Source organism: Pannonibacter sp. (genome assembly GCF_051860505.1).
Lineage (GTDB): Bacteria > Pseudomonadota > Alphaproteobacteria > Rhizobiales > Stappiaceae > Pannonibacter.
Genome location: NZ_JBHYDX010000004.1, coordinates 109,697 through 194,555, shown reverse-complemented (window position 1 = coordinate 194,555; position 84,859 = coordinate 109,697). Strand labels below are relative to the sequence as shown.

Below are 84,859 nucleotides of genomic sequence, written 5' to 3'. Positions count from 1 at the left end.
CTTGGCGGTGGGATCGATCATTTTCTTGCGCTCGGCAACAGCCCCGCCTTGCAGAGCGCGCCGGACAAAAAATCATTTTCCAGCGTCAGCTCTCCGATCTTCGCGTGCAGGGTCTTCACATCGATGGTCGGCTCCGCCTCGGCCTTCGGGGCTTCCCCGAACACCCCGGTTGCCCCCTCAAGCCGCTGATCGCGCCACTGCTTGATCTGGTTCGGATGGACGTCGAACTCCTGCGCCAGCTCGATCATGGTCTTCTCGCCCTTGATCGCGGCCACCGCCACTTTCGCCTTGAATGCCGGGCTGTGGTTCCGGCGCGGTCGTCTTGCCATGGTCTTCTCCTCGCTCGCAGCATCATGCCGCTGTTGCACGGAAAATCCACTTATCCCGGCTGTTCAGATTTCCGCAGCCACCTCTTTGCTACAGCCTCCTCAAATCCTTGATCAATGCGAACAGGTGTAGTGGGTCGGTCGGCGACTCTACGAAGTCGAAGCGCTGATAAAAACTGCGGGCTTTGTCGTCCTTGGCATGTACGGCCAATGCCCGAATGCCGGCAATGTCGGCAGCTTGCAAGGTGCGTAGCACGGCGTCGCGCAGAAGCCCTGCCCCAACACCTTTTCCCTGCCAATCATCACTCTCACCTAACCGGGCGAGCAGCATGATCGGCACTGGATGCCGAGCGATCCCTTTGGTCAGCCGTTCGGGGGCATCGTCATAGCGAACCTCACCAACAACCAAGGTGTAGAAGCCAATGACGTCGTCATCGGCCAGCCCCACATAGGTCTGGGAGGCATTGGCTTGTTGGTTGGATAGGGCAAAGCGAATGAGGAACCGATTCAGCGGCTCTTCTCCGCAATCGAATGAATCAACAGCATGGCGGCGGTTGAGCTTTTCAACGCGAAAGTGCGTCACGCCGGCTCGCTACCGGAAAATATGCCAGGCTCGTTGAGCAGCTTTCGCATCCGTGGCATGTTTCTGACCGGCGCATCGAGCGCCGCTGCAAAAGCATCCCACTGCTCAGGAGAGAGCTGGAAAACGCGCCGGTCGGCCAGCGCTTCCTCGGCTCGGCCAAGGGCGCTATCAAGTACAAAGTCGCTCAAAGAGCGGCGTTCCGCGTTGGCCGCCGCCGCCAGTGTGCGTTTGGCCTCCGGCGTGAGCCGCAGGTCGAGCTTTTCAGTACGGGTGGTGCGTGTCGTCATTTTCTACCTCACGACTCCACTATACCATCTTTTGCCAGACAATGTCATGACCTATTTGACAGCTGTCGATTGTAGCTATTGCGCATGCGCAGGTCTCCGCACACCCACGGACCAATTGAGCCAAGGCAGCGTGCAAGAGCATTTTTTATTGTTGCAACAGGTGAATAGCTCCATCACCTTGGACAGATGACAATGAAGGACATAGATTTTCGGCGGATTCGCGCCCATGGCGGCAGCCGTGACAGAGGCTTCGAGGAGTTGGTCTGCCAGCTTGCTTCACTGGAGCCACGGGAAGAAGAAGCCGTATTCTATCGTAAAGGTATCGGCGCCGACGGCGGTGTCGAATGCTTTGCCCGCCACGCTGATGGTTCAGAGACCGGCTGGCAGGCAAAGTACTTTTTTGAGTTCGGCGCCCCCCAGGTTGGTCAGCTCAACAAGTCGATTGAACAAGCACTCGACAAACATACCAAGTTGCAAAAATTCATTGTCGGGCTGCCCTTTGACCTAAGGGACGCTCGTATCGGAGAAAAGCAAACTGAGCTGGAACGTTGGGAACGCTGGAAAAAGCGTTGGGAAGAGGTCGCAACAAAGAACGGCCGATCACTGGAGATTGCGCTGTGGTCTGCAAGCGATTTAACGGAAAGACTTGGGCGTGACGCCCCCTTGTATCGAGGACGCGCCGCCTTCTGGTTTGATGAGGTAGTTCTCACACCGGAGTGGTTCAGAAGCAAGTTTGAGATCGCGCGTGCGGGACTGGGTGCCCGATATACACCAGCGACCAACATCGAGTTGCCAATACGGCGCACCATTCAATATTTTTGCCGGTGTCCGGCCCTATTTTCTGAAGTTGATGCGTGGTCTCTCCAGGTGAGCGAGAGGGGCTACCGCGCTGTAGAACAACTGAGAAGACACAGTGCTGCCGATACTTTAAAGGAGCGAGCTGAGAAGCTTGCAGATGCGCTGCAAGCCCTTGTCCATCAGCTGAATCACACATCGGCCGATCCGGGTTTCGCGTTTCCAACGTCTTTGCTGGAAACATCCATCGCTGCTGTGCACGGGGCGTGCAGCGCATGCAACCGCGCCCTATGGAGCCTGCCAACCGAAGAGGGCAAAAAGCGCGACGACCGCTACGGCGAGTATACGTTGTCCCAGCTTAGCGGCTTGCTCTACGACATGGACGAGGCTTTGCAGAGCGACCGATGGCGCATTGTTAACAGCCGGCGTCTTCTCGTGTCCGGAGATGCCGGTGTTGGAAAATCACATTTGTTCGGCGACGCAGCCGAGTATCAGATCGAACAGGGATGGCCTGCTTTGCTGCTGCTTGGCGGCTCTTTTGTTGACGGCGATCCGTGGTCTCAGATTCTAGCGGCGCTGGGGCTCCAGAATAGAACCAGCGACGAATTTCTCGGCGCATTGGATGCGGCCGGTCAGGCATCTGGAACAAGGGCAGTAATTTTCATTGACGCGATTAATGAAAGGCACGGCATTGATCTCTGGCCTGCGCGACTGGCCGCGTTTTTGAAGGCCATAGAGCCGTACCCGCATATTGGCGTCGCTCTGTCCTGCCGGACGGCCTATTTGCCCTACATTGCTCCCAGCGATGCACATTTGGCCGATCTCTCGCGTATTGAGCATGCGGGCTTTGCCGGTAACCCCGAAGCGGCGAATGCCTATCTTGATCGCCGTGGAATTGTGCGCATGGCTGCGCCCAATCTGATCCCTGAGTTTTACAACCCCTTGTTCCTGAAAACCTGCTGCGATCTTCTCGACAAGCGAGGAAGTAAGGAATTGCCACGCGGCTTGACCGGCGTGACGTCGATTTTCGAGTTCTATAGTGACGCCGTCGCGCAGATTATCGAAACGCGGCTTAAGCTCGATCGGCGTAGACAGATTGTGTCGAAAGCGCTTCAGAAACTGGCCAGCGCGTTCGAGGACGGATATCGCGGCTATGCTGATCTCGACACGGTGACGTTCTTACTCGACGAATTGCTGCCATCCGATGGAACAGTCGAACGAAGTTTGCTGGCGCAGTTGGAAAGCGAGGGCGTCATCGCTGTCGAACCGGTAACGGATGACGACGGCCGGCTATCTGAAATCGTGCGCTTCACCTTTGAACGCTACAGTGATCATCGCATCGCAACGCTGCTGCTCAACGACCATCTGGTCGAAACTGATCCTGCCAAATCTTTTGAGCCGGGTTCGAAACTTGCAGAATTCATTCTAGGCAGAGACGCCTATGAGCGTGCCGGCGTGATTGAGGCCCTGGCTATACAAATTCCGGAACGATGCGGACAAGAACTCCCTGATTTAGTGCCATCGGACAAAAACCACCACCGCTGGTTTGTGCACGAGGCGTTTCGGGCAAGCGTGCTATGGCGCCGGCAGGAGTGTTTCACCAGGCGCACACTCGATCTGCTAAAGGAAACCTCAGAACTCACTGGTGAAGATGAAGTCACCCGTGTGCTCATCGCCGTTGCAACGGAGCCAGCCAATAAATTCAACGCCCTATTTCTCCATGAGCGGCTTGCTGCAATGGAGATGCCGGAACGCGACGCATTCTGGTCGATGCGAATATTGGACGAAGGCGAAACGGACAGCAGTCCCATAGAGACCCTAACTTCGTGGTGTCTGCAAAACGGCTTTGTTGCTATTGAGCAGGAACGTGCCCGCCTTGCCGCTACTATGTTGAGCTGGCTGTTTACCACCAGTCACCGGGCAGTGAGGGACCGTGCGACCAAGGCGTTATCGGCGCTGCTTGCCCCCAGATTATCGATCGGCACCGAGCTGGTCGAACGGTTTGCGTCCGTCAATGATCTGTATGTTCTGGATAGAGTGCTGGCGGCCATATATGGCGCGGCCCTGCAAGGGCTTGACGATAAAGCCCTGGGGGATTTGGCAGGAACGGTCAATCGACATATCTTTGAAGGTGGCGAGCCGCCCGTCCATGTGCTGATCCGCGACCATGCTCGTGGTATTATCGAACTGGCGGATCATCGGGGTGTTCTATCATCCCACATAGACCTGAGACTTGTCCGGCCGCCGTATCGCAGCACCTGGCCTCTCGAAACAGTCACGGCCGACGTCATCGAGTCCTACAAGCAGGACTATGGATGCGGCCGCTATAGCGATTCTATAACCAGTTCCACTGTCCACGACGGCGATTTTGCGCGCTACGTCATCGACAGCGTCGTGGATGGCTGGACGACATTGGGGATCGAGTGGGCGGGTTCGACCCGCAGAGAAATATTCGAGAAATGGCGAACGATGTTTCTCAAGGCACATCCTCGTTCCTCGAAAAGGATCGAAGATGTAATCGGCGCCGCGAACAAGCTCAAGGCTGCTGAAAAGCGCGAAGGCCCTTTGCACATCATCCGTATCCAGCTGGTGAGCTCCCGCGCGGACGCGCGTAAGGCCAGGAAAAGGGATGAACGGCCCGCGCATATCAAGGAACTGAGCAAAGGGCTGGATGCAGCAGAACGCCGTTTGAAGCGCTTGATGTCACGTTCCGAGCGCGAGGACTATCTTCTGCTGGGGCAGCCGCATATTCATGCCGATCTCTCCTCGCGAAGCGGTCATCGTTGGCCTCCCCGGCCTGATCGAATGGCAATGAGGCGTTGGGTGTGCAAACGGGCGCATGACCTCGGCTGGACGCCGGAACGCTTTGGCGATCAGGAACGCAATCTTCGTTCGAGCGGTCGGATGGAGCATCGCGTTGAGCGGATCGGCAAAAAATACCAATGGATTGCCTTGCACCAACTATATGCCCATCTTGCCGACCACCTTTCCTACAAGGACACGTTCGATGACAACCTTGGCGTCTATGATGGTCCTTGGGGAACAAGAGGACGCGACATCGATCCCTCTCTGCTAATGGAAAGGTCGGGGGACGATGGCTGGCGAAGCTGGGATCCGACATGGTGGATGCCCGCTAAAGTGCAGCTGCGGCATGTTCCTCCCAAGACTCGCCTTGCGTGGCTCGACAGCGACGATGACTTTGTAAATGGCGATCACCTCATCCAGGTTAAGGACCCTAAGACAAGGCGGCAATGGCTGGTGCTGAGCGAGTTTGCGGCCTGGCGTCAGTATGGCGTGAGCGAGGGCGACAAATATATTGAGCGCGGGACGTGGTTCGCGCTGGATTGCTTTCTAACAAAAGCTGGTGATACGGAGGCTCTTATAGCGGAGCTTTCCGGGCGCTCGCTGAATGGCCGAGAAATACCCGAAAGCGAATTTCCCTGGCGCGCTTATCTAGGCGAGTTTCCGTGGCATCCTGCCATCGCAGACAAGGATCCATGGGTTCAACCCGACCAATGGAACAAGCTTCCGGCACCGGTTCAGGTCTCCGTGACGGGGTACCGTGCTGAGCGCGGCGGTTACGATCTTTCGATTGCGGAAACCTTGGGTTTCAAGGTGCCCGGTTCCGGCTTGTGCTCGGGAATGGGACTCCAACTGTCGAGCGGTCGCCAACTGACCTACACCGATAGCAACGGGAAGGTGCTATTTTTTGACCCGTCAACCCGCGAACCGGGACCAAGCGCAGCACTGGTAGACAGGGACACCTTCATCGCATTTCTGGAACGCGAGGGCTTGGCAGCGATCTGGACGCTTCGCGGCGAGAAAGATGTTCATGGGGGGCCATCGCACAGGGGCGGATATGGCGGCGCGCGGCACGTATCATCCGTATACTGGCTAAGCCAGGGGCGGTTCGAGAAAAGAGACTTTTTCGAACGGAACGATCCCTCGAAGGAGCAGCTTGAAAAGCTTTTGGCGGGAGCGTGAGGAGATCAAGGCCGGCCTTCGGCCGGCGCCGGGGACGCAACGGGGGCGTAGCGCCCCCTTGCCAAACCGGTTTTGTCATACAAAACACTCGGTAATCCCCCCATTTCTAATGGGATGCATTCGTAGAATTTACGCGGCCATTCTCAGTTTCTGGGCGGGGGTTATCCCGCCGATACCCATGTTCGGTCGGTCGTTATTGTAAGTCCACAGCCATTGCGTGGCGCGATCCTGTGCCTCCTCGATGGTTTCGATGATGTGTTGGTCGAGCCATTCATGCCTGACGGTGCGATTGTATCGCTCGATGTAGGCGTTTTGCTGCGGCTGGCTGTATCGACCCAGCGGAATCTGCACAGGTCAAGCCGCTAATGCGAATGCCTCGGCGGGAGTTTTCATGTCCAGCGCCTGATGCGGGCGGCGGTGATTGTAGAAGGCGATCCAGTCGCTGATGGCGCGGGTCGCGTGTTGCAGGCTGTCGAAGCGCTGGCGGTGGACGCACTGCTCCTTCAGCGTCCGGATCACGCGCTCGACCATGCCGTTTTGCTGGGGGCAGTGGGGGGGTGATGAACTCCTGCTTCAGGCCATAGCTGCGGACGAGGGCCGTGTACGTGCGGCTGGTAAAGACCAGCCCGTTGTCGGACCTCAGCAGGAACTCGGTGGTCACCTGGCCGAGGGTTCCGAACCGGTTGATCAGCGCGTGTTCCACCGCGCTCGCGGCGGTGGAGGCCTTGCCGGAGCGCGACATGTGCCAGCCCAGAAACTCGCGCGTATGGCAATCGATCACCAAGGCGAGCGTGGCCCAGACCCGGCACATGTCGGTCGACCAGCGCTCGTTGGGAGCTGTCGCCACCGAGGGCACCGCCTCGATCCTGGGTCGCATCCCGATCGGGCGCTTGCGCACCTGCCAGCCCTTGATCTGGAAGACCCGTTGGACCGTGTTCTTGTTGAAACCCAGAAGCCAGGCCACGGTGCGGTAGCCGAAGGAAGGCTCTTTTTCGATCATGGCCTTGATCGGCTCGGCGAAGCGCGGATCCACCTTCGGCGCGGCCTTGGTCGGCTTGTAGTACACAGTCCGACGCGGCACGCCGAACCACGCGCAGAGCTTGGTCAGCGGCACCGTGATCCCGTCCGCCAGAAGGCCCTGCTGGATGCTCTGGATCATTTGTCGTCCGCCGCATCCAGCAGGGCTTGGAGCTTTTTTCTCGCCCGCAGCTCCAGCATCGCCTCGCCATAGGCTTCCTGAAGATCCTTCAGCTGCTTTTCGTATTGCTCGCGGATGTCGAGCGGGTTGGCGCGGAGCGCATTCTCCATCCCCCGCTTGGCATCCTCGACCCATCCCTCGATCTCGGAGGGTGACAGATCATAGGACCGGCTGGCCTCGGCCACCGTCGTCTTGCCTTGGATGATCTCAACAACCAGCGCCGTCTTGCGCTTCGCAGTCCACCGTTTGATCGCGTCGTCCATCGTCACACTCATTGCTACCTTACTCCTTGTAGCATGAGCAGATTTTCACTGGGTCGATACATGGCCGGGCTGGATGTGCTGGATCGTGATCCCCCGCTTCTCGGCCCATTCCATCAGCTTGCCGCTGATGTATTCGGGGCCATTGTCGACCCTGATCGTGCCGGGCTTGCCGCGCCATTCGATAATCCGATCAAGGCTTCGAATGACCCGTTCGGCGGGCAGCGAGAAGTCGACCTCGATCCCCAAGCCTTCCCGATTGAAGTCGTCCAGCACGTTCAACAGCCGAAGCGCACGGCCGTCCCCGAGGCGATCTGCCATGAAGTCCATGGACCAGGTCATGTTGGGGGCCTCGGGCACAGCAAGCACATCAGGTTTGTCCCGCTTCAGCCGCTTGCGGGGCTTGATCCGCAGGTTCAGTTCCAAGGCGCAATAGATCCGATAGACGCGTTTGTGGTTCCACGGATGGCCCTTCACGTTGCGCAGATGCAGAAAGCACAGCCCAAACCCCAGGTCTTGCGGGCGTCGGTCAGACCCACCAGAAGGTCGGCGATCTCTTCGTTCTCATCCTTCAGCTTCGGGCTGTAGCGATAGCAGGTCTCGCCGACGCCAAAGGCTCGGCATGCCAGCGCAATGCTGACCTTGTGACGCGCCACCGCTTTCTCGGCCATCTCGCGGCGTTGAGATGGCCGCGTCATTTTTTTCCCAGAGCCTCCTTCAGCAGATCGGCCTGCATGCTCAAGTCCGCATACATCCGCTTCAGCCGCCGGCTCTCTTCCTCGATCGCCTTCATCTGGCTGATCAGCGAGGCATCCATCCCACCATACTTCGCGCGCCATTTGTAAAACGACGCCGAACTCATGCCATGCGCCCGGCACAGCTCGGCCACCGGCATCCCGCCTTCAGCCTGCCGCAGGATCGCAAGGATCTGCGTCTCAGTGTATCTGCTTGTCTTCATTCAGAATCTCCTCGTTCATCTTGCCGAGAAAACTCTACTTATGCAGCCCCTTAATTTCGGGGAGGATTACCAGCCCACCGGTCCCAAGGATGCCAAGTCCACCGTGCTGTCGATTGAGGAGGAGGCGATCATCATCGCCTTCCGGCGCCATACTCAGTTGCCACTCGACGATTGCCTCTACACCCTGCAGCCGACGATCCCGCACCTGACGCGCTCGTCGTTGCATCGCTGTCTGCAGCGGCACGGCATTTCAAAGCTGCCCGATGTGGCTGGGGACAAGCCGGACAAGAAGAAGTTCAAAACCTACCCGATTGGCTACTTCCATATCGACATTGCCGAGGTGCTGACCGCCGAGGGCAAGCTCTACCTTTACGTTGCCATTGATCGCACGAGCAAATTTGCCTTCGTCCAGGTCGTCAGGAAGACTGGTCGAACGTCGGCTTCTGCCTTCCTGGTGGCCTTGATTGCAGCGGTGCCATACCGGATCCACACCGTTCTTACCGACAACGGCATTCAGTTCACCTTTCCGCCCCGCTACGCCGACGAGCCGACTGCGCGCTACATGACCCATATGTTCGACATGCGTTGCCGCGAGAACGGCTTCGAGCACCGACTGACCAAGATCAAGCATCCCTGGACCAACGGCCAGGTCGAACGGATGAACCGCACCATCAAGGAAGCCACCGTCAAACGCTTCCACTATGACGACCACGCTCAGTTCGAAGCCCATCTCGCGGACTTCATCAACGCCTACAATTTTGGGCGGCGACTGAAGACCCTGAAGGGCCTAACACCCTATGTGTACATCTGCAAAATCTGGAAAGCCGAACCAGATCGGTTCACTCTCAATCCTATCCACCAAATGCCGGGACTAAACAGCGCCTATCAGGTGGCTTCTACGCTCCGCGTAAGAACAACGTCAGCGACGATTTTCCGCGGCGTGGCTACGTTGAGTGCGATGATTGCGGAACACCACTGACGGCCTGCTGGTCGAAAGGGTCACACAAGAAGCACCCCTATTACCTTTGTCCAAAGCGTGGATGCGCCTCCTACGGCAAATCCATTCGCCGTGCGAAGATCGAAGGCGAGTTCGAAGTCGTCCTTCAATCGCTCACGCCCAGTGAGCCGATGATGAAGGTCGCACAAATGATGTTTCACGATTTGTGGAATCATCGCCTCACACAGGGCCGCGCACAGGCCAAGGCCGCCACCGCACAGATCGATAAACTTCAAAAGCAAATTGATGGCCTGCTCGACCGCATCGCGGATATGAGCGTCGTCAGCGCAATGAGCGCGATGGAGAAACGCATCGAAAAGCTGGAGCGAGAAAAGCTCGCCTTGCAGGAGCGAGCATCGGAAATTGCCCGGTCCGAAGACCAGCTACAGCAAAACACTTAGAACAGCTCTTTCATTCCCCGCAAACCCTTGGAATCTCTGGGCTTCAGGCGAGCTTGATCATCGTAAGACGGTCCTCAAACTCGCCTTTACGCAGCGTCTGCGATACCAGCGCGAAAGAGGATTTAGAACGGCAAGTATGGCCTTACCGTTCAAGATGTTAGCGGAAACTTCTGGTGATAAAAAAGAAATGGCGCGCCCGAAGAGATTCGAACTCCTGACCCCCAGATTCGTAGTCTGGTGCTCTATCCAGCTGAGCTACGGGCGCGCTGTGCCTTGCGGCATGTCCGGGCTGTGGATCCAGCGCCGGGTTGCGTCAAACATCTGATGGACTGTCTGTCCTGGTCGATGCTTTCGGCAACAGGCCGTCGGCGCCTCGGTGCGAGGCGCTTCCGAACGAGGCCGTACCTACTCAAACCTGAGCCACTTGGCAAGCGGGCAATTGAAACTTTTTTTGACAGCGCGGAAATCCGCCGCTTTCCGCTTGTGCACAAGCGTGGAAAACCTCACCCGGCAAAGCTCCACGGCACGGGCTTTCGGCGTGCCGTAATCGAGTCTTTGAACATCTGGCCGGCGGGAGCGGGAACGCTGCCGACAAATCAATGCCGACAAACAGGCGCGCCAGGGCGGCGTGGTCACAGTGCCCTGTCGGGCCAGTCAATGCGGAAGGTCGCCCCGACGCCGGCCTCCTCCAGCCGCACGGAGCCGCCATGTGCCCGCGCCAGTTCCGAGGCAATGGCAAGCCCCAGTCCGGTGCCGCCGCTGCGGGCGGCGCTCTGGAAGGCCCGGAAGAGGTTTGCGCGAACCGCCGGCGGGATGCCCGGCCCGGTGTCGGCAACATGGATGACCACACCGCGATCGATCCGCTCCGCGCTCACCTTAATACGGCAGACCAGCGCCTCATCGGTGTTGGCTTCCAGCGCCTGCATGGCATTGCGGACCAGATTGAGCAGCACGCGAAAGATCTGCTCCGGGTCGGCGTCAATCTCCAGCGCCGGATCGATGGCAATCTCGTAGGCGATCATCGGATGCTCAGCCAGGGACAAGAGTTCGCCCACATCAGCGGCAACACGCGCCAATCGCACCAGCCGCCGGCTGGGCGTTGCCTCCTGCGCCTTGCCATAGGCCATCACGGCCTGGGTGTAGGTGACCGCGCGGTCGAGTGTCGACAGGATCTTCGGCGCCAGGCGGCGCACCGTCGGATCAGGCACATTCTCAAGTCGCTCGATGAACAGCTGCGCCGAGGCCAGCAAATTGCGCAGGTCGTGGTTGATTTTCGACACCGCAAGGCCGAGGTCGGCGAGGCGCTGCTTCTGGTGCAGCGTGCGGGCCAGTGTGTCCTGCATTTCGGCAAAGCGGCGCTCTGCATCGCCGATCTCATCCCCGCGCAGGCTGTCCTGCAGCAGCTGCCCGCTCGCCTCCGGGTTTTCGGCGAACACCTGCATGGCCCGCGTCAGCCGCTGCAATGGCCGCACGAACAGCGCCCGCAGGGCAACATAGACCAGTGCAGCGGTGAGGCCCGAGATGAACAGCGACAGCGCCAGGATGCGGCCTGAAAAGCCGAGCATGTCCTGGCGCAGCAGTTCGATCGGCAACACGATGTCAACCTGCTCGATGCCGCGCCCGCCGCTCATCGGCCCCTTGCCGATCACCCGCATCAGCCCCTCGCCGGAGCCCAGCAGGATGGCGAAACTGTCCGCGATCGCCCGCATCGGGGTTTCGTCGCGCATGTCGATCACCATGCCGATGTCCTGCGGCAGGCTGCTCATGGCGATGAGACTGCGCCGTTCCCCTTCGACCAGCGCAATGGCGAGCGCACCGGTCGTGCGTAGCAACTCTTCCTGCAGGCGCGGAGCAATGGTGTTGGTCTCGCTCAGCACCGAGGCGGCAACGCCCGCCGTCGTCAACCGGTCGGTCAGCCAGGTGTTGCGGTAATTGGCAACCGACGGCACATAGATGAAGACCTCCGCCAGCATGACGAAGACGATGGTCAGGAGCAGCAGCTTTCCGGACAGGCCGCTGATGCGACGCTGTGCTGCCGCCATGCCCTTGGCCGCATGTCCTGTTGCCTGTGCCGGCCGGGACGGCTCTGCCGTCTGGTCTTCGGACTGCTGGTCCATCAGTCCGGCTCCCTGTCGGTACGCTGACTTCGCATGGCCGCCCCCTAGCCGAAGACCCGGAGCAACCGTATCACGGCCCTGACAAGGCCGCGCTTTGGCAGATCGGCATAATAGGTCACGGCGGCGCGGCGGATGATCTCGCCGTAGGTCGGATACGGCGCAATAAAGCCAGCCAGCTGTTTCATCGTCAGCCCCTGCGACACGGCCAGCGACAACAGGTTGGCAAGTTCGCCGGCATTGGCGCCGACCAGTGACGCTCCGACCAGCCGGCCTCCGGGACCTGCCATCAACTTGACCTTGCCATTCGTCTTGCGGTCGGCCTGGGCGCGGTCATTGCCGGCATAGTCCACCCGCACGGTCTTCAGCCGGGTGCCATAGCGCTTGCGCGCCTCGCGCTCCAGAAGACCGACCTGGGCGATTTCGGGCTGGGTGTAGGTGACCCAGGGAATGATCTCGCGGTTCTCCTTCGCCGGCAGCCGGAACAGCGCCGAGCGCAGCACGAGGCCGGCGTGATAGCCCGCGACATGGGTAAACTGCAGTCCGCCGATGACATCGCCAATGGCATAGATGCGGCGGTTGGAGGTGCGCAGCCCCTCGTCCACCTTGATGCCGCGCGCGCTGAACTCCACCCCGGCCTGCTCCAGTCCAAGCCCGGCAAGGCTGGGGGCCCGTCCGGTGGCGATGAGCAGATGCGATCCCTCGACATGGCCGAGGCGCCCGACGCCATCGGAGCGGCCGTCCTGCTCGGGCCATTCCACGGCCAGGCTGATGCCGGAGGCGGTGGCTTCGGCCCGCACCACATGGGTCCGTTCCAGAACCTCAACCCCTTCGGCCTTCAGCGCCTCGATGACCAGCGGCACATGTTCCGCATCATCCCGGCCAAGCGCGTGTCCGGCCTCCAGCACGGTGACCCGTGCCCCCAGCCGGCGATGCGCCTGCGCCATTTCCAGACCGATCGGCCCGCCGCCGAGCACCAGCAGATGTTCCGGACAGGTCTGCAGATCGAAGATGGTCTCATTGGTGAAATAAGGCACGGCCTCAAGACCGGGGACCGGCGGAATGAAGGCATGAGAACCGGTGGCAATGACAAAGCGGCGGGCCCGGATCGTGGTGTCCCCCACCACGAGCGTGTCTTTCGCCGTAAATGTCCCGCTGCCCTTCAGCACCGTGACGCCCAGCCCCTCGAAGCGCTCGACGGAATCATGCGGGGCAATCGCATCGATCACGGACCGGACATGCGCCTTGACCGCAGCGAAATCCACCACGGGCTCCACCAGGGCGATGCCGAGGGCCTCCCCTGAACGCCGGCTGGCGGCCAGGGCAGCTGCCGCCAGCAGCGACTTGGACGGCACGCAGCCCGTGTTGAGGCAGTCGCCGCCCATCAGGCCCTTCTCGACCAGCACGACAGGCACCCCGAAGGCTGCCGCCCCGGCGGCCACCGACAGGCCGGCCGACCCGCCCCCGATTACACAGATATCCGGCGTCAACTGGCGCGACATTGCCCCTCCTCGGTTGTTCAGTCCCCGTGCAGGCCAACCGTTCCGGTTCTTGTCCTGCGTCATTCCTCTGCGCCACCGCCGGCCCGTCTGCGGCGCCACAGGCGCAGCACGACCGGCAGGAGCGCCACGAGCCCCATGGCAACCAGGGCCGTCACCAGTTGCGGCGTCAACAGGGCCATCAGGCTGACCTTGCAATCGCCGCGCGCGGCGCAGCCAGGATCCAGCGCCTCCTGGGCGGCGATCACGCTGTCAAAGCCTGATCCGACCATGGCGAAGGCAAAGGTTCCCGGCAAGATGCCGATTGCGGTTGTAAGCACATAGATGCCGAGCGGCACCTGAAACAGCGCCGGGGCAATATTGACGAGCCAGAACGGAAACACCGGCGTCAGGCGCAGGAACAGAAGATAGCTTGCCGCATCCCGGCGGAAGCCGTCGGACAGCTTGCGCACGAAGGGCCCGGCCCGCCGTGCCAGCACGGTGCCCAGCGACGAGCGGGCAATCAGGAACACAAGTGTTGCCCCAACCGTCGCCCCTGTGACTGCCACCAGCCCGCCCATCCACCAGCCGAACATTGCGCCGGCGGCAACTGTCAGCAACACGCCGCCGGGAAAGGACATGGCCACCACGGCGGCATAGGCCAGCGCGAACAGCGCCATGGCCTCCAGCCGGTTGCCACTGACATAGGTTGAAAGGGCCTCCCGGTGCCGGATCAGGCCAGAGAGACTGAGTGCCTCGTGCCAGCCATTGAGATACCCGGTCAGGGTCAGGCCGGCGAGGAGGCAGAGCGCGCCCCAGCGCAGCAGGGGCGCCACTGGGAATCGGCGGGTCTGGTCAGGTTCGGACATGGGGTCTGGCTGGCCTGTAAGAGGTGCTGCATCCGGGATGCCCTTGCCAGGGAAACTATTCTAGGGCGGCGGCGGCAAGGGCCTAGCAAAGGCATCTGGCACGAACATTACCCCCAATGCTTGGCAAAAGCGTTGCTGTCACCGATATTTGAGGCGGATGTTCCCCCTGCCTCACCGCTGTGTGATGGTGCGGCAGCTCCGGTCCGGCGCGTCCGCCCGGCGGTCGGAAAGCGCGCGGAACGCGTTGACTTGGAGCCGGAGCCCCCGTATAAGCGCGCTCGACCCGGACTTGCACCCCCTTGTCCAGACCGTAAGCCTATGCCCGCAGGGACAGGTTTCAAGTGTTTGGCAGGTCGTGGTGCTTCCAGCCCAGACTTTCTTAATCCAAAAGGGCCGCGCGACGGCGCGGATAACAAAAATGAAGCGTACGTATCAGCCGAGCCGCCTCGTTCGTAAGCGCCGTCACGGCTTCCGCCTCCGCATGGCGACCAAGAACGGCCGTCAGGTTCTCGCCCGTCGCCGGGCCAAGGGCCGCAAGAGCCTCAGCGCGTAATACGCGCCCGGCCGCGGCGATTGTGACCGGACCTTTCAGGACATGGATCAACAACGCCGCCGCAGCCAATCATGAAAACTCTTAAAAAGCGCTCCGAGTTTCTGGCCGTCGCCACTGGTGGACGGACAGACCGGCGCGCTTTTGCATTGCAGGGCCTTGCTCGGAGCGACGAGGATCCGTCCTCCCGCGTCGGCTACACGGTCACGAAAAAGACCGGGAACGCGGTGGAGCGGAACCGGATCCGCCGTCGGCTCAGGGCTGCAATTGCCCAGATCGGCGATGACAGCATTCCGCCCAGTGCGGATTTTGTGATCATCGGTCGCCGTGCCGCACTGTCCCTGCCCTTTACCGATCTGGTACGTGATCTTATCTCAGGGCTGCGACCGGCTCTCGATCCGAAGACTGCCCGGCCACGGCACGGCCGGCGTCCGGCCGCTGGCAAGGGACGGCAAGGCAATCCGGGTCGGGGACCATCTGGTCCTGACCATCACAAGACCGACAAACACACGGCCGAACAAAACAAGGGGTGACGGCAGCTCATGGCTGACAATCGCAATACGTTCATCGCCATCGCTCTGTCGCTGGTCATCCTGGTTGGCTGGCAGTACTTCATTGTCGCGCCGCAGATGGAGCAGCAGCGGGCCGAGCAGGCGCAGCAGGAAGCCGCGCGCCAGGCTGCCAATCCGCAGGCTCCGATGCCCGCCGGCACGACCGGATCGGCCAGCATTCCGGGTGCCGCAGACGGCCAGCCGGTTGCAGTGACGCGCGAAGCCGCCCTCGCCCAGTCGACCCGCGTTGCGATCGATACCCCGCGCGTTTCCGGCTCGATCAATCTGACCGGCGGCCGCGTCGACGACATCCGTCTGAAGGACTATCGCGAGACGGTCGACCCGACGAGCCCGACCATCGTGCTGTTCTCGCCGAAGGGCACGCAGCAGGCCTATTACGCCGACTACGGCTGGGTCGCCGATGCCGGTGTGACAGTCGCCCTGCCGGGTCCGGACACCGCGTGGACCGCCAGCAGCACCGCACTCAGCCCGTCCTCGCCGGTCACCCTGACCTGGGACAATGGCGCCGGCCTCGTGTTCACGCGGACTTTCGCCATCGACGAGAACTACATGTTCACGGTGACACAGGGCGTTTCAAACAGCACTGCGGCGCCCGTGTCGCTGTACCACTACGGCCTGATCGCCCGCCGCGGCACGCCGAAGACCGAGAACTTCTACATCCTGCATGAAGGCCTGATCGGCTTTGTCGGCGAAGAGGGCCTCACCGAAGTCGACTACGACGAGGTTCAGGAAGAAAAGCAGATCAAGCCCGGCAAATCCGACAAGGGCTGGCTGGGTATCACCGACAAGTACTGGGCAACGAGCCTTGCACCGGTTGCCGGCACCAGCTTCGAGCCGACCTTCAGCTACAATTCCCTGACCGACATCTACCAGGCCGACTTCCTTGGCGATGCTGTCGCAGTTCAGCCGGGTGCCAAGGGCGAAGCGGTGTCCTACCTGTTTGCAGGCGCCAAGGAAACCAAGCTGATCGACGCCTACGAGGACACGCTGAAGATCGAAGGCTTCGAGCTGCTGATCGACTGGGGCTGGTTCTACTTCCTGACCAAGCCGATGTTCTTCGTCATCGACTGGCTGTTCCATCTGGTCGGCAACTTCGGCGTCGCCATCCTGCTGGTAACCGTCCTCGTCAAGCTGGTCTTCTACCCGCTTGCCAACAAGTCTTACGTCTCCATGAGCAAGATGAAGCTCGTGCAGCCGCAGATGCTGGACATTCGCGAGAAATACAAGGACGACAAGGCCAAGCAGCAGCAGGCCTTGATGGAGCTGTACAAGTCCGAGAAGATCAATCCGCTCGCCGGCTGCCTTCCCGTGCTGATCCAGATCCCGGTGTTCTTCGCGCTCTACAAGGTGCTGTTCGTCACCATCGAAATGCGCCATGCGCCGTTCTTTGGCTGGATCCATGACCTGTCGGCACCGGACCCGACGACGCTGTTCAACCTGTTCGGCCTGATCCCATGGGATCCGCCGACCTTCCTGATGCTTGGCATCTGGCCGCTGATCATGGGCGTCACCATGTTCGTGCAGATGAAGATGAACCCGGCGCCGACCGATCCGGCCCAGCAGATCATCTTCACCTGGATGCCCGTCCTGTTCACCTTCATGCTGGCCTCGTTCCCGGCCGGTCTGGTGATCTACTGGGCCTGGAACAACAGCCTCTCGATCGCCCAGCAGTATGTCATCATGCGGCGCCAGGGTGTGAAAGTGGAACTCTGGGACAATCTGAAAGAAACCTTCAAGAAGAAGAAGCCGGCGGAAGACACCAAGGGCTGATCTTTCCTCACTGCATCGGTCCGGGCGTGCCTACATTGCATGTGGTCGCTTCCGGACCGATAGCGTGTTTCGCGAATGGAGCGTGTCATGACCAACTGAGCCCTTGCAAACGGGCCTGGCAGATTCTGGCGCCGCGACGGAAGTCGCCTGCCTGTCAGCGAGGCCGAATGTGAACTCAGGAGGCAAGACATGCACGGACCCAATCCAGACACCCGCTTTCCATTCGAGGGATCGAAGGAAATCGTTTTCCTCAAGGCGGTTGTCACCCGGCCATCGATAGAGGTCGGCGAATTCTCCTACTACCACGACGCCGTGGAGCCGGAGCGCTTCGAGGAAACCTGCGTCCTCTACCATTTCGACTTCATGGGCGATCGGCTTGTCATCGGACGTTTCTGTGCGATTGCAAGCCGGGTACAGTTCATCATGAACGGTGCGAACCACGAAATGGGCAGGCTTTCGACGTTCCCGTTCGAGATCTTCGGCGCCGGCTGGGAACAGGGATTTGACTTTGCCGACCACGCAACCGGCAGTCGAGGCGACACGACCGTCGGCCATGACGTCTGGATCGGCAGGGAAGCGACAATCTTGCCCGGCGTGACAATCGGACATGGCGCCGTCATTGGCGCCCGCGCCGTCGTCGGGTCAGATGTTCCCGCCTATGCCATCGTGGTTGGGAACCCCGCCCGGGTCATCGGCTACCGGCATGACGCAGCAACACGCAGCAAACTGCTTGAAATTGCATGGTGGGATTGGCCGATTGAACGTATTACTGCGGCCTTGCCGATCTTGCGGTCGGGCGATGTGGCTGCCCTGGCTCGACTTGCGCCACACGCGGCGCCCAACCACACTGCGTAACCTGGGGCAACGCCCGCCATGCGCTAGGATTTGAACAGAACATGACCCACACACCCGAATTCACCGAAGATCAGCTCGAAGCCGGCCGTCTTCTGTTCGCCAAGCCCTGGACCTTTGTCACCAGCGTCGCGGACATGCGCCAGCTCCCCGCTTCGGTCGGCGTCGAGATCACCTTCGCAGGGCGCTCGAACGTGGGCAAGTCGAGCCTGATCAACGCCCTCACCGGGCGCAAGGATCTGGCCCGCACGTCGAATACGCCCGGCCGCACCCAGATGCTGAACTTCTTCGCCGCGCCTGAAACAGGCATGACCCTCGTCGACATGCCTGGCTATGGCTACGCCGAAGCGCCGAAATCCATGGTCGACGCCTGGACGGCCCTGGTGTTCTCCTACCTGCGCGGCCGGCCGAACCTGCGCCGCGTGTTCCTGCTGATCGACAGCCGCCACGGCATCAAGCAGAACGACCTCGACACGATGCAGTTGCTGGACAAGGCGGCCGTCGTCTACCAGGTCGTGCTGACCAAGACGGACAAGATCAAGCCGACCCAGCTGTCGGCCCTGCTTGATGCGACCGCAGACATCCTGCGCAAGCGCCCTGCAGCCTTTCCGACAATCGTCACCACCTCTTCGGAAAAGGGTCACGGACTGGACACGCTGCGCGCGGAAATTGCAAATCTGCTCGAACGTTAAGCCCTCTATCCGTACTTTTAATTAGAGACCCTGCGGCATTCTGGCGGATCTTGGCACTTTTACCTAACGGCATACACGTAACTTTAACGAGCATCGCGCCAGAGTGAGCCTGACAGAACCAACAATGGTCCAGGCGACGTGACACGGTTTTCCGCTCCGGATGAGAATGAATCGACGGCCCGCCCCTGCAGTGTACCTGCCGGTTGCAGCGTCCCTCGGATGACCTCCGGAGAGCGGGCTAACATGATGGTCCAGGTGCTGGAGGATCCGGATGAGCTGGACCTGAAGGCGCTGGCCGAACTGGCCAGGGGAATTGCAGGATGCGCCCGCGGCTTCGTTGCCATTCTCGAGGGACCGCAGACGATCGTCATCAACGCCGGCAATGGCGGAACTTTCGTCCTCAATACCGACGAAACCCTGTGCAGCGATGTCGTCCGCCAGGGCAAGGCCGTCGAGTATCAAGACCTGCGCCATGAACCTCATCTTGCCAGTCATCCCAGCGTGAGGACTGGCCTTCACTATTACGCCGGCTTTCCACTTCGCGACGTCAACGGCACGATCATCGCATCGCTCTGTGTCCAGGACTACGCTGCCCGGCCAGGCGGGCTGGACGATGCTACGCGTGCCATGTTGTCCCATCTTGGCCTCATCGCATCGCGTGTCCTGATCACTCGAAACCATACGACATGGCTGCGGGACTATCTCGATATTGCATCGGACTGGGTCTGGGAACACGACCCGGTCCACGGGGTCACCTTCTTGCCGACGCAGGTCGACACACCCGCCCGGACATGCCGCTTGGACGGCGGATCCGAAGAGGTTGAGTACGAGGCAAGTCCCGAGCTCCTCGCCCTTCTCGAGAACCACGACCCCGCCCAACCTTTGCGCGACCGGCGCTATCAGACGGTGTATCGCGGTCAGACCCACAGCATCAGCATCACGGCAAGGGCACGCTTCGGGCGGGACGGCACGTTCATCGGCTATCGCGGCATCTGCCGCGATGTCACCATCGAGGAGGAGAGCCGACGGCAGATGGAATATCTCGCCCGGCATGATTCCCTCACCGGACTGGCCAACCGCATCGGCTTCCACGCCGCCATTGACGCCGCCTATGCGGACTGGCAGGAGACCGGCGAACCGGCAACTCTGCTGCTTCTGGATCTCGACAATTTCAAGCTCATCAACGACACATACGGCCATGCAGCCGGGGATGATCTGCTCAAGGTCATCGCTGGCCGCCTGCGCGCTTGCGTCTCTGACGAGGCCACCATTGCCCGGCTTGGCGGCGATGAATTTGCCATCCTCGACCCTGCCTTGCGCCGCGATGTTGCCATTGAGGACTGCGCCACGGGGCTCGTCCGGGCGCTGTCGGATCCGGTCCATTTCGATGGTCGCAGCGTCGCCTGCGGCGTCAGCATCGGGGTTGCGCTGCTGCCGCGCGATGGCGGCACCCCGGATCAGTTGCTTGGCAACGCTGACCTTGCCCTTTATGCGGCAAAGGCAGAGGGTCGCGGACGCTACAAGGTGTTCCAGCCCCCCATGCGCGAGCGCATCGACAATCTCGACCGGTTGCGTCGCGGTGTTCTGCGGGCCCGCAAGGATGGCGCACTGGAAATCGGCCTGCGGGAGATCCGCAGCCTGACGGACAACAGCCTGATCGGCGCCCAGGCCGTTCCTGTCTGGAACCGCGCCGATGGCAGCAGCCGCGTCCTGGATCACCTGCACGAGGAGCTTGGCTCGTCGGTAGAAGCGCTGGATGCAGCCAACTGGCTGCTCGAACATGCCATCGACCTTGCACGGGCGTGGCACAGCCTCGCCTCCCATCGCCTGCGCCTGCGCGTCGGTCTTGCTCCGGCGCAGCTCGCCGATCCGGGTCTTGCCATCCGTGTCAGGTCGCTCCTGGCCCGCTCAGGCCTTGCCCCGAGCGCCCTGCAGCTGGACCTCAGTGCCAGCATGCTTGCCGGCCTGACACCGGACATGTTCGCAAGTCTTGCCACCTTGAAGGGGGATGGAATTCACCTTGGCCTGACGGGTTATGGCGGCGGAACGACGACCCCTGCCCAGTTGATTGCTGCAGGCATTGACCGGGTGGGCCTGAACCTCACATCGGCCATGGAAACCGGGGTGGACAGGCCATTCCGTCTCGCCCAGGCCCTGGCTCGCCTTGCCCTTGATCTCGGATTGTCCGTGACCGCGGAAGGCGTGACCACTCGCGCCGAGGAGCGCAGCCTCGCTCTTGCCGGCTGTGACGAGTTTCTCCTCGTTGCCTCGGCCCCGCTGAAATCGCAGGCAGCTTTCCTGCGTCAGATCGCGCGATCCGAGGAGCGTTGCCAGCCCGGCGTCCAGGCCTTCGCCGGCTGAGACCCCGCCAAAGCGCGTTGAGTAGCCCCGCCAAACCGGCTATAGACGCTGACCGGCCCGAAAGGCCGTCCGGGCGGCAGTGCCGCGCCGGCCCCGCCACCGCAGCAGCGAGCGCCACCGCCCATGACCAGCCCAACGACCAGTCAGGACTTCCTCAGCAACGCGCATATCATTGCCCAGGCCCTGCCCTACATGCAGCGCTACGACAAGAAGCGCGTCGTGGTGAAGTACGGCGGCCATGCCATGGGTGACGCCGAACTTGGCCGCGCCTTCGCCCGTGACATTACCCTTCTGCGCCAGTCGGGCGTGCATCCGGTCGTCGTGCATGGCGGCGGCCCGCAGATCGGTTCCATGCTGACCCGTCTTGGCATCGTCTCCGAGTTCAAGGGCGGGTTGCGCGTCACCGACAAGGCCACCGTCGAGATCGTCGAGATGGTCCTGGCCGGCTCGATCAACAAGGAAATCGTCCAGTCGATCAACGCCGAAGGCGGCCGTGCGGTCGGCCTCAGTGGCAAGGACGGCAACCTCGTCAAGGCGCGCAAGCTGACGCGGACCATGATCGACCCCAATTCCCACATCGAGCAGATCGTCGATCTCGGCTTCGTCGGTGAGCCGGCTGTCGTCAATCCGACCATGCTCGAGCTGATGTTGAAGGAAGACCTGATCCCGGTCGTGGCCCCTGTCGCCCCCGGCGAGGATGGCGAGACCTATAACATCAACGCCGACACTTTCGCCGGTGCCATCGCCGGCGCGCTGAATGCCTCACGCCTCCTGTTCCTCACCGACGTTCCCGGCGTTCTCGACAAGGACGGCAAGCTGATCAAGCAGCTCACCGTTGCCCGCGCCCACGAGCTCATCGCCGATGGCACCATCTCCGGCGGCATGATCCCGAAGGTCGAGACCTGCATCGAGGCGCTCGACCGGGGCGTGGAAGGCGTCGTCATCCTGGACGGCAAGGTTCCGCACGCCGTCCTCCTCGAACTCTTCACCGACCGCGGCGTCGGCACCCTGCTCTGCAAGTGAGCGGCCCCACCGGATCCGGCGAGGGCGGCCACGCCCACACCTACGACCTTCGCGCCTTCACCGGCGTGGAGGCCTGGGTGTTCGACCTCGACAACACGCTCTACCCGGCGCATGTCAATCTGTTCGCCCAGATCGACAAGCGCATCTCGGAGTATATTGCCAAGCTCCTGTCGATGGACGAGGTCACCGCGCGGATCCGCCAGAAGGAATATTACCGCGACTACGGCACGACGCTGCGCGGGCTGATGCTGGAACACCAGATCGAGCCCGACGACTTCCTCGCCTATGTCCATGACATCGACTATTCGCCGGTGCAGCCGGACCCGAAGCTGGGCGAGGCGATTGCTGCCCTGCCGGGCCGCAAGTTCATCTTCACCAACGGCGACCGTCCCCACGCCGAACGCACAGCCGCAGCCCTCGGCATCACAGACCATTTCGAGGACATCTTCGACATCGTCGCCGCCGGCCTGATGCCGAAGCCGAACCGCGAGACCTACGAGCTGTTCCTGAAGAAGACCGGCGTCGCCCCGGCGCGCGCGGCCATGTTCGAGGACCTCACCCGCAACCTGCTCGTGCCGCACAAGCTCGGCATGCGCACCGTGCTGATCGTGCCGCAGGGCACGCGCGAGGTGTTCCGCGAGGCCTGGGAGATGGAAGGTCAGGACGCCCCGCATGTCGACTTTGCCACCGACGACCTCGGCGGCTTCCTGCACGCGGTGCTGGGGGCCCTGAAAACCGGCTGAGCGCGGCCCAAACGCCACCCATAGACGCAACGCCGTCCTTGGCTGTATTGAGAAAACATCAAGTCACCACAGCCGAAAGCCACCATGGTCTCCCTGCGCGCCCTTCATGCCTTTGCGCTCCTCGCCCGCCATGGCCGGGCCGCGCAGGCAGCGGATGATCTTGGCGTCTCGCCCTCGGCCCTGTCGCATCTCCTGCGCAAGCTGGAGAGCGAACTCGGCGCGACGCTGGTGCTACGCGATGGCCGTGGCCTGACCCTGACCGAGGAAGGCAAGCGCCTCGCCCTTGGCCTTGGCGATGCCTTCGAGCGCATCGAGACTGCCGTCGACAGTTTCCGCCGCCGCAGCCGGACCGAGCTGCGCATCTCCACGGTCTCCACCTTCGCCACCCGCTGGCTGATCCCGCGCCTGCCGGATTTCCAGGCGGTGCAGCCGGATGTGGAACTGCTGCTGTCGGCCACCACCCGCGTGATCGATCTCGACCGCGAGAACTACGATTGCGCAATCCGCCTCGGCACCGGCGACTGGCCCGGCATCGAGAGCACGCTGCTGTGGCGCGAGCATCTCGCCGTCGCCATGGCGCCGCGCCTCTTGACGCCCGAGATGAACACCGCCCAGCCCGGTCTTTCCGGCCTTCGCCTGCTGCACAGCGCCTCACGCCGCGATGACTGGCCGAAGTGGCTCGCCCACGCCGGGCTGAAACACGCGGACGCCGGGTCCGGCATGGTGCTGGAAAGCCGCGATCTGGCCATCCAGGCCGCCGTCGCCGGCATGGGCGCCATCGCCATCGACCGCCGCTTCGTGGCGCAGGAACTGGCCGCCGGGCATCTGGTCATGCCGGACTGGCCGGTGATGCAGCTCGACACCGGTTACTGGTTCGTCCGCTCGCCCGGCCGACCGCTCAGCCGCCCGGTCTCCGGCTTCCGCGACTGGCTCTTTGCCGCCGCCTCACAGGACGCGACCGGCCAGGCCTCAGCCCATCCGGCCCCATAGCAGGCCAAGGATCGCGGCCACAATCAGCACGCAGCCGGCCAGCTCCCGGCCATTGACCCTTTCCTTGAAGAAAAACCACGAGAAGGCCAGCGTGAACACCAGCTCCACCTGCGCCAGCGCCCGCACATAGGCCACCTGCTGCAGGGTCATGGCCGTGAACCAGCCCGCCGATCCGGCAACGCCCACCAGCCCGACCCACACCGCCTGCCGCCAGTGGACACAGCTCGCCTTCAGCTGATCCGGTTCGCGCAGCGCCATCCACACGATCATCACCACCGACTGGAACGCCGTCACCACCGCCAGCGCATAGGCGGCCTGCATCAGATAGCCCGGCCCGTCCAGCGCCAGCGAGGCGGCGCGGTAAAAGGCGGCCGATGCGCCGAACAGCGCCGCGCTGGCAAGCCCGATCAGCGCCGGCTTGCCCGTCAGCGAGGCCAGGATCGCCCTGGCTGTCATCGGCACCCGCGCCATGGAAATGAGGATGACGCCCGCCACCCCGACCGCTATGGCAATCGCGGCGGAGAGATCCACATGCTCGCCCAGGATCAAGACGCCGAACAGCGCGGCCTGCACCGGCTCGGTCTTGCTGTAGGCCGTCCCGACCGCGAAGTTGCGGAAGGAAAACAGATGCACCAAGAGGAAGGTCGCGCCGATCTGCGCCAGACCGCCCAGCACCGCCGCCACGGCAAAGTCAGCCCCCGGCACCGGCAGCGCCATGCCGAAGCCCCAATGCAGCACGCCGACATAGGCCAGCGCGAAAGGGAAACCGTAACCGAACCGCACGAAGGTCGCGCCCGTCGTGCCGAGCCGTCCCTTCAGGTGTTTCTGCAAGGCGGAGCGCAGGTTCTGGCAGAAGGCGGCAAACAGGGTAACGACGATCCACAGGGGCATGTCCGGCTCCGGCTGGCGTGGACACGGGACCGATTCCCGCCTTCGCCAGCGCTGCACCCTAGACGCCCGGCACCCATGCCGCACTTGAGTGCTTCTCAAGTCGCATCAAGCATTGACTCAAACCGGTACGCCGCCTTTTATCCGCGCGAACAGATTTTCATACCTCTGCGGAGCCGCACAAACCCATGTCGCACGATCTCACCCAGCTTGCCGCCACCATTGACGCCGCCTTCGAGAACCGCGCCACTATCGACACCAGCACCCGGGGCGAGGCACGCGACGCGGTCGAGACCACGCTGAACCTTCTCGATCGCGGCCAGCTGCGCGTCGCCGAAAAGCAGGAGAACGGCGCCTGGCACGTGAACCAGTGGGCCAAGAAGGCCGTGCTTCTGTCCTTCCGTCTCAACCCGATGGACGTGATCAAGGGCGGCCCGGGTCAGGCCACCTGGTGGGACAAGGTTCCGTCCAAGTTCGACGGCTGGAGCGGTGTCAACTTCGAGGAAGCCGGCTTCCGCGCCGTTCCGGGCTGCATCGTTCGCCGCTCCGCCTTCATCGGCAAGGGCGTGGTGCTGATGCCCTCCTTCGTCAACCTCGGCGCCTATGTTGATGAAGGCACCATGGTCGACACCTGGGCCACCGTCGGCTCCTGCGCCCAGATCGGCAAGAACGTGCATCTGTCCGGCGGCGTCGGCATCGGCGGCGTCCTCGAGCCGCTGCAGGCCGGCCCGGTCATCATCGAGGACAACTGCTTCATCGGCGCCCGCTCGGAAGTCGTCGAGGGCGTGATCGTGCGCGAAGGCGCGGTCCTGTCCATGGGCGTCTTCATCAGCGCCTCGACCAAGATCATCGACCGCACCACCGGCGAAGTCTTCATCGGCGAAGTACCGGCCTATTCCGTGGTCGTCCCGGGCGCCATGCCGGGCAAGCCGCTGCCGGACGGCACCCCGGGCCCGAGCCTCGCCTGCGCCGTCATCGTCAAGCGCGTCGACGCCCAGACCCGCGCCAAGACCGCCATCAACGACCTCCTGCGCGACTGATCTGCCGCACCGCGTCGTCCGAGCTTGCTGCCTGGACGACGCAATGCATCAGGGCGCTCGTCGGCGAGCCTCTGTGCCTTACGACTGACTTTAGTGGTTACTAGGCCCCTGCCTGCGCAGGGGCGACGATGGTGCGGGCAATGTGCCAGTTTCGTCGCCCCTGCGCAGGCAGGGGCCCAGTAAACGGGGCGCCCAACTCCGGTCAAAGCCGCAAAACACCTGTCCCCCACCCAGACAGCCCCTCCCCCTTTCTGTTCCGTCATTCTGCGTGTAAACCGGGTCCATGCTATCCTGTGCCCGCGCGAGCCTGTGCGCGGGCTTTTTGCACCGGAGCCCTCATGGATCAGGCCTTCTTCCTGAAGATGTTCGCCGCGCTGATCGCCATCGTCAGCCCGCCGGCGAACCTGCCTGTGTTCCTGAGCCTGACCGCCGGCCGCACGCCGGCCGAGCAGCGCAGCGTTGCCATCACCGCCATTGCCGGCCTGACCATCGGTGCCGTTGTGGTCTCCTTCACCGGTGAGGCCATCCTGACCCTGTTCGGCATCTCGCTGGATGCGTTCCGCCTGGCCGGTGGCTTCCTTATCCTGCTGATTGCCATCAATCTGGTTTCGGGCGAGCAGAGCAACGTGCACCATGGCACCGACCAGGAGCGCCGCCGCCAGGCCTTTGCCGGAAACCCCGGCATCTATCCTCTCGCCGTGCCGATGCTGCTGGGTCCAGGCACCATCACCACGCTGATCATCTTCCGCGGCGAAGCCATCGACCGGGCGGATGACATCGCCTATGCCGCAGCGCTCGGCCTGACCATCGCCCTGATGGCCGGCACCTTGCTCGCCGCCCCTTTCCTTGGCCGCATGATGGGCGAGACCGCCACCAGCATCATGAGCCGCATCATGGGCATGCTGCTGGCCGCCATCGCCATGGAAATGATGGTCGCCAGCCTCAAAGTGCTGTTGCCGGGCCTTGCCTGACTGCGCCATAAGAGCGGCACGCCGAACCTGGACACTGGACGCACATGACCCTTCGCATCGTCTTCATGGGTACCCCGGACTTTTCCGTGCCCACCCTCATGGAAATCGTCGGCCAGGGCCATGACATCGTCGCCTGCTACAGCCAGCCGCCCCGGCCTGCCGGCCGCGGCATGGAGCTGAAGAAGTCGCCCGTGCACGAAGCCGCCGAAGCGCTCGGCATCCCGGTGTTCACGCCGAAATCGCTGAAAGGCACCGAGGACCAGGACGTCTTTGCCAGCCACGACGCCGATGTCGCCGTTGTGGTCGCCTATGGGCTGCTGCTGCCGCAGGCGGTGCTGGATGCGCCGCGCGAAGGCTGCCTCAACCTTCATGCCTCGATGCTGCCGCGCTGGCGCGGTGCTGCTCCCATCAACCGCGCCATCATGGCCGGCGACACGGAAACCGCTGTCCAGGTCATGCGCATGGAAGCCGGCCTCGACACCGGCCCGGTCTGCATGTCCGAGACGCTGGCCATCGGGCCGGACATGACCGCCGGCGAGCTGCATGACCGGCTGTCGGCGCTCGGCGGCGATCTCATGGTCCGCGCCCTGGCCGCCCTGTCGCGCAACGCGCTCGGCCAGACGCCCCAGTCCGAAGCCGGCGTCACCTATGCGTCCAAACTGTCCAAGGACGAAACCCGGATCGACTGGACACGGCCGGCGGCCGAGGTCCACAATCACATCCGCGGCCTGTCGCCCTTCCCCGGCGCCTGGTGCGAGCCCGTGCTCGCCGGCAAGGGGGAACGGGTGAAGGTGCTGCGCTCGAAGCTGGCCGACGGGTCCGGCGCGCCTGGAACGGTGCTGGATGTCTCCGGCGATCCGGTGATCGCCTGCGGCACCGGTGCAATCCGCCTGGTCACCGTCCAGCGCGCCGGCAAGAAGCCGATGCCGGGCGAGGAGTTCCAGCGCGGCGCCAAGCTGACAGCGGGCGACGTGATCGCCTGATCGAGACGAGAAACAGAGGCGCTTGGGTCGCATGGCACAACCTCTCAGCCCCCCTCCCCCTCGTGGGGAGGGGTTGGGGGTGGGGGGCTCTGAGCTGGCGGCAGTCCTTCACGGCTCTCTTTTTAAAGAGGCAATCGCAGAGGACAGCGATTCGATACTATACCGGCGGGAGATGCTTTCCCCCCACCCCTCCCCCCTCCCCACCAGGGGGAGGGGCGCGGAAAGCCCTCGCCCTAGGAACAGGATCTGCAACTGACGCAGTGTTCCTGAAGGAAGAGCGGAAAAAGGACACCGTATGAGCGATCTGAGCAACACGCCAAGGATCAGCATCCACCCGGTTGGCGCCGGTGACGAGGCGGCGGTGGCCGATGTCATCCGGGCGGCCTTCGGGCAGGAGGCCGAGGTCCGGCTCGTGCACAACCTGCGCCATTGCGGGGCCTTGGTGCTCGAGTTGCTCGCCCGGACCGACGATGGCCGCGTCGCCGGTCATGTCGCCTTCAGCCGCGTGACCGGTGCCGGCGCTGGCCACCGGCTGCAGATTTCCTGCCTGGCTCCCGTTTCGGTACATCCGGACCTGCAGCGCACCGGCATCGGCTCGGCCCTGATCCGGTCCGGCCTTGAGGACCTGCGCAAGCTTGGCGAGGATCTGGTCCTTGTTCTGGGCCCCCCGGCCTACTATCCCCGCTTCGGCTTCGATGCGGAGCTGGCAAAAAAAGTCCAGGCGCCCTATGCCGGTGCGGCCTTCATGGCACTGGCGCTCAGCGATGCCGGCAACCGCGATCTGCCCGTCGAGGTCAGCTTCGCCTCTCCCTTCGAGGAGTTCGAATAGGGCAATGCCGCGTTACAAGCTGACCATCGAATATGACGGCCGCCCCTTTGTCGGCTGGCAGCGGCAGGCCAACGGTCCCTCGGTCCAGGCCGTGCTCGAACGCGCCGTGAAATCCTTTTGCGGCGAGGACATCACCATTGGCGGCGCCGGCCGCACCGACACCGGCGTGCATGCCACCGGCCAGGTCGCCCACGTCGACCTGACGCGCGACTGGCCAACCGAGACCGTGATGGGCGCGCTCAACTTCTACTGCCTGCCGGATGCGGTGGCGGTCATGTCTTGCGAGAAGATGCATGATGGCTTCGACGCCCGGTTTTCAGCCATCCGCCGTGCCTATCGCTACCGCATTCTCAACCGGGTTCCCCCGGTAACGTTTGAACGGGGACTGGTCTGGCACGTGAAACCGGACCTCGACGCCGCCGCGATGCACGCGGCCGCCCAGGTCTTCGTCGGTCACCACGACTTCACAACCTTCCGCCACACCCGCTGCCAGGCGAAAAGCCCGGAGAAGACGCTGGAGGTCTTCACCGTCCGTCGTCAGGGGGAAGAAATCATCGCCGAATGCGCGTCGCGGTCCTTCCTGCACAATCAGGTCCGCTCGATGGTCGGCACGCTCAAGCTGGTCGGCGAAGGCCGCTGGTGCGCCGATGACGTTCGCGCCGCCCTTGCCGCGCGCGACCGCAAGGCCTGCGGTCCGGTTGCACCACCTGACGGATTGTATCTGACACGGGTCGACTATCGCCCTGTCGAGGCGGACCTGGCCTGGCGCGCCGCCAGGTCGGCGGCGCGTGAGGACGTTCAGGCGGATGCGGCCGGGGCAGACGATGACGATGACGGCGAGGGGTCGACCGACTGAACTGTATCCGCAGGCGCCTCCGGCAGCACGCAACTGCGGTAAATGTGCCAGGTCGTATGGCCCAGCACCGGTAGGGTGATCAGCAGGCCGACGAAGGCCGGCACCATGGAGATGATCAGCGTCACGGTCACCACCAGCGCCCAGCCGATCATTGGCACCGGAGAGGCAACGACGGCCCGGACGCTGGTGATCATCGCGGTGATGAAGTCCCGATCCTGATCCATCAGCAGCGGGAACGAGATCACCGTCAGCGAGAACAGCACCACCGACAGCAGCGCCCCGACCACATGGCCGATCGCCAGGAACATCAGCCCCTCGGGCGTGGAGATCACGGTCTCGACAAACTCGCCGAACGAGGCAAAGGACTGGAAGCCGAGGAACAGCGCCAGCAGCAAGCGCACCTGGTACATCCACATGATCATCACGAACAGCACTACAAATGCCATCCAGGCGATTTCCTTGCCCCGCTGCGCCCAGATCACCCCAAGGACTGCCGACCAGCTCAGCGGCTGGTTGCCCTCGATCCGGCGGCTCACTTCATACAATCCGCAGGCGATGAAAGGTCCGACCAGGGCAAAGCCGGCAGCCAGCGGATAGCTCAGGTAGCTCATCTGCAGCGCGGAGGCGGTCAGGATGATGAACAGCCCGCCGAGCGCATAGATCGCTCCGAAGAACAGACCGTATTGTGGTGCACGGCGAAAATCGCGCAGGCCCTCCGCCAGCGCATCGACGATGTCCTCGACCTGGATGACCATCACCACCGGATCGGGCCGTGTGACCGGCGCCGGCGGGGAGGAAGGGGGCGTGGAAGCGGCGGGCGTGGTGTCCTCAATCTGCATGGCTGCGTTTCTCCGGAAGTGTCCTTGTTTTCTCCCAGATTGACCTGAAATTGTCGCAAGGCCAACCGTAGTTTCCGGTACGCTGGAGGTCTCTTTTTGCGCCTCTCCGAGCTTTTGCTTGATCCGCCGACCGGTTGGCACTACCTGCGGGGAAGACGCGTTCCGAACAGACCGGTTTCCAGATGCAGCATGATCTTCCTCCGGCCAACACGGCCCCCGGCTTTTTCTGGCTGTTCCTCAGCCCGATCGGCCGTCTGGGCCGCAAGCCCTACTGGCTGGCGCTGGTCCTTTTATGGATCGTCATTGCCATCGCAGCCAACATGTGGGTGAAGTCCCTGCCGCCGGAAACAGACATGACGGCCCTGCAGGTCGCGGATTTCCTGAACTCCAACCCTCTGTTTCCATTGCTTTTTCTGATCGTGACAGCCGTCGAGCTGGCGCTGGTGATCAAGCGTCTGCAGGATCTCGGCCTGCCCGGATTGCTGGCCCTGCTGGCCTTCGTGCCAGGGATCAACATCCTGGGCATTTTCGCGCTGGGTTTTTTTCCCGGCAATTCTGGCCCCAATCGCTACGGCCCGATGACCAACAGCTACTACCGCCGCAGCTAGTCACCCTGCTCACCGATTGACGCCAGGCCTTTGGCAGGGCTACAGACAAAGGCATCATGACCCAGCCCTTCTCCTCCGCCGTCACCATCGCCTGCGATCTCGTCCGCTGCCCTTCCGTCACACCGGCCGAGGGCGGCGCCTTGCAAGCGCTTGAAAAGACACTGCAATCAGCAGGGTTTACCGTTACCCGCGTGGTCTTCTCCGACCTCGACACGCCGGACATCGAGAACCTCTTCGCCACCATCGGCAACGGCAACCCCCACTTCGTCTTTGCCGGTCACACCGATGTGGTCCCGGCCGGCGACCTGACCGCCTGGCGTCACGGCCCCTTCGACGGCACCATTGAGGACGGAGTTCTTTACGGACGCGGCGCCGTTGACATGAAGGGCGGCATCGCCGCCTTCGCCGCCGCAGCGCTGGCGTTTCTGGAAAACCGGGGACCAGATTTCGGTGGCACGATCTCTTTCCTCATCACCGGCGACGAGGAAGGGCCCGCCGTCAACGGCACGGTCAAGCTGCTGGAATGGACGAAAGCTCAAGGTTATCAATTCGATGCCTGCATCGTCGGCGAACCGACGAACCCTTCCGTCCTCGGCGAGGCCATCAAGATCGGCCGACGCGGCTCGCTGTCCGGCGTGGTCAGCGTGACCGGCACGCAAGGCCATGTCGCCTATCCGCACCTGGCGCGGAACCCGATACCGGGCCTTCTGACCCTGCTCTCGGCCCTCGAAAACCTGGTGCTTGATCAGGGCAACGAACGGTTCGAGCCGTCCAACCTCGAGATCGTCAACATCGAAGTCGGCAATTCCGCCTTCAATGTCATCCCGGCGCGAGCCGAAGGACGGTTCAACATTCGCTACAATGATGAGTGGACGCTGGCGGGCCTGAAAGACAAGATCATCGCGACACTGCAGGCAGCCGCACCGCAAGGGCTTGAATACACTCTTGAATTCAAACGCGATGCGAGCGAATCCTTTTTGACGCACGACGCCAGGCTGATTGCCAGCCTGTCAGACGCGGTGGAAATGGAGACCGGCTGGAGGCCCGAACTGTCGACCGGAGGCGGGACGTCCGACGCCCGCTTCATCAAGAACTATTGCCCGGTCGTCGAGTTCGGCCTGGTCGGCCAGACGATGCACAAGATCGATGAATGCGTGCCGCTTGAAGATCTCGACCGACTGGCCGCGATCTATCGCCGCTTCCTTGACGCCTATTTTCCTGCAGCTGCGGAGTAATCGATGTTCCGGCCTGGCGAGCTGAAGACGGCACTGACAGCAAGCTGGGCGCTTTTTCGCGGCGATGCGTCGGCGATCAATGCATTCGATATGTCGATGTCCGGGTTCTGGCGATCTTTTCTCGCCATTCTCCCGTTACTTCCGCTGTATTTCATCAACGTACAGTCGGAAAAGAAGCTGCTTCTGTCTGACGGGCAGATACCGGTTGAAACTTTTTCTGAGAACGCCTTCTGGTTCACCCAGTTCCTGTCTCTCGGCCTTGACTGGATCCTGTTTCCGCTGATCCTTGCCTTGCTCGCCGGGCCGCTCGGGCTATCGACAGGTTACGTTCGCTTCATTGTCCTGCGCAACTGGACAAGCATCCTCTGCTCGTTGCCCTTTGTGCTGGCGGCGCTGCTGCATCTGGCAGGTTTCCTCAACCAGGGCGGCGTGCTGATGATCAGCCTGCTGACCGTCGGCGCTGTGTTGCACTTCCGCTACAGGCTCGCCCGCCTTGCCTTCGGCGCGCCGGCCAGCGTCTGCATCGGTCTGGTCGCCTTGGACTTTCTGCTCTCCCTGCTGATCGGCGTCCTCATCATTCGCGCCTGATCAACCCGGTTCAGACAACCGGCCTGCTGTTAATCGGGAGTTATCCGGGGGGTGATATGACACTCTCAAGGGGCAAGGTCGCGCAAACCTCGCCGTCACCATCCATTGACCGCGCGGGAGCTTGCCCAGACGCGGACCGTTGATTTGTCAGGAGTTCAGCGTGCTCGACCTGTCGCCCGTTTCCGCACAGAACAGCTTTCGCAAGAAGCGTATCCAGTCACTTGCCCGGATGATTGATGACGTCATTCGCGTGAAGGGGCACTGCCGGATCATTGACATCGGCGGTGTCAGAGGGTTCTGGCTCGTCTGGCGCAATGAACTCGACTTCGCCAACATCACGGTTGACTGCGTCAATCTGTTTCCCGAGACCGATCCATTGCCGGAAGACATGGAAAATGTCCACATGCGCCTCGGAAATGCCTGCGACCTGGCTGATGTTGCTGACAACGCCTACGACATTGCCTTCTCGAATTCAGTGATTGAACATGTCGGCTCCTGGGGCAACAAGAAGGCTTTCGCCCGCGAAGCACGCCGGGTTGCCCCGTCCTATGCAATCCAGACGCCAAGCTTCGCCTTCCCGGTCGAGCCGCATGCGCGCACGCCGTTCCTGCACTGGCTGCCGGACCCGCTGCGTTACCGGATCCACCTCGCCATGACCACCGGCTTCTATCCCAAGGCTGCCGACCTGGACCAGGCCATGGCCTCGCTGGAAGATGCGCGCATGCTGGACCTGCGCCAGATGCGTTACCTGTTCCCGGATGGGGAAATCGAGAAGGAGAAATTCTTCGGCCTGACCAAGTCCTTCACGGCCGTCCGGCATGGGACGCCGCAGTAATTCAGAGGCGCGGGATCAGGCCTTCTCAGCCAGACGGGCCTGTTTCTGGAACTTCTTGACGACGCGGTCCCGCTTCAGCTTGGACAGATAGTCGATGAAAAGCTTGCCATTGAGATGGTCCAGTTCATGCTGGATACAGGTGGCAAGCAGACCATCGGCGTGGATCTCGCATTCCCCGCCGGTTCGGTCCAGAAACCGGACCTTGATCTCTGCCGGCCGCTCGACTTCCTCATAGTATTCGGGGATCGACAGGCAGCCCTCCTGGTAGACTGACAGCTCCTCCGAAGACCAGACGATCTCCGGATTGATGAAGACAAGCGGGGCCTTCGGCTGATCTTCCTTGGCAACATCGACCACGAACAGCCGCTTCAACTCACCAACCTGGCTCGCCGCAAGGCCAATGCCAGGCGCTGCATACATGGTCTCTAGCATGTCATCGGCCAATTGCCGGATGCTGTCATCCACGTTTGCTACGGGATTGCAGACCTGGCGCAGGACCGGGTCAGGGAGGATGAGGATATCGCGTTTGCTCATGCAGACGAGATAGGCAAAGCCGCGCCAACGGTCAACGGCATTCCTTATGCGGCGAAGCTGGAAACGCAGGAAATGCTGTCAACGCGCTGATCGCAAGTGCGAGCCTGCACAAGCGCCCGAATCGTTCTATGTTTGTTTCATGCAAGATACCCTTTTCATCTTTGGTACCCGGCCCGTCAGCGTGCTGGAAGCCACCATCGCTGCAGCCCTCGTGCTGCTGGCCATCCTGCTGCTTGTCGCCTTCAAGACGCTGCGCCAGATCCGGGAGGGCGCGACCAGCGAGGCAATCGCAGCCGAGCGGATCCAGGAACTGGAATCGCATCTGTCGCAGATGCTGAAGGCGCAAGGCGAAATGACCGGGCGGATGCAGACGATGGCCGAGGTGTTCGGCTCGCGCCAGTCAGACATGATGCGCGCTGTCAACGAGCGGCTGGACGGCATGGGCCACAAGCTTGGCCTGTCGATGGCCGACACGACCAAGCAGACGCATGAAGGCCTCAGGCAGGTGCATGAACGTCTGGCGGTGATCGACCGGGCGCAACGGACAATCTCCGACCTGTCCGGTCAGGTTGGCCAGTTGCAGGCGATCCTCTCCAACAAGCAGACGCGCGGTGCCTTTGGCCAGGCGCGGATGGAGGCGATCATTCAGGATCAGTTGCCTCCGTCCGGCTACAGCTTCCAGGCGACCCTGTCGGGCGGCTCGCGGCCGGATTGTCTCGTCCACATGCCGAATGGCGCCTTGCCGCTGGCCATCGATGCGAAGTTCCCGCTGGAGGCTTTCAACCTGCTGCGGGACGCGGGAACGGATGAGGCGTTGAAGCTTGCGCAGACGCAGTTTCGCCGCGACTTCTCCAAGCACATCGGCGACATCAAGGACCGCTACCTGATCCCCGGCGAAACCCAGGACACGGCCTTCCTGTTCGTGCCTTCGGAGAGCATCTTTGCAGAGTTGAACGAGAATTTCGAAGACCTGATCCAGAAGGCACACCGGGCGCGGGTCGTGATCGTTTCACCGTCGCTCCTGATGCTGTCGATCCAGGTCATCCAGGCCGTGCTGCGCGATGCCCGGATGCGCGAGCAGGCGCATCTGATCCAGGCCGAGGTCCGGCATCTGACCGATGACATCGTTCGCCTGAACGAGCGGGTCGGCAAGCTGCAGTCGCATTTCATGCAAGCCAACAAGGATATCGACCAGATCCTGATCTCGACCGAAAAGATTGGCAAGCGCGGGCGCAAGATCGAGGACCTGGATCTGGGCGAGATCACGGTGGAGGCGAAGTCCACCGCGCTCGGCAGCACGACAGGAGAGCGCGTCAGGCTGATGGCCGGTGAGGAGTAATTCCGCCCGGCCATTGACCGTTAAAGCCGGCGAATGCCTGTCAGTGCCCCGTATTCCTTGGCACCGATGCGGGCAAGCGCTTCGGCAAGAGGCTCCTGCGATACGGTCATGGTGAAGCCATTGGCGTGGGTAAGAAGTTCTGGCGTCGACAGCACGCCAACGTGTCCGCGCCAGAACAGAAGATCGCCGCGACGCAGATCCGCTGGAAGAGGGTCGCCCTCGCGGAAGGCAAGCGCAGTGCCGGCTTCGGCCTCCTGCATGTCGCTGTCACGCGGCAGGACATAGCCGGCGAAAGCGGCCGAAAGCTGCACAAGGGCGGAACAGTCAAGGCCGAGCGTCGAGCGCCCGCCCCAGAGGTAAGGGGTGCCAACGAGGCTTTCCGTAATCGCGACCCAGTCCGCCTCGACATGACCTTCAGCGACCAGATGCCGTGCGACGACAAAGGAACCATCGGCGAGGCGCGCATAGGACAGCCCCCGCGTCTCCGCTTCTGCCACAACGGTGACCTTCGACCCGAGCGAGAGATATCCGATCGGCGGAAACTTCAGGTCGGGACCGGGATAGCGGAAGGTACGCAAGGCGCGGACGTGGTGCGTTGCCGCCAGGTCGAACGGCGCGATGTCATCGGACGAAAGCCAGCCGACATAGCCATCGGTGCGCAATTGCCCCCAGGCCCAGCCTTCCATCGTCGTCTCGAAGATATCGATGACCTCGCCGTAGAGTGCCTCTGTATCGATGCCACAATCTGGGCGAGGCTCGCGGCGCAGCGCCGTGGTGGCCGCCGCTATCCGGTAAGGGACGGGATCGGCATAGTGCGCCGCCTCGACACGCCCCCGATAGCTTGCTGCAGCCAGATCGGCGCGCACCGGGTGGCGGCGGCGGTCAAAGGTTGCGGACATTTCCAGTCTCCTTCACCGTGGCAGGGGCTTTTTCATCGTGGCAGTGACTTGGCCTTTTCAACCACGAGATCGCCCAGACGGTCGAGGTAAAGAGCGCCCTCTACCGTGCGGGTGATGATGACGTTGCGCTTGTCGGCCTCGTCGCGCTTGCGCGAGAGAAGCCGCATGCCACCCAGCGTATCGAGCGCGCGGGTGATCGCCGGTTTGGTTACATCGAGGCGGGCCGCCAGCCCCCGCACCGTGTGCGGAGGCGGCTCCAGATAGACAGTCAGCAGGATGGTGATCTGGCGCGCCGACAAATCCTGATCCCCGTCGCGGACGAGAGAGAGATTGACGTCGTGCCAGAGCTTGAGCGCCTGCGAGGCGCGGATCTCCACCGCCATGGGTCTGGCGCGCTCCCTTGAGAGAATCGGACAGCCTCAGCAGACCACACAATCGTTTCGCCCGCGTTATTATTTGGCCGGATAGCGCTCGCTCAGCAGCGAGAACAGGGCGCGCAGGGCCTGGCCTTCGCCTCCGGACGGCTTGCCGGGCCGCTCGATCGGCGTCCAGGCAAAGATGTCGAAATGGGCCCAGGCGGTAGCGTTCTCGACGAAGCGGGAGAGGAACAGCGCTGCCGTGACCGATCCCGCGAAGCCGGCACCGGACTGGTTGACGTTGTTCATGTCCGCGACCTTGCTGTCGAGATACTTCATGTAGGGCTGCCACAGCGGCATGCGCCACAGCGGATCTGCGACCTTTTCGGCATGCTCTGCGATGTCCGCCGCCAAGGCCTCATCGGCCGTGTAGAAGGGCGGCAGATCCGGCCCGAGCGCAACACGGGCGGCGCCGGTCAGTGTTGCCATGTCGAGGAGCAGGTCCGGCGCTTCCTCGTCGGCGAGGGTCAGCGCATCCGCCAGGACGAGGCGGCCTTCCGCATCGGTGTTGCCGATCTCGACGGTCAGGCCCTTGCGGCTCGGCAGCACGTCGCCCGGGCGGAAGGCGTCGCCCGAGATGGCGTTTTCCACGGCCGGGATCAGCACCCGCAGGCGGACAGGCAGCTTCGCATCCATGATCAGATGCGCCAGCCCAAGGACATTGGCCGAGCCGCCCATGTCCTTTTTCATCAGCAGCATGGAACTGGAAGGCTTGATGTCGAGACCGCCGGTGTCGAAGACGACGCCCTTGCCGACCAGCGTCACCTTGGGATCGCTTTCATCGCCCCAGGCGCAGTCGATCAGGCGCGGTGCACGCGCGGCGTCCGCAGCGCGGCCGACGGCATGGATCATCGGGAAGTTCTGCGCTAGCAGATCATCGCCCAGCACGACACGGCTGGCGCCGCCATGCGCCGCAAAAAGGCCGGTTGCCGCGGTCTCAAGCTCGGCCGGGCCCATGTCATTGGCTGGCGTGTTGACGAGATCGCGGACAAAGGCGACAGCGGTCACGATGCGCTGCACCCGGGCGAGCATCGCTGTGTCGTTCAGATACAGGCGCGGCTGTTCCTTCTGGTCGCCCGAGCGGTAGCGGGTGAAACGATAGGCGCTGAGGCCGAAGGCAAGCGCTGCCTGCTCCTCGTCAGCAAAGCCTTCGGCAAAGGCGTAGTCGCCAGCCGGGAGACTGGCGAGAGCGCCGCCGGCCATCGGATCTGCCGTTCCCTCTTCCGGCACGCCGAACAGGACGGCCGCCGGGGTCGCGCCGGGTCCCGGGACGACGAGCAGGCTGCCAGCTGCGGCCTTGTAGCCCTGGAGGGCAGCCCAACCTGCCGCGTTGGATCCGAGCTGTTCGAGAACAGCCGGGAGGCTTGCCACGGTGACCGGATGGATCCGGACGGGGACGGACGATGCATCGATCGGACGAAGCAGATCTGCGGGGGCGGCGGGCAAAACGGACACGGAAACGCTCCTTGGCGTCGGAAGGCGGGAGTACCAGAGGTAATCCCCTGCCCGCCGCTTTGCAATCATCTGACGCCGGCAGTTGTGTGCCGGTTTCGCAAACTGCAGCCAGTTAACAATGCATTAGGGTTAACGAGATATTGCTCGGGTAAAGGTCGCCTGTCGTGCGACCCGTCCCTGAGTTCTCCCAGGAGCCCGACATGTCCGAAAGCGCCGCGACCCGTCCGGCCCGTCCGCACAGGATCCTCACCCTGGCTGCCACTGCCCTTGCGCTGACCCTCATCGGGGGCTGTGCCAAGACAACACGCGGAACCACCGGGACCCATGCCGCGCCGGACGTGAACTACATTGCCCCCGGCTCGTCGGAGGCGCGCGCCGAAGTCGATCGCTGGGGCGGGGCCTATCAGTCCAATCCCTCCGACAGAAATGCCGCAATCGGCTACTCCAATGCCCTGCGCCGCAACGGGCAGCTTGAGCAGGCGACGGCAGTTCTGCGTCAGTTCATCATCAAGAACGGCAATGACCGGGATGTTGCATCCGCCTATGGCAAACTGTTGGCGATGACAGGCAACTTTGCGGAGGCGCTGAACGTGCTTCAGGATGCACAGTCGCCAACACAGCCGGACTGGCGCCTGATGTCAGCGGAGGGCGCCGTGCATGATCAGATGGGCAACAATGCAAGGGCCCGTCAGCTCTACACCCAGGCGCTGAAGATTGCCCCTGACGAGCCATCAATCCTCAACAATCTCGGTCTGTCCCATCTTCTCTCTGGCCAGTTGCCGGATGCGGAATATGCATTGCGGCGGGCGGCGCAAAATCCGCGCGCCGACAGCCGGATCCGCCAGAACCTGGCCCTCACGCTGGCGCTGCAGGGGAAATTCCAGGAAGCCGAGACGGTGGCGACAGCCGAGTTAGACCCGCAGCAAGCCGCCTCGAACATTGCTTATGTTCGAGCCATGCTTGACGCACGCCGGCAGCAGGGCGCGGCCCCCGCGCAGGGGCGGACACCGCAACGCGGCTGACCGAGCTTTTAAGAAACCAAGAATTAAAGAGAGCGCCGTCGCAGGCGCTCTTTTGCTTTGCGCTCCGGCACTCTCAAACGCCAAGCCGCTTACCCGCCTGCTGAACCAGTCCAGGCGAATTACTTGAATGTCGCCATAATCTGCATAACAGCCGGCCCCATGATGACGAAGAACAGCACGGGCAGGAAGAAGATAATCATCGGAACGGTCAGTTTGGGCGGCAGTGATGCTGCCTTTTTTTCAGCTTCCTGCATGCGCTGTTCGCGCACATCATCTGACATGACCCGCAAGGCCGTGCCGACCGGCGTTCCGTAGCGCTCGGCCTGAATCAGGGCCATGGTAACGTTCTTCACTCCGTCAACGCCCGTGCGCTTGGCAAAATTGATATAGGCCTGCCGCCGCTCCTGCAGATACGACAGTTCCGCGTTCGTCAGCGTCAGTTCTTCTGCGAGCGGGATCGACTGGATGCCGATTTCTTCTGCAACCTTGCGGAATGCAGCCTCGATCGACATGCCCGATTCAACGCAGATCAGCATGAGATCAAGCGCATCCGGCCATGCGCGGCGGATCGACAGCTGACGTTTTGTAATCAAGTTCTGCAGGTAGACATTGGGGGCGAACACGCCCAAGCCACCGGCAATGAGCGCTGCGGAGAATTTCGTGAACCCCGGCAATGTGTCAGGCAGAAGCGCAAACGCGTAAAACAACGCGACCGTGAACAGGATGGCCGGGACGACAACGCGCGCGAAGAGAAACGTGTAAAGTGGCCCGACCCCGCGAAAGCCGGCCATCCGCAACTTGTCCTGCGTGTTCTCATCCGCCAGCGCCGTCTTGAGGTTCAGGCGATCAACCAGGCTCTTGACGTGCTGCTTCGGCTGGTTGCGCAGGGTCGAGCGAACATCCTGGCCCTTTTCCGTTGCCATGCGGGCTCGCTCGCGCGCACGCATCTTTTCACGCTCCAGAGCGACGGACTTCATCCGTCCCTTCAGGCCGTCACGCTCAAAAATCGGCATGATTAGGGTGAACAGCGTCCCCGCCACCGCAATCATGGTCAGCGCGGCAATCGCAAGCTGGCTGTCGCTGAGACCGGCGAGGGTCATGGGAACACACTCCTAGAAGTCAAAGTTGATCATCTTTCGCATGACCATGATTCCAACAAACATCCAGAACAGTCCGCCCGCGATGATGTAGTGACCTGCAGTCTCTGTAAAAAGAAGCATTATGTAATCAGGAGCGACAATGTAAAGAACGAATGTCACGACAAATGGCAGAGCACCAATGATTGCTGCCGAAGATTTGGCCTCAGAACTGAGAGCCTGGATTTTTCCCTTCAGCGTCTTTCGCGAACGAAGGACTTTTGCCAAGTTCCCGAGTGCCTCGGACAGAGCACCACCAGCTTGCTGCTGGATGGCGACGACGATGGCGAAGAAGTTCGCCTCGGCGAGCGGCACCCGCTCCGGCAATCGCCCAACTGCCTCAGTGAGCGTCAGCCCCATCATCTGCGCCTCGACGATCTTGCGAAATTCGCTGGCGACCGGCTCTCGCGCTTCAGTTGCCACAACCTTGATACAGTCGCCGAGCGGCAACCCCGCCTTGACGCCGCGCACGATGATTTCAACCGAGTTCGGAAGTTCAACGAGAAACGCCTCGAAGCGCTTCTTGCGGCGCCACGACAGGTAAAACCGTGGAAATCCCAGTCCGCCAACGAAAACAAACGCTGCCGAGAACAGGAGCGAGCCGGTTGCCAGAATGCCAAGCACGCCAAAGACAACCGCTGACGCCAGGCTGAAGTAAATGAAGTGCTTTTTCTCCCACTCGAGACCGGCCTGTTCGATGCGGGCATTGAGCGTGAGGTTGGTCGCTTTCTTGCTTCTGGCTTTTTGCTTGTCTTCAAAATCCTTCAGCTGATCCTGAACCGACTTGCGGCGGCGGTCCGCATCACGCACAGGACGCCGCTCCGCGATGGTGGACGGGCGGGTTGCGATCTGTCCGAGGCGTTCGTCGCGTTTCTTGGAGCCAGAAAGTACAGGCTCAAACAAGGCGTAGAGAATGCCGCCGATGCTGAAGGCAACGAGAAGTGCCACCGCAATCGACATGACTTCCGGGCTCATGAAACTCTTCAGCGCGTCCATCAATTGACCTCCGTCGCTTCGGCGGCGTCGAGCGCTGCAGCAAGACGCTTTTCCTCGCCGTAGTAACGGGCGCGATCCCAGAACCGCGGCCGGCCGATGCCGGTGGACCGGTGGCGGCCAATGAGCTTGCCGTTCTGGTCCTCGCCGATGATGTCGTAGAGGAACAGGTCCTGGGTGATGATCACATCACCTTCCATGCCCAGCACCTCGGTGATGTGGGTAATGCGGCGCGACCCATCGCGCAGACGTGCGGCCTGGACCACGATATCGATGGACGAGCAGATCATCTCGCGCAGCGTCTTGGATGGCAGCGAGAATCCACCCATGGTGATCATGGATTCTGCACGCGACAGGGCTTCGCGCGGCGAGTTGGCATGCAGCGTTCCCATCGAGCCGTCGTGACCGGTGTTCATGGCCTGGAGGAGATCGAAGGCCTCCGGGCCGCGGACTTCACCGACGATGATGCGTTCAGGACGCATGCGCAGGCAGTTCTTGACGAGATCGCGCATGGTGATCTCGCCTTCGCCTTCAAGGTTGGGTGGGCGCGTTTCGAGGCGGACCACATGGGGCTGCTGCAGCTGCAATTCAGCCGAATCCTCGCAGGTGATGATGCGCTCTGTGGTGTCGATGTAAGCCGTGAGACAGTTCAGGAGTGTCGTCTTGCCCGAACCGGTACCGCCGGACACCAGCACATTGCAGCGGCAGCGACCGATGATCTGCAGGACCGTCGCACCTTCCGGTGTGATCGATCCGAAGCGAACGAGCTGATCCAGCGTCAGCTTGTCCTTCTTGAATTTACGAATGGTGAGTGCCGGACCATCAATCGCCAAAGGCGGAGCGATCACGTTGACACGGGAACCGTCCGGAAGACGTGCGTCGCAGATCGGCGAGCTTTCATCGACACGGCGTCCGACCTGGCTGACGATGCGCTGGCAGATGTTCATCAGTTGCGCATTGTCGCGAAAGGCAATGCCGGTCTTCTGCATCTTGCCTTCGGTTTCGATGTAGACCGTGTGGGCACCATTGACCATGATATCGGCGATATCATCGCGCGCCAGCAGCGGCTCCAGCGGACCATAACCAAGGACGTCGTTGCAAATGTCCTCCAGCAGGTCCTCCTGCTCGGCGATGGACATGACGACATTCTTGAGGGCGATGATGTCATTGACGACATCACGGATCTCATCGCGGGCGTCTTCGGGACCAAGGCGGCTGAGCTGCGACAGGTCGATTGCCTCGACAAGCGCGCCGAAGATCGAGGCCTTGGTGGTGTAGTACTCGGCAGACCGGCGCCGCTGCGGCTCTTCTTCCTTCTTAGGAGGCGCAGGCGGCGGAGGAGGGGCGGCCTTGGCCGAACCCTGATCATCATTCGGTGCTGGCTGGCGCAAGTCTGCAACGAGCTGGGCTGCCATCTCGCGCTGCGGCGCGGCAGCCGGGGCGGGATGCGCGCCGGGCACGGGTCCAGTTGTCGTGGTGCCACGTCTGCCGAACATAGTCCTTACCGTATCCCTTCAACGAGCCGTCAGGCTCCCTTGCCTTTTCTCAGCAACCCCATCAGCGCACCAAGGGGCGATCGACGGTTCTTGCGTGGATCAACCTTGCCCGACACAACCTGCGCCACGTGGTTCAACAATTCGTTGACCGCGTGCCGGCTATCCAGCTCGGCGACCATCTGGCCATTGTTGGCAGCGGTCCCGAACAGATGCGGATCAAACGGGATGGCGGCCAAAACCGGCAGGTTCAACGCCTTGGCGAATTCGTCGGGTTTGATCTCCGGCCGCTTCGGCATGCCGACACGGTTGAGCACGAGATGCGGCAGATGATCGTTCGGCCGCATTTGCCGCAAGGTATCAACGAGGTTCTTGGCATTGCGCAAATTGGCAAGATCCGGCTCCGCCACCATCACCACCTCATCGGCAGCGACCAGCAAGTGGCGCACCCAGCCATTCCAGGAATGCGGCAGATCCAGGACGATCGACGGAGTTCCCTGTCGCATCACATCGACCAACTGGTCGAAGGAATTGTCAGTGTAATCGTACGTGCGCTCCAGCGAGGCAGGTGCGGCCAGCAAGCTGAGATGCTCCGAGCACCGCGACAGGATGCGATCCAGGAAGGTTTCATCGAGACGCTCGGGAGCCGAAACGGCCTCGAACACGCCTTGCAGTGGATCCTGGTTGTAATCGAGGCCTGCCGTGCCGAACGGCAGGTCGAGATCCGCAAGCACGACTTCGTTCTCGAATGACCGGGCAATGCCGAAGGCGACATTATGCGCAATCGTGGACGCGCCCGCTCCCCCCTTGACACCGAAGAATGCTACGGTGCGCCCCAGCGGCTCCGCCTGCGGGTCGCTGTACAATGCCCCGATTGCACCAATCACCTGCAGGATCGACACGGGTGCAACGAGATACTCGCTGACGCCCCGCGTAATCAGTTCGCGGTAAAGAGCCACGTCATTCAACCGGCCAATCACCACGACCTTGGTCCCGGCGTCGCAATATTCAGCAAGGCGGTCCAGTTCCGGAATCAACGTCGACGGATTGGCGCCGGCCTCGAGGATAATCAGGTTCGGGGTCGGTGCCTGGGAATAGAATTCGACCGCTCCCGGGATACCACCCATGTGCACCTTGAGATGTGCCTTGGTCATGCGCCGGTCTTCGCCCGCAGCCTCAATGGTGCGGGCCGTTTCTGCATCCATGCAAAAAGCCTGGATGGAGATCCGCGGCACAGAGCGGACATCGTAGCTGCTGTAGCTGGCGGTCTCGGATACGTCGATATCCAGCGGATCGCCCGGCAGGTTCTGACTGAGCGCGCTGCTCATCGGCTGATCTCCCTAAGTGTCATCAGTTTCCGCCGCTGCCACCAGCGCTGGAAATCCGGGCGCCATCGCCTTCCTTGTAGTTGGCTGCGGTCTGCTCACCACTGCGATACTTGGCAAAGACAACCGCGCGACGGTTCTGGTCCGCTGCACCCTGGGCACGGGGCCCGAGCAGATCTGCCGGATTGGCAACCATGGCGGCCAGATTGGCCTGCTGAGAGCAGCCGTAATTGTAATAGTCGACGTTCGGGCCGATACCGCCGCCGATATTGTCCGGCCAATGACCGCAGGTCCCGGCGCTTGCCTTCACCCTGGAATAGCCAATTCGAACGGGAGCGGCGGCGGACGGATCCCCGACCGGATACGAGCGAACGGCAATCTGGCGCGCGGGAACCCCGCCTTTGGCAAGAGCGCTGCGGATCTGTGGGGCAAGCGCGTGGCCAGCGGATTCTGTTGCCGCACCGGACGGCACCAGGATCTCGACACCACCGACGCCCTGTGCCCTGGCTTCACTGCCGAAGGCCGCGATCCGCCCCGTATAGTCATGGCTGAGGCGCCGGGTTCCAGGTGCAATCGGCAGGTCCAGCGTTTCCGGCTGCTCGGTCACCAGGATCGGATGCCGCAGGCGATAGTCATTCGATGCCATGGCAGCCGTTGTCTGCGGGCTCTGGCAGCCGGCGAGTGCCGCGCCAAGAGTAGCGACGACGCCAAGGGCCATAATCGGATTGCGCATCGACCGCTCCTTACTCGTAAATGAAGCCGACCTGGCCATGATATGCTCCCCTGAGACCCGGCGTGTTGTAGACCTTGTTCAGGCGGTTCAGGAAAATGCTCTCCGCGTCGCTGGCCGGGGCCAGGTTCTGGTCCGGACGCGACAGCTGGCTGGCGGCCACCGGGCGCACAACGTAAGGCGTCACGAAAACGACCAGTTCGGTCTGCTGGCGCAGGAAGTCGCGGCTCTTGAACAAGGCGCCGAGAACGGGCAGCTGCATCAGGCCGGGCACACCGGAGATCGACTGCTTGTAGCTCTCACGCAGCAAGCCAGCGAGAACCAGCGTGCCGCCGGAGGGCAGTTCAACAGTCGACTCCGCCCGCCGCACCTTGATGGCCGGAATCACGAGGCCGCCAAGATTGACCGCGCCCTCGTCCGTCAGCTCGCTGACTTCGGTCTTGATGCGCATGCTGATGTTGCCCTCGCTGAGGACAATAGGCGTGAAATCGAGACCGACACCGAACTTCTTGAACTCCAGACCGATAGTGTCGTTGTCCTGGCTGACCGGGATCGGGAACTCGCCACCGGCCAGGAAACTGGCGTTTTCGCCCGAGATTGCGGTCAGGGTCGGCTCGGCAAGGGTGCGGATGACACCGTCACGCTGCAGCGCGCGGATCTGGGCGTTGATGTTGGTGCCGCCGGCAAGGAACCCCATGCCCAGTGCGGACTGGACGGCCGAGCCGGTGTTGACCGGGAACTGGGCCGGCGAATTGAAGGATGGCGTGAAGTTGCCGGTGCCGATGGTGCCGGAGAGGCTGACACCGAGCTGCTTGATGATCGAGCGCTCGACCTCGGCAACCGTGACCTTGAGCTGGATCTGATCCTTGCCGGCGACGGTGATCATGTTGAGGACAGCAAGATCGTCTTCCTGGCTGCCACTGCCAGCACCAGCCTGGGCACCGCCGCCCGTGCTGGCCTGAGTCGCCTGTTTGGCAAAGCGGTTGGCAATATCCATTGCGCGCTGCGCATCGCCGGTCGACGGCGCGGTTCCGGTGAGGATGTAGTTGCCGTTGATGGTCTCGGCGCGGATCTGGGCATTTGGCAGGAGCCGCTTCAGGATGGCATTGAGATCGGAGGAATCCGGTTCGACGCGCACGCTGAAGGAGGCCAGTTCCTGACCGGAGGTACCGAACAGGACGATGTTGCCCTGGCCGAAGCGCTTGCCGACGACAAAGACGCGGTTGCGACTGCGGACGACGCCGTCTGCAATGCTCGGATCCGAGACCAGCACATCCGCAACCGGATCGGCGATCTCGATGACCACCGAACGGCCGAGACCGACGCGCAACAGGCGTTCACCTGACCTGTCGCCGGCTGCAACATAAACATTCTTCGGGAAATCTTCTGCGCGCACCGGAGCCGATGCCGAGATCATGGCGGCGAAGAGCGCCACTGCCGCAAAGGCAAGTGTGGATATGCGCTTCACAATCATCGCCCGGTCCTTCGTTGTCTTGATGTGCCAAGGCATGACGACCCTCATGTCACTGCCCTCCGACCTGGCTCGAGACGCCATACTTGACGAAACTGACCCCGCCACGTGTCCGCTCCTCCTGGGGAGCCCCATCGGCCGAGTCCTGCGCGCTGCGCAGGGCCAGCGAGATCTTGCCCAGCTGCTGGGCAAGCGAAACGGTTTCGGCCTGCTGCGGCGTCATTTCGAGCGTGGCCGTGCGGTCAGGCTCGAGGGTCTTTTCGGACTGCTCACCAGCCGTAGTGGTGTCGATGGCGAGGACCCGGACATTTTCCATGATGGTTTCGGACGTGCCGCGCCCCTGGGTCTGGCCGGCCTTGGTCAGGATAACGTCGACCTTGTCTCCAGGAAGGATGAAGCCGCCCGCAGCCGTCTCGGATTCAATCGACACGGCGATAGCGCGCATGCCTTTCGGCAGGATGGCTGCCATGAAGCCGCGATCCGTCTTGATCAGGCGCTGCTCGCTGATCGGCTCGCCGACATAGATCGGGGCCTTGGCAATCTGTCCGACCAGCGTCTGCTCGGCATCGGGCTGGCCCTCGCGGGTGATCGCCCCCTGCGGCACCACCTGGATCGGCCAGTCAACCCAGCTGAAATCGCCCTGACCGATCTGGTCGCCCAGTTTGATGTCGCGGCTGGCGACAAGGACAGGCAAAGTCGTGGACACAGCCGTGGGGGCATCAGCCACGACTTCCTCGGAGCCGGACGTCATGACCATGCGCGCCGCCAGCAAGCCGGCGCCAAGGGCAACTCCCAGGACTAGAAGACGGGCATATTTCATCGCAAACCACCCACACTCGAAACGCCACGGATTGCGTTCTTGGGTAATGTGGGCGGCAAATGGTCAAAACATGGTTAATTGATGCTGAGCGAATTCGGTTAATCGAAATTAGGATTTACAATCCGTATACCAATAAGGCTCCAGTCGATGACCGGAGCCTGCCCATTCAGAATTGTTAAATAGTTCAGTATTCACTGTCCAAGAGCAAGCTTGAACCAGTTGGTCGCCGGGTAAACCTGAAATGCCGCAAAGGCAATGGCGATGCCATACGGCACCCCACTCCGGCAATCGTGCAACCGAAGCGCCCACTCCTGCTGGCGCAAACCACCAGGCAGGTAAGGGAGCTGGCGAAACGACATGAGAGCCAAGGTCAGGACCATGCCATAGAATGCCGTGGTGATCAGAAAGGTGGTCAAGTCGGCCGTCAGGCCAAACCAGAGCGCAATTGCACTGGCAACCTTGGCATCGCCGCCGCCCATCCAGCCGGCTGCGAACATTCCGAACGTCATCACCAGCACCAAGGCACCCGCCGCCAGATGCATCCCAATCGTCTCAATCGGCATGCCGGTGGCAATCGCCAGCACCAGAAATGCGCCGGCAAGCAACAAGGAGACACGGTTGGGGATTGTCATCGTCAACAGATCGGAGACGGCAGCAAAGGCGACCAGGATCGGAAAGACAACGAGCAGCGCAGCTTCAAGCATGTGTCCTCACATGTTCCATACGCAGCAGATAGTCGATACTATGGCAGCTCGAAAGCAGGCCCGCCTGAACCTCGATCCAGGCGGGCAATGATCGTTTTGAAGCGCCTATTACTTGGCGACGGCCTTGTTCAGCTCACCGCTGACGCGGCCGAACAGGCTGGACAGATCGCCACCAAGGGCGCCGGCAGCGGTGACGATAGCGATCGAGATCAGGCCGGCGATCAGGCCGTATTCGATAGCGGTTGCACCAGACTCATCCTTGGCGAAACGGGCGAAAATGTTCTGCATGGTTTGCTCCTATCACATGTTTTGACAGCTCTAGTTCGCCGGCCTTGTTTCCAACCGTTCGAACATGATGAGACATTACCCCCGATGTCTTTCGATCTCGTTAAAATTGTCCCTATCGATAGTGGCGTTTGCTGTAGTCGTTATTCTGGTTAACCTTCGGTTTATTTAATAGGCCTGTTTTTACTTGTTTTGAGATTGTTAAGGGTAACTCTTTCCCATTCCATCCAATACTCGGCCAGAATCCGCGGAAAATGAGAGGGTTGAGTATAAACGGGTGCCATGCGTTAGGGCTTCATTCACCAAACCGAGGCACCATTCACCCGATCAACAGAGGTCGCGCGCATCCATGCGGGGCCTGGCCTGTTAACGGAGTGGCTCATGCCCCGCCTGATGATGCCTGTCCTTGCAACTATTGCCGCAACACTGATGACCTTGACCTGGGGAGACGCCCTTGCGGGCGACGCATCCGTGGACGTGTTCGTCGACCGGGCAAAGGTGTTCAAGATCCAGCAACCGGCGGATACGGTCATCGTCGGCAACCCGGTGATTGCCGACGTCACCATGCATGACCGCTACACCGTCGTTGTCACGGGCAAGACAGCCGGCAGCACGAACCTGATCATCCTCGACAAGGATTCAAAGCCAATCATTGACGAGTTGATCAATGTCGGGCCGTCGCCGACAGATCTGGTCACCGTCATGCGTGGCACGAACCGGTACACCTATGCCTGCTCGCCCTATTGCGATGCGTCTGCACAGGTGGGTGATGAAAAGGACGCCTTTGAAATCACCTCCAAGCAGATCACCACGCGGAACGAAATGGCCATTCAGGCGGCAGGTGGGAACTGATGGTGAAGGTCATGCCAAACAAGCCGGAAAGCGAATGCAATCCGCCGCTCCGAGCAAAGGGCTGCGGTCCTCTTCGCCGGTTCGGGAAAGATCGAAAGGGTGTCCTTGCGATCGAGTTCGCCTTCGTCATCGTCCCGTTTCTTGCCTTGATGGCCGGGATCATCGAGTTCGGCTTGTCATTTCTTGTCAACCGAACCCTGGACTATGCGGTCGCGGAGAGCACACGCCTGATCAAGACGGGCCAAGCCCAGAAGGCCAGCTTCGACAAAGCCCGCTTCAAGGCCGATGTTTGCGCGAACATGGCCACGTTCTGCGACAACTCCAGGCTCGAGATCGACGTACGGACCTTCGACAATTTCGCCTCGATCAAGAACCTTCCGCCGATGGTCGGCAACGATGGCAGCTTCGCAGGTGGAATGAATTACACCAACAGCACCGGTGGTCAGATCGTTGTTGCACGCGCTGTCTACACTTGGCCGATGTTTACCGCATTGCTCGGAACCGACCCCGGTGACGCTGGAACAAAGCGCTTTCTCTATTCCACTCAAGTCTTCAGAAACGAGCCCTTCCCATGGTGAACTGGAGCTTCTGGACCAGCTCTGACCGGACGAACCGGAGAGCTGATTGCTCGACATCGCGTCAAACGGCCGGCCAGGCTTCGTTCGCCCAAGACCGCCGGGGCGTCGCCGCCGTTGAATTCGCGCTCGCCCTGCCGATCATGTTGATCCTGATGATCGGATCTGCCGAGACAACAGAAGCGCTCAACTACAAACGCAAGGTAAACCAGGTAGCGATCTCGGTCGCCGATCTTGTCGCACAGGCCGAAACCGTATCGAAGGCCGACATGAGCGACATCATGTATGCCTCCAGCCTGATCATGGAGCCCTACTCTGCGTCAAAGCTGAAAGTGATCGTCGCCAGCATCGAATTCGATGCCAAGGGGGCAGCAAAAGTCGCCTGGAGCATCAATGAAACGGGGGGAACGCCCTGGACCAAAGGGTCAAAGCCGCCAATCACCATTCCAAGCGGGCTGAACACCCCCAACACGACCATGATCGTTGGCCAGACGAACGGGCAGTATATCCCGACCTTTGCCGAGTTGGCCCAGAACATCATGCCCCGGGCTACGTCCATCGACATGGAGGGCATCTACTTCCTGCGTCCGCGCTTCACCGAATCCGTGACGATGAAGTGACCCGGCCGGCTGCCGCAAAAGGCGGCGGCCCTCCTTGCGCTGTGTCATAGGGCTTTGGTCGAAATGCTGCAAAAAGGAGTGCGCAGCGCGCCTCCCCGCGTTGCACCATTTCGAACCGAAAGAGCAGGGCTGATGGCCAGCAACAAGACATATGACCAGATCACTGTCGGCGACAGCGCGACCGTGACCCGCGTCTGTACCGCGAACGATCTCTACATCTTCGCGCATGCCTCCGGTAACACGAACCCCCTGCACCTGCCCAACACCGACTGGACCGGCGACGGCCGTGTGGATCCGCCCTTTGCCCCCTCCATGTGGATCGGCGCCCTTGTGTCCGCCGTCCTCGGCAACATCCTGCCAGGTCCGGGAACGGTCTACCGGACACAGAGTTTCACCTTCCGCAATCGTGTCATTCTCGGCGATGCACTGACTGTGACCGTCAGCGTCCTTGCCAAGGAGGCTGACCGGCTGGTGCGGCTGTCAACGACCGTCGTCCGTGCCGACGGCACAGTGATTGCGGACGGCATTGCCGAAGTTACCGCCCCGGACCAGACGATCACCTTTGATGCCACGGATCTGCCTGCCCTGCTTGTCGAACGCCACCAGCATTTCGACAAGCTCATCGGCTATGCCCGCATGCTGCCGCCCCTTATCACGGCAGTTGTCGCTCCGGATGATGTGAACTCGCTCGGCGGGGCGCTGCTGGCGGCCCGCGAGGGGCTGATCCACCCGATCCTGATCGGTGCCCGGGCGCGCATCGTGGCGGCGGCAACTGAACTGAACCAGAGCCTCGACGGCTATGAACTGGTCGACATCGCCGACGAATCCGAGGCTGCCGCACGCGGCGTTGCCATGGTGCATGAAGGCAAGGCCGGGGCCGTGATGAAAGGCCACCTGCACACGGATCATCTGCTGCATCACGTGGTCAAGCGGGAGGGCGGGTTGCGCACCAGCCGGAGGATCAGCCATGTCTTCGTGATGGATGTGCCCGGCCGCAAGACACCGGTGATCATTTCCGATGCGGCAATCAACATTGCGCCGGACCTGATGACCAAGGTGGATATCATCCAGAACGCCATCAACGTCGGGCTTGCCATCGGCATGGAGCAGCCGAAGGTCGGCATTCTTTCGGCCATCGAGACGGTCAATCCGGCCATTCCCTCGAGCCTTGATGCGGCCATCCTGTCGAAGATGGCAGAACGCGGCCAGATCACCGGCGGGCTTGTCGATGGTCCCCTGGCCATGGACAACGCCATCGATCTTCAGGCGGCCCGCACCAAGGGGATCACCTCCCTGGTGGCCGGTCACGCCGAAGTGCTGATCGTACCCAACCTTGAATCCGGCAACATGCTGGCGAAGGAATTGACGTTCATTGCCCATGCGGAGGCCGCTGGCCTCGTCATCGGGGCCAAGGTGCCGGTGGTGCTGACCAGCCGCTCCGACGATGACCGGGCACGGCTGGCGTCCTGTGCGCTGGCGCTGCTCTACGATCACTGGCTTCGGACCGGGAAGACTGCGGTCACCGGTGAACTGGGGCCTGCCGAATGAACGGCCTTTCATCGAAACGCGGCCCCGTGATCCTGGTGCTGAATGCCGGATCGTCGTCGATCAAGTTCGACCTCTATGCCGGCCAGTCAGAACTGGTTCGCGGACAGATCGAAGGTCTGGGTGCATCGCCAAACCTGAAGGCAACCCGGCTGGAGGATGGACAGACCCTGTCACGGCCGCTGTCGCGCGAAGACGGGCATGACCACAAGTCGGCACTGGGCGTGCTCCTGGCCCTCATTGCCGAGGCGGCACCGGGACTTGAGGTGAACGCCGTCGGTCACCGGGTGGTGCACGGCGGGATCTCCCATGACGCCCCGGTGATCGTAACGGCGGACGTCATGGCTGCACTGGAAAAGCTGATGCCACTGGCTCCGCTGCACCAGCCGCATAATCTCGCCGGCATCCGGGCGGCGAGCACAGCGTTTCCCGCCGCCATTCAGGTCGCCTGTTTCGATACGGCGTTTCACCGGGCCCACCCCTGGGTGAATGATACCTTTGCTCTTCCCCGGACCCTTTATGACGAGGGTGTCCGGCGCTACGGCTTCCACGGCCTGTCCTATGAATATATCACCGAGCACCTGCGCCAGACACGGCCACAGGCTGCGGCGGGGCGGCTGGTGGTGGCGCATCTGGGCAATGGCGCGTCCATGTGTGCGATCAACAACGGGCGCAGCATCGGCTCGACCATGGGTTTCACCGCGCTCGACGGTCTGCCGATGGGCACGCGCTGCGGCCAGCTCGATCCTGGTGTGGTGCTGTATCTCATGGCTGAAAAGGGGATGGATGCCGTAGCCATCTCGGACCTTCTCTACAAGCAGTCCGGGCTCAAGGGCCTGTCCGGCCTGTCGCAGGACATGCGGGAACTGGAGGCTGCTGGAACGGCGGAGGCCCGTCAGGCGATCGAGTATTTCGTCTTCCGGGTGAAGCGCGAGCTGGGCGCCATGGCGGCGATCCTCGCCGGGCTTGATACGCTGGTGTTCACGGGCGGCATTGGCGAGAACGGAGTGAATGTGCGCTCGGCAGTCTGCCGCGACCTCGGCTGGCTCGGCGTTGAACTTGACGAGGCCCGCAATGCTGCGCGGGAGACGGTCATATCCGCAGACAGTTCACGCGTCGCTGTGCTGGTCATCCCGACCAATGAGGAAGAAATGATCCGCCGGCATACAGCAGCGTTGATCGGTTGAGTTCAAGGCTGCTGCAGTTCGTCCGGTGCGGCGGTGACCTCCGGTGCCGCGATGCCGGAGAGTTGCTGCAGCCTGGCCTGTGCTTCAGGCCGGTAGGGCAGCAGGGTTCCGGCCAGCGTGGCGGCATCTGTCGCGACGAACCCTCCGCCGTAGTCCGGTTCGATGCCGAAATAGGCGCCCGGCGCATCGTCGATCAAGGTGGTCAGGACGGATCGCAACCGGGCCCGCAGGGCTGGCGGCAGGCTGCTGCGCACCGCATGCACCGCATAAGGAAGGCGTGGGGACTGCCAGATCACGCTGAGGCGGCTCATGTCGAGACGGGTCGAGAGATAGGCTTCGTTCAGCGTGCCGGCCGAATAGCCGAACTCGGGATCGCCGATCAGGGTTGACCAGACCAGGGCCGCCTCGACCCGTCCGTCAAACAGCGCCCGCAGCCCTTCGCGCGGTCTTTCGACCCTCACGAGGGCCGAGAAGAATGTGGCCGGATCGGTGCCCTGCAGCACAAGCCCTGCAAGCGGCACCCGGAAAGCCGCGCTGGACGCGGGATCACCGACGGCGAGACGCCGGCCGGCGAGATCGGCAATGCTTGCGGCCTGGCTCGCGCGGGCAACCAGTACCGCATGAAACCCTTCCGCCCCCTCCCCGTCCGTCGGCACCACCAGTGGATCCAGACAGGCACAGGCGGTTTGCGCAGCGCCATAGGCGGAGGCGGACAGGCGCAGGAAATCGACCTCGCCGCGAACGAGTGCATCGGTAGCCGCCCCCAGCGTGTCCATCAGGAACAGATCCACAGGCAGGGCAAGCCGGTACTGCAACTCCTCGCGGAACGGCTCGACGCGCTCGCGCATGTCCTCCTGCGCTGCGGTGACAACGGCAAGACGGAGCCGGAACCCGGCCGCAATGTCCTGGCTGCGCAATGGCGTTGCAGTTGCCAAAAGGATACCCAGGACGAGGATGACACGGGTGAAACGGGCCGCCATGCTCAGGCCACCTTTGCTGATTCTTGTTGCCATCCTACACCTGCAAGCCTCGAGGCACCCGCATGACTTCCCCTTTGACAACCGTCGTCTTCGACATCGGCAATGTTCTGATCGAATGGGACCCTGAGCATCTCTACCGCAGGCTGATCCCCGATGCGGACGCCCGACAACGATTCCTGAGCGATGTCTGTTCGCCGGCCTGGAACCTGGAACAGGATCGCGGGCGAAGCTGGGCCGAGGCTGTCGCAGAGCGGATGGCCCTGTTTCCCGAACATGCGGACATGATCCGCGCGTATGACGAGGGCTGGCACGAGATGGTGCCGGGTGAGGTTCCCGGATCCGTCGCGCTGCTTGGGGAATTGGCTGAAGGCGAAGTGCCGCTCTATGCGATCACCAATTTCTCGAGCGAGAAGTTCACGGAGGCCAAGGCGCGCTTTCCGTTCCTTGCAACCTCCTTCCGCGACACGGTGGTGTCGGCGGAAGAACGGCTGCTGAAGCCCGATCGACGCATCTATGAGGTGCTGCTGGAACGGAACGGCCTCACCGCCGAGGCCTGCGTCTTCATCGACGACAGCCTGAAGAATGTCGAAGGCGCACGGGCCGTCGGTATGGCAGCAATCCATTTCACCGGAGCCGAGCCATTGCGTCTCGAACTCCAGCGCATGGGGTTTGGCGTTTGAGGGGGCATTTCGCGGTGGACTGCGGGAAAGGTTCGCCGGGCTTGACGGCAGGCGGGCATTCTTCTCGGTCGTCATGGTCGGGCTTGTCCCGACCATCTGCAAGCAATTGATTTGTATAGATCCTCGGCACAAGGCCGAGGATGACGGCGAAGAAGTTGCAGGTTTGGGAGCAGTTTGAGGCCGGCACCGGACTTCCCCCGCTAACCGTTCAAGAAGCCTTCCAGAACGTTGACGCAGTTGATGCCGAGGGCGTCGACGGCGTAGCCGCCTTCCAGAACGAAGAGTGTCGGCTTGCCAAGGCGGGCAAGCCGCGCGCCGATCCTGAGGTAGTCGTCGGAGACGAGGCGGAACTTCGAGATTGGATCGTGCTCATAGGTGTCGAGCCCGAGGGAGACGATCACCACATCGGGCGCATAGACCCCGAGCCAGCGATAGGCTTCCTCAAAGGCGACCGAATAGCCGGCCCAGTCGGTGCCGAGCGGCAGTGGCCAGTTCTGGGTGTAACCCTTGCCCGCCTTCTCGCCCGTCTCGTCGGCGTGGCCGAGGAAGAAGGGATAGTCGTGCCTGGGATCGGCGTGGATGTTGAGGACCATCACATCGGCGCGGTCGTAGAAGATCGACTGGGTGCCGTTGCCGTGGTGATAGTCGATGTCAAGGATGGCAATGCGGGCCGTGCCCTGGTCGCGCAGCCACTGGGCGGCGATGGCCGCGTTGTTGAGGAAACAGTAGCCGCCATAATAGTCGGCAGCGGCGTGATGACCTGGCGGACGGCACAGGGCAAAGGCGGAGCGATCCCCTTCACGGAGGAAGCGGGCTGCCGTGAGCGCCGTGTTGGCGCTGGCGGAGGCCGCCTCCCATGTGTTGGCTGTCAGGGGCGTGCCTGTATCAAACGAGAACCGGCCGATCAGACCATCGATGCTGTCCGGGGTCGGGGTGGCGCGCAGCTGACGCACCGGCCAAACATACGGAAAGGCATCCCTGTCACGGCCAGCACCCGTCCAACGGGACCAGAAGCTTTCCAGAAAATCCAGGTATTCCGCTGTATGCACCCGCTCGAGCGGGCCGCGGCCGAAATCCTGCGGCGTCCAGATCGGGCCGATCTTGCGGCTCAGGATCTCGTCGCGAACGATCTCGGCGCGCGCCGGGATCTCGACCGCTTCGGTCAGTTGCCCGTCGGCGATTTCCAGTTTCGGCGCATGAACAAGCTGCGCAGGGGAGAAGACAGTCTTCATCCTCACTTATACTCCCGGATGAAAGCGGAACTCGGTGAACTGATGATAGGTCTCGCCAGGTGCAAGGCGTGCGCCGGCAAAGGCGGGCCGGTGCGGACTGTCCGGCCAGCGTTGCGGCTCCAGGCACAGACCGGCATGCGGACCGAAGCGGCGACCGTCCAGTCCATCAAACGGCAAACCGAGACCGCTTGCATCATAGACCTGAAGGCCGGGCTCCGTCGTCCAGAGCTCCATGGAAACACCGGACGTCGCCCCTTCCAGCACGGCTGCCAGTTGTGGTTCGGTGCAAGGGGAAGCCGCGAGACAGAAATTGTGATCATAGCGGCAGGATCCACCTACGGGGCGGAGGGCCCGGAAATCGAAGTCCGTGCCAGCGACCAGGGCAATCTCACCGGTGGGAATGCTCTGGCTATCGACCGGCAGGTAGTGGTCAGCCAGAACCTGCAAGCGGTGAGCCAGCACATCCGCAGAGCCGTCCAGATTGAAATAGCTGTGATGGGCGATGTTGACCAGTGTCGGCGCGTCGGTGACCGCCGTGATCGACAGGCTCAGCACGGCTGATGGCAGCAGGGAAAACCGCGCCTTGATCGTGACCGTGCCAGGATAGCCTTCTTCCCCATCTGGCGAGACGAGAGAGAGCAGCAGACTGTCTGCGGTCAGTTCCTCGACCGTCCAAATCCGCTTGTCAAAACCGGTCGCGCCGCCATGCAGATGCGTGCGGCTGCGCTCGTTGCAGGTGACCTGGTGCGCGGTGCCATCCAACTCGAAGTGGCCGCCCGCGATACGGTTGGCATAACGGCCGCACAGGGCGCCGAAATAGGCGCCATGCGCGACATAGTCGTCCAAAGTGTTGAGACCGAGAACCAGGGGCCGTCCGGCGAGACGCAAGTCGCGCAGGGTAGCTCCATAGGTCAGGATGCTGGCTTGCAGCGATCCGGCCCGCAGGGTGACTTCATCGACGGCAATGCCGTGAAGAGTGCCAAAGGGCCGGATCATTCCATCACGCTCCAGCTCAGATCGTCTGGTTGTAGGCGCCGACTTCCGGGTTTTCCCGCAGCACGGCATCAACAGCCTTGAACATCTCGTGCAGGCGTGCTTCCGAAGCCGGGCTCTCGATCACGACAACCAGCTCCGGCTTGTTGGAAGAGGCGCGCACCAGACCCCAGGTGCCGTCATCGGTGACGACGCGGATGCCGTTGACGGTGATCAGGTCGGTGATGGTGTGGCCACCGATCTTCTCACCGTTCGCCTTCATGTCCTGGAAGCGGGCAACCACCTTGTCGACGATGCCATACTTGATCTCGTCGTCGCAGTGCGGCGACATGGTTGGCGAACCCCAGGTCTTCGGCAGGTCACGGCGCAGATCGGCCATGGTCTTGCCCGGGTTGCGGTCGAGCATGTCGAGGATGGCGATGGCGGAGACCAGGCCATCGTCATAGCCGCGACCGATCGGGGCGTTGAAGAAGTAGTGGCCGGACTTCTCGAAGCCGACGATGGCGTTCAGCTCCGTCACGCGGCGTTTGATGTAGGAATGACCGGTCTTGTAGTAATCGGTCACAGCACCATTGGCCTTCAGCACCGGGTCGGTGTTGAAGAGGCCGGTGGACTTCACGTCGACGACGAACCTGGAGTTCGGATAGATGGCCGAGATGTCGCGGGCGAGCATGACGCCGACCTTGTCGGCGAAGATCTCCTCGCCCTCGTTGTCGACAACGCCGCAACGGTCGCCATCGCCGTCAAAGCCGAGACCGACTTCCGCGCCCACTTCCAGAACCTTGTCGCGCAGGGCATGAAGCATCTTCATGTCCTCCGGGTTCGGGTTGTAGTTCGGGAAGGTGTGATCAAGTTCGGCGTCGAGCGGGATGACCTCAGCACCCAGCATTTCAAGGACACGCGGGGCAAATGCACCGGCCGTGCCGTTGCCGCAAGCCGCCACGATCTTGATCGGCCGTTTCAGCTTTGCGCGATCCGTCAGGTCCTTGATGTAGATGTCGGGGAAGTTCTCCACATAGCGGTAGCTGCCACCCTGCTTCAGGGTGAAGGTCGCGTTGAGAACGATATCCTTCAGACGGCCCATCTCGTCCGGCCCGAAAGTGAGCGGGCGGTTGATGCCCATCTTCACGCCGGTCCAGCCGTTGTCGTTGTGCGACGCCGTGATCATGGCAACGGCTGGCACATCCAGCGCGAACTGAGCGAAATAGGCCATCGGCGACAGGGCCAGCCCGATGTCATGCACGTTGATGCCGGCAGCCATCAGGCCGTTGATCACCGCCAGCTTGATCGAGGCGGAGTAGCTGCGGAAATCATGACCGACAACGATGTCCGGGCGCACGCCGCGCTCGTGCATCAAAGTGCCAATGCCCATCCCGAGGGCTTGCATGCCCATCAGGTTGATTTCCTTTTCGAACAGCCAACGCGCGTCATACTCGCGGAAGCCGGTCGGCTTGACCATTGGCCGAGCTTCGTAGGCGTAAGTGTTGGGCTTCAAATGAGCTTCGGGCTTGGGAAACATGCAAAACCTCTTGGGGGCTTCAGACTGGAAAACCTAAACAATGCGGGGGATCAACAGCCGGCTGGACCTTATTGAACAAGCACAAGCGTGTCACCAGAAATGTCGAAACGCTCCAGCCTGCGCAGGGCGGACATGCCAAGCAAAGCTTTTGACAAGGAGGCATCCGGCAACACCATGGCTTCCACTTCCGACAACCGGATCGAACCCAGACGGAGTTGTTTGAGGATAACAGGCGCTGCAGGGATCGTGCCGTTCGCAGTCGTGGCAGAGGCGGTGAAATCCTCCTTCTTCAAGGACAAACCCGCCCGGCGCGCCACAGATTGCGGCAGTGCCACAACCGTTGCTCCCGTATCCACCAGCATCTCGACCTGCTTGCCGTTGATTTCAGCTTCAAGAACGAAGTGACCTCTGGAATCTGCCGGGATTTTTACCGTGCGTGACGGTGACGGCCCCGCCTTTTCAGGCGCAGTGTCCTGCTGCTGGCCGGAGATCCAGTCGCCAGCCCATTGCGGCACGAATGGCACGAACGCCACCAGCACCAGAACCAGCACAAGATACCGGACCATCCCGCCTCCGTTTCACCCCTGCCAGGGTTTTCCGGAGCTGGACTGTAGAGGATCAAACTGAACGTCAAATGAACGCATCAGTTCTGCTGCACGCGGAGTGTTGCGGCAAGGCGGGCGATGTCGGCGGCGGCGGGCGCACTGGACTGCGCACCCGTTGCCGTGCAGGCGAGACTGCCAGCCGCGACACCTTCGGCCAGCGCAAGTGCCAGATTTGCACCGCGATCAAGTGCTGCGGCAAAGGCGCCGCAAAACGCATCCCCTGCCCCGGTCGTGTCAACCACCTCGACCACAGGCGGTGCAACGGTGATCAGGGTTGTTCCGTCATGGGCGAGGACACCATCGCCCCCCAGCGTCACAACGGCAGTCCGGCCGCTGGCCGCCATCGCGGCAGCATATGCGGCCGGCTCGCCCGGCAATCCAAGCGCTGCCGCAACGTCCGCTGCTTCGCTTTCATTGGAGATCACGACATCCGCGCGGGCCGCCAGTTGGGCGACCTCAACATCCGTCGCAGGAGCGGTGTTGAACACCACACGTGCGCCAGCAGTTCGCGCCAGATCCATGGCCCGCGACACCTGCGCAAGCGGGACTTCGGCCTGCATCAACAGCGTGACATCGGGTGCCAGACGTCCAGCAAGCCAGTCGGCAGAGACGCGCGCGTTGACACCGCTGCCGACGATGATGAGGTTCTCGCCACAGCTTTCAACCCCGATCATGGCGATCCCGGTCGCCCCTTCCAGCCGTCGCAGGGCAGAAAGGTCCACGGACGCAGCCTCGAGGTTGGCCAGAGCAGGGGCGGCGAAACTGTCGTTCCCGACCGCCCCGATCATCGTCACGTTCGCACCTGCCCGCCGGGCCGCAAGCGCCTGGTTTGCCCCCTTGCCGCCGGCAAAGGTCTGGCAATCGGGGCCGGCCGAAGTTTCACCTGGATGCGGCAGACGCTTGACCATGACGACGAGGTCAAGATTGATCGAACCGAAGACAATGATCATCGCGCCCCTCCGGCACTGTTGTTACTTCGTGCCGTACATCCGGTCGCCCGCGTCACCAAGGCCGGGAACGATGTAGCCGTGATCGTTGAGCTTCTCGTCGATGGAGGCGGTGTAGACCGGCACGTCCGGATGGGCCGCATTGAACTTTGCGACGCCTTCGGGAGCCGCCAGCAGGCAGAGGAAACGGATGTTGTTGGCCCCGCGGCCCTTGAGTTTCTCGACGGCGGCGATAGCGGAATTGGCCGTTGCCAGCATCGGATCAACGACGATCACCAGGCGTTCGCCGAGGTCTTCAGGGGCCTTGAAGTAATATTCGACCGGCGTCAGGGTTTCCGGATCACGGTAGAGGCCGATGTGGGCAACGCGGGCCGAGGGGACAAGGTCCAGCATGCCCTCCAGCAAACCGTTGCCGGCACGCAGGATCGAGGCGAAGACAAGCTTCTTGCCAGCCAGCGTCGGGGCCTGCATTTCGCAGATTGGCGTTTCGATGGTGATCTGGGTCAAGGGTAGGCCACGCGTGACCTCATAGCACAACAGGGTGGAAATCTCGCGCAGGAGGCGTCGGAAGCCCTGCGTCGAGGTGGCCTTGTTGCGCATGATCGTCAGCTTGTGCTGGACCAGCGGGTGATCGACGACAATGGCTCCGGACATGGTGGCCTTGCTCCTTCTGTGCTTGTTTGACACTCTGGCGCGGCATTCATCTGCCGCCCTGTTTTCCCGTTCCCCTATGCCCCGAGGGGCGATCAAAATACAGTCCCGTCACCGAGGATATTGATGGGCTCCGCGTCATCGGCGCTTTTTTCCCGCGCAATCTCGCGGCCGACAGCCCGCGTGCCTCCCTCGATAATGCAGGACAGCGGCAGATCATCTTCCGTGGCCTGAAGCTCGCGGCGGATTGACCCGGCAAGGCGGTCGAGGAGGGCGATGGTGAGCGCACGGCACTCGGTGACATATTCGCTGCCTGACTCATGCGGCTGTCTTGCTGCGGCCAAGTCGCGCGGGATAAGGATTCCGCTATCCAGGAACAATGCGCCATGGTCGCGGTCCGCAAAGCCGGTCAGCGTGTCCAGCCCGATCACCTCGATCCCGGCCCAGGCCAGCGGCTCGACCAGCGAGCCGGTGATCCATTGCGACAGCATGTGCAAGGGCATGAGACCCGAGGTGGCATCCGCCATCACAAGCCGGCTGTGGCCCCATGTGTCACCAAGGCCAATGCCATTGAGCACCGTGCGCTCCGGCCAGACCGGGCCAAGGCCCTCCAGTACCAGATCGAGGATCCGGCCGACGGGCACCGCCCCCTGCTGGCCTTCATCGTAAAGAATGTCGAACAGTCCACCTGGTCGCGGCTCGTCCTCGCGGGCGAACAGGTCCGGTCGCAGCCCGATTGCTTCACCGAGGCGCGTGAGCAGGGCGATACGTCCGGCCAGTCCCTCAAGCCTGTTTCCCGGACCGGACTGGAAACCGGCCACGAGTTCAGCCTCCTCGATCCGCATCAGGGCATGCGCATCGGCGCGCAAGGGGTCTTCCGGGACGGCAGAGAAAAGGCCGCTGGCAAGCATGGCGAATGAGGCGATGGACAAGCCTTCCGTTCCGGCGAACCGCTCGCCGGTGGCATCCTCTGCGTAGTGCCAGGATGCGCCCGGGTGGGCGTTGGTCACACAGGAGACGATGGCGAGGTCAAAGGCCGCGCGGCCCATCTCACGCACATCGGCAAAGCCCCGCGCGCCTGCCAGCATGTCCCATCGATCCAGTCCACCGGCCTCCAAATGCCGCCAGCAGGAATGCAGCGGCACGGCCAGATCCGGATAGCGCCGACGGGTGGTGGCAATGACCCGGTCAGCAAGGGCAGGCAGGCGGGAGAGATCCACCTTGAAATGCGGCAGATCACCGGCAAGACCAAGTTCCAGCAAACGATTGGCGCGCTCTCTGACCGCAGCGGCGGCAAGAAGCGACAGGGCCGGCGAGGCGGATGCAGGATGCGACAAGACAGGATCCGATGCGTCAGGGCACGGATGGCAAGCTCCGCGCGGGAAAACACTGATTGAGTATGAACTCTGTCCGCAATCGCCCTCAATGAAAAGTCCGGCGCTGTCGGGCACACGAAGCATCGGTTGAAAAATCTGCCAATCGCCCCGGTGGCCTTGTCGCAGCCACAGTCCTTGAGGCAGCATGAGGAGCGTGCTTCGCGCTGATCCGCCCGCCTTTTCCGCCAGCTGGATGCCTTTCATGTCCACCGTCCTTTCGATTGCCGCCCTCCTTATCGGGTCCGCCCTGCTGCTGATGGCAGGAGGGCTGCATGGGCTCCTGCTGCCAATCCGGGGTCTGTCTGAAGGGTTTTCCGACACGTCCCTCGGTCTTCTGGGTGCTGGCTGGGCCGTTGGCTATGTGGCGGGTTGCCTTGCGGTTCCGGTGATCGTGAAACGCGTCGGCCATATCCGCACCTTCGGCGTGCTCGCCTCCATTGCCGCAATCACAATGCTGCTCAATCTGCTGTTCATGACGCCGATGGTCTGGGTGCCGCTGCGCGCGGTGACCGGTTTCTGCTTCGCCGGTGCCGCGATGATCGTGGAGAGCTGGCTGAACGAGCGCGCCTCCAATCAGACGCGCGGACGCGTGTTCGGCATCTACACGATGATCAACCTGGGAGCGACGACCGTCGGTCAGATGCTGCTGACGCTTGGAGATACCACTGGCTTCGTGTTTTTTGTGGTGGGCTCGATCATCTATTCCCTGTCACTGTTGCCAACAGCCCTCTCGACAGCGGCAACACCGACACCGTTGACGCAGGCGCGGCTTGACGTCGGCGCGCTGTGGCGCAACTCGCCGGTGGCGGTGGTCGCGGTGCTGCTGATCGGCATTTCCAACGGCGCCTTCGGCACGCTCGGTGCCGTCTATGGCCGCAAGATCGGCCTGTCGATCAGCGATATCGCCGTGATGATGTCACTGGCGCTGCTGATTGGCGCGATCATCCAGATCCCGGTCGGACTGCTGTCGGACCGGATCGACCGGCGTTTTGTCCTGGTTGGTATGGGAATCCTCGCCACCTTGACCGGACTTGCCCTGTCGATTGCCGACAGTCTCGGTCCCATGGCCGTCATCGTGCTGGTCTCTGCCTTTGGCGGGATGATTTATTCGATGTATCCGGTGATCCTGGCCCACGCCAGCGATCACGCAGCCCCCGGCGACTTCCTCAAGACCTCGGGCGGCCTGCTGCTGATCTTCGGAGCCGGAACCATGATCGGGCCGATTGCCGCCGCCGCGCTGATGAGCGCCTCGACGCCTGGCGCGCTGTTCCACGTTACGGCTGCGGCGCATCTCTCCATGGTGCTCTTTACTGCCTGGCGGATGACACGGCGCGCCGGTGTCAAGGTCGAGGAGAAGTCCGACTTCGTTCCAGTTATCGCCACGGCACGCTTCTCGACTCCGGAGTCCTCCGTGCTTGATCCGCGTTCGGACGAACGGGCAGCATAACCACGCGCTGTCATGCCCGGGCGGTGGTGTCCAGACGGGCGAGCAACCGTTCCTTGGTGCCGCGATCACAGAAAGCGGCTACGATGGCTGTCCGGGTGATGGCGCGCTGATCCTCAGGGCTCCATCCGAACGTCTTGGCTGTTTGCGTGTACTCGTGGCCGAGGGTGGTGTGAAAGAACGGCGGATCGTCCGAGTTCAGCGTCACCCGCACACCGGCCCGGCGCAGCAGGTTGATCGGGTGGAAGCGCAGCACCGGATAAAGGCCGAGCGCCACATTCGATCCCGGGCAGACCTCCAGCACGATGCGTTCCTCCGCCAGACGCTCGACGAGCGCCTTGTTCTCGATGGCCCGCACCCCATGGCCGATCCGCTTGACGCGAAGGAAATCCAGCGCGGCCATGATGCTTTCAGGTCCGCCGAATTCGCCGGCGTGGGCCGTCAGGCCAAGACCCGCCTCGCCTGCCATGCGGAAGGCCTTGGCGAAATTGGCCGGATGTCCCTCCCGCTCGTCACCGGCCAAGCCAAAGCCTGTAACCAGCGGATGCGGATTGGAAATGACGTCCTTCGCGACTTTCTCGACCGCTGTGGCACCGAAATGGCGGACGCCGGTGGCAATCATGCGGCCTTCGATGCCCGTCTCTGCCTTGGCCCGCTCGATGCCGGCAGCCAGCCCCTCGACATAGGCCTTGTAGGAAAGGCCAGCCGCGGTGGCGTGGTCCGGCGAGATGAATATCTCGCCATAGATCGCCCCCTCGGCGGCCAGCATGCGAAAATAGCTTTCGCTGAGCTGGGCATAGTCGCCCGGACGGCGGAAGACGGAGCTTGCCAGGTCATAAGCGCCAAGGAACGTGGTGAAATCGGACCAGACATAGCGGCCCTTGGCGTCGATGATGGCTGAAACGTCGATGTTTTCGCGCAAGGCAAATTTCTGCACCAGGCTCGGCGGGGCCGCACCTTCGATATGACAATGCAGTTCTGCCTTCGGGACGTTCACCTCACCGGCCATGCCCTGCCCTTGCTCATCCGCGTGGTCATCGCCTGCCGCGACTCAGCGCGGCACCCTTGGCGTATCCTGTGCCACGTTCATCCGCCCTGCATTGCAATCCGTCAAGACCACCCCTTCACTGGCTCAGGAAGCTGACGCCATTGGCACCGAGCGCCACACCGAGGTGATCCGCGACGGTTTCGCCGATGTCTGCATAGGTCTTGCGTCCGCCGATGGCATGGCCGGCAACACCAGGGCGCCAGCCCAGCACGGGCACGTGCTCTCGGGTGTGGTCCGTGCCGCGCCAGGTCGGATCGCAGCCATGGTCGGCTGTCAGGATCAAAAGGTCGCCGGGCAGCATCTTCGCCATGATTTCCGGCAGGCGGGCGTCGAAACGCTCGAGCGCTGCCGCATAGCCCGGCACGTCGCGGCGGTGGCCATAAAGAGAATCGAAGTCGATCAGGTTGGTGAAGACAAGATCGCCGTCCTTTGCCTCGTCCATCGCCACCAGCGTCTTGTCGACGAGTTGGTCGTTACCGGCGCCCTTCAGCACCTTGGCCACGCCCTGATGGGCGAAGATGTCGGAGATCTTGCCAACGCCGATCACCGTACGACCGGCTGCCGTCAGCCGGTCGAGGAGGGTCGGCTCGGGCGGCAGCACCGAATAGTCGCGCCGGTTGGCGGTGCGCTCGAACGTGGCCGACGTCTCGCCCAGGAACGGGCGCGCGATGACGCGGCCGATGTTGAACGGGTCGATCAGCCGGCGGGTGATCTCGCAGACCTGATAAAGGCGCTCAAGACCGAAATGCGCCTCGTGCGCAGCGATCTGCACCACGGAATCGGCCGAGGTGTAGAAGATCGGCTTGCCCGTGCGGATGTGCTCCTCGCCAAGCTCGGCGATGATCTCGGTGCCGGAAGCATGCTTGTCGCCGATGATGCCCGGCAGTCCGGCCTCGGCGACGATTTCGGCGATCACATCGGCCGGGAAGGTCGGGATGGTCGGCGGGAAGTACCCCCAGTCAAAACGCACGGGCACACCGGCGATTTCCCAGTGACCGGACGGGGTGTCCTTGCCGTTGGAGACTTCCGCCGCATAGCCCCACAGGGCTTCCGGGATGACGTCCAATGTGAGGCCGGGAACCGGCTGGCCCGTCGACAGCTGTGCCGCTGCGCCGAGGCCGAGACGCGACATGTTGGGCAGGGTCAGCGGTCCGGAGCGCAAGCCTGCCTTGTCCCCTTCTCCGGCAGCACAGCGGGCCGCGATGTGACCCAGCGTGTCAGAACCTGCATCACCAAAACGGGCCGCATCTTCTGCGCCGCCGATGCCGAAACTATCGAGCACAACGAGTATGGCGCGGGGCATTTCCTTAGTCCTTTCATCGTGAGGCGCTTGCCTCGGACGGTCTAGCGTGCTTGCGCGGCTACGGCTTACGCCGTTCACCCCCACCCCTAGCCCCTCCCCTCAAGGGGGAGGGGAACAGGCTGCGGCGAGTGGCTCGGCAATCAACCCTAGCACCGGAAGTTCCCCTCCCCCTCGTGGGGAGGGGTTAGGGGTGGGGGGAGACACCGGCACAGCGCCTATGGCGCGATTGCATTTCCGGTCGCACAGCGCCTAGGGCGCAATGGATCTCTCTGTCGCATTGCGCCTAAGGCGCAACGGCATTGACCTGTTGCATCGCGCCTACGGCGCAATGCGGGCAGCCACAATCCGGTTGTCCGGGACCGCATTGGCGTCGCCGGTGACATAGGCGGCGTTGAGGGCAGCGGCGGCCTTGCGGGCGGCGTCCTCGCTGGCGGCATGGACGATGGCAATCGGGCTGTCGGCATCGACCGTATGGCCGATACCGGCCAGCTCGGTGAAGCCGACGGACGGGTCGATGATGGCGGCGGCCGTGCGGCGGCCGCCGCCCAGTTCCACCACCGCCACACCAACGGCGCGGGCATCGACGCCAATCACGGTGCCGGGACGCTCTGCATAGACCGGGGCGACCACCGGGGCCTTGGCGAGGTACAGTTCCGACTTTTCCATGAAGTCGGCCGGACCACCCAGCGCGGTGACCATCTCGGCGAATTTCTCGGCCGCACGCCCGCTCTCGAAGGCAGCGCGCATCTGCTCGCAGCCCTCTTCGGCCGTGGCTGCGAGACCGCCGGTTGCGAGCAGCTCGCCGCCCTGAGCGACGGTGACATCCCACAGGCGGCTGTCGATGGCAGTGCCCTTCAGGAAGTCGACGGCGTTCAGCATCTCGACGGCGTTGCCGGCGGCGGAGGCCAGCGGTTCGTTCATGTCGGTGAGCAGCGCAGTGGTCTTGAGACCGGCACCATTGGCGACGAGCACAAGGCTTTCGGCGAGCTTGCGTGCGTCTTCAAGCGTCGCCATGAAGGCCCCGGAGCCCCATTTCACATCGAGCACCAGGCCCTGCAGACCCGCCGACAGCTTCTTCGACAGGATCGAGGCGGTGATGAGGTCGATGCTCTCCACCGTGCCCGTCACGTCACGGATGGCATAGAACCGCTTGTCCGCCGGAGCGAGGTCACTGGTCTGGCCGATGACGGCGCAACCGACGTCTTTCACCACCTTGCGGAACAACTCGTTGTCCGGCTGGGTCCTGTAGCCCGGAATGCTGTCGAACTTGTCGAGCGTGCCGCCGGTGTGGCCAAGGCCACGGCCGGAGATCATCGGCACGGCCGCGCCGCAGGCGGCCAGCGCTGGTGCCAGCATCAGCGAGACGTTGTCGCCGACGCCGCCAGTCGAATGCTTGTCCAGCACGGGTGCATCGACATCGGACCAATCCAGCACCGTGCCGCTGTCCCGCATGGCAAGCGTGAGCGAAACGCGCTCATCGATGGTCAGGCCACGGAAGAAGATCGCCATGGCCAGCGCCGAGACCTGCCCCTCGGTGACACCACCGCTGGCCAGACCCTTGACGAAAAACCCGATTTCCTCGCGGCTGAGCTGGCCGCCGTCCCGCTTCTTGCGGATGATTTCCTGGGCGAGCATGTCAGTATCCTTCGCGTGCGGAACCCGTTCCGCCCTTGATCACGTCGAGAAGCGCATCGAGCAGGCCGCTGGCGCCGAAGCGGAAGGTCGCGGCCGTGGCCCAGTTAGGCCCGAGGATTCGGTCGGCCAGCGCCAGATAGGCGACGGCATCGTCCAGCGTGCGGATGCCGCCAGCGGGCTTGAAGCCGACCGGGCGGCCGTGATCGCGGCGGGTTTCCTCGATGACGGTGAGCATGATCTCCGCCGCCTCGAGCGTGGCATTGACCTTCACCTTGCCGGTGGAGGTCTTGATGAAATCAGCCCCGGCGGCAATCGCCACCTGCGAGGCCTGATGAATGAGCAGCGGGTCGCCGATTTCGCCGGTCTCCAGGATCACCTTGAGCTGGGCAGGTACCGGAATGGCCGCCTTGACGCGGATGATCTGCTCCTCGGCAAAGCCACGGCGGCCGGCCACGAAGGCGCGGTAGGGCATGACAAGGTCGATCTCGTCGGCCCCGTCAGCGATGGCCTGCTGCGTCTCGCGGACGACCGCGGCGGTGTCATCGCCGCCGGCAGGGAAGTTCACCACCGTTGCGACCTTCACGCCGGTGCCGGTCAGGCGCGCCTTCGAGCGGGCGACAAAGGCCGGATAGACGCAGACGGCGGCGACCGTGCCATGTGGCGTCACGGCGCGGGCGCAAAGCGCGTCGATGTCGGCATCCGTGCAGCCGTCGTTGAGGTTGGTCAGGTCAACCAGCGCCAACGCGCGGGCCGCAAGTACGGCGGAAGCAGACTGGTCAGCCATGGGCGATCTCCTTCACGAAGCCGCGCACCAGGCGCTTCATGCGGTCCATGCCGAGCTTGGCGACCGACTTGGTTTCGTCATGGGACAGGCCATGCGCCTGCATTCCGGCGCCGAGATTGGTGATGATCGACATGGCGGCAACGCGCATCCCGAGGAAGCGACCCATGATCACCTCCGGTACGGTGGACATGCCAACCGCGTCAGCGCCCAGCATGCGGGCCATGCGGATTTCGGCCGGCGTCTCGAAGGACGGGCCGGAGAACCACATGTAGACGCCCTCGGCGAGGTGTTCGCCCTGGTGTTTTGCAGCCCGGTGCATGGCCGCCCGCAGTTCCAGATCATAGGCGGTGGTCATGTCGAGGAAGCGCTTCTCGTCTTCCTCGCCAATCAGCGGATTGAGGCCGGACCAATTGATGTGATCGGTGATCAGCATCGGATGGCCGGGGGCGACTTCCTCACGCAGGGAGCCGGCCGCATTGGTAGCAAACAGGATCTCGCAGCCGAGCGCCTTCAGCGTCTCGACCGGGGTGCGCATGATCGAGGGGTTGCCGCTTTCATAGTAATGTGCGCGCCCCGACAGGATGACGACCGGAACGCCGTGCATGGTGCCAGCCACCAGTTCGCTGCCATGCGAGGACACGGTCGAGACCGGGAAGCCCGGGAGTTTCGAATAGGGAATATGCACGGCATCTTCCAGCTCGCCGGCGAGTTCGCCGAGGCCGGAACCGAGGATCATGCCAATGCGATAGGTGCCCGGACGGGCAGCGCGGACTACTGCCGCGCAATCGTGACCAGAGCCGCTCATGGGTCTCATCGTCCTTATGCTCAAGGGATCAGGCCGCCGGCCGCCTCAGTCGTGAAGCGCGAAGCCGGCGGGCAGAAGTTCGTCAATGGTGAAGGTGCGGCGAATGCCGTCGAGGTTGGCGATGTGGACCTTGACCGACCCGGCGCCGAACTCCTTCAGCTTCTGGCGGCAGCCGCCGCAAGGGGTGCAGAGTGCCGCGTCGGCGACGACGACCACCTCGGCAATGCGCTGCTCGCCGGAGAGGACCATGGCTGATATTGCCCCGGCCTCGGCGCAGACACCTTCCGGATAGGCCGCGTTCTCGACATTGCAGCCGGGCACGATGTGGCCGCCGTCGGTCAAGAGGGCCGCGCCGACCTTGAAGTTGGAATAGGGGGCGTAGGCGTTTTCGCGTGCAGTCTTGGCCGCAGCGAACAGTTCGTCGAGGCGGCTCATGTGCGCTCCTTCAGATAGGGAATGCCGCTGGCCTTCGGCGGGATCGCCTTGCCGATGAAGCCGGCGAGCAGGATGACCGTGAGAACGTAGGGCAGCGCCTGGAACACCTGCACCGGCACTTCGCCGATCCAGGGGATGGACTGGCCCTGCATGCGGATCGCAGTCGCATCGAGGAAACCGAACAGCAGGCAGGCCAGCATGGCATTGACCGGCTTCCACTTGGCAAAGATCAGCGCGGCGAGCGCGATGAAGCCCTTTCCGGCTGTCATATCCTTGATGAAGCCGGACGACTGGGCAATCGCGAGATAGGCACCCGCCATGCCGCACAAGACACCGCAGATGATGACGGCGCGGTAGCGCAGGAAGGTGACCGAGATGCCGGCCGTGTCCACAGCAGCCGGGTTCTCGCCGACCGCCCTCAGGCGCAGGCCGAAGCGGGTGCGGAACAGCACCCACCAGGTAAAGGGCACGGCGAGGAAAGCGAGATAGACCAGAGCGTTGTGGCCAGAAATCAGACCAGAATAGATCGGACCGAGTACAGGCACGGTCGCAAGCTCGTTGGCGAAGGGCAAGGTGATTTCGAGGAAACGGCCTCCTCCGGACAGGGACGGAGTGCGCCCGCCTTGTCCGAACCAGGCCTGGCCGAGCAGAGCCGTCAGCCCGGCAGCAAGGAAGTTGATGGCGACACCTGACACGATCTGGTTGCCACGATGGGTGATCGAGGCAAATCCATGGATGAGCGACAGGCCCACCGCCACCATGATGCCCGCGAGGAGACCGGCCCAGGCGTTTGCGGTGAGAAAAGCGACACAGGCCGCTCCGAAGGCCGCGCCAAGCATCTTGCCTTCAAGGCCGATATCGACCACGCCCGAACGCTCGGAGTAGAGACCCGCGAGACAGGCAAGCAGCAGCGGGGTCGACAGGCGCACCGTACTGTCGAGGATGAGGATCAGGCTTTCGAGCATCTCTGCCTCCTCACTTGGCAACAGTTGCAGGCGCGGCGGAGGCCGGCGTGCGGGCGAAGGTGAAGATCCGCACCAGCGTCGGCCGGAACATATATTCCAGTGCACCGGCGAAGAGGATCACCAGGCCCTGGATGACGAGGATCATGTCGCGGGTCACGGCCGGGATCTCAAAGGCGAGTTCGGCGCCGCCCTGGTAGAGCATGCCGAACAGGACGGCGGCGAGCACAATGCCGACCGGATGGCCGCGCCCCATCAGCGCGACGGCGATGCCGACGAAGCCATATCCCGAAACGAATTCGATCAGCAGGCGGTGCTGCGAGCCCATGATCTCGTTGATCGCCATCATGCCGGCGAGGCCGCCGGAGATCATCATGGTGATGATGATGATGCGGGCGGGCGAGATACCGGCATAGACGGCCGCCGTCGCATTGGCGCCCAGGGTGCGGATGGCATAGCCAAGGCGGGTACGCCAGATCAAGAGCCAGACGCCGAAGGCCGACAGCAACGCCAGAATCAGCGATAGGTTGACCGGCGCAGTGCCGAAATCAAAGAAGGGGAAGACGTCATTCAGCATCGGCAACCGGCCGCCATCCGCGAAGGTGCGGGTTTCCGGCTGCATCGAGCCATCCTTGCCGATGACGTTGACCAGCAGATAGACCATCATCGAGGCGGCGATGAAGTTGAACATGATCGTCGTGATGACCACGTGGCTGCCACGCTTTGCCTGCAGCCAGGCCGGAATAAAGGCCCATGCGGCCCCTGCTGCGGCAGAGCCAATGATCACGAAAGGCAGTGTCACCCACCAGGGCACGATGCGGTCAAGCAGCAGGCAGGCGGCCGCAACGCCGAGGCCGCCGACATAGGCCTGACCTTCACCGCCGATGTTGAACAGACCGGCATGGAAGGCCACGGCGACAGCAAGGCCGGTGAAAATGAAGTTGGTGGCGTAGAACAGCGTGAAGCCGATGCCTTCGCCGAAGCCGAGCGAGCCCCAGAGCAGGATCTGGACAACCTCGATCGGGTTCTCGCCGATGATGAGCACGACGAGACCGGAGACCAGGAAGGCGGCGGTCAGGTTCAGCAGTGGAATAAGGCCGAGATCGGCCCAGCGCGGTAGTTGTCCGGCACTCATGCGGCGTCTCCCTGTCGCGAGGCGGCGGCACTGGCGTCGTCGACACCGGCCATGAGCAGCCCAATTTCGCCCTCACCGGCCGACGGCAGGCGCTCGCCGACGATGCGGCCATCGAACATCACCAGCACACGGTCGGACAGGGAGCGGATCTCGTCCAGTTCCACCGACACGAGCAGGATCGCCTTGCTGGCATCGCGCAATTCGACGATGCGCTTGTGAATGAACTCGATGGCGCCGATGTCAACGCCGCGCGTCGGCTGGCCGATCAGCAGCACGGACGGATCGCGTTCGATCTCCCGCGCCAGCACGATCTTCTGCTGGTTGCCACCCGAGAAATTCGCCGTCTTCAGCATCGGATTGGGTGGGCGTATGTCGTATTTGGCGATCTCGCCCTTCGCGGCTTCCTTGATCGCGGCCAGATTCAGGAACGGGCCCTTCGCATAGGCCGGGTCATTATGGTAACCGAGAATCGCGTTTTCATACTCGGCAAAGGACGTCACCAGTCCCATACGATGCCGGTCTTCGGGCACATGGCCGACGCTCTTGGCGCGCATGCCGGATGCATCGACCGGATGATGGGCCAGATCCAGCACCTCGCTGCCGATGGTGACAGTGCCGGACTTCGGGCGGCGGATGCCGGCCAGTGTCTCCAGCAGTTCGGACTGGCCATTGCCAGACACGCCGGCAATGCCGACAATCTCGCCGGCGCGGACCTCGAAGGACACGTTCTTGACGACAGTCACGCCGCGCGCATCGGTGACAGTGAGATTTTCAACCTTGAGCACCGGCGCGCCCGGTGCCGCATCGCCCTTGTCGACGGTGAGCAGGACACGGCGGCCGACCATCAACTCGGCCAGCTCTTCCATGCTGGTCTCCGACGTCTTGCGCGTGGCGACAATTTCGCCGCGGCGCATGACGGAGACGGTGTCGGTGATGGCCATGATCTCGCGCAGCTTGTGCGTGATCAGGAGCACGGTCTTGCCCTGGTTCTTCAGTACCTCAAGGATGCGGAACAGATGATCGGCCTCGGCCGGCGTCAGTACGCCGGTTGGCTCGTCAAGGATCAGGACCTCTGCGCCACGGTAGAGCGCTTTCAGGATCTCCACCCGCTGCTGCAGGCCGACAGGCAGATCCTCGATCAGCGCATCCGGATCAACCTTCAGGCCGTAGTCGGCATCGAGACGAGCCAGTTCCTTGCGCGCCTTGTCGCTGCCACGGGACAGGAAGGTGCCGTCCTCGGCACCGAGGATGATGTTTTCGAACACGCTGAACGTGTCGACCAGCATGAAATGCTGATGCACCATGCCGATGCCAAGCGAGATGGCTGTCTTGGAATCGCTGATCGATACAACCTTGCCATCGACCAGAATGTCTCCGCTATCGGCATTGTAGAAGCCGTAGAGAATGGACATCAGGGTCGACTTGCCGGCCCCGTTCTCGCCAATGATGCCATGGATCGAGCCTTTGCCGACGACGAGATCAATGTTCTTGTTGGCGTGAACGGCCCCGAAAGACTTGTTGATCTTGCGAAGCTCGATAGCTGGGGTCATGGGTGCTCCCGGGCGCTTGGCGTCAGACACCGGTCCGGCGTGATGGCATGCGCCCGGCTGTCAGGCGCGACGAGATAAACTGCGGCGAGGGGGCGCGCCGGCAACCGGCGCGCCCGATCTGTTCCTGTCCGTTCAGAACGGGCAGGACTTGTCGGCCATGTAGTCATGGACCTTGATGGTGCCGGAGATGATGTCGGCCTTGGCCTTCTCCACCGCAGCCTTCATGTCGTCGCTGATCAGGGCTGCGTTGTGCTCGTCGTAGGCATAGTCAACACCGCCTTCTGCCAGACCAAGGACTTCGACGCCCGAAGTCCAGTTGCCGGTCATGGAATCTGAGAAAGCCTTGTTCACAGCGACGTCGACGCGCTTCAGCATCGAGGTCAGGACCTGGCCCGGATGCAGGGCGTTCTGGTTGCTGTCGACGCCGATGCCGAGCTTGCCGGCGTCAGCTGCGGCCTGCAGGACACCGATGCCGGTTGCACCCGCAGCGTGATAGACGACGTCCGCACCGCGGTCGAACTGGGACTTGGCGAGTTCGCCGCCCTTGACCGGATCATTCCAGGCCGCACCGGTGGTGCCGGTCATGTTTTCGAATACTTCGGCGCTGGCGTTGGTGGCCTTCACGCCCTGCTTGTAGCCGCAGGAGAACTTCGAGATCAGCGGAATGTCCATGCCGCCGACGAAGCCGACCTTGCCGGACTTGGAGGCCATCGAGGCCAGCACGCCAACGAGGAAGGACCCTTCGTGTTCCTTGAACACGACCGAACGCACATTCGGCAGGTCGACGACCATGTCAACAATGGCGAACTGGATGTCCGGGAACTCCTTGGCGACCTTCTCGACCGCATTCGCCTGCGAGAAACCAATGGCAACGATCGGGTTCTGGCCGCGCTTGGCGAAGTTGCGCAGCGCCTGTTCACGCTGAGCGTCGTTCTGGATCTCGAAGTCGCGGTATTCGACGCCGGTTTCCTTCTTGAACTGCTCGGCGCCGGTGTAGGCAGCTTCGTTGAACGACTTGTCGAACTTGCCGCCCAGATCGTACAGAACTGCCGGCTTGATATCAGCCGCCTGCACAGCACCAGAGATCGCAAGTCCAGCGAATGCCGCGCTGATCATCAGAAACTTTTTCACGCTTCAATCCTCCGACTAGAGAGACGGCCCCGATGGCCGGTCCCGATTACTTCCCCACAAGCGGCCCCGCCCCCGGATAAGCCGGCGGACGTCGGCCTCTCAACTGATCCGGTCGCGCAGGGCCCTTGCAAGGGTTTCATCCGCGACAAGATCGGTAATGACGCCCGTGCGCAATGCGGCAAGCGTTGCATCCGCCTTGCCCTCACCGCCCACCAGCGCAATTACGCGCGCGCCCCGCACTTCCTCGAAATGCAGCCCGACCGCGACATCGGCCAGTGAACTCGGCGCATGACGACCGTCCAATGACACGAAGCGCCCCATCAGGTCACTTACCGCATTGGACCGGCGCAAGCCCTCCTGATCCGTCTTGTTGATCATTCCGCGCTGCACCAGGTGGCCTTCGTTGTCGATCGAGCCGATGCCGACCACAAACACATTCGACCGGCGCGCACGCTCCAGCAAGTCCTGCACGCTGCGCTGGCCAAGGAACATGTCGCGCTCCTCGACACTCTCGGCGAAATAGGGCACGGGCAGAAAATACCCTTCGCCGCCGGTGCGCTCGGCGAGTTGCTGCACCACGTCATAAGGGTTGGCCGACAGCTTGCGCATCAGCGAGCCGGAAATCGAGATGACGGAGAGGTTCGGCCGGTGGATGCGCGGCATCGCGGCTACGGCCGCCTTGAGCGTGCGCCCCATGCCAACGCCAACGCCCACCACCTCCGGCGCCGACAGCACAGACGCAAGATAGGGCCCGGCCACTGATGCGACCGCGCGGATGGCCGTCGCTGGATCAGAGCCGCCAAGATCCGGTGCGATGATGCAGGTCGACAGACCGAAGGCTTTGGTGAAACGCTCTTCAAGCTCCAGACACTCGATAGGGCGCCCATCGATTTGGAACCGGATCAGGCCTTCCTTTTGCGCGTGGGCAATCAACCTGTGCACCTTGGCCGGCGACACACCAAGCCGGGCGGCAATGTCGCCCTGCGTGCATCCGCCGACAAAGGACAGCCAGGCCGCCCTGATCGACAAATAGGTGGTCCAGTCCTCGTCCTGCACTGCCTCGCCCCGTCCCGGGCCTTTTGCCCGATCTCCCGCCAGTTGCTCCGGCGTGTTGCGCGATGAAAATTTCTTCACCGGCTGAGAATTTCTTCAGAGAGATTGCCCGCACATATCGGCTTCGTCAAGCGGATAAAGGCCTCGACACGCCGCAATCTCAAGCCATTTCGAGCCTGAAGCCACCCTGCACATGCCGTTGGCATGCTGCCTTACGGACAGGCAGATATTGCCGGGCAAAATTGCAGAAAACCACAAACCCGGCAATTTTTGCCGAGCTTCAGGGCAAAAATTGCCGATCTCGTAAAAAAGCGCAATATGTGCACTCATTGATTTGCCGGCATATTCCTGCCGGCTAATTTTCTGGCACGCGTTTTGCTATGAATATTCCATGCGCCAGCTAATCGAATGTCGAGGAGCTGCGTAAGGTATCGGCTGTTCTAGAAATTAACTGGACCTTTAGCCGCAACAAGAACGATGAACAAGGGAGGCGTGGGTATCGGCTTCGGCCAGGCAAGGAGAACAACCATGCGTCTCACGCTGTGCACAAACCAGAAGACCATTCTCACCGGCCTGTTTGCGACGGTGATGCTTGCAATGACCCCAATTACCGCTGCGGCGTTTGACCGATCGCTGCCGCGCAGTCTCGCGGCCTATGACCCGGCCGCCGAGGTGGATGTCGAACTTGTTCTGGCTGTCGACATCTCCCAGTCCATGGATACGGACGAGCAGGAAATCCAGCGCGCCGGCTATGTCGCGGCCATCACATCGCAGGAAGTCCTGGACGCCATCAAGTATGGCCCGACCGGCCGGATCGCCGTCACCTATTTCGAATGGGGCGGGGTCGGCGAGCACTTTACGGTGGCCGACTGGACCATCATCGAAGACGGCACGACCGCCGCAGCCTTCGCAGCCCGCATTGCCGAGGCTCCCATTCGTCAGGTGCAGCGGACATCCATCTTCTCTGCACTCGAGAAATCGGCACAGCTCGTCAGCGGCAACAAGTACCAAGGCATGCGCAAGGTCATCGATATCTCCGGCGACGGCCCGAATAACCAGGGCGGAACCGTCACCGAGATGCGCGACAAGGTCATCGCCGCCGGGATCACCATCAACGGCCTGCCGCTGATGATGAAATCGGAGACCTCGGCCTGGCAGGCCATGCTGCACCTCGATCACTACTATGAGGACTGCGTGATCGGTGGACCGGGGTCGTTTGCCATTCCGGTGCGGTCCAAGGAAGGGTTCGCGGATGCCATCCGCATGAAACTCGTGCTTGAGATCGCGGGACTGATGGAAAGCCAGCCGCAGGTGATCCCGGCAGCGGCACGCAAGCCTGTCAGTTGCGCCCTGTTCGACTGACCGCTCACGCAAACGCGATTTTGCCGCAGCCGGATACCGGCCGACACTAAACCCGAGGCCGTCTCCCGCGGCCCCGGCAGGCTGGGCAAGAGGCGGCATGACGGACAGACCAGAACGACAGGCACTCGGAGGAACCGGCAACACCGGTGTGCAGCGGGTGCGTGCGCCCGGCGAACAGCCCTGCGGCAGAACGCCGGCTCGCGGCAAGGTAAAGTACCTTCAGTCGTTGATCATGGGTCTCGGCCTTCTCGCCTTTGGAACAGGTTTTCAGGCCGCTTCAGCGCAACCCATTCCAGAAGAAGTGGATGTGGCGCTGGTCCTTGCGGTCGACATTTCCTACTCGATGGACATGGATGAACTCGCCCTGCAGCGCAGCGGTTACCGGGCAGCCATTACTTCGGATGAGGTGATGCAAGCCATCGCCGGCGGGCTGACGGGAAAGATCGCAGTCCTCTATCTGGAATGGGCCGGCAGCGAATCCCAGGCCATCCTGGTGGACTGGCATGTGATCAGCTCACCGCAAGACGCTGCAAACTTCGCAGCAGCACTCGCCGAGACGCCCGTGCGGCGGGCCTATAGAACCGCTATCGGCGATGCTCTCCTGTATTCCGCCGCCCAGTTCGACCGCATGCCTGTCGCGGCGATGAAACGGGTCATCGATGTCTCCGGGGACGGGCCCAACAATCAAGGCACATTTGCACCGGTGGCGCGGGACGAGGTGATCGCCAAAGGCATCGTCATCAACGGCCTGCCGCTGCAACTCAAGCTCCGCAGCAGCAGCTGGTCCGACATGGACAATCTTGACGTCTATTACGAGACCTGTGTCATCGGTGGCCCTGGAGCCTTTGTCGTGCCAGTGCGCGGCGCGGACCGGTTCGCCGAGGCGATCCGTCGCAAGCTTGTGCTTGAGATCGCCGGAACGCCGCCATCAGAGGAGACTGCAAGGGTTATCCGCGCCGCAACCGGCATCGATCCCTTGTGCCTGGAGGGCGAGCGCAGATGGCAAATGCGCAACCGCTACGAAGACCAGTAAGACCGGCCCGACGACACATTCCGCACTCTGGCAAAGCCTGCGTCTTGGAAGATACTGCTCGTGCTTTGCGTTTGCCACGTGAAATGGCTAATGCTGTGGCGAAGCACTGAGATCGGGCCTCTCGGCCCAGTGACACGGGAGTTTTTTGGCATGGAGCCAGATCGCACGGAGCGCCCTGTACAAAAGCCGGTACTGGCACTCGTGGCGCATGACGCGAAGAAGGACATGATCGTCGCCTTCGCCGAACGCAACCGCGACAAGCTTTCTGCCTTTCGTCTCGTGGCAACCGGGACCACAGGCGGCCGGGTCAAGGCGGCCTGTCCGGAACTGGACGTGACCGCCCTCAAAAGCGGTCCTCTCGGCGGTGACCAGCAAATTGGTGCCATGATTGCCGAAGGGCAGCTAGACGGCCTTTTGTTCCTTGCCGACCCCTTGTCACCAATGCCGCATGATGTCGATGTCAAAGCGCTGATGCGCCTGGCCCTCGTCTATGACATCCCGATGGCGCTGAACCTGTCGACGGCAGAGATCCTGCTACGTTCCGCGCGGCTGACCGGCCTTGCGACGTCCTCCACCACGCCCCAGATTGCGGATCTGCGTTCATGAGCCTGACTTCCTCGCGCCCGCGCGGCTTTCGGTTTCCAGTCCTGGTCGGCGATGTGGGCGGAACAAATGCCCGATTTGCGCTGGTGATGGATGCCATCCAGCCAGCGATCCCGCTGCCGTCTGTCGCTACGGCAGATTTCCCGGACATCACTGCTGCCATTCGCGCCTCCATCGCAGAGGCAAAAGCGCCGCAGCCCAGAAGCGCCGTCATCGCCGTCGCTGGTCCGGTCACCGGAGACCGGATCCCGCTGACCAACGCGCATTGGGTGGTCGAGCCGCTAAAGATGATCGACGTGCTCCAACTGGAAGATGTGGTCATCCTGAATGATTTCGAGGCGCAGGCGCTTGCCCTGCCCGGCCTGGCCGGATCGGATGTCGAGCAGATCGGCAGCGGCAGCGCGCTCGCCGGGGCTTCCAAATTCGTTCTTGGGCCCGGCACGGGGCTCGGCGCGGCAGCGATGATCCATGCGGCCGATACCTGGATCCCGGTCCCCGGCGAAGGTGGCCATGTGGAACTGGGGCCGGTGACGGATGCCGATTTCGAGATCTGGCCGCACGTGGAGCGGGTGGAAGGACGGGTTGGTGCCGAGCAGTTGTTGTCCGGTACCGGGCTGCCGATGTTGGCCCGCGCTGTCGCGACTGCACGCAAGATGGATCGCAATTTCAGTCGTGGCGCCGAAATCACGAGGGCAGCCAGCGAGGGCGACCCTGTCGCTGTCGAGACATTGCAGATGTTCGCCCGATGCCTTGGACGGGTGGCAGGCGACTTTGCCCTCACCGTTCTTGCGCGCGGCGGCGTCTATATCACCGGCGGTGTTACATCCTATATCGCGGACTACCTGAAGGATGGCGGCTTCCGGGCCGCCTTCGAGGCGAAGTCCCCCCACGCCGGGCTCATGGCGTCGATCCCGACGTTCCTCATTCGGCACTCGAACCCGGCACTGGAAGGGCTGGCTGCCTTTGCCCGGACGCCCGCCCTGTTTGCCGTGGGAACAGCCGGCCGACAGTGGACGCGGGCCGGGGCGCTGACCGTTCCGCACTGAGCCGGGGCCTTTCCGCGAAGAGCATGACCCTTGGCCCAGGCTGACGCACCGCTGCCCATCGATGCCGTGCTGCCGGATTTGCTGGCGGTGCTTCAGACGAACATGTCTGCCGTGCTGGTCGCAGAACCAGGCGCGGGCAAGACCACAAGGGTACCGCTGGCGCTGCTGGGTGCGAACTGGACCGACGGCCGCCGGATCCTCGTGCTGGAACCCCGCAGGTTGGCTGCCCGCGCGGCTGCGCGGCGCATGGCGGAAACGCTGGGAGAGGCGGTCGGCGAGACGGTCGGCTACCGGGTGCGCATGGACGCAAAGGTCTCGGCCCGCACGCGCATCGAAGTGGTCACCGAAGGTGTCTTCACCCGGATGATCCTCGACGAGCCGGAGTTGCCTGGCATCGCCTGCGTGCTCTTCGACGAATTCCACGAACGCTCGCTCGACGGCGACCTGGGCCTCGCGCTGGCGCTCGACGTGCAGGGCGCGCTGCGCGACGACCTGCGGCTGGTGCCGATGTCAGCGACGCTGGATGCGGCCTCCGTTGCGCGGCTGCTCGGCGATGCGCCGGTGATCGAGAGCAAGGGCCGCAGTTTCCCCGTCGAGACGCGCTACCTCGGCCGCAGCCCGGACGAGCGCATCGAGCCGCAGGTGGTCCGCGCCGTCCGCAAGGCGCTGGCCAAGGAAAGCGGGTCGCTGCTCGTCTTCCTGCCCGGGCAGGGCGAGATCCGCCGGGTGGCAGAGATGCTGGAGGGCCAGGTCGGCCCCACGATCCAGATCGCCCCGCTCTATGGCGCGCTCGACGGCAAGGCACAGGATCTGGCGATCCGGCCGGCAGGGCCCGGCCTGCGCAAGGTGGTGCTGGCCACCGCCATCGCCCAGACCTCGCTGACCATCGAGGGGGTGCGGGTCGTCATCGACAGCGGACTGTCACGGGTGCCGCGCTATGAGCCGCAGACCGGGCTGACGCGGCTGGAAACGGTGCGCGTCGCGCGCGCCACCGCCGACCAGCGGCGCGGCCGCGCCGGGCGAACCGAACCGGGCGTCTGCTACCGGCTGTGGGACGAGGCGCAGACGCAGGCGCTGGCCGCCGCCGAGCGGCCCGAAATCCTCGAAGCGGATCTTTCCTCACTGCTGCTGGACCTGGCCGCCTGGGGCACGAGCGATCCGGCCAGCCTGAGCTTTCCCGACCTGCCTCCCGCCGCCGCGCTGCAGGAAGCACGCAGCCTGCTGCAGGGCTGTCACGCGCTGGACGCTGCCGGCCGGTTGACGCCGCATGGCAAACGCCTCGCCCGGCTGCCGCTCGCGCCGCGACTGGCGCACATGCTGGTGGAGGCGGAAGGGCTGGGCCTCGGCCGGCTCGCCGCCGATGTCGCCGCGATCCTGAGTGAGCCCGGTCTCGGTGGTCAGGATTTGGACCTGCGCGAGCGGGTGCGGCGCCTCAGGGCCGACGGCAGCCCGCGCGCCCGCGACGCACGGGCGCTCGCCTCCCGCTGGCGCGATCTGGCCGGACGAAGCCGAGGAAGCCCGGATGTGGATCTGCCCGAACAGGCCGGCGAGGTGCTGGCGCTGGCCTATCCCGAGCGCGTCGCGCAGCAACGCGGCCAACGCGGCCGCTTCCGCCTTGCCAACGGGCGCGGGGCCGACATGCCGGAAGAGCTGGCGCTGGCCGCCGAAGCCTTCCTGGCCGTGGCCGACATCCAGGGCAAGGCGGCGAGCGGGCGCATCCTGCTGGCCGCCCCGCTCGGCCTTGATGACATCGAGACGCTGTTTGCCGCCGACATCACCGAGGAAGACGAGGTGAAGCTGGAGCCTTCCGGCGCCGTGCGCGCACGCCGGGTGCGGCGGATGCGGGCGCTGGAACTGGCGAGCCGCCAGATCAGTGCCCCGGACCCGGCGCTGGTCACCGCCGCGCTGGTGGAGGAACTGGCGCGCCGGGGCGTCACGCGCCTGCCGTGGAGCAACGATCAGCTGCGGCTGCGTGCCCGGGCCAGCTTTGTCCGGGCCGCCGGCGAGACCACCCTGCCCGACCTGTCGGATGCGGCGCTGGGGGCAACGATGCAGGACTGGCTGGCGCCCTATCTGGCCGGCCGCAGCCGGGTCAGCGATGTCTCGTCCGAGGTGCTGGGCAACGCGCTGGCGGGGCTCCTCGGCTATGGCGGCGCGGCGGAGCTGGACCGGCTGGCCCCCTCGCATTTCACGGCCCCGACCGGCTCCAGCGTGCCGATCGACTACGGCTCGGAAGTCGGGCCGACGATCTCGATCCGGGTGCAGGAGCTGTTCGGTCTGAAACAACACCCTTCGGTGGCCAATGGCCGTATTCACCTGACGCTGGAGCTCTTGTCGCCCGCGCAGCGGCCGATCCAGATCACGCGCGACCTCCCCGGCTTCTGGGCCGGGTCCTGGGCGGATGTAAAGAGCGAGATGAAGGGACGCTATCCGCGCCATCCCTGGCCTGACGATCCACACAGCGCGGAAGCCACCCGACGCGCAAAGCCGCGTGGAACATGAACGGACAGGTCTGGCGATACATGTGCAACCGTCATCGCCACCGCGAGACCACCGTGATAAGACACAAGCAATGATGGTTCCTGCCAAAAAGGAACCGCCCCGCAAGACAAGGATTTCACCATGACCGCGCTCGACGCTGCCAGCCTGATCGATGCCTTTACCGCCGGAGAAGGTTTTCCCGAAGACGCGGTGCAGGCTTGCCTTGACGCGCCCGAAGCCGCCAAGCCCGGTCTCATGGCCATCCTTGAAGACCGCGCCAATGGCGGAACGGGTCCCTTGAGCCAGCGCGATGCCAAAGGTGACGCGTGTTTCATCGCCCTGCATATCCTCGCCGACATTGATGCCAAGGAAGCCTTCGGCCCCTTGATGCAGCTGCTGCAGAGCGAGAACCTCGACCTTGAAGCCCTCTTTGGCGATGCCATGACCGAGACGATGGGACCGATCCTGATCGCTCTCAACAATGGCGACTATGGCCAGCTGGAAACCGGCTTCAGCAACAATGCAGTAGATGACTTTGCCCGCGATGCCATGATAGTGGCCTGGGCGCACGGCGTGATCAGCGGAGCTGTTGATCGGGACCATGCCCGCAAGCTTCTGGCGGACTTCCCGGTGGCGGTGAAGCCGGAGCCTGACAGCTTCATGTGGGGCACCTATGTGGCGGTCGCCGGCGATCTCGGCTTTGAGGACCTTGCGCCCACCATCGACGCGCTGTTCGAGAACGGCACCATCGCCATGGATGAAGGTGGCTTCCGTCCGGCCGACCCGGAAGACTTCGGCTATCATCTGGAAGCACTGAAGGTGTCGAACGAAGACGCCGAAGCCAAGGACCTGTGGCTGGCAACCAACCGCTACTATCCGTTCGAGGACACTATCGAAATGCTGGGCGACTGGTCCTGGGATGGCGATGAGGCCGAGTGGGAGGATGTTCCCATGCTGCTGGCCGCCGAAGACGATACGCCGTTCGACAAGAACTGAGATGTGCAATTGGCTGTCCCGGCTCAAGGCAGGGACAGCCGTGACTTTGGATGCCATGACGCGGCCTTGAGCCGCGTCCGGTCAGCTCATCCAGCGCAGGACCCGGCCACGCACCGGGTTCTGGAACTCCCGGCCCTCTGCCTGCGCATCCGCCCACTCGCGCTTGAGCTGCATCCACCAGCGGCCCTGGGTGTCGGCATCGTTGATCAGCATCAGCTTCGGATTGTATTCCAGCCCCTCGCGCTGCTGGATGACCACGCGCCGGTCCTGGCCGAGAAACACGTTCATCAGATGCCGCATCAGCGGCTTGAACGGGCCGATCCAGCCCATCGATGCCCAGAACATCTGACGGACCTCCGTCTCGTCCTCCGTGACCGGGGTGATGGTGGTGAGGCCGACGACGGAGTGCTTCGAGCCCTTGATATGCTCGATGCGCAGGCCCGGCAGGGCGTAGCGGATTTCGGTCGTCACGTCGTCGCCCAGCAGCTTGTAGGCGATGTTCTGCGGCGGCAGCTTGTGGCGCACCATAGCCCAGCCAAGCTCTGACGGCTCGAATTCCTTCCGCTTGGGACGCAGCTTGGTGGCGTTTTTCTTGAACCACCAGGATGTGTGCACGAAGGCGGCGTGGGTCGGATCCATCAAGCCCAGCGCCGCGTGGTCAACCGAACAGACGAACGGCTGCATGATATGCAGCGCCGGGCCGGTGGCGGCATCAAAGTCCGGCAGCATCGGCGGGCGCGGCTGGCGGCCGTCCTCCGGGCGCTCGCCCGCTGCGGAGAAATAGACCCAGATCAGGCCCTGCTGCTCGATCGCCGGATAGGCACCACAGGTGATCTTGGAGAAGTCGATGACCTGATCTTCATGGGTCGAGGGGATGTCGACGCAGACGCCGTCCGTATTGAAGCGCCAGCCGTGGTAGCAGCACTGGACGGTCTCGCCATCAAACTTGCCGTGGCGCAGCGGAATACCGCGATGCGGGCAGATATCGCGCAGGGCAAACACCTTGCCGGCCTTGTCGCGGCCAAGCAGCACCATGTCGCCCATCAGCTTCTTGCCGGTCATGGCGCCCGGCTTGATCTCGGCGCCAAGGCAGGCCACGTACCAGAGGCCGCGCAGCAGTTCCGCCTTCAGATTGTCCACGCGCTGATCTCCCAGACTGCCACACGGTTGGCTGCGCCCGCCGCAAGGAACGCGGCCGGTTGATGCGGATGTAGCCGGTCAGGCGAAGTCGCTCAAGAGGGCAGGCTGTCCGGTCAATTCCGGACGCGTTACGGGGTGCAGCGGGACTGGGGTGCGGCTACCCGCTCAGGCGAAGCCGGAAATCAGGTTGCCGAGCTGCTTGTCAGTGCCGGCGTAAAGCGAAGACACCGATGCGCTCTGGTAGCTGGAGGACACGCCGTTGCCGCTGACTTCGATGTTCATCGCGCTGGCGGAACGGGACGTCAGGCCAGTCTCACTGTTGTAGGAGACCCGGTCAAACGAGACGAAAGAGGCGGAAATCTTCTGGCCATCGATCTCGCCTTCGATCACGGTTTCGGTGATCGTGGCGCTCTCGTAAGCAGCGCTGACACCGCCCTCCGTGTCTTCCCCAAGGGCACCACGGATCTTGCCGGCCGTGTCGAGATAGTCCTCAATGGTGGCCAGCTTACCGGACTTATCCTCGTTGCCCTTCTCGGACTTGCCCTTCTCGACGGCTTCCTGCAGCGCAGAAATGACGACGGCGTCTTCTTCTGCCTTCTTCGCGGCAAGGTCGAGGACATTGGTCGCCGGAACAGACTTGGCAGGCCCTTCGTCCGCGCCGCCTGCCTTGCCGCGCCCGCCTGCGTCGAGACTGCCCTGCTGCATGGCAAAGAGGCTTGCACTGGTGGTCGTCGACTGGATCGAGAGCTGCATCGGATGGCTCCGGGACGGTCTGCGCACCGGCTGCGGCAGATCCTGCGGCAAGCCTTGCGGAAGAATGGTTAACATCACGTTAACCACTGCAAGACCTTGAACCTTGGCCTGCAGAAACATCGCAAGCGAACCAAACGGATTCGTTCCAGCGTTCCGCTTACAGCATGGGAAAAGTATCGAACCGTTAACGATCAGATGGGACACTTTAAGCGTTGCCGCCGCAGAATACCGAAAAATCCGGATCTCATCCCAGCCCCACCTCCTTAATCTTGCCGGGATTGGAGGGATCCTTTGCCAGGTA

General features: G+C 62.7%; 79 protein-coding genes, 1 tRNA gene and 5 pseudogenes. 37 read left to right on the top strand and 48 right to left on the bottom strand.

Annotated features, from left to right (window positions below; translation table 11 throughout):
* The 3 genes and pseudogenes from ACTIFE_RS04700 to ACTIFE_RS04690 all read right to left on the bottom strand — a co-directional run.
* Nucleotides 1-329: pseudogene (locus ACTIFE_RS04700) on the bottom strand (transposase); the annotation flags it as partial.
* Between the two features lie 88 nt (nt 330-417).
* Entirely contained in the window at nt 418-909 is a 492-nt protein-coding gene (locus ACTIFE_RS04695; protein ID WP_439528002.1) for a GNAT family N-acetyltransferase, read from the bottom strand.
* Nucleotides 906-1,196: a DUF1778 domain-containing protein gene (locus ACTIFE_RS04690; protein WP_439528001.1), complete on the bottom strand. Its 291-nt coding sequence runs from the start codon at nt 1,194-1,196 to the stop codon at nt 906-908. The genes ACTIFE_RS04695 and ACTIFE_RS04690 overlap by 4 nt, the downstream gene beginning before the upstream one ends.
* A gap of 192 nt (nt 1,197-1,388) precedes the next feature.
* Here ACTIFE_RS04690 and ACTIFE_RS04685 point away from each other — a divergent pair, with 192 nt between their 5' ends.
* On the top strand, nt 1,389-5,975 hold the full coding sequence (locus ACTIFE_RS04685; protein WP_439528000.1) for a hypothetical protein: 4,587 nt from the start codon (nt 1,389-1,391) through the stop codon (nt 5,973-5,975).
* A gap of 129 nt (nt 5,976-6,104) precedes the next feature.
* Here the strand turns inward: ACTIFE_RS04685 and ACTIFE_RS04680 are convergent.
* The 4 genes and pseudogenes from ACTIFE_RS04680 to ACTIFE_RS04665 form a co-directional block, all read right to left on the bottom strand.
* Nucleotides 6,105-6,299 (bottom strand): annotated as a pseudogene (locus ACTIFE_RS04680) (integrase core domain-containing protein); the annotation flags it as partial.
* Nucleotides 6,247-6,852 carry a DDE-type integrase/transposase/recombinase gene (locus ACTIFE_RS04675; RefSeq protein WP_439528009.1) on the bottom strand — a complete coding sequence of 202 codons (606 nt, stop codon included), beginning with the start codon at nt 6,850-6,852 and terminating at the stop codon, nt 6,247-6,249. The pseudogene ACTIFE_RS04680 and the gene ACTIFE_RS04675, both read right to left, overlap by 53 nt.
* Before the next feature lie 278 nt (nt 6,853-7,130).
* Nucleotides 7,131-7,436 carry a transposase gene (locus tag ACTIFE_RS04670; protein ID WP_439527999.1) on the bottom strand — a complete coding sequence of 102 codons (306 nt, stop codon included), beginning with the start codon at nt 7,434-7,436 and terminating at the stop codon, nt 7,131-7,133.
* A gap of 63 nt (nt 7,437-7,499) precedes the next feature.
* Nucleotides 7,500-8,391 (bottom strand): annotated as a pseudogene (locus tag ACTIFE_RS04665) (IS3 family transposase); the annotation flags it as partial.
* A 76-nt stretch (nt 8,392-8,467) separates the two neighbouring features.
* Here ACTIFE_RS04665 and ACTIFE_RS04660 point away from each other — a divergent pair.
* From ACTIFE_RS04660 to ACTIFE_RS04650, 3 genes and pseudogenes are all read left to right on the top strand, one after another.
* Nucleotides 8,468-9,370, top strand: a pseudogene (locus ACTIFE_RS04660) (IS481 family transposase); the annotation flags it as partial.
* A pseudogene (locus ACTIFE_RS04655) lies at nt 9,367-9,426 on the top strand (hypothetical protein); the annotation flags it as partial. The pseudogenes ACTIFE_RS04660 and ACTIFE_RS04655, both read left to right, overlap by 4 nt.
* Before the next feature lie 93 nt (nt 9,427-9,519).
* Nucleotides 9,520-9,789: a hypothetical protein gene (locus tag ACTIFE_RS04650; protein WP_439527998.1), complete on the top strand. Its 270-nt coding sequence runs from the start codon at nt 9,520-9,522 to the stop codon at nt 9,787-9,789.
* A 188-nt stretch (nt 9,790-9,977) separates the two neighbouring features.
* Here the strand turns inward: ACTIFE_RS04650 and ACTIFE_RS04645 are convergent.
* The 4 genes from ACTIFE_RS04645 to ACTIFE_RS04630 form a co-directional block, all read right to left on the bottom strand.
* Nucleotides 9,978-10,054 (bottom strand) — tRNA-Arg (locus ACTIFE_RS04645).
* A 367-nt stretch (nt 10,055-10,421) separates the two neighbouring features.
* Nucleotides 10,422-11,906: a sensor histidine kinase gene (locus ACTIFE_RS04640; RefSeq protein WP_439527997.1), complete on the bottom strand. Its 1,485-nt coding sequence runs from the start codon at nt 11,904-11,906 to the stop codon at nt 10,422-10,424.
* A gap of 44 nt (nt 11,907-11,950) precedes the next feature.
* A complete protein-coding gene (locus ACTIFE_RS04635) occupies nt 11,951-13,405 on the bottom strand; it encodes a dihydrolipoyl dehydrogenase family protein (protein WP_439527996.1) in 1,455 nt (484 codons plus the stop codon).
* Between the two features lie 59 nt (nt 13,406-13,464).
* On the bottom strand, nt 13,465-14,250 hold the full coding sequence (locus ACTIFE_RS04630; RefSeq protein WP_439527995.1) for a TVP38/TMEM64 family protein: 786 nt from the start codon (nt 14,248-14,250) through the stop codon (nt 13,465-13,467).
* 418 nt (nt 14,251-14,668) lie between these two features.
* Here ACTIFE_RS04630 and rpmH point away from each other — a divergent pair, with 418 nt between their 5' ends.
* The 9 genes from rpmH to ACTIFE_RS04585 all read left to right on the top strand — a co-directional run bounded on the left by rpmH (nt 14,669) and on the right by ACTIFE_RS04585 (nt 23,803).
* Nucleotides 14,669-14,803, top strand: coding sequence for a 50S ribosomal protein L34 (gene rpmH, locus ACTIFE_RS04625; protein WP_439527994.1), 135 nt, complete (start codon nt 14,669-14,671; stop codon nt 14,801-14,803).
* A gap of 71 nt (nt 14,804-14,874) precedes the next feature.
* Complete coding sequence (gene rnpA / locus ACTIFE_RS04620) at nt 14,875-15,333, top strand: ribonuclease P protein component (protein WP_439527993.1); 459 nt, start codon at nt 14,875-14,877, stop codon at nt 15,331-15,333.
* A gap of 9 nt (nt 15,334-15,342) precedes the next feature.
* Nucleotides 15,343-17,142: a membrane protein insertase YidC gene (yidC, locus tag ACTIFE_RS04615; RefSeq protein WP_439527992.1), complete on the top strand. Its 1,800-nt coding sequence runs from the start codon at nt 15,343-15,345 to the stop codon at nt 17,140-17,142.
* A gap of 189 nt (nt 17,143-17,331) precedes the next feature.
* Nucleotides 17,332-17,997, top strand: coding sequence for a CatB-related O-acetyltransferase (locus ACTIFE_RS04610; protein ID WP_439527991.1), 666 nt, complete (start codon nt 17,332-17,334; stop codon nt 17,995-17,997).
* A gap of 41 nt (nt 17,998-18,038) precedes the next feature.
* Nucleotides 18,039-18,686 carry a ribosome biogenesis GTP-binding protein YihA/YsxC gene (yihA, locus tag ACTIFE_RS04605; protein ID WP_439527990.1) on the top strand — a complete coding sequence of 216 codons (648 nt, stop codon included), beginning with the start codon at nt 18,039-18,041 and terminating at the stop codon, nt 18,684-18,686.
* Nucleotides 18,687-18,929: 243 nt separating this feature from the next.
* A complete protein-coding gene (locus ACTIFE_RS04600) occupies nt 18,930-21,047 on the top strand; it encodes a diguanylate cyclase domain-containing protein (RefSeq protein WP_439527989.1) in 2,118 nt (705 codons plus the stop codon).
* A gap of 123 nt (nt 21,048-21,170) precedes the next feature.
* A complete protein-coding gene (gene argB, locus ACTIFE_RS04595; protein WP_439527988.1) occupies nt 21,171-22,070 on the top strand; it encodes an acetylglutamate kinase in 900 nt (299 codons plus the stop codon).
* Nucleotides 22,067-22,813, top strand: a complete 747-nt coding sequence (locus ACTIFE_RS04590) for a pyrimidine 5'-nucleotidase (RefSeq protein ID WP_439527987.1) — start codon at nt 22,067-22,069, stop codon at nt 22,811-22,813. Before argB ends, ACTIFE_RS04590 begins: the two co-directional genes overlap by 4 nt.
* 84 nt (nt 22,814-22,897) lie before the next feature.
* Nucleotides 22,898-23,803 (top strand): LysR substrate-binding domain-containing protein, encoded by a 906-nt coding sequence (locus ACTIFE_RS04585; protein ID WP_439527986.1) that lies wholly within the window; start codon nt 22,898-22,900, stop codon nt 23,801-23,803.
* Here the strand turns inward: ACTIFE_RS04585 and ACTIFE_RS04580 are convergent.
* A complete protein-coding gene (locus ACTIFE_RS04580) occupies nt 23,783-24,694 on the bottom strand; it encodes an EamA family transporter (protein ID WP_439527985.1) in 912 nt (303 codons plus the stop codon). The two genes, ACTIFE_RS04585 and ACTIFE_RS04580, sit on opposite strands and share 21 nt — an antisense overlap.
* A gap of 185 nt (nt 24,695-24,879) precedes the next feature.
* Here ACTIFE_RS04580 and dapD point away from each other — a divergent pair, with 185 nt between their 5' ends.
* The 5 genes from dapD to truA all read left to right on the top strand — a co-directional run bounded on the left by dapD (nt 24,880) and on the right by truA (nt 29,370).
* Entirely contained in the window at nt 24,880-25,731 is an 852-nt protein-coding gene (dapD, locus tag ACTIFE_RS04575; protein WP_439527984.1) for a 2,3,4,5-tetrahydropyridine-2,6-dicarboxylate N-succinyltransferase, read from the top strand.
* Nucleotides 25,732-26,069: 338 nt separating this feature from the next.
* Nucleotides 26,070-26,702 (top strand): MarC family protein, encoded by a 633-nt coding sequence (locus tag ACTIFE_RS04570; RefSeq protein ID WP_439527983.1) that lies wholly within the window; start codon nt 26,070-26,072, stop codon nt 26,700-26,702.
* Nucleotides 26,703-26,746: 44 nt separating this feature from the next.
* Nucleotides 26,747-27,685, top strand: coding sequence for a methionyl-tRNA formyltransferase (gene fmt, locus ACTIFE_RS04565; protein ID WP_439527982.1), 939 nt, complete (start codon nt 26,747-26,749; stop codon nt 27,683-27,685).
* 295 nt (nt 27,686-27,980) lie between these two features.
* Nucleotides 27,981-28,514: a GNAT family N-acetyltransferase gene (locus ACTIFE_RS04560; RefSeq protein ID WP_439527981.1), complete on the top strand. Its 534-nt coding sequence runs from the start codon at nt 27,981-27,983 to the stop codon at nt 28,512-28,514.
* 4 nt (nt 28,515-28,518) lie between these two features.
* Nucleotides 28,519-29,370 carry a tRNA pseudouridine(38-40) synthase TruA gene (gene truA, locus ACTIFE_RS04555; RefSeq protein WP_439527980.1) on the top strand — a complete coding sequence of 284 codons (852 nt, stop codon included), beginning with the start codon at nt 28,519-28,521 and terminating at the stop codon, nt 29,368-29,370.
* Here the strand turns inward: truA and ACTIFE_RS04550 are convergent.
* The gene (locus tag ACTIFE_RS04550) at nt 29,313-30,125 is read right to left on the bottom strand and encodes a DUF2189 domain-containing protein (protein ID WP_439528008.1); all 813 of its coding nucleotides are present in this window, start codon (nt 30,123-30,125) and stop codon (nt 29,313-29,315) included. The genes truA and ACTIFE_RS04550 overlap by 58 nt on opposite strands.
* Before the next feature lie 266 nt (nt 30,126-30,391).
* On the opposite strand from ACTIFE_RS04550, the gene ACTIFE_RS04545 reads away from it, so the two are divergent.
* From ACTIFE_RS04545 to ACTIFE_RS04530, 4 genes are all read left to right on the top strand, one after another.
* Entirely contained in the window at nt 30,392-30,817 is a 426-nt protein-coding gene (locus tag ACTIFE_RS04545; RefSeq protein ID WP_439527979.1) for a DUF805 domain-containing protein, read from the top strand.
* A 56-nt stretch (nt 30,818-30,873) separates the two neighbouring features.
* Nucleotides 30,874-32,052, top strand: coding sequence for a succinyl-diaminopimelate desuccinylase (gene dapE / locus ACTIFE_RS04540; RefSeq protein ID WP_439527978.1), 1,179 nt, complete (start codon nt 30,874-30,876; stop codon nt 32,050-32,052).
* Nucleotides 32,053-32,055: 3 nt separating this feature from the next.
* Nucleotides 32,056-32,640, top strand: coding sequence for a hypothetical protein (locus tag ACTIFE_RS04535; protein ID WP_439527977.1), 585 nt, complete (start codon nt 32,056-32,058; stop codon nt 32,638-32,640).
* Between the two features lie 160 nt (nt 32,641-32,800).
* The gene (locus ACTIFE_RS04530) at nt 32,801-33,475 is read left to right on the top strand and encodes a methyltransferase domain-containing protein (protein WP_439527976.1); all 675 of its coding nucleotides are present in this window, start codon (nt 32,801-32,803) and stop codon (nt 33,473-33,475) included.
* Between the two features lie 15 nt (nt 33,476-33,490).
* Here the strand turns inward: ACTIFE_RS04530 and def are convergent, their stop codons facing one another.
* Nucleotides 33,491-34,009, bottom strand: a complete 519-nt coding sequence (gene def / locus ACTIFE_RS04525; protein ID WP_439527975.1) for a peptide deformylase — start codon at nt 34,007-34,009, stop codon at nt 33,491-33,493.
* A gap of 139 nt (nt 34,010-34,148) precedes the next feature.
* On the opposite strand from def, the gene ACTIFE_RS04520 reads away from it, so the two are divergent.
* Nucleotides 34,149-35,348 carry a DNA recombination protein RmuC gene (locus tag ACTIFE_RS04520; RefSeq protein WP_439527974.1) on the top strand — a complete coding sequence of 400 codons (1,200 nt, stop codon included), beginning with the start codon at nt 34,149-34,151 and terminating at the stop codon, nt 35,346-35,348.
* A gap of 20 nt (nt 35,349-35,368) precedes the next feature.
* Here ACTIFE_RS04520 and ACTIFE_RS04515 read toward each other — a convergent pair whose 3' ends face one another.
* From ACTIFE_RS04515 to ACTIFE_RS04505, 3 genes are all read right to left on the bottom strand, one after another.
* Nucleotides 35,369-36,247 (bottom strand): C40 family peptidase, encoded by an 879-nt coding sequence (locus tag ACTIFE_RS04515; RefSeq protein WP_439527973.1) that lies wholly within the window; start codon nt 36,245-36,247, stop codon nt 35,369-35,371.
* Between the two features lie 32 nt (nt 36,248-36,279).
* A complete protein-coding gene (locus ACTIFE_RS04510; protein ID WP_439527972.1) occupies nt 36,280-36,630 on the bottom strand; it encodes a MarR family transcriptional regulator in 351 nt (116 codons plus the stop codon).
* Nucleotides 36,631-36,699: 69 nt separating this feature from the next.
* Nucleotides 36,700-38,049 (bottom strand): leucyl aminopeptidase family protein, encoded by a 1,350-nt coding sequence (locus tag ACTIFE_RS04505; RefSeq protein WP_439528007.1) that lies wholly within the window; start codon nt 38,047-38,049, stop codon nt 36,700-36,702.
* Between the two features lie 269 nt (nt 38,050-38,318).
* On the opposite strand from ACTIFE_RS04505, the gene ACTIFE_RS04500 reads away from it, so the two are divergent.
* Complete coding sequence (locus ACTIFE_RS04500; protein WP_439527971.1) at nt 38,319-39,140, top strand: tetratricopeptide repeat protein; 822 nt, start codon at nt 38,319-38,321, stop codon at nt 39,138-39,140.
* A gap of 119 nt (nt 39,141-39,259) precedes the next feature.
* Here ACTIFE_RS04500 and ACTIFE_RS04495 read toward each other — a convergent pair whose 3' ends face one another.
* The 9 genes from ACTIFE_RS04495 to ACTIFE_RS04455 form a co-directional block, all read right to left on the bottom strand.
* A complete protein-coding gene (locus ACTIFE_RS04495; protein WP_439527970.1) occupies nt 39,260-40,240 on the bottom strand; it encodes a type II secretion system F family protein in 981 nt (326 codons plus the stop codon).
* 12 nt (nt 40,241-40,252) lie between these two features.
* Nucleotides 40,253-41,272, bottom strand: coding sequence for a type II secretion system F family protein (locus tag ACTIFE_RS04490; protein ID WP_439527969.1), 1,020 nt, complete (start codon nt 41,270-41,272; stop codon nt 40,253-40,255).
* A complete protein-coding gene (locus ACTIFE_RS04485; RefSeq protein ID WP_439527968.1) occupies nt 41,272-42,765 on the bottom strand; it encodes a CpaF family protein in 1,494 nt (497 codons plus the stop codon). The genes ACTIFE_RS04490 and ACTIFE_RS04485 overlap by 1 nt, the downstream gene beginning before the upstream one ends.
* A gap of 29 nt (nt 42,766-42,794) precedes the next feature.
* Nucleotides 42,795-44,090, bottom strand: coding sequence for an AAA family ATPase (locus tag ACTIFE_RS04480; RefSeq protein ID WP_439527967.1), 1,296 nt, complete (start codon nt 44,088-44,090; stop codon nt 42,795-42,797).
* Nucleotides 44,091-44,112: 22 nt separating this feature from the next.
* Nucleotides 44,113-44,820 (bottom strand): CpaD family pilus assembly protein, encoded by a 708-nt coding sequence (locus ACTIFE_RS04475; protein WP_439527966.1) that lies wholly within the window; start codon nt 44,818-44,820, stop codon nt 44,113-44,115.
* 10 nt (nt 44,821-44,830) lie between these two features.
* Nucleotides 44,831-46,327 carry a type II and III secretion system protein family protein gene (locus ACTIFE_RS04470; protein ID WP_439527965.1) on the bottom strand — a complete coding sequence of 499 codons (1,497 nt, stop codon included), beginning with the start codon at nt 46,325-46,327 and terminating at the stop codon, nt 44,831-44,833.
* Between the two features lie 13 nt (nt 46,328-46,340).
* Complete coding sequence (gene cpaB, locus ACTIFE_RS04465; protein WP_439527964.1) at nt 46,341-47,108, bottom strand: Flp pilus assembly protein CpaB; 768 nt, start codon at nt 47,106-47,108, stop codon at nt 46,341-46,343.
* A 191-nt stretch (nt 47,109-47,299) separates the two neighbouring features.
* Nucleotides 47,300-47,812, bottom strand: a complete 513-nt coding sequence (locus tag ACTIFE_RS04460) for an A24 family peptidase (protein ID WP_439527963.1) — start codon at nt 47,810-47,812, stop codon at nt 47,300-47,302.
* Between the two features lie 108 nt (nt 47,813-47,920).
* Nucleotides 47,921-48,100: a Flp family type IVb pilin gene (locus ACTIFE_RS04455; RefSeq protein ID WP_439527962.1), complete on the bottom strand. Its 180-nt coding sequence runs from the start codon at nt 48,098-48,100 to the stop codon at nt 47,921-47,923.
* A 378-nt stretch (nt 48,101-48,478) separates the two neighbouring features.
* Here ACTIFE_RS04455 and ACTIFE_RS04450 point away from each other — a divergent pair, with 378 nt between their 5' ends.
* From ACTIFE_RS04450 to ACTIFE_RS04430, 5 genes are all read left to right on the top strand, one after another.
* Nucleotides 48,479-48,949 (top strand): pilus assembly protein N-terminal domain-containing protein, encoded by a 471-nt coding sequence (locus ACTIFE_RS04450; protein ID WP_439527961.1) that lies wholly within the window; start codon nt 48,479-48,481, stop codon nt 48,947-48,949.
* Nucleotides 48,949-49,527 (top strand): TadE/TadG family type IV pilus assembly protein, encoded by a 579-nt coding sequence (locus tag ACTIFE_RS04445; RefSeq protein WP_439527960.1) that lies wholly within the window; start codon nt 48,949-48,951, stop codon nt 49,525-49,527. Before ACTIFE_RS04450 ends, ACTIFE_RS04445 begins: the two co-directional genes overlap by 1 nt.
* Entirely contained in the window at nt 49,521-50,144 is a 624-nt protein-coding gene (locus tag ACTIFE_RS04440; RefSeq protein WP_439527959.1) for a TadE/TadG family type IV pilus assembly protein, read from the top strand. The genes ACTIFE_RS04445 and ACTIFE_RS04440 overlap by 7 nt, the downstream gene beginning before the upstream one ends.
* A 132-nt stretch (nt 50,145-50,276) precedes the next feature.
* Nucleotides 50,277-51,692, top strand: coding sequence for a bifunctional enoyl-CoA hydratase/phosphate acetyltransferase (locus ACTIFE_RS04435; protein WP_439527958.1), 1,416 nt, complete (start codon nt 50,277-50,279; stop codon nt 51,690-51,692).
* Nucleotides 51,689-52,876 carry an acetate/propionate family kinase gene (locus tag ACTIFE_RS04430; RefSeq protein ID WP_439527957.1) on the top strand — a complete coding sequence of 396 codons (1,188 nt, stop codon included), beginning with the start codon at nt 51,689-51,691 and terminating at the stop codon, nt 52,874-52,876. The genes ACTIFE_RS04435 and ACTIFE_RS04430 overlap by 4 nt, the downstream gene beginning before the upstream one ends.
* Before the next feature lie 2 nt (nt 52,877-52,878).
* On the opposite strand, the gene ACTIFE_RS04425 is transcribed toward ACTIFE_RS04430, so the two are convergent.
* Nucleotides 52,879-53,856: a phosphate/phosphite/phosphonate ABC transporter substrate-binding protein gene (locus ACTIFE_RS04425; RefSeq protein WP_439527956.1), complete on the bottom strand. Its 978-nt coding sequence runs from the start codon at nt 53,854-53,856 to the stop codon at nt 52,879-52,881.
* Nucleotides 53,857-53,918: 62 nt separating this feature from the next.
* Here ACTIFE_RS04425 and ACTIFE_RS04420 point away from each other — a divergent pair, with 62 nt between their 5' ends.
* On the top strand, nt 53,919-54,536 hold the full coding sequence (locus tag ACTIFE_RS04420) for an HAD family hydrolase (protein ID WP_439527955.1): 618 nt from the start codon (nt 53,919-53,921) through the stop codon (nt 54,534-54,536).
* Nucleotides 54,537-54,736: 200 nt separating this feature from the next.
* Here the strand turns inward: ACTIFE_RS04420 and ACTIFE_RS04415 are convergent, their stop codons facing one another.
* The 7 genes from ACTIFE_RS04415 to ACTIFE_RS04385 form a co-directional block, all read right to left on the bottom strand.
* A complete protein-coding gene (locus tag ACTIFE_RS04415) occupies nt 54,737-55,768 on the bottom strand; it encodes a histone deacetylase family protein (RefSeq protein ID WP_439527954.1) in 1,032 nt (343 codons plus the stop codon).
* Between the two features lie 6 nt (nt 55,769-55,774).
* Nucleotides 55,775-56,764, bottom strand: coding sequence for an aldose epimerase family protein (locus tag ACTIFE_RS04410; protein ID WP_439527953.1), 990 nt, complete (start codon nt 56,762-56,764; stop codon nt 55,775-55,777).
* Between the two features lie 16 nt (nt 56,765-56,780).
* Nucleotides 56,781-58,280, bottom strand: a complete 1,500-nt coding sequence (locus tag ACTIFE_RS04405; protein ID WP_439527952.1) for a phosphomannomutase/phosphoglucomutase — start codon at nt 58,278-58,280, stop codon at nt 56,781-56,783.
* A gap of 68 nt (nt 58,281-58,348) precedes the next feature.
* Nucleotides 58,349-58,831: a retropepsin-like aspartic protease family protein gene (locus ACTIFE_RS04400; RefSeq protein WP_439527951.1), complete on the bottom strand. Its 483-nt coding sequence runs from the start codon at nt 58,829-58,831 to the stop codon at nt 58,349-58,351.
* Between the two features lie 92 nt (nt 58,832-58,923).
* Nucleotides 58,924-59,835, bottom strand: a complete 912-nt coding sequence (locus ACTIFE_RS04395) for a ribokinase (RefSeq protein ID WP_439527950.1) — start codon at nt 59,833-59,835, stop codon at nt 58,924-58,926.
* 21 nt (nt 59,836-59,856) lie between these two features.
* On the bottom strand, nt 59,857-60,486 hold the full coding sequence (upp, locus tag ACTIFE_RS04390; RefSeq protein WP_439527949.1) for a uracil phosphoribosyltransferase: 630 nt from the start codon (nt 60,484-60,486) through the stop codon (nt 59,857-59,859).
* Nucleotides 60,487-60,578: 92 nt separating this feature from the next.
* On the bottom strand, nt 60,579-61,820 hold the full coding sequence (locus tag ACTIFE_RS04385) for a DUF1688 family protein (protein ID WP_439527948.1): 1,242 nt from the start codon (nt 61,818-61,820) through the stop codon (nt 60,579-60,581).
* Nucleotides 61,821-62,061: 241 nt separating this feature from the next.
* On the opposite strand from ACTIFE_RS04385, the gene ACTIFE_RS04380 reads away from it, so the two are divergent.
* Nucleotides 62,062-63,306: an MFS transporter gene (locus ACTIFE_RS04380; RefSeq protein ID WP_439527947.1), complete on the top strand. Its 1,245-nt coding sequence runs from the start codon at nt 62,062-62,064 to the stop codon at nt 63,304-63,306.
* A gap of 10 nt (nt 63,307-63,316) precedes the next feature.
* Here ACTIFE_RS04380 and ACTIFE_RS04375 read toward each other — a convergent pair whose 3' ends face one another.
* The 12 genes from ACTIFE_RS04375 to ACTIFE_RS04320 form a co-directional block, all read right to left on the bottom strand.
* A complete protein-coding gene (locus tag ACTIFE_RS04375; protein WP_439527946.1) occupies nt 63,317-64,312 on the bottom strand; it encodes an adenosine deaminase in 996 nt (331 codons plus the stop codon).
* A gap of 115 nt (nt 64,313-64,427) precedes the next feature.
* Nucleotides 64,428-65,654 carry a phosphopentomutase gene (locus tag ACTIFE_RS04370; RefSeq protein ID WP_439527945.1) on the bottom strand — a complete coding sequence of 409 codons (1,227 nt, stop codon included), beginning with the start codon at nt 65,652-65,654 and terminating at the stop codon, nt 64,428-64,430.
* Between the two features lie 318 nt (nt 65,655-65,972).
* Nucleotides 65,973-67,289: a thymidine phosphorylase gene (gene deoA, locus ACTIFE_RS04365; RefSeq protein ID WP_439527944.1), complete on the bottom strand. Its 1,317-nt coding sequence runs from the start codon at nt 67,287-67,289 to the stop codon at nt 65,973-65,975.
* A 1-nt stretch (nt 67,290) separates the two neighbouring features.
* A complete protein-coding gene (deoC, locus tag ACTIFE_RS04360) occupies nt 67,291-68,073 on the bottom strand; it encodes a deoxyribose-phosphate aldolase (protein WP_439527943.1) in 783 nt (260 codons plus the stop codon).
* Nucleotides 68,066-68,878 carry a purine-nucleoside phosphorylase gene (locus tag ACTIFE_RS04355; RefSeq protein WP_439527942.1) on the bottom strand — a complete coding sequence of 271 codons (813 nt, stop codon included), beginning with the start codon at nt 68,876-68,878 and terminating at the stop codon, nt 68,066-68,068. The genes deoC and ACTIFE_RS04355 overlap by 8 nt, the downstream gene beginning before the upstream one ends.
* Nucleotides 68,879-68,923: 45 nt before the next feature.
* Complete coding sequence (cdd, locus tag ACTIFE_RS04350; RefSeq protein ID WP_439527941.1) at nt 68,924-69,313, bottom strand: cytidine deaminase; 390 nt, start codon at nt 69,311-69,313, stop codon at nt 68,924-68,926.
* Nucleotides 69,310-70,278, bottom strand: coding sequence for an ABC transporter permease (locus ACTIFE_RS04345; RefSeq protein WP_439527940.1), 969 nt, complete (start codon nt 70,276-70,278; stop codon nt 69,310-69,312). Before ACTIFE_RS04345 ends, cdd begins: the two co-directional genes overlap by 4 nt.
* A 10-nt stretch (nt 70,279-70,288) precedes the next feature.
* Nucleotides 70,289-71,410: an ABC transporter permease gene (locus ACTIFE_RS04340; RefSeq protein WP_439527939.1), complete on the bottom strand. Its 1,122-nt coding sequence runs from the start codon at nt 71,408-71,410 to the stop codon at nt 70,289-70,291.
* Nucleotides 71,407-72,960, bottom strand: coding sequence for an ABC transporter ATP-binding protein (locus tag ACTIFE_RS04335; protein WP_439527938.1), 1,554 nt, complete (start codon nt 72,958-72,960; stop codon nt 71,407-71,409). The genes ACTIFE_RS04340 and ACTIFE_RS04335 overlap by 4 nt, the downstream gene beginning before the upstream one ends.
* A 132-nt stretch (nt 72,961-73,092) precedes the next feature.
* Complete coding sequence (locus ACTIFE_RS04330) at nt 73,093-74,076, bottom strand: BMP family lipoprotein (protein WP_439528006.1); 984 nt, start codon at nt 74,074-74,076, stop codon at nt 73,093-73,095.
* A 114-nt stretch (nt 74,077-74,190) separates the two neighbouring features.
* Nucleotides 74,191-75,225 (bottom strand): sugar-binding transcriptional regulator, encoded by a 1,035-nt coding sequence (locus ACTIFE_RS04325; protein ID WP_439527937.1) that lies wholly within the window; start codon nt 75,223-75,225, stop codon nt 74,191-74,193.
* Between the two features lie 15 nt (nt 75,226-75,240).
* A complete protein-coding gene (locus ACTIFE_RS04320) occupies nt 75,241-75,474 on the bottom strand; it encodes a hypothetical protein (RefSeq protein WP_439527936.1) in 234 nt (77 codons plus the stop codon).
* 198 nt (nt 75,475-75,672) lie between these two features.
* Here ACTIFE_RS04320 and ACTIFE_RS04315 point away from each other — a divergent pair, with 198 nt between their 5' ends.
* The 6 genes from ACTIFE_RS04315 to ACTIFE_RS04290 all read left to right on the top strand — a co-directional run bounded on the left by ACTIFE_RS04315 (nt 75,673) and on the right by ACTIFE_RS04290 (nt 82,665).
* Nucleotides 75,673-76,506 (top strand): DUF1194 domain-containing protein, encoded by an 834-nt coding sequence (locus ACTIFE_RS04315; RefSeq protein WP_439527935.1) that lies wholly within the window; start codon nt 75,673-75,675, stop codon nt 76,504-76,506.
* 97 nt (nt 76,507-76,603) lie between these two features.
* Nucleotides 76,604-77,539 carry a DUF1194 domain-containing protein gene (locus tag ACTIFE_RS04310; RefSeq protein WP_439527934.1) on the top strand — a complete coding sequence of 312 codons (936 nt, stop codon included), beginning with the start codon at nt 76,604-76,606 and terminating at the stop codon, nt 77,537-77,539.
* A 150-nt stretch (nt 77,540-77,689) separates the two neighbouring features.
* Nucleotides 77,690-78,145 carry a methylglyoxal synthase gene (locus ACTIFE_RS04305; RefSeq protein ID WP_439527933.1) on the top strand — a complete coding sequence of 152 codons (456 nt, stop codon included), beginning with the start codon at nt 77,690-77,692 and terminating at the stop codon, nt 78,143-78,145.
* A 2-nt stretch (nt 78,146-78,147) separates the two neighbouring features.
* Nucleotides 78,148-79,188 carry a glucokinase gene (gene glk / locus ACTIFE_RS04300; protein ID WP_439528005.1) on the top strand — a complete coding sequence of 347 codons (1,041 nt, stop codon included), beginning with the start codon at nt 78,148-78,150 and terminating at the stop codon, nt 79,186-79,188.
* A gap of 30 nt (nt 79,189-79,218) precedes the next feature.
* Complete coding sequence (gene hrpB, locus ACTIFE_RS04295) at nt 79,219-81,690, top strand: ATP-dependent helicase HrpB (protein WP_439527932.1); 2,472 nt, start codon at nt 79,219-79,221, stop codon at nt 81,688-81,690.
* A 120-nt stretch (nt 81,691-81,810) separates the two neighbouring features.
* A complete protein-coding gene (locus tag ACTIFE_RS04290; protein ID WP_439527931.1) occupies nt 81,811-82,665 on the top strand; it encodes a DUF1186 domain-containing protein in 855 nt (284 codons plus the stop codon).
* An 81-nt stretch (nt 82,666-82,746) separates the two neighbouring features.
* Here the strand turns inward: ACTIFE_RS04290 and ACTIFE_RS04285 are convergent, their stop codons facing one another.
* Nucleotides 82,747-83,805 (bottom strand): Rieske 2Fe-2S domain-containing protein, encoded by a 1,059-nt coding sequence (locus ACTIFE_RS04285; protein WP_439527930.1) that lies wholly within the window; start codon nt 83,803-83,805, stop codon nt 82,747-82,749.
* A gap of 165 nt (nt 83,806-83,970) precedes the next feature.
* Entirely contained in the window at nt 83,971-84,558 is a 588-nt protein-coding gene (locus ACTIFE_RS04280; RefSeq protein WP_439527929.1) for a hypothetical protein, read from the bottom strand.
* Nucleotides 84,559-84,859 lie beyond the last annotated feature (301 nt).

What these genes read in the sequence shown, in the direction of transcription:
- ACTIFE_RS04690 (WP_439528001.1), bottom strand. Translation starts at nt 1,196, where the DNA reads ATGACGACACGCACCACCCGTACTGAAAAGCTCGACCTGCGGCTCACG.
- ACTIFE_RS04685 (WP_439528000.1), top strand. Translation starts at nt 1,389, where the DNA reads ATGAAGGACATAGATTTTCGGCGGATTCGCGCCCATGGCGGCAGCCGT.
- ACTIFE_RS04675 (WP_439528009.1), bottom strand. Translation starts at nt 6,852, where the DNA reads ATGCGACCCAGGATCGAGGCGGTGCCCTCGGTGGCGACAGCTCCCAAC.
- ACTIFE_RS04670 (WP_439527999.1), bottom strand. Translation starts at nt 7,436, where the DNA reads ATGGACGACGCGATCAAACGGTGGACTGCGAAGCGCAAGACGGCGCTG.
- ACTIFE_RS04650 (WP_439527998.1), top strand. Translation starts at nt 9,520, where the DNA reads ATGATGAAGGTCGCACAAATGATGTTTCACGATTTGTGGAATCATCGC.
- ACTIFE_RS04640 (WP_439527997.1), bottom strand. Translation starts at nt 11,906, where the DNA reads ATGGACCAGCAGTCCGAAGACCAGACGGCAGAGCCGTCCCGGCCGGCA.
- ACTIFE_RS04635 (WP_439527996.1), bottom strand. Translation starts at nt 13,405, where the DNA reads ATGTCGCGCCAGTTGACGCCGGATATCTGTGTAATCGGGGGCGGGTCG.
- ACTIFE_RS04630 (WP_439527995.1), bottom strand. Translation starts at nt 14,250, where the DNA reads ATGTCCGAACCTGACCAGACCCGCCGATTCCCAGTGGCGCCCCTGCTG.
- rpmH (WP_439527994.1), top strand. Translation starts at nt 14,669, where the DNA reads ATGAAGCGTACGTATCAGCCGAGCCGCCTCGTTCGTAAGCGCCGTCAC.
- rnpA (WP_439527993.1), top strand. Translation starts at nt 14,875, where the DNA reads ATGAAAACTCTTAAAAAGCGCTCCGAGTTTCTGGCCGTCGCCACTGGT.
- yidC (WP_439527992.1), top strand. Translation starts at nt 15,343, where the DNA reads ATGGCTGACAATCGCAATACGTTCATCGCCATCGCTCTGTCGCTGGTC.
- ACTIFE_RS04610 (WP_439527991.1), top strand. Translation starts at nt 17,332, where the DNA reads ATGCACGGACCCAATCCAGACACCCGCTTTCCATTCGAGGGATCGAAG.
- yihA (WP_439527990.1), top strand. Translation starts at nt 18,039, where the DNA reads ATGACCCACACACCCGAATTCACCGAAGATCAGCTCGAAGCCGGCCGT.
- ACTIFE_RS04600 (WP_439527989.1), top strand. Translation starts at nt 18,930, where the DNA reads ATGATGGTCCAGGTGCTGGAGGATCCGGATGAGCTGGACCTGAAGGCG.
- argB (WP_439527988.1), top strand. Translation starts at nt 21,171, where the DNA reads ATGACCAGCCCAACGACCAGTCAGGACTTCCTCAGCAACGCGCATATC.
- ACTIFE_RS04585 (WP_439527986.1), top strand. Translation starts at nt 22,898, where the DNA reads ATGGTCTCCCTGCGCGCCCTTCATGCCTTTGCGCTCCTCGCCCGCCAT.
- ACTIFE_RS04580 (WP_439527985.1), bottom strand. Translation starts at nt 24,694, where the DNA reads ATGCCCCTGTGGATCGTCGTTACCCTGTTTGCCGCCTTCTGCCAGAAC.
- dapD (WP_439527984.1), top strand. Translation starts at nt 24,880, where the DNA reads ATGTCGCACGATCTCACCCAGCTTGCCGCCACCATTGACGCCGCCTTC.
- ACTIFE_RS04570 (WP_439527983.1), top strand. Translation starts at nt 26,070, where the DNA reads ATGGATCAGGCCTTCTTCCTGAAGATGTTCGCCGCGCTGATCGCCATC.
- fmt (WP_439527982.1), top strand. Translation starts at nt 26,747, where the DNA reads ATGACCCTTCGCATCGTCTTCATGGGTACCCCGGACTTTTCCGTGCCC.
- ACTIFE_RS04560 (WP_439527981.1), top strand. Translation starts at nt 27,981, where the DNA reads ATGAGCGATCTGAGCAACACGCCAAGGATCAGCATCCACCCGGTTGGC.
- truA (WP_439527980.1), top strand. Translation starts at nt 28,519, where the DNA reads ATGCCGCGTTACAAGCTGACCATCGAATATGACGGCCGCCCCTTTGTC.
- ACTIFE_RS04550 (WP_439528008.1), bottom strand. Translation starts at nt 30,125, where the DNA reads ATGGTCATCCAGGTCGAGGACATCGTCGATGCGCTGGCGGAGGGCCTG.
- ACTIFE_RS04545 (WP_439527979.1), top strand. Translation starts at nt 30,392, where the DNA reads ATGCAGCATGATCTTCCTCCGGCCAACACGGCCCCCGGCTTTTTCTGG.
- dapE (WP_439527978.1), top strand. Translation starts at nt 30,874, where the DNA reads ATGACCCAGCCCTTCTCCTCCGCCGTCACCATCGCCTGCGATCTCGTC.
- ACTIFE_RS04535 (WP_439527977.1), top strand. Translation starts at nt 32,056, where the DNA reads ATGTTCCGGCCTGGCGAGCTGAAGACGGCACTGACAGCAAGCTGGGCG.
- def (WP_439527975.1), bottom strand. Translation starts at nt 34,009, where the DNA reads ATGAGCAAACGCGATATCCTCATCCTCCCTGACCCGGTCCTGCGCCAG.
- ACTIFE_RS04520 (WP_439527974.1), top strand. Translation starts at nt 34,149, where the DNA reads ATGCAAGATACCCTTTTCATCTTTGGTACCCGGCCCGTCAGCGTGCTG.
- ACTIFE_RS04515 (WP_439527973.1), bottom strand. Translation starts at nt 36,247, where the DNA reads ATGTCCGCAACCTTTGACCGCCGCCGCCACCCGGTGCGCGCCGATCTG.
- ACTIFE_RS04510 (WP_439527972.1), bottom strand. Translation starts at nt 36,630, where the DNA reads ATGGCGGTGGAGATCCGCGCCTCGCAGGCGCTCAAGCTCTGGCACGAC.
- ACTIFE_RS04500 (WP_439527971.1), top strand. Translation starts at nt 38,319, where the DNA reads ATGTCCGAAAGCGCCGCGACCCGTCCGGCCCGTCCGCACAGGATCCTC.
- ACTIFE_RS04495 (WP_439527970.1), bottom strand. Translation starts at nt 40,240, where the DNA reads ATGACCCTCGCCGGTCTCAGCGACAGCCAGCTTGCGATTGCCGCGCTG.
- ACTIFE_RS04490 (WP_439527969.1), bottom strand. Translation starts at nt 41,272, where the DNA reads ATGGACGCGCTGAAGAGTTTCATGAGCCCGGAAGTCATGTCGATTGCG.
- ACTIFE_RS04485 (WP_439527968.1), bottom strand. Translation starts at nt 42,765, where the DNA reads ATGTTCGGCAGACGTGGCACCACGACAACTGGACCCGTGCCCGGCGCG.
- ACTIFE_RS04480 (WP_439527967.1), bottom strand. Translation starts at nt 44,090, where the DNA reads ATGAGCAGCGCGCTCAGTCAGAACCTGCCGGGCGATCCGCTGGATATC.
- ACTIFE_RS04475 (WP_439527966.1), bottom strand. Translation starts at nt 44,820, where the DNA reads ATGCGCAATCCGATTATGGCCCTTGGCGTCGTCGCTACTCTTGGCGCG.
- ACTIFE_RS04470 (WP_439527965.1), bottom strand. Translation starts at nt 46,327, where the DNA reads ATGCCTTGGCACATCAAGACAACGAAGGACCGGGCGATGATTGTGAAG.
- cpaB (WP_439527964.1), bottom strand. Translation starts at nt 47,108, where the DNA reads ATGAAATATGCCCGTCTTCTAGTCCTGGGAGTTGCCCTTGGCGCCGGC.
- ACTIFE_RS04460 (WP_439527963.1), bottom strand. Translation starts at nt 47,812, where the DNA reads ATGCTTGAAGCTGCGCTGCTCGTTGTCTTTCCGATCCTGGTCGCCTTT.
- ACTIFE_RS04455 (WP_439527962.1), bottom strand. Translation starts at nt 48,100, where the DNA reads ATGCAGAACATTTTCGCCCGTTTCGCCAAGGATGAGTCTGGTGCAACC.
- ACTIFE_RS04450 (WP_439527961.1), top strand. Translation starts at nt 48,479, where the DNA reads ATGCCCCGCCTGATGATGCCTGTCCTTGCAACTATTGCCGCAACACTG.
- ACTIFE_RS04445 (WP_439527960.1), top strand. Translation starts at nt 48,949, where the DNA reads ATGGTGAAGGTCATGCCAAACAAGCCGGAAAGCGAATGCAATCCGCCG.
- ACTIFE_RS04440 (WP_439527959.1), top strand. Translation starts at nt 49,521, where the DNA reads ATGGTGAACTGGAGCTTCTGGACCAGCTCTGACCGGACGAACCGGAGA.
- ACTIFE_RS04435 (WP_439527958.1), top strand. Translation starts at nt 50,277, where the DNA reads ATGGCCAGCAACAAGACATATGACCAGATCACTGTCGGCGACAGCGCG.
- ACTIFE_RS04430 (WP_439527957.1), top strand. Translation starts at nt 51,689, where the DNA reads ATGAACGGCCTTTCATCGAAACGCGGCCCCGTGATCCTGGTGCTGAAT.
- ACTIFE_RS04425 (WP_439527956.1), bottom strand. Translation starts at nt 53,856, where the DNA reads ATGGCGGCCCGTTTCACCCGTGTCATCCTCGTCCTGGGTATCCTTTTG.
- ACTIFE_RS04420 (WP_439527955.1), top strand. Translation starts at nt 53,919, where the DNA reads ATGACTTCCCCTTTGACAACCGTCGTCTTCGACATCGGCAATGTTCTG.
- ACTIFE_RS04415 (WP_439527954.1), bottom strand. Translation starts at nt 55,768, where the DNA reads ATGAAGACTGTCTTCTCCCCTGCGCAGCTTGTTCATGCGCCGAAACTG.
- ACTIFE_RS04410 (WP_439527953.1), bottom strand. Translation starts at nt 56,764, where the DNA reads ATGATCCGGCCCTTTGGCACTCTTCACGGCATTGCCGTCGATGAAGTC.
- ACTIFE_RS04405 (WP_439527952.1), bottom strand. Translation starts at nt 58,280, where the DNA reads ATGTTTCCCAAGCCCGAAGCTCATTTGAAGCCCAACACTTACGCCTAC.
- ACTIFE_RS04395 (WP_439527950.1), bottom strand. Translation starts at nt 59,835, where the DNA reads ATGATCATTGTCTTCGGTTCGATCAATCTTGACCTCGTCGTCATGGTC.
- upp (WP_439527949.1), bottom strand. Translation starts at nt 60,486, where the DNA reads ATGTCCGGAGCCATTGTCGTCGATCACCCGCTGGTCCAGCACAAGCTG.
- ACTIFE_RS04380 (WP_439527947.1), top strand. Translation starts at nt 62,062, where the DNA reads ATGTCCACCGTCCTTTCGATTGCCGCCCTCCTTATCGGGTCCGCCCTG.
- ACTIFE_RS04375 (WP_439527946.1), bottom strand. Translation starts at nt 64,312, where the DNA reads ATGGCCGGTGAGGTGAACGTCCCGAAGGCAGAACTGCATTGTCATATC.
- ACTIFE_RS04370 (WP_439527945.1), bottom strand. Translation starts at nt 65,654, where the DNA reads ATGCCCCGCGCCATACTCGTTGTGCTCGATAGTTTCGGCATCGGCGGC.
- deoA (WP_439527944.1), bottom strand. Translation starts at nt 67,289, where the DNA reads ATGCTCGCCCAGGAAATCATCCGCAAGAAGCGGGACGGCGGCCAGCTC.
- deoC (WP_439527943.1), bottom strand. Translation starts at nt 68,073, where the DNA reads ATGGCTGACCAGTCTGCTTCCGCCGTACTTGCGGCCCGCGCGTTGGCG.
- ACTIFE_RS04355 (WP_439527942.1), bottom strand. Translation starts at nt 68,878, where the DNA reads ATGAGCGGCTCTGGTCACGATTGCGCGGCAGTAGTCCGCGCTGCCCGT.
- cdd (WP_439527941.1), bottom strand. Translation starts at nt 69,313, where the DNA reads ATGAGCCGCCTCGACGAACTGTTCGCTGCGGCCAAGACTGCACGCGAA.
- ACTIFE_RS04345 (WP_439527940.1), bottom strand. Translation starts at nt 70,278, where the DNA reads ATGCTCGAAAGCCTGATCCTCATCCTCGACAGTACGGTGCGCCTGTCG.
- ACTIFE_RS04340 (WP_439527939.1), bottom strand. Translation starts at nt 71,410, where the DNA reads ATGAGTGCCGGACAACTACCGCGCTGGGCCGATCTCGGCCTTATTCCA.
- ACTIFE_RS04335 (WP_439527938.1), bottom strand. Translation starts at nt 72,960, where the DNA reads ATGACCCCAGCTATCGAGCTTCGCAAGATCAACAAGTCTTTCGGGGCC.
- ACTIFE_RS04330 (WP_439528006.1), bottom strand. Translation starts at nt 74,076, where the DNA reads ATGATCAGCGCGGCATTCGCTGGACTTGCGATCTCTGGTGCTGTGCAG.
- ACTIFE_RS04320 (WP_439527936.1), bottom strand. Translation starts at nt 75,474, where the DNA reads ATGAGTGCACATATTGCGCTTTTTTACGAGATCGGCAATTTTTGCCCT.
- ACTIFE_RS04315 (WP_439527935.1), top strand. Translation starts at nt 75,673, where the DNA reads ATGCGTCTCACGCTGTGCACAAACCAGAAGACCATTCTCACCGGCCTG.
- ACTIFE_RS04310 (WP_439527934.1), top strand. Translation starts at nt 76,604, where the DNA reads ATGACGGACAGACCAGAACGACAGGCACTCGGAGGAACCGGCAACACC.
- ACTIFE_RS04305 (WP_439527933.1), top strand. Translation starts at nt 77,690, where the DNA reads ATGGAGCCAGATCGCACGGAGCGCCCTGTACAAAAGCCGGTACTGGCA.
- ACTIFE_RS04290 (WP_439527931.1), top strand. Translation starts at nt 81,811, where the DNA reads ATGACCGCGCTCGACGCTGCCAGCCTGATCGATGCCTTTACCGCCGGA.
- ACTIFE_RS04280 (WP_439527929.1), bottom strand. Translation starts at nt 84,558, where the DNA reads ATGCAGCTCTCGATCCAGTCGACGACCACCAGTGCAAGCCTCTTTGCC.